Below are 86,095 nucleotides of genomic sequence, written 5' to 3' on the forward strand. Positions count from 1 at the left end.
TGGCGCCTTGTCCGGAGCGTCTTGTCGGGCGGGGCAGGGCGCCAACAAATCACGTTTTAGCCCCGGCCGACCCCCCACCCCGTCCCCGCCCCCGGCCTGGCGCGCCTCCGGTCCTCACGGGGCGGGCGCATCCGCGAAGCGGTTCGGGTGGAAGGGGGTGGGGTTCAGTGGGGGGGTGGAGGCGGTGAGGGTGGCTGCGATCAGGAGGCCGGTGGCGGGGGCCAGGCCGATGCCGGCGCCCTCGTGGCCGCAGGCGTGGAGCAGGCCCGGTACCCGGGGGTCGGGGCCGATCGCCGGGAGGTGGTCGGGGAGGTAGGGGCGGAAGCCGTGGTAGGTGCGCAGGACGCGGACTCCGGCCAGGACCGGGAAGAGGGCCGCCGCCTGGGCGGCCAGGCGGCGCAGCGCCTCGGTGGACAGGCCCCGGTCGAAGCCGACGCGTTCGCGGGTCGCGCCGATCAGGACGGGGCCGGCGGGGGTGCCCTCCACCACGGCGGAGGACTGGAGGGCGGCGGAGCCGCTGGCGACGTCGGCGATGTAGTCGGCGGCGTAGACCTTGTGCCGGACCAGGCTGGGAAGGGGTTCGGTGACGAGCACGAAGCCGCGGCGGGGCAGGACGGGCAGGGTGGTTCCGGCGAGGGCGGCGATCTGCCCGGCCCAGGTGCCCGCCGCGTTGACGACCGCCGGGGCGTGCAGGGTGCGCCGGGGGGTGCGGACGCCGCGGACCGTGCCGTCGGTGAGGAGGATCTCGGTGACCTCTTCGCCGAGGTGCAGCGCGGCTCCCGACGCGGCGAGGAGGCGGGCCGCCGCCTGGGCGGGCTGGACCTGGGCGTCCTGCGGGTAGTGGAAGCCGCCCGCGAGGCCCGGGGCCAGGTGGGGTTCCAGTTCGCGCAGGGCGTCCGGCCCGATCTCGGTGGAGAGGACCCCGCTGGCGCGCTGCCCGTCGGCGAAGACGCGTAGGGCCTTCAGGGTGCTCTCGTCGGGGGCGACGACCAGGCCGCCCTTGGCCTCGTACTCCGCCTCCGGCGGGAGGACGGCGGCGAGTTCGCGCCACAGGCCGGTGGACAGGAGCGCGAGGTCGAGTTCGGGGCCGGCCTCCTTGTCGGAGACGAGCAGGTTGCCCTCACCGGCGCCGGTCGTGCCTCCCGCGACGGGGCCGCGGTCGACGACCGCCACGGAGAGTCCGGAGCGTGCCGCGTAGTAGGCGCACGCGGCTCCGACGACACCGGCGCCGATGATGACGACGTCCGGCGAGGAGTGGGTCTGGGACACGGCAGTAATATGTCACATTCTTTTGAGGGTGCCTAGGTACCCCGCCGGCCCCTACGGAGAGGGGCCGGCCGGGTGTGGGTCAGCCGCGGAGCGGGCCCTCGCAGCTGAAGGAGGAGGTTCCCGCCGTCTTGTTGGTCCAGATCTCCACCGGGCCGAAGGAGCAGTTCATGTCGGCCAGGTTGTTGGAGGCCGCGCCGGCCCGGTCGAGGATGAAGTAGTCCACCGTCTCGGACATGTCCTTGAAGTTCTGGTCGTCGCTCCGCCAGTTCTTCAGGTTCGCGGAGATCCGGCCCGTACAGGTGAAGCGGCGCTTGCCGGGGTCGCCGTTCTCCACGCAGTCCGGCGTGTTGTACGTGGCCGTCGCGAAGGCCGACTTCACCGAGGCGAGCGCGGAGTCGCGCAGCTGGTCGTTCGGCGTGAAGGTGGTGTTCGGCACGAACAGCTGGTCGACCTTGGCGATCTGGGCGTCCAGGAAGCGGTTGTAGTCGCGCTGGAGGTAGGTGTCCGCGCCCGTGCGGTGGCGCCAGGCGTCGTACGCCGCGACGTCGTCGTTGCGCAGGTGGGTGTACATCTCGCGCAGGAGCGTGGGCTTCTCGGTCCACAGGAACTCGAAGAACGTGCCGGCGTAGCTGTAGAAGCGGAAGCCGTCGCCGTCGTAGGTGGCGTTCAGCAGCTGCTCGACGGTCATGCGCGGACCGCCGTTCGCGGTGTCGGCCATGACGGACTTGACGAGGGACTTGCGGACGGCGATGCCGTTGTCGCGGGTGGCGCCGTCGAAGAACTCGGCGGTGCCCTCGTCCATGGCGGTGGTGCGGTCGCTCTCGTACCAGGGGCCCTGGCCGAAGAAGCCGGGGACGGCGTAGCGGCCGTTGAGGTAGTGCGTGTACTCGTGGCGGAAGAGCTCTTCCAGGGTGAGGGAGGAGTCCTGCGGGACGCGGCGCTGGTAGGTGTAGAAGGTGGCGCCGTTCTCGATGTAGATGCCGCCGTTGTTGGTGTCGTATCCGGTCAGGATCGGGTGGTAGTTCTCGTAGTCGGCGCGGGAGCCGTAGAGCACGATGTTCAGCGTCGAGTTGGGGTCGCCGGCCAGCGGCTGGTCGGTGCCGAGCACGCGGTGGTACTGGGCCTTGACCTGCTTGCTGGCGTAGTAGAGCTGGTCGACGGTGGCCCGGTCGAGGCCGGTGCGGACCTTGATGGCGCCGTTGTCGTAGGTGTAGGTGTACGGGAAGATCTGCTTCTCGATGTCCTCCTTGCACACCCCGTACGGCTTGCAGGCGTCGTAGTAGTTGAGCCAGGAGACGAGCTTGGCCCACTGCTCGCTGCCGTTGCCGAAGTCCCTCCTGACCTGTTCCAGCATCCCGCCGAGGTCGGCGACTATCTGGTCCCGCAGGCCCGCGATCTCGCCGAAGCGGGCGTACTCGCTGAGCGCGTCGCGCGCCACCCAGGCGTTCGCGGTGCCCTTGAGGTGGGTGTGGGTCGCGAAGGCCTTGAACGCGGCGCGGTACGAGGGGTCGGCCGCGGCCGCGGCGTGGAAGGCGGCGTCCTGGTTGCCCGGGTAGACGCCGAGGTAGTTGACGGAGAGCGCGGCCAGCGCGGCGCCCGCCCAGGCGGCGTCGTGGTGGGTGGCCGGGTGGGCCGGGTCCATGGTTGCCAGGACCTTCTTGATGAGGCCGAGCTGGTGGTGGCGCAGGCCGGGCGCGCTGGCCGCGTAGAGGGCCTCGCGCAGGGTGTTGGCGTTGGTCTTCGTGACGTCGAAGCTGCGGGCGGCGGCGCCGAAGTCGGCGATGGCCTGCCGCATGGCGTTGACCGTCGGGGCGTCGGTGACGTCGATCTCGGTGCGCGAGTAGTCGTGGTAGGCCACGGCGTGCAGGTAGGTGAACATCTCCTCCAGGTGGGAGGAGTTGCGGCCGTCGTGGGCGGCGGACAGGGCCGAGATCCGGCGGGAGACCGCCTGGACGTGGGCGTCGGACATGACGGGCGCCAGGCGGGCGTCCCAGGTCCAGATGAGGCCCCGCAGACAGCCGTCGGCGAGGACGGCCTGGTCGCCGAGGAAGTCGGCGAACTGCTCCGGGGTGAGGTTCGTGATCCCGTCAAGGGTGCAGGGGACGCCCGCGGCCACGCTCCGCGCCGTGGGCGCGGCCTGGGCGGAGGCCGCCGCGCGGCTCTTCTCCGAGCGCTCGGCGGACGCGGCCGAGACCGGCGGGGACGCGGCCGGGACGGCGCCGGGCACCTTCCCGCCGGCCTCGGTCTTGCCGCCCGGGGCGAGGGCGGGTGCCGGTACGGGCGCCTGGGCGTCGGCGAGGCGCTCGACCTCGTCGAAGGGGTTCGGCGTGGCGGCCTCGGCCCCCGGGCCGAAGGCGCCGGGCGCGGAGGCGCCGCTCGCGGCGGCGGGGGTGCCCCGCTCGGACGCCTGGGTCACGGCCTGGCCGGCGGTGGCCAGGAGGGTGACCGCCACGGCGGCGGAGAGGAGGGACGTACGCACAGCTCTGTGCTGGGACACCGGTGACTCCTGGTTGGGAGGGAGGTGGGGGAAGTGGTGCGTGAACTGCCCTGCGTCACGCGGCGTTTGACGGGGATTAACGTGCCGCGGTGTGAGCTGTAACATAGTAATGTGAAATTGCACTGACAAGACCTGTGCGCCCACCAGTTCAGTACTTCTTGAGGGAGCCTCCGTGACCGACCACCCCTCCCGCCTGAACATCGGCAGCCACGACCTGCCGGTATCAGCCGAGTTGTCCCGCTTCATGGCGGCGGACTGGGCCGCCTCGCCGCTGTCCGCCGCGGCGCGCGTCCCCGCCCACGCCGTGACCCCCGCGCGCCGGGCCCGCCTCTCGGCGCTCTTCCCGGGCGAGCGGCTCGTCGTACCGGCGGGCGAGCTGAAGGTCCGCTCCAACGACTGCGACCACCGGTTCCGGCCGCACAGCGCGTACGCCTGGCTGACGGGCCTGACCGGCGAGGACCAGGTGGGCCACGTCCTGGTGCTGGAGCCCTCCGGGCCGAGCGGCCACGAGGCCGTCCTGTACCTGCGGCCGCGCTCGCCCCGGACCGGCGGCAACGAGGAGTTCTACCGAGACCGCCGCTACGGGGAGTTCTGGGTGGGCCGGCGCCCCGACCTCGCGGAGGCGGAACGGCTGACCGGCATCCGCTGCGCGCACCTGGACGCCCTCGGCACCCCGCCGGCCCGCGACGCCTCCACCGACCGGGAGCTGGCCACCGCCCTGTCGGAGCTGCGCCTGGTCAAGGACGCCTGGGAGGTCGGCCAGCTCCAGCTGGCGGTCGACCACACCACCGCCGGGTTCGAGGACGTCGTACGGGCCCTGCCGCGGGCGCTGGCCCATCCGCGCGGGGAGCGCTGGATCGAGGGGGTCTTCGGCCTGCGCGCCCGGGCGGAGGGCAACGGCACCGGCTACGACACGATCGCGGCCTCGGGCGCCCACGCCTGCGTACTGCACTGGATCCGCAACGACGGCCGGCTCGACGGCGGCGACCTGCTGCTGCTGGACGCGGGCGTGGAGACCGACACCCTCTACACCGCCGACATCACCCGCACCCTCCCGCTGTCGGGCCGCTTCTCCCCCGTACAGCGGCAGGTGTACGAACTGGTACTGGCCGCCCAGGACGCCGGCATGGCGGCGCTGCGCCCGGGCGCGAGCTTCCGCGACTTCCACCGCGCGGGGATGCGCGTCATCGCGGAGGGGCTCGCCGAGTGGGGGGTCCTGAAGGACGCGGAGGGCGATCTGCACCGGCGGTACACCCTGTGCAGCAGCGGACACATGCTGGGACTGGACGTCCACGACTGCGCGCAGGCGCGGGCCGACACGTACCTGGACGGCGTCCTGGAGGAGGGTCAGGTCCTCACCGTGGAACCGGGCCTCTACCTCCAGCCCGACGACGAGACCCTCCCGGCGGAGCTGCGCGGCATCGGCGTGCGCATCGAGGACGACCTGGTCGTCACCGCCGACGGCGCCCGCCTGATGTCCGGAGCCCTGCCGCGCACGGTGGCGGGCATCGAGGAGTGGATGGGCCACCTCCTGGAGGGCTAGTGCCGTGACCGGGACAAGTGCCGTGACAGGGACCAGTGCCGTGGCCTGGACTAGGCAGTGCCGTCCCGGCCCGCGTCCCGGTCGCCCAGGCGCGCCACCAGTTCCTCGACGAAGACGTCGAGATGGGGCGGCCGGGGGCCGGGGCGGGTGGCGCAGTACCAGGTGCGGGTGAGGGGCCGGGCGCCGATGCGGACCAGGGCCAGGCCGTGCGAGGCGACGTACGGGGCGGCGACCCAGTTCGGCAGGACCGTGACGCCCTGGCCGCCCGCCACCATCTCGACGACCAGGTCGGTCACGACCGGCATGGTCGTGATCCGGCCCGGCCGGGCCCCCTCCGGGAGGGGCAGGTGCAGCGACGGGATGCGCTGCTGGTCGTAGAAGTCGTAGAGGACCAGGTCCACCCCGTCGAAGTCACGGGCGGTCAGGTGGGCGCGGGAGGCCCACGGATGGCCGGCGGGGACCACCGCCGTCATCTCGTCCTCGAAGAGGCGGACCAGCTCCACCTTGTCCGCCTGCGCGTCGATCTTGGTGACCAGCGCGACGTCGACCTGGTCGGCGAGCAGTGCCGGGACCGGGGCGTCGTCGGGGACGGTCTCGATGCGGACCTCGATGCCGGGCGCGCGCTCGCGGAAGGCGCGCAGGACGGGCGGGAGCCAGGGAAAGGTGGTGCTGCACTGGGCGGTGAAGCGCACCCGCCGGTCGCGTCCGTCGCGGAGCTCCCGCAGGTCGCGGGAGGCTGACTCCAGTTCGCCGAGGACGTGGTGGGCGGCGGCCAGCAGCCGGCGGCCCGCCGCGTTGGGCACCAGGCGGCGGCCCTCGCGGTCGAAGACGCGCATGCCGAGGCGGGACTCCAGCCGGGTGAGCCGCTGGCTGAGGGCGGGCTGGCTGACGTAGAGCCGTTCGGCGGCCGCGGTCAGGGAGCCGGCCTCTGCCGTGGCGTGCAGGAGCTCCAGGTCACGCAGGTCCACATCCATAACCGTGGATTATCACATGCTCCGATTTCCGTCGTGGTGTGATGGGCTGACGGCTCGTAGGTTCGTGGGGTCCCCCGTTGATCCGGCCCGGAAGGCACCCCCCACCATGACCGACACCAGCACCGCCCGCGTCCCCGTCACCACCGCCCTGGTCACCGGCGCCTCCAGCGGGATCGGGCTCGACATCGCCCGCGCCTTCCTGGCCGACGGCGCCGCCGTGGTCCTCGGCGGCCGTGACGCCGGCCGGCTGGAGCGGGTCGCCGCCGGCCTCGGGCACCCCGAGCGCACCGCCTGGGTCGCGGGCGACATCGCGGACCCGCGGACCGGAGAGGCGCTCGTGGCCACCGCCCTGGAGCGGTTCGGCCGGATCGACGTCCTGGTCAACAACGCGGGCACCTTCGCCTCCAAGCCGTTCACCGAGGTGACCGAGGAGGAGCTCGACGGCTTCCTCACCGGCAACCTGAAGGGCACCTACCTCACCACGCAGGCCGTGGTGCGGGCCCTGCGCGCGCAGGGCGAGGGCGGCAGCATCGTCAACATCGGCACCGTGCTGGTCGACCACGGCCTGGCCGGCTTCCCGGCCTCCGCGCCGGTGGTCAGCAAGGCCGGGGTGCACGCGCTGACGACGAGCCTGGCCGCGGAGCTCGCCGCGGACGGCATCCGGGTCAACCTCGTGTCGCCCGGCATCATCCGCACGCCCCTGCACGGAGGTTCCGAGGTGGACGCCTTCGGCGGCCTCGCCCTGCTGAACCGCGTGGGCGAGGTCTCCGAGATCTCCGAGGCCGTGCTCTACCTCGCGGGGGCGGCGTTCGTCACCGGACACGCCCTGCGCGTGGACGGGGGCCACGTCACGGGCCGCCCCTGAGCCCCGCCCCGCGCGGAGGGCGCCGCCTACGACAGGACCGCGATGCCGTCCAGTTCGACCAGGGCCTCGGCGTCCCACAGCCGGACGATTCCGACCACGGCCATCGCCGGGTAGTCACGGCCGGCCAACCGCCGCCACACCCGCCCGAGTTCGCCGGCGTGTTCGCGGTACGCCGCCACGTCCGCCGCGTACACCGTGACGCGGGCGAGGTCCGCCGGGGTGCCGCCCGCCGCCGCGAGGGCGGCCAGGAGGTTGGTCAGGGCCTGCTCGAACTGCTCGGGCAGGGTCTCGCCCACCACCTTCCCGGCGGCGTCCAGCGCGGTCTGCCCCGCCAGGAACACGAGGCGGCCCCCGGTGGCGACGACGGCGTGCGAGAAGCCGGCCGCCGGGGACAGCCGCTCCGGGTTGACGCGTTCCAGGCTCATCGGGCCGCCACCTCCCGGTACAGCTCCTTCGCGATGATCGTGCGCTGCACCTCGCTGGCGCCCTCGTAGATCCTGGGGGCCCGCACTTCCCGGTAGAGGTGCTCCAGCAGATGGCCGCGGCGCAGGGCGGCCGCTCCGTGCAGCTGGACGGCGTGGTCGACGACGTACTGGGCCGTCTCGGTGGCGAGGAGCTTGGCCATCGCCGCCCGGCGGGGGACGTCGGGAGCGCCGCGGTCGTGGGCCCCGGCGGCCGCGTAGACCAGCAGCCGGGCCGCTTCGGTGCGGGTGGCCATCTCGGCGACCCGGTGCGCGACGGCCTGGAGGTCGGCCAGGACCCCGCCGAAGGCGGTCCGGCCCGCCGTGTGCGCGAGGGTGGCGTCCAGGGCGGCGCGGGCCATGCCGACGGCGAACGCGCCGACGCTCGGCCGGAACAGGTTCAGCGTCCGCATGGCGACGCGGAAGCCCTGCCCGGGCTCGCCGAGGACGTCCTCCGGGCCGACGGGCACCCCGTCGAAGGCGAGGGAGCCGATCGGGTGCGGCGACAGCATGTCCAGGGCCTCGCCGCTGAGGCCCCCGCGGTCCGCGGGGACCAGGAAGGCGGTGATGCCCTTGGCGCCGGGCGCCTCACCCGTCCGGGCGAACACGGTGTAGAAGTCCGCCTCGGGGGCGTTGGAGATCCAGCACTTGGCTCCGGTCAGCCGCCAGCCCGGCCCGTCCGGCTCGGCGGCCAGGGCCAGGGCCGCCGCGTCCGAGCCGGCGCCCGGCTCGCTCAGCGCGAAGGCCGCCACGGTCCGCCCCGCCCGTACGCCGGGCAGCCAGCGTTCCCGCTGCGCCGCGCTGCCCGCACCGAGCACGGGGTGCGCGCCGAGGCCCTGGAGGGCCAGGGCGGTCTCCGCCTCGGTGCATCCGTAGGCCAGGGACTCCCGGAGCAGGCACAGCTCCAGCGCGCCGGAGGTGAACACCCGCTCCAGCAGGCCCAGTTCCCCGAGTTCCGCGAGCAGCGGGCGGTTCACGCGGCCCGGTTCGCCCTTCTCGGCGAGCGGCCTCAGCCGTTCCCGCGCCAGGGTGCGCAGCCGGCCGCACCATTCCTCTTCTTCCGCCCCGAGCGCGAATCCGGTCATCCGAATGCCCCAGTTCTATCGCGTCCTGTTGACTGCCGTCACCATCACGATACGCTCGTGTCGCGACCGCACGGCCGGCTCCACCTCAATCCGGACGTTGCAAGGGGGCGAACCCGCCTTGGAGCTCATGCCTTCCGCCCACGCCGACACCTTTGCCCGGGACCATCTCCCGCCCGCCCACGCCTGGCCGAACCTGCTGTTCGAACTCCCCGAACTGGCCTATCCGGACCGGCTGAACTGCGGAGCCGAGCTGCTCGACGCCACCATCGGCCGGTTCGGGCCGGACCGGCCGGCGTTCCGCAGCGGCTCGGGCGAGGTGTGGTCGTACGGGGAACTGCGCGAGCGCGTGGACCGCCTGGCCCACGTCCTCACCGTGGATCTCGGCGTGGTGCCCGGCAACCGGGTCCTGCTGCGCGGGCCCACCGGCCCCTGGCTTGCCGCCTGCTGGCTGGCGGTCATGAAGGCGGGCGCGGTGGCCGTCACCGTACTGGCCCAGCAGCGGGCCCAGGAGCTGGCCACGGTGTGCGCGATGGCCCGGGTGCGGCACGCCCTGTGCCACGTGAGCGCCCTCGACGACCTGGCGAAGGCCGAGGTGCCCGGGCTGCGGATCACCGCGTACGGCGGGGAGGCACCGGACGACCTGCTGCGGCTGGCGCGGGCGCACTCCGCTCCCTACGAGGCCGTCGGGACCTCCGCCGACGACGTGGCGCTGATCGCCTTCACCTCCGGGACCACCGGCCGCCCCAAGGGCTGCATGCACTTCCACCGGGACCTGCTCGCCGTCGCCGACACCTTCTCCGCCGGCGTGCTGCGCCCCCGTCCCGACGACGTGTTCGCGGGCAGTCCCCCGCTCGGGTTCACCTTCGGCCTCGGCGGGCTGGTGGTGTTCCCGCTGCGGGCCGGCGCCTGCGCGCTGCTGCTGGAACAGGCCGCGCCCCGGGCGCTGCTGCCCGCGCTCGCCGAGCACCGGGTGACGGTGCTGTTCACCGCCCCCACCGCCTACCGGTCGATGCTGGACACGCTCGGCCCGTACGACACGGGCGCCTACGACCTGTCCGCGCTGCGCCGCTGCGTCTCGGCGGGCGAGAACCTGCCCGAGGCGACCTGGCGGGCCTGGTACGAGCGCACCGGCCTGCGGATCATCAACGGGATCGGGGCCACCGAGCTGCTGCACATCTTCATCTCGGCGGCTGACGAGGACATCCGCCCCGGCACGACCGGCCGGGTGGTGCCGGGCTGGCAGGCCCGGGTGGTGGACCCGTCGGGGCGGCCGGTGGCGGACAACGAGCCGGGGCTGCTGGCGGTGCGGGGGCCGGTGGGCTGCCGCTACCTGGCCGACCCGCGGCAGGGCGAGTACGTGCGGGACGGCTGGAACCTGACCGGCGACACCTACGTCCGCGATCCGGAGGGCTACTTCCGCTACGTCGCCCGCGCCGACGACATGATCATCTCCGCCGGGTACAACATCGCGGGCCCGGAGGTCGAGGAGGCCCTGCTGCGCCATCCGGACGTGGTGGAGGCGGCGGTCGTCGGCCGGCCCGACGAGCGGCGCGGGCAGGTCGTGGTGGCGTACACCGTCCTGCGGGAGGGGGTGGTGCTGACCGAGGACGACCTGCGGACCTTCATGCGCGGCGAGCTGGCCCCGCACAAGTGCCCGCGCTCGTTCGTGTTCCTCCCGGCGCTGCCGCGCACCGCGACCGGCAAACTCCAACGGTTCCGGCTGCGCGATCTAGAGTGAACCCGTGGCCGAGCAGCACACTCCGCGATCCCTGATCGTCACGTTCTACGGCGCCTACGGGCGGTCCTTCGAGGGCCCCGTACCGGTGTCCGCCCTGGTCCGCCTGCTGGGCGCGGCCGGGGTGGACGCGCCGTCCGTCCGCTCCTCGGTGTCGCGCCTCAAGCGGCGCGGCTTCCTGGAGCCGGCGCGGGCGGCGGACGGCTCGGCCGGGTACGCCCTCTCCGAGGAGGCCCGGCTGCTGCTGGCGGACGGGGACCGGCGGATCTACGGCGAACCCCCGGTCTCGGGGGAATGGCTGGTCGCGGTGTTCTCCGTACCGGAGCAGGAGCGGCACAAGCGGCACCTGCTGCGCTCCCGGCTGGCCCGCCTCGGCTTCGGGGCCGTCGCCCCCGGCGTCTGGATCGCCCCGGCGCACCTGGCCGGGGAGACCGGCCACACCCTGGAGCGGCTGCACCTGACGGCGTACGTGGAGCTGTTCCGCGGCGCCCACCTCGGCTTCGCCCCGACCGCCGAGGCCGTGGCCCGCTGGTGGGACCTGGCAGCGCTGGCCAAGCAGCACGAGGAGTTCCTCGACCTGCACGAACCGGCCCTGCGCTCCCTCCAGAGCGGCCCGGAGCCCACCCCGGAAGCGGCCTACCGGACCTACCTGCCGGCCCTGGACACCTGGCGCCGCCTGCCGTACGCCGACCCGGGGCTGCCCCGCGACCTGCTGCCCGCCGACTGGCCGGGCGACCGCGCGGCCGCGGTCTTCGCCGAACTCCACGCCCGGCTCCGCGACACGGGCGCCCTCTTCGTGCGGGAGTAGCCCCCGCCCCCGGCGGGCGCGGCCTGGCGGAAACTCCGGTGCGCGGCGCGTCCGGGGCACGCCACGATGGGCCATGACATGGACCTTCAGCACTGATCTGGCGGCCTACCTGGCCGCCGCGCGCCCGGCCGTGGCCGCGCAGCCCGTCGTCAACACCCTCCTGCTGACCGTCGCCGACGCCCTGGAACGGCGCGGCCCGCACGCCCACGGTCCCGGGGAGCCCGTCTTCGGCTGGTGGACGGGGGCGGACGGGGCCGTCGCCGGGGCGGTGCTGCGCACGCCGCCGTTCCCGCTGGTCCTCGGCGCTCTGCCCGGGGAGGCCGTGCGGGCCCTGGGCGGCGCGCTGGCCGCCGAGCCGCTCCTCGCCGGGGTCGACGCCTTCAACGTGCGGGCCCGGGACGTGCCCGTGCTGGCCCCGGCCTGGGGGGCGCCGTCCCGGGTCGCGGAGCAGAGCCGGCTGTACCGGCTCGCCGCGCCGACGGCCCCCGACCCGTTCCCGCGGGGGCGGGCCCGGCCCGCGGCCGAGGGGGACCTGCCGCTGCTGCGGGAGTGGAACGAGGCGTTCGCCCGGGAGACCGGCCAGCCGGGCGCCGCCTCCGAGGCGGCCCTGCGCGACCGGATCTCCTACGGGGGGATCCTGCTCTGGGAGGACGGGGGCACCCCGGTGTCGACGGCCGGCTTCTCCCGCCCGATCGGCTCCGTCTCCCGCGTGTACCCGGTGTACACGCCGCCCGGCGCCCGGGGCCGCGGCTACGCCGCCGGGGTGACGCACGCGGTGGGCGCGGCGGCGTACGCGGCCGGGGCCGCGGAGGTGCTGCTGTTCACCGACCTGGACAACCCCACCAGCAACGGCGTCTACCGGCGCATCGGCTACGTCCCGGTCGAGGACCGCGTCCAGCTGGTCCGCGCCTGAGCGCGGCCGGCGCCGGGCGCGGTCAGCCCCGGCCCGTCGGGGGTTTGCGGCTGCCGGCCCGGTACGGGTCGGGCCAGGGGGCGGCCGGGCCGGCGTAGTCCTGGTCGGCGGCCGCGTGCAGGGTCCAGTTCGGGTCGTAGAGGTGCGGGCGGCCCACGGCGCACAGGTCGGCGCGGCCGGCCAGGAGCAGGGAGTTGACGTCGTCCCAGGAGGAGATGGCGCCGACCGCGATGACCGGGACGCCGAGGGCGTTGCGGATCCGGTCGGCGTGGGGGGTCTGGTAGGAGCGCCCGTACTCGGGCTTCTCGTCGGCCACCACCTGGCCCGTCGAGACGTCGACGGCGTCGGCTCCGTGCGCGGCGAAGGCGGCGGCGATCCCCTCGGCCTCCTCGGGCGTGGTGCCGCCGGGGGCCCAGTCGGTCGCCGAGAGGCGGACCGTCATCGGGCGGTCCTCGGGCCAGACCTCGCGGACCGCGTCGAAGACCTCCAGCGGGAACCGCAGCCGCTTCTCCGGGGAGCCCCCGTAGGCGTCGTCGCGGTGGTTGGTGAGCGGGGACAGGAAGCCGGACAGCAGGTAGCCGTGCGCGCAGTGCAGTTCCAGCAGGTCGAAGCCGCAGTCGGCGGCGCGTACGGCGGCGGCCGCGAACTCGGAGCGGATCGCCGTGAGGTCGTCGCGCGTCAGGGCGCGCGGGACGGCGGAGACGCCCGGCCGGTAGGGCAGCGCGGAGGCCGCGACGAGCGGCCAGTTGCCCTGCGGGAGCGGTTCGTCCATGCCCTCCCACATGACGCGCGTCGAGCCCTTGCGGCCGGAGTGGCCGAGCTGCACGCCGAGGGCCGCGCCGGGGGCGGAGGTGTGGACGAAGTCCACGATCCGTTTCCAGGCGGTGGCCTGTTCGGCCGTCCACAGGCCCGCGCAGGCGGGGGTGATGCGGCCTTCGGCGCTGACGCAGACCATCTCGGTCATGACGAGTCCGGCGCCGCCGAGGGCCCGCGCGCCCAGGTGCACCAGGTGGAAGTCCCCCGGCACCCCGTCCCGCGCGGAGTACATGTCCATGGGCGAGACGACGACCCGGTTGCGCAGGGTCAGCCCGCGCAGGGTGAACGGGGTGAACATCGGCGGTGTTCCCGCGCCCCCGGGGGTCTGCGGGTCCGGCTGCGGGCAGCCGAAGTCCCGTTCCACGGCGCGGGTGAAGCGGGGGTCGCGCAGCCGGAGGTTGTCGTGGGTGACGCGGCGGCTGCGGGTGAGGAGGTTGAAGGCGAACTGCCGGGCGGGCTGGGCGACGTAGCCCTCGATGTCCTCGAACCAGCGCATGCTGGCGGCGGCCGCCCGCTGGGTGCTGGCCACGGCGGGGCGGCGGGCCTCCTCGTAGGCCGCGAGGGCCTGCGGGACGGCGGGCTCCGCCGCCAGTGCCTCGGCGAGCGCGAGGGCGTCCTCGACGGCGAGTTTGGTGCCGGAGCCGATGGAGAAGTGGGCGGTGTGCGCGGCGTCTCCGACGAGGGCGACGTTGCCGTGCGACCAGCTGCCGCAGACGACGGTGGGGAATCGGGTCCACGCCGAGCGGTTGCCGCGCAGGGGCCGTCCCCGCAGGGCCTCGCCGAAGGTCTTGGCGCAGCGGGCGGCGGACTCCTCCTCGTCGCAGAGGTCGAACCCGGCGGCCCGCCACACCTCCTCGCGCATCTCGACGATCACGGTGGAGGCGCCGGACCGGATCCGCGGCCCTGCGGGCCCCGGTGCGCGGTGGTCGTCGGGCGTCGGGCGGGAGTACGGGTAGGCGTGCAGCTGCATCACGCCGTGCTCGGTCTCCGCGATCTCGAAGCGGAAGGCGTCGAAGGCGAAGTCGGCGGCGAGCCAGATGTAGCGGCAGCGTCCTTCCGTCACGGTCGGCCGGAAGTGCGCGGCGCCGCTGGTGCGGGTGGCGCTGTGCACCCCGTCGGCGGCGACCACCAGGTCGTGGGTCGCGGCGAGGGCCCAGGCGTCGGGGGCGCCGGTACGGAAGCGGAGCCGCACTCCGAGTCCGGCGCAGCGCTCGTGGAGGATCTCCAGCAGCCGGCGTCGGCCCAGCGCCGCGAAACCGTGGCCGCCGGAGGTGAGGAGCCGGCCGCGGTGCACGACGTCCACGTCGTCCCAGCGGACGAACTCGGCGCCGAGGGCGGCGTGGACGACGGTGTCAGCCCGTTCGATGCCGCCCAGGGTCTCGTCGGAGAGGACGACGCCGAAGCCGAAGGTGTCGTCGGGGGCCCGGCGTTCCCACACCTCGACGCGGTGGCCCTGCCGGGCGAGCAGTGCGGCCGTGTACAGGCCGCCCGGTCCCCCGCCGAGGACGGCCACCCGCAGGGCGCTCGCTGCCATGTGGCTACCTGCCCTTCCACTCCGGCGGGCGCTTCCCGGTGAAGGCCGCGTGGAACTCCGCGTAGTCCTGGCCGTGCATCAGGAGGGCCTGGGTGTTGGCGTCCAGCTCCACCGACGCGGCCAGCGGCATGTCGAGTTCCGCGGTCAGCAGGGCCTTGGTCTGGGCGTGGGCGAGGGCGGGTCCGGCGGCGAGCCGGGCGGCCAGTTCGGCGGCCCGGGCGTCGGCCTTGCCCTCGTCGACGAGTTCGCTGAGGAGCCCGATGCGTTCGGCCTCGGGGGCGCGTACGGGCTCTCCGAGCATCAGGAGCCGGGTGGCGTGGCCGAGGCCGACGACCCGGGGCAGCAGGTAGGCGGCGCCCATGTCGCCGCCGGAGAGTCCGACCCGGGTGAACAGGAACGCGAAGCGGGCGGTGGGGTCGGCGATCCGGAAGTCGGCGGCGAGGGCGAGGACGGCTCCGGCTCCGGCGGCCACCCCGTGCACGGCGGCGATCACCGGGAAGGGGCATTCGCGGACGGCCCGCACGACCTGGCCGGTCATCCGGTTGAAGTCGAGGAGTTCGGCGGTGTCCATGGCGAGGGTGGCGCCGATGATCTCGTCCACGTCTCCGCCGGAGCAGAAGCCGCGTCCCTCTCCGGCCAGGACGAGGGCGCGCACGGAGCGTTCGCGGGACAGTTCGGCGAGCAGATCGCGCAGGTCGGCGTAGGCGCCGAAGGTGAGCGCGTTCAGCTTCTCGGGGCGGTCGAGGGTGACGGTGGCCACGCCGTCCTGCCGGGTCACCCGCAGGTGGCGCCACCGTTCGGTCGCTGGTGTGGAACCGGTGAAGGGGCTCACGGAACCGACGGTATCACCGAGTCGTGACCATCGTCACAGAAACGCGACAGATGGATCGCGGGCATACGGGTGCCGGAGGTCCCGGCCCGTGGTGACGGTGGTCCCTTGCCGTTCGGCCGGGGTGCCCTACGGGTCCGCGGCGGGGGTTCGTATGGTTGAAAGCGGGAGTTCCCCGTTCCGCCACCGGCGGGATCTCCCGCCGCACACCGGGACGACCCCCTGCCCGCCGGGACGGCCCCCGCCCGCACACCCGCCCAGCCGTACGCCCACGGAACGGAGGAACCCCCGTGCCCGATCCCTCCGCCTGGCGGATCGCCCTCCCGCACACGGCCGCCGCCGTGCCCCTCGCCCGGGCCCTGGTGCGGACCGCGCTCACGGAGGCCCGGCCGGCCGCCGACAGCGACACCGCGGAACTGCTGACGGCCGAGCTGGTGGCCAACGCCGTGGAGCACACCGCCGAGGGCGCGGGGATCGAGCTCGTCGTGGAGCTGCTGCCGACCGGCTGTCAGGTCGAGGTCCATGACGGGGACCCGGACCCGCCGGGCGATCTGACGGCCCGCCCGGACGACACGCACCCCGACCCCTGGCAGGAACACGGCCGCGGCCTGCTGCTGATCCGGACGCTGAGCTCCTCCTGCGGCCACCGGCTCACCGAACGCGGCAAGGCCGTGTGGTTCACCCTCGCGGCGCGCGCCGCGGCCGGCGCGGAGGTCCGCATCCCGCACCCCCGCGCATGACTATGCGACCGACCGCGCGACCGGCTTCGCCAGCGTGGCCACCAGGACGGCCTTGATCGTGTGGAGCCGGTTCTCGGCCTGGTCGAAGACGACCGAGTGCGCGGACTCGAACACCTCGTCCGTGACCTCCAGCGAGTCGAGGCCGTACCGCTCGAACACCTCCCGCGCCACCTCCGTACCGAGGTCGTGGTAGGCGGGCAGGCAGTGCAGGAACTTCACGTCCGGGTTGCCCGTCGCGCGCAGCACGTCCATGGTGACGGCGTACGGGGCCAGCGCCTCGATCCGCTCCGCCCAGACCTCCTTGGGCTCGCCCATCGAGACCCAGACGTCCGTGGCCACGAAGTCGGCCTGGGCCACGCCCTCGGCGACGTCCTCGGTGAGGGTGATCCGGGCCCCGCAGGCGGCGGCCAGCTCGCGGGCCCGCGCGACGACGGCCTCGGCCGGCCAGTAGGCCTTCGGCGCGACGATCCGTACGTCCATGCCCAGGAGCGCGCCGGTCACCAGGTAGGAGTTGCCCATGTTGAAGCGGGCGTCGCCGAGGTAGGCGAAGGCGGTCCGCTCCAGGGGCTTGGTGCCGTGCTCGGTCATGGTGAGCACGTCGGCGAGCATCTGGGTGGGGTGCCAGTCGTTCGTGAGGCCGTTGAAGACGGGCACGCCGGCGTGTGCGGCGAGCTCCTCGACGGCGTCCTGGCGGTCGCCCCGGTACTCGATCCCGTCGAACATCCGGCCGAGGACGCGCGCCGTGTCGCGGACGGACTCCTTGTGCCCCATCTGGGATCCGGACGGGTCCAGGTACACGGTGCGGGCGCCCTGGTCGGCGGCGGCCACCTCGAAGGCGCAGCGGGTGCGCGTGGAGGTCTTCTCGAAGATCAGCGCGATGTTCTTCCCCAGGAGGCGGCGCTCCTCGGCCCCGGCCCTCTTGGCGGCCTTGAGTCCGGCGGCCAGCTCGACCAGACCGCGGAACTCGGCGGCGGTGAAGTCGAGCTCCTTCAGGAAACTGCGGCCGAAGAGGTCGGTGGCCATGGGGGACTCTCCAGGGTGACGCTGACAGGGAATGCTGGAAGTCTATACGATCCTCTGTATTGATATACAGCCCCCTGCCGGACCTCAGACGGCGTCCCTTTCGACCGGGCAGCTCATGCACCGCGGCCCGCCCCGCCCGCGGCCCAGCTCGCTGCCGGGGATCTCGATCACCTCGATGCCCTCCCGGCGCAGGTGGGTGTTGGTGGTGACGTTCCGCTCGTACGCGACGACCACCCCCGGCTCCACGGCCAGCACGTTGCACCCGTCGTCCCACTGCTCGCGCTCCGCCGAGTGCACGTCCTGTGTGGCCGTGAGGACCCGGATCTTGCCGAGCCCGAGCGCGTCCGCGATCGCCTTGTGCATGTGCTCCGGCGCGTGGTCGCTCACCCGGAGCTCGCCGGCCCCCTCGCCCGGGCGGATGGTGTAGGAGCGGAGCATGCCGAGGCCCGCGTACTGGGTGAAGGTGTCCGCGTCGACCATCGTCATCACCGTGTCGAGGTGCATGAAGGCCCGCCGCTTGGGCATGTCGAGCGCGACGATGACCGTCGCCGAGCCGGCCGCGAACAGGCCCCGGGCGAGCATCTCCACCGCCTGCGGGGTGGTGCGCTCGCTCATCCCGATCAGCACGGCGCCGTTCCCGATGACGAGCACGTCCCCGCCCTCGATCGTCGAGGGGTAGTCGGACTGCCCCTGCGACCAGTAGTGGAAGGCGCCGGAGCCGGTGAACAGCGGGTGGTGCCTGTAGATCGCCTCGAAGTGCACGGTCTCGCGCTGCCGGGCCGGCCAGCGCATCGCGTTGATGGACACGCCGTCGTAGATCCAGGCGGAGGTGTCGCGGGTGAAGAGGTGGTTGGGCAGCGGCCCGAGGAGGAAGTCGTCGAGGTCCATCGCGTGGAAGCGCACCGAGACCGGTTCGGGATGCCGTTCCAGGAACTCCCGCTTGGTCATGCCGCCGACGAGCGCCTCGGCGAGGTCGGCCGAGGAGAGCCCGTCGAAGGCCGCTCTCAGGTGGCCGGTGGCGAGCGGCCCGTACTCCTTCTCGTCGAAGACCCGGTCCAGGACGAGCTTCCTGGCCTCGACGATGTCGAGGGACTCGCGGAGCAGGTCGCCGAACAGGTGGACGGCCACGCCCCGGTCGCGCAGGACGTCCGCGAACCCGTCGTGCTCCTGGCGGGCCCGACGCACCCACAGGACGTCGTCGAAGAGCAGCGCGTCCTTGTTGCTCGGTGTGAGCCGCTTCAGCTCCAGGTCGGGCCGGTGGAGGATGACGCGGCGGAGCCGCCCGGTCTCGGAGTCGACATGGAATCCCATGCCCTACACGTTCCCAGACCGGGCGGGTTTTCGAACGCGCCGGAGCGGGGCGGTCTCAGCTCAGGCCGAGGAGGGCCGCCGGGGCGCCGATCAGCTCCGGCGTGGTCAGCCCCAGCTTCGGCGTGGTCAGGTTCGGGATCCCGTAGTTGGCGCCGTCCGGCATCGTCAGCGGGGCGCCGACGATCGCACCGGGGCTCCGGGCCTGCAGGGTCGTCGCCGGGGATTCCAGGGAGCCCTCGCCGTCCGTCTCTGGAGTGCCCGCGAGGTTCGGCACCGGCGAGGCGATACGCGTGTCCCCGAGTTCGGTGGCGATGGGCACCACCGGGAGCAGTGGGGTCGGGAGCAGGTCCCCCGTGTGGTGACGGGGCGCCTCGGGGGCGCCGACGACCGGTACGGGGACCCCGGTGGCCACGTGCGGGACGGGCAGGCCCAGCGTGGTCTCCACGGCGTCCAGCGGGACGCCCACCGGAACCGACTGGGCGACGGCCGGGGAGGCCGCACCTGCCGCGGCCATACAGGTCATGAGCGCCGCAAGGCTTCCGCGCGCGGTCATCTTCATAAGTGACGTTCCGTCCTTCCAGGGTCGCGGACATTCCGCTGCCCTGGATGAACGATCCCGCCGGGGGTTTCCCGGGGCTTCACCCCGGAAGTTCCCCCATACGGCCTACTTGGAGGGCGTCGCGTGTACGGGGCCGGAGGCAGTGCCGCGCGGCCCGGTGTGCATCCCCACTCCGCTCGTCCCGGGCTCCTCCGTGCCGGGCAGCAGCCGCATCGCGCGGTCGTAGCCGCCGCCGGCGAGCGAACGGTAGGGGACGGGCCCGTCGGTGAACAGCCCGGCGAGCCGCTCCCCGTACGCCGCCTCGGCCTCCTCGAACCGGTCCGGCGACAGCTCGTCCGCGCTGTACACGGCGAACGGTTCGAGCGGCTCCATGCCGGTGAACCAGAACAGGCCGTGCTGCAACGGGTGGAGGACCTCCTCCAGCGGTCCGTGGATGCCGCGGTCGGAGAACGAGGACTCGCGGGCGCCGAGCGTCACCGACAGCAGGGCCCGCCGGCCGCCGAGCACGGCGCCCTCGCCATACGGCGTGGGGAGCTGCGGCCCGTAGCCGAACCCGCTGGTGAACACCCGGTCGATCCAGCCCTTCATGATCGCGGGAGTCGAGAACCACCACATCGGGAAGTGCAGGATCACCGCGTCCGACCAGCGCACCTTCTCCTGTTCGGCCGCGACGTCCGCCGACAGCCGGCCTTCCCGGGTGGCCTGCTTGGAGGCGGATGTCACGCGCAGCGGAGCGTCCGCCGGGTGGTCGGGGAAGTCGTCGGCGTCGACGGCAGCCTTCCACTTCATCGCGTACAGGTCGGACACCCGCACCTCGTGGCCCGCGGCGCGCAGCTCCTGCGCCGCGAAGGACGCCAACGCGTTGGTGAGCGAAAGGGGTTCGGGGTGGGCGGTGACGATGAGGATCTTCTTGGGCCGGGCAGGCATGGATTCGTTCATGGCTCAACGGTCTCCCGGGCGCGGCCCCGTAGCCAGAACCCCCCGCGACCGACGGACCGTCATTCCTGGTACTGGGAGGGCCAGGCATACTTGAGGACATGGGGGCTGTGGACCGGATGGAACGCGTGAACGGACCGGGCGGTACGGCCGGAGCCGTCATCGCCGCGGCGGCCGCGGCCGGGCCCGCGGCCGGGGCGGCCGACACCGGGCGGGCGCTCGGCGAGTTCCTGCGCGCCCGGCGGGCGCGCGTCGCCCCCGAGCACGTCGGCATCGACGGAGGAGCCCGCAGGCGGGTCCGCGGCCTGCGCCGCGAGGAGCTCGCCCAGCTCGCGGGGATCAGCGTCGACTACTACGTGCGCCTCGAACAGGGCCGGGCCACCCAGCCCTCCCCCGAGGTCCTCGACGCGCTCGCGCGGGCACTCCGCCTCGACCCGGCGGAGCGCGGCCACCTCGCCAACCTGACCTCGGTCCGGCGCGGCCCCGCCCCCACGGCACGGATCGGACCCTCGCTGCGGCGGCTCCTGTCCTCCCTCGACGACCTCCCGGTCTTCGCGAGCAACCACCGCACGGACGTGGTGGCCTGGAACCGGCTGGGCGCGGAGCTGATCGGCGGGGTGGACGACCCGGAGCGCCGGGACCGCAACAACGCCCGCTACCTCTTCCTCGACCCCGCCTCCCGGGAGGTCCACCCCGACTGGGAGGCGCGGGCGGCGGAGGCCGTGGGCCAGCTGCGGGTCGCCTCCGGGCGCTACCCCGAGGACACGGAACTGGCCGGGCTCATCGCCGGACTGTCCTTGCTCAGCCCCGACTTCCGGCGGCTGTGGGCCACCGGCGAGGTCACGATGTGCGCGGCCGGGCGCAAGCGGCTGCGGCATCCGGTCGCCGGCCTGCTCACCCTGGACTTCGAGACCCTGCACGTCCCGGCCGTACCGGGCGAGACGGGCCTGGTCGTCCACGTGTTCAGCGCCGAGGAGGGCACGCCCGAGGCCCTCGCCCTCGCCCGCCTCGCCGCGAGCGCCCCACCCCGCTGACGGCGGGGCCCGTCACGGCCGGGCGGGCCCCGGACCGTGTCCGGGCCCCGCCCGTGTGGCGGGGGTCCCGCCGGCCCTTCGGGCCCTGCGCCCCTTTCACCACGCGCCCTACAACCGGGGGTCGACCGGCTCCGACTCCAGGGCGAGGACGGCGAAGACCGCCTCGTGGACCCGCCACAGCGGCTCCCCGGCCGCCAGCCGGTCCAGTGCCTCCAGCCCCAGCGCGTACTCGCGCAGGGCGAGGGAGCGCTTGTGCCCGAGGAACCGGCCGCGCAGCCGCTCCAGGTGGTCGGGGCGCGTGTACTCCGGACCGTAGATGATCCGCAGGTACTCGCGGCCGCGGACCTTGACGCCGGGCTGGACCAGCCGGCCCTTGCCGTCGCGGGCGTAGGCCTGGAGCGGCTTGACGACCATGCCCTCACCGCCCGCCGCGGTCAGCTCCAGCCACCAGTCGGTGGCCGCCCGCACGGACGCCTCGTCCCCGGTGTCCACGAAGATCCGGCCGGTGCGGCGCAGCAGGCCGGTGCCGGCGTCCTCGTCCGCCAGGGCGAGCCGGTCCAGCCAGGCCAGCTGCTCGTCGTGCGGTACCGCCGCCAGGGAGCGCCCGGCCGCCGCGAGCAGCTGGAACGGCGCGAACCGTACGCCCTCCAGCCCGTCGGTGGTCCAGCAGTAGCGCCGGTACGCCTCGGTGAAGGCGGCCGCGTCGGCCGCCCTGTCCCGCTGGCGCTCCAGCAGCGGCCCCGTCTCGACGCCGCGGGCCGCGGCCGCCTCCAGTGCGGCCACCGCGTCCGGGAACACGGCGCGCGCCGCCGCGCCCACGGCGGCGTACTGGTTGCGCAGCAGGCCGGTGGACTTCAGCGACCAGGGCAGCAGCTCCCCGTCGAGCAGCAGCCAGTCCGTGCCGAGCTCCTCCCAGAGCCCGGCGGCGTCCACCGCCGCGCGCAGCCGGCCGAGGAACTCCTCGGTGACGGCGGGGTCCTGGAAGAAGGGCCGGCCGGTGCGGGTGTAGAGGGAGCCGGTGACCCCGCTCTCCACCCCGAACCGCTCGCGGGCCGCTCCGGCGTCCCGGCACAGCAGGACGGTGGCGCGCGAACCCATGTGCTTCTCCTCGCACACGACCCGCTCGACGCCGTCCGCGCGGTACTGGGTGAACGCCTCGGCCGGGTGCTCCAGGTGGCCCTCCTCCCGGGAGGTCGCGGTCGGCGCCATGGTCGGCGGCAGGTACGGCACCAGTCGCGGGTCCACGGCGAAACGGCTCATGACCTCCAGCGCGGCCGCCGCGTTCTCCTCGCGCACGCCGACGTTGCCCAGGTGCCGGGTCTCCACGATCCGCCGGCCGTGGACGTCGGCGAGGTCGAGCGGCCGGCCGTCGTGCCCGCCCGGCGCCTCCGCCACGAGCGGCTTGACCGGCTCGTACCAGACCTTCTCGGCCGGTACGTCGACCAGTTCGCGCTCCGGCCAGCGCAGCGCCGTCATCCGGCCTCCGAACACGGCTCCCGTGTCCAGGCAGATGGTGTTGTTGATCCAGGTGGTGTCCGGGACGGGGGTGTGGCCGTAGACCACGACGGCCTTGCCGCGGTAGTCCTCGGCCCACGGGTAGCGCACGGGCAGGCCGAACTCGTCGGTCTCGCCGGTGGTCTCGCCGTACAGCGCGTGCGAGCGGACCCGGCCGGAGGTGCGGCCGTGGTACTTCTCGGGCAGCCCGGCGTGACAGACCACCAGCCGGCCGCCGTCGAGGACGTAGTGGCTGACCAGCCCCTGGATGAACGCGCGCACCTCCTTGACGAACTCCTCGGGCTCGCGGCCGAGCTGCTCGACCGTCTCGGCGAGGCCGTGGGTGTGCTGGACCTTGGAGCCCTTCAGGTAACGGCCGAGCTTGTTCTCGTGGTTCCCCGGGACGCACAGGGCGTGGCCGGACTTGACCATGCCCATCACCCGGCGCAGGACGCCCGGGCTGTCCGGGCCCCGGTCGACGAGGTCGCCGACGAAGACGGCGGTGCGGCCCTCGGGGTGGACGCCCTCGCGGTAGCCGAGCTTGGCCAGCAGGGTCTCCAGCTCCGAGGAACAGCCATGGATGTCACCGATGATGTCGAAGGGGCCGGTGAGGTGGGTGAGGTCGTTGAAGCGCTTCTCCAGCACCACCTCGGCGGTCTCGGCCTCCTCCACGGAGCGCAGGACGTGCACCTTGCGGAAGCCCTCGCGCTCCAGGCCGCGCAGCGAGCGCCGCAGTTCGCTGCGGTGCCGCTGGATGACCCGGCGCGGCAGTCCGGCCCGGTCGGGGCGGGCGGCGTTGCGCTCGGCGCAGACCGCCTCGGGCATGTCGAGCACGATGGCGATGGGCAGTACGTCGTGCTCGCGGGCCAGGGCGATCAGCCCCCGGCGCGCCTCGGGCTGGACGCTGGTGGCGTCCACGACGGTGAGGCGCCCGGCGGCGAGGCGCTTGCCGGCGATGTGGTGCAGGACCTCGAAGGCGTCCTTGCTGGCGCTCTGGTCGTTCTCGTCGTCGGCGACGAGCCCCCGGCAGGTGTCGGAGGAGAGCACCTCGGTGGCCTTGAAGTGCTTGCGGGCGAAGGTGGACTTGCCCGATCCGGTGGCCCCGATCAGCACGACGAGGGACAGGTCGGTGACGGGAAGCACGCGCCGGGTGTCGCGCGGGGTCTCGGTGACGCTCATGCCGCCTCGCCCTCCTTCGGGGTCCGGGTGGTGCCGGTGGTCTCGGTGGTGCCGGTGGTCTCGGTGGTGCCGGTGCCGGTCGTGCGCGGGGGATCCTGCGCCCGCGCGGTGTCCTGCACCCTGGTGAAGACGGCCATCTGGGTCGGCGGTCCGACCTCGGGGTCGTCGTCCCCGACGGGCAGGTGGGCGACGCCGTACCCGTACCGCTCGGCGACCTGACCGGCCCAGGTCCGGAACTCCTCGCGGGTCCACTCGAAGCGGTGGTCGCGGTGGCGGACCCGCCCGGCGGGCAGCGACTCCCAGCGGACGTTGTACTCGACGTTCGGGGTGGTCACGAGGACCGTGCGGGGGCGGGCGGCGCCGAAGACGGCGTACTCCAGCGCGGGCAGCCTCGGCAGGTCGAGGTGTTCGATGACCTCGCTGAGCACGGCCGCGTCGTACCCGGCGAGCCGCTTGTCGGTGTAGGCGAGCGAACCCTGGAGCAGCCGGACGCGGGAACTCTGCCGCTCCCCCATCCGCTCCAGCCGCAGCCGCTTCGCGGCCGTGCCCAGCGCCCGCATCGACACGTCGACGCCGACGACCTCGGTGAACGAGGCGTCCTTCAGCAGCGCCTGGAGCAACTGCCCCTGGCCGCAGCCCAGGTCGAGGACCCGCGCCGCCCCGGCGTCGCGCAGCGCGGCCAGGATCGCGTCGCGCCGGCGCACCGCGAGCGGCACCGGGCGGTCCTCGGTGTCCCGGGACTCGTCGACGGCGTTGTCGAGCTCCTCCACCTCGCTGCCGTCGGCCTCGGCCAGGCGGGCCAGCTCCAGGCGCTCCAGGGCGTTCTGGGTGAGCCGCTTGTGGCGGGCCAGGTAGCGGGCGGTGATGAGCGCGTGCTCGGGGTGCCCCGCCAGCCAGCCGTCTCCGGCGCGCAGCAGCTTGTCGACCTCGTCGGGGGCGATCCAGTAGTGCTTGGCGTCGTCGAGCACCGGGAGCAGGACGTACAGCTGGCGCAGGGCGTCGTCGAGCTTCAGCTCGCCCTCCAGCACGAGCCGTACGTAGCGGCTGTCGCCCCATTCGGGGAACCGCTCGTCGAGCGCGACCGGCTCGGTCCGTACGGACTCCCAGCCGAGCGGGCCGAACAGCCGGTGCACCAGTTCCGCGCCGCCCCGGGCGGGCAGCGCCGGGATCTCGACGCGCAGCGGGAGCGGCCGGCCGGGCAGCTCGGGCCGGGCCGCGCACACGCCCTTGAGGGCGGTACGGAACACCGCGCTGAGCGCGACGGCGAGCAGCGAGGAGGCCGCGTACGGGCGGTCGTTGACGTACTGCGCGAGAGCGGCGTCGGGAGCTCCGCCGCGGCCCTTGCCCTGACCGCGCCGCACGAGGGCGACGGGGTCCACCTCCAGCAGCAGCGCGGCCGTGCACCGCTCGGTCGTGGCTTCGGGGTAGAACACGTGGGCCGTGCCGTGGGAGGTGGAGAACCGCTGCGCCTTCCCGGGGTGCTTGTGCAGCAGGAAGCCCAGGTCAGTGGCAGGTTTCCCGGTCGTGCCGGTCGCGCTGATCGTCAGGAACATGCGCTTCAGTATGTGGCGCGGCCCGCCCGGCGCACACTGCTTTTCGTACCGGCCGGGGGGCGGCCGCGGCCGGTCAGCGGGGCGGCCCGGCGCCCAGGGCGGACCGCAGTCCCGCGATGCGGTCCGGGCCGATCCGGCAGCAGCCGCCGATCAGCCGGGCGCCGGCGCGCTGCCAGGCTCCGGTGGGCCAGGGCGCTCCGGCGGGCGGGCTGCGCCAGGTCCGGTGGGCCGCGTCCCAGACGGAGCCGTCGTTCGGGTAGGCCAGCAGCGGCTTGTCCGTCACCGCGGCCGCCGCTTGGAGGGCGGGCAGCACGTCCGCCGGATCGCAGCAGTTGACGCCGACCGCGATCACCTCGGGGGCCTCGGCGGCGAGCGCGAAGGCTTCGGGGAGGGGCTGGCCGGCCCGGGTGCGGCCCGCCGCGACGGTGTAGCTCAGCCAGGCCCGCGCCCCGGTCCCGGCCAGGACGCGCAGCAGGGCCTCGGCCTCGTCGGTGTCCGGGACGGTCTCCAGGGCCAGCAGGTCCGGCGCCGAGGGGCCGGACTCCAGCAGGGTCTCGATCCGGGGGCGGTGGAAGGCGGCCAGTTCGCGCGGGGTGAGCCCGTACCGTCCCCGGTACTCGGAGCCGTCCGCCAGTACCGCCCCGTACGGGCCCACCGAGGCGGCCACCCAGACCTCGTGGTCCGCCGCCCGGGCCGCGGCACCGGCCAGGGCGAGGCCGCGGCGCAGCAGGCCCGCCGCGCGGGGGTGGCCGGGGCCGATCTGGTAGCTCGCGGTGATGAGCACCTCGGCGCCGGCCCGCGCGTACGCCGTGTGGGCGGCCTCCACCTGGTCCGGGCGCTCGGCGAGGACCCGGCCCGTCCAGAGGCCGCCGGACAGGTCGCAGCCCTGGTCGGCGAGCTGGTTGCTCAGCCCGCCGTCCAGGAGCACGGTCCGGCGGGCGAGGGCTTCGGCGAGCGGGCCGGTCGCGCGGGGCACGTGGTCCTCCGTCCGGCTCAGCCGAGCTGGGGCAGCACCTGGGCCGAGATCAGCTCCAGGTGGTCCAGGTCGTCGAGGTCGAGCAGCTGGAGGTAGGCGCGGGAGGAGCCGATGGCGGCGTAGGTGCCGAGCTTCTCGACGACCTCGGCCGGGGAGCCGGCCAGGCCGTTGGCCTTCAGCTCGTCCACCTCGCGGCCGATGGCGGCGGCCCGGCGGGCCACCTCGGCGTCGTCCTTGCCGACGCACACGACGAGGGCGTTGGAGTAGACGAGTTCGTCGGCCTTGCGGCCGGCCGCGGCGGCGGCCTCCCGGACCCGGGCGAACTGCCGGCGGCTGTCCTCGATCGAGGCGAAGGGCATGTTGAACTCGTCCGCGTAGCGGGCGGCGAGGCGCGGGGTGCGCTTCGCGCCGTGGCCGCCGACGAGGACGGGCACCTTGGCCTGCGCGGGCTTGGGCAGCGCGGGCGAGTTCTCCACCTGGTAGTACGTGCCCCGGTAGTCGAAGGCGGCGCCCGGCTCGGTGGCCCACAGGCCGGTGACGATGGCCAGCTGTTCCTCCAGCCGGGACATCCGCTCCGCCGGGAAGGGGATGCCGTACGCCTTGTGCTCCTCCTCGAACCAGCCGGCGCCCAGGCCCAGCTCGATCCGGCCGCCGGACATCTGGTCGACCTGCGCCACCTGGATCGCGAGGACGCCGGGCAGCCGGAAGGTGCCGGCCGTCATCAGCGTGCCGAGCCGGATCCGCTTGGTCTCGCGGGCCAGGCCCGCAAGGGTGATCCAGGCGTCGGTGGGGCCGGGCAGGCCGTCGGCGGAGCCCATCCGCAGGTAGTGGTCCGAACGGAAGAACGCGTCGAAGCCCAGGTCCTCGGTGGCCTTGGCGACGGTCAGGAGGGTCTCGTAGCTGGCGCCCTGCTGGGGTTCGGTGAAAATGCGAAGATCCATGCCCCCCATCCTGCCCGCCCACGACCCCTGCCGGGTGAATCTGCGTCAACCGGACGGGGCGCCCCCTGCCCCGCCAGTGACCAGCACGGATGGGGATCGTTGGCTCGGACGGAGCCGGACCGCCCGGCCCGCGCGCCGGCGGCTCGTCGTCCGGTGCGTCCACCGCCCCCTTCCCGCTGGGAAGGGCCAGGGCCGAGGAGGCCGCCATGTCCCACGAGGCCGTGCCGGAAACCCGCCGACAGACCGGACCGACCGGACAGGCAGCACACGACCACGCACGCCAGGACTCCGCGGTACCCGCCCAGGGCGGCGCGCCGAAGGGACTGCTCCAGCAGATGGAGGAGCTGATGGCGGCGCTGAACGCCGACCTGTCGCAGCTCGACGCCGACCTCCAGCACTCCGCGGACCGCACGGCCCCGGGCACCCCGGGCCACCACACGTACGAGGGCGAGCGGCACTGAGAGCCGGTCCTTCCGACCGTGCCGGGTCCCGTCGCGCGCGGCGGGACCCCACACGAACCCCAGCCCGCGCGAGACCCACGCCCATGCGAGGCCCACGCGCGCGCCAGACCCACGCCCGCCGTGCGGCTCGCCCCGCCGAGCCGGCCCCGGCGTTGGCACCCCGCCGTCAGCAACGCGCCGTCAGGCCACGCCCGAAGCGGATCCCCGTTCCCGGACGGTCATCCGGCGCAGGAGCGCCCGCACCCGGTCGCTCGACTCGTCGGCCGCGTCGATCGACTCTATGGACTGCCAGTACAGGCTCTCGTCGTCCGTCCCGCAGGCCACCCCGACGAGCGCTATGCCCACCTCGCCGAGCAGTGCCTGGAGTCCCAGGAGCGCCTGTCTCACATCCGCTACCCCGGTCAGCTGCGCCGCCCGCGGCGGCTGCTGCGGTGCGGTGCCCTCACCGCGCAGGGCGGCCCGGTCTATCACCCCGCAGCCTCTGCCTCCCGCTTCACCCAGGCCCCGTGCCTCCGCTCTCAGCTCCGGCGGCCCGGTGACCGCCAGCCAGCTCCCCATGCCCTGGGCGAGCGCCTGGGCCTGCCAGGCCTCGCCCACGATGTCCCACGCAGCCCCGCTCTGTGCCAGCGCGTGCCGGCCGGCCGCGATGAGCCGTACCGCATCCATATGCCGTCCCCCGTCCGCACGACATCCCGCCGTTCTTCACTACCCAGAGTGAAGGCAACGAGCCAGTAAAGCCAGGGGTATTCGGAAATCTGTGGACACAAAACGTGGTTGTGGACGACGCCATCACTCCGAAGAGTGACGATGAGTGGTCGGGGTTCCGGTCACCGGAAAGCGGACCTCGTTCCTCTCGATCTTCGCGGCGAGCGCATCCAGCACATCCACCCCCAGGACCTCACAGAATTGCAGGAGATACGCGAGCACGTCGGCCACTTCGTCGGCCACCTTGTGCGCGGTTTCCGGCTCTTCCATCACCACTTCCGACTGTTCCGGTGTCAGCCACTGGAAGATCTCGACCAGTTCGGACGCCTCCACGCTCAGGGCCACGGCCAGGTTCTTCGGCGTGTGGTAAGGACCCCAGCCCCGGGCGTCGGCGAACGCGGCCAGCCGCCGCTGGAGCCGGTACAGCCGCTCCTCCCGGCCGGCCTCCTGCCCGGTGTCCTGCCCGGCCTCCTGTCCGGTGTCCTGCCCGGGGTCCCGCCCGGCGCCCTGTGCGTCGTCCATGGGTGCGGCGTTGGTGGGTACGGCGTTCATGGGGACAGGTGTACCACCGAGACGCCCGGGAGCCCACGGGCGGTTCCCGCGGTGTCCTCGCCCACGGAGCCGACCAGCCGGATGTGGCCGCGCCCGCCGGACAGCAGGGCCAGCCGCAGCAGTTCGGCGCTCTGCCGCCGGTCGAGCCCGCGGTCGAGGCCGTCGGCGAGCACGGTCAGCGCCTGCCGGGCGGAGAGGAGTTCGGCGGCCGGATCCACGGCCAGCACCCCGGGGCCGGTGAGCAGGACCAGGGCCAGGGCGAGGAAGCGGAGTTCGCCCGCGCCGAGCCGGCCGAGTTCGGTGGCGGGCCGGCCGGGGCCGCGGTCCAGCAGGCCCGTGACGAGTCCCGCTCCCGCCCCGGCGAACACGCCGAAGGCCCCGTCGCCCCCGCCGGCGTCGTCGGCGCCGTCGCAGACCCGTACGTCGAGCGCGGCCACCGGGCCCGCGCACCCGGTCCGGGCCGCCCCGGCGAGCAGGGCGTGCCGGGTGCCGCACTCGTGGCGGGTCCGGCGCAGGACGTCGGCCAGGTTGGCGCAGTCGCGGCGGAGCCGTCCCTCGCCGGGGGTGACGGGTCCGCGCATCCGCTCGGGGCGGGGGTCGCAGGGGAACACCGAGCGCAGCGCGACCACCACCTGTTCGGCGGCGGCCAGGACGCGGCGCTGCCCGGCGGTGGACCCGGCCACGCGCAGGGGCAGCAGGGCGGTGCCGAGCCGGTCGTCGGGCAGCGGGGCGCGGGTCACGCCGACGGCCCCGCCGGTCAGCCAGCCGGCCTGGACGGAGCGCCGCCGGGGGTCGCGCAGGGCGGTGCTGAGGAGGATCTCGCCGTTCTGGGAGAGGCGTTCGCCGACCACGCGCAGCTCGGGCTCGGCCTGCACGGCGAGGTCGAGGCGGACGGGGCCGGCCGGGCCGTCGACGGTGCAGCCGATCCGGAATCCGCGCCGCCCGTCGGCGTCGGGGAGGGCCCGTTCGGGGACGCGGGCGGCGGGGTCGGGGAACACGTCGTCGAGGGGGCGTCCGCAGCCGAGTCCGGCCAGGGCCTCGTAGGCGGCCAGGGCCTGGGACTTGCCGCTGCCGCTCGGTCCGGCGAAGAGGGTGACGGGCCCGAGCGGGAAGACCGCGGCCCGGTGCGCCGCGAAGGCGGAGAGCCGTAACTCGGTGACGGTCGGGCGCAGGTGGGCCCGGGCCGCGGGCTCCGAGGCGGCCGGGCGTGCGGGGGCCGTGGGACCGCCGGCCGTCGCGGGCGCGGAGACGCGGGTCGCGGAGGAGCCGGCCGCGGGGATGCCGGTCGTGGGGATGGTGGGGGTGTCGGTCGCGGCGGCCGGGGGCCGTCGCGCGTCCAGGGTGACGTCCATGGCCGGACCGTACGGGCCGCCGGACCACCCGTGGACCCGGCGAACCGTTCCGCCGCCGCGACCTTCCTACGATCGGGGGACGGCCGCGGCCGCGATGCCCTCGACCTCGGTGCCGACCGGGGCCAGCAGGAAGACGTTCCGGTCGACCCGGTGCATTCCGCTGCCCAGCCCGAAGACCACACCGCTGCTGAAGTCGAGGATCCGCTTGGCCACTTCGCCGTCCGCGCCCGTGAGGTCCAGCAGGACGGGGATCTGGGCGATCAGGTACTCCGCCACCTCGCGGGCGTCGGCGAAGATCTGGACCCGGATCACCACGAAGCGCCGCTGTTCCGCCGCGACCGCCCCGGGAGCCTTCGGGATGGTGCGGTGGTCCACCCGGGAGGGCCATTCGTTGCGACTGCGCAGGGGTACCACCTGCGCGAGTCCCTCCCACTGTTCGTCCGTGACGTCGTACCTGCTCACCGGGCCGCCTCGGCCGTGCGCTTCATGTGCATCCGTCCATCCTCTCGCGTTTCACCCGTTCAGCCCAACACCGACACGAAGCACGTAGGGTCGCCGACATGACCAATGGCGACGAGGTCCGTACGGTACGCGACATCTCGGGCGCCGGCGCCGTGCGTCGGCCGGCTCCCCGCCCCGGCACCCGGGTCCCGCTCGCCCGGTCCCGGCAGCGGGCCGACGCGGTCCGCAACCGGGCCCAGATCCTGGCGGCCGCCGAGCAGTTGTTCACGGAACGCGAGCCCCGCTCCGTGACGATGGACCAGATCGCCAAGGCCGCCGGGGTGGGCCGGGCCACCCTCTACCGCCGCTTCCCGGATCCCGCGTCCGTCGCCGCCGCGCTCCTCGACGAGCACGAGCGGATCCTCCAGGGCCGTCTCGCCTACGGTCCGCCCCCGCTGGGGCCCGGGGCGCCTCCGGCGCAGCGGCTGACGGCCTTCTACACCGCCGCGGTCCAGCATCTGGAGCGACACCTTCCGCTGGCCCTGGGGACCCGGCCGGGGCCGGCCCGGTTCGCGGGGGCGACGTACGGGCAGTGGCGCGCCCACGTGCGGGGGCTGCTCGCGGCGGCGGGGGCGGCGGACCCCGATGCCAGCGTGGACGTGCTGCTGAGTCCGCTGGCTCCGGAGGTCTACCAGTTCCAGCGGCACACCCTCGGCTTCGCGCCCGAACGGATCGCCGAGGCACTCGGGCGGCTGGCATGCGGGGTACTCCCGGACAACCGAATAGGTTAGGTTAGGCATACCTAACTCGCTCCGAGAGGGAGAGATCCGCATGCGCCTGCCCGGTGCCTCCGACGCCAAGCCCGCCGCCCGGCCCACCGAAGCCGAGCGGGTCCGGTCCATCCTGGCCGCCGCCCACTCGATGACGGTGGTCGTCGACGGCGTGCGCAGCGAGGTGCGCCAGCTCGACGGCGGCGACGTCCTCGGCCGGCTCCACCTGCACCCGGCCGCGCCGGCCGCCGGCCACCCGGTCTCCCCCGAGGACGACGAACGCCCCGCGATCCGCCTGGAGTTCACCGACATCGCGCCCACCCCCGTCCGCGACCGGGTACGCGCCCGCGTCACCGTACTGGGACGCCTGCTCACCCCGTACGCGGGCGAGGAGTCCGCGAGCGGGGACAGCACCTGCGTGGAGTACGGACAGGCGGTCCTGGAGACCGCGGAGGGAACCTCGTACATCGGGCTGGAGGAGCTGGACGAGGCCTGGCCCGATCCGCTCGCCCCGTACGAGGCGGGCATGCTCACGCACCTCCTCGACGACCACCCCGAGCTCGTCACCCTGCTGCTGCGGCTCGTCCGGCCCCTGCCCTCGGGCGCCGTCGTGCGCGCCCTGCCGCTCGCCCTCGACCGGTACGGCATCACCCTGCGGCTGGAGGAGCGGCGCGGCCACCGCGACGTGCGGCTGCCCTTCCCCTCGCCGCTGGACGACGTGGAGCAGTCCGGCGCCCAGATCCAGGCCCTGCTCAGCGCCGCCCGGCGGCGCTCCCACCGCAACACCCTGCCCGCCTGAAGGGCGTTCGTCCGGCGGCGGGGACAAGGGGAAGCCCGGTCGGGCGCGGACCCGGAGGCGGAACGGGGTGCGGGCGGAGAAGCGGAATAGCCTCCGTGGCCCCCGGGTTGGGATGACCATGAAGGCAATCACTTACCACGCGTACGGAACTCCCACCCGGTTAGAACTGGTTGACGCCCCCGAACCCAAGGTCGGCCCCAGCGAGGTGCTCATCCGCGTCAAGGCCGCCGGCGTCAACCCCGTCGACTGGAAGCTCGCCGCGGGATTCCTCGGGCAGGTGCTCGAAGTCCGCCACCCCGTCATCCCCGGCTGGGACGTGGCCGGCGTCGTCGAGGCCGTCGGCCCCGACACCGACGACTACGCCGTCGGCGACGAGGTCTACGGCTACGTCCGCAAGGAATGGGTGCAGCTCGGCACCTACGCCGAGTACGTCGCCGCCCCCGTCCGCACCCTCGCCCGCAAGCCCCGCGAGCTGACCTTCGAACAGGCCGCGGGCCTCCCGCTCGCCGGGCTCACCTCCTACCAGGCCATCACCCGCGCGGGGGTCTCGGCCGGCCAGACCGTCGTCATCCACTCCGCCGCGGGCGGCACCGGATCGCTGGGCGTGCAGATCGCGGTCGCCCTCGGCGCCCGGGTCATCGGCACGGCGGGCGCCCACAACCACGACTACCTGCGCACCCTCGGCGCCGAACCGGTGCTGTACGGGGACGGGGTCGCCGACCGGATCCGCGCACTGGCCCCCGAGGGCGTCGACGCCGGGCTCGACTTCTACGGCGAGGGCGGCGTCGAACTGCTCCAGTCCGTGGTCCGCGAAGGCGCCCCGGTGATCTCCATCGCCGACAACGACGCCGGCTCCAAGGGCGCCAAGCACATCTGGGCGCGCGCCGACACGGCCGACCTCACCGCCCTCGCGGAACTCGCCGACTCGGGCCGGCTCACCGTGAACGTGGAACACGTCCTGCCGCTCGCGGAGGCCGCCGCGGCCTGGGAACTGAGCGCCAAGGGCCGTACCCGCGGCAAGATCGTCCTCACCGTCTGAGCCGCACCGCCCGAGCCGGGGCCCGCGGACGGTCCGCCGGAGGGCAGCACTCCGGCGGACCGCGCGCCCTGCCTCAGGAGGTGATCGGCCTCCCCGGGCCGCCCAGCGACGGCCCGACGGCCCGCAGCGAGCCGGGGGTGCGGCCGTGCCCCCAGCCGATCTCGCGGCGGTAGCTGCCGAGCAGTCCGCTGCGCGCCAGCGCCGGCTCGTCCCGTACGGCCGGGTCGTCGGGCAGCGGCCGGGTCAGCGGGGACACGAACAGGGCGTCGGCCGGGCAGTTGGCCTCGCACAGGAAGCAGGTCTGGCAGTCCTCGTGCCGGGCCAGGAACGGGATCCCGTCCGGGCCCCGCTCGAAGACGTCCGTGGGGCAGACCTCGACGCACTTGTCGCAGGCGATGCAGCGCTCGGCGGAGACCAGCTCGATCACACCGCCACCCCCGTCCCGTACGCGGCCGCCGGCCCGGCCCACACCCGGTCGAGCCCGCCGGAGAGGATCCGGTGGTGCTGGGCCGGGTCCTGCTCCGGGTGGTCGAGGCGGCGGGCCATGCCCCGGGACTCGGTGCGGGCCAGCGCGGAGGCGTACATCCACCGCGCGTGCGCCGTCATGGCCGCCGCCTGCCGGGCCTTGACCAGGTCGGCCCCCTCGCCGTGGAGGCGCGCGCGCAGCTGCGCCCAGCCGTCGTCCAGGGCCCGCAGCGCCCCGGCGAGACCCTCCCCGTGCCGGAGGTAGTTCTTGTCGTACGGGAGCACCTCCCGCTGTACGAGTTCCACGGCTTCGCGGTGGTCGAGGGGCGCGGCGGCGGACCCCGTCGGGCGGAGCCCCGCTCCCCCGGCCCCGCCGACCCGCCGGGCGGCGGCGCTGCCGGAGCCGAGGGTCCGCGCGTGCCGGGCGGCGCCCCGCCCGGCCCAGCTGCCGGAGGAGATCGCCCACGCGGCGTTGTGGCTGCCGCCCCCGGTGAAGCCCCCGCAGATCTCCTCGCGGGTGGCCGCGTCCCCGGCGGCGTACAGCCCGGGGACCCCGGTGGCGCAGTCGTCGCCGGTGATCCGGATGCCGCCGGTGCCGCGTACGGTGCCCTCGGCCAGCAGGGTCACGGCGAACCGGTCGGTGAAGGGGTCGATGCCGAGCCGGTCGAAGGTGAGGAAGAAGTTGGGCTGGGCCCGGCGCATCGCCGCCCTGGCGGCCTCGTCGGCGCGGTCGAGCCGGGCGAAAACCCGTGCTCCGGTGAGGAGTTCGCGGGCGATGACCGAGCGGCCGCCCTGGCTGGCGGCTCCCTCCAGGAGGTTGCCGTCCTCCCCGTAGAAGGTGGCGAAGGAGTAGAAGGCGGTCTTGGTGACGGAGGTGCCCTCGGGGGCGATGCCGTAGGCGTTGGAGAACTCCATGCCGGAGAGCTCCGCCCCGGCCTCGGCGGCGAAGAGCGCACCGTCGCCGGTGTTGGTGTTGGTGCCGAGCGCTCCGCTGAGGAAGGCGCAGCCGCCGGTCGCGAGGACCACGGCGCCGGCCCGGACCCGGTAGTGCTCGCGGGCCTGGCGGCGGTAGCCGGCGGCTCCGGCGACGGCTCCGGCGGAGTCGGTGAGCAGCTCGGTGACCGGACTGTGGTCGAGGATCCGGACCCCGGCGCGGCGGATCCGGATGCGCATCCGCCGCATGTACTCGGGGCCTTGGAGGCCGCCCCGCAGGGGCTGTCCGTCGGGGCCGGTGGGGAAGGGGTAGCGGCCCTCGGCGGCCAGTTCGTTCATCCGCGCGTAGGTCTCGTCGAGGACCCGGGCCATCCAGCGCCGGTCGGCGAGGTAGCCGCCGAGGCCCTCCCGGGAGGCCATGGCGGCCTCCCGGGCGGCGGGTTCGGGCGGGACGTACCAGACGCCGGTGCCGCCGGCGGCGGTGGCGCCGCTGGTTCCGCAGTAGCCCTTGTCGGCGAGGACGACGCGGGCTCCTTCCTCCGCGGCCTTCAGGGCGGCCCAGGTGGCGGCCGGTCCGCCGCCGACGACGAGGACGTCGGCCGGGACATCGTTCATGCCGTTCCCTTCGCGTAGCGGTTGGCGGGCCGGGGCAGGCCGTAGTTCTCGCGCAGGGTGGCGCCGGTGTACTCGGTGCGGAAGAGGCCGCGCCGCTGGAGGATCGGCACGACGTGGTCGACGAAGTCCGTGAGCCCGGTGGGCAGGACGGGCGCCATGATGTTGAAGCCGTCGGCGGCGCCCTGCGTGAACCACTCCTCCAGCTGGTCGGCGATCTGCTCGGGGGTGCCGGCGAACACGCGGTGGCCGCGGCCGGCGCCGAGGCGGGCGATCAGTTCGCGGAGGCTGAGGCCGTCGCGGCGGGCGAGTTCGGCGACGAGCGTGAAGCGGCTCTTGTTGCCGTTGATGTCGCGTTCCTCGGGCAGCTCGGGCAGCGGTCCGTCGAGATCGGCTCCGGTGAGGTCGACGCCGAGCATCCCGGAGAGCTGGGCGAGACCGTACTCGGGCACCTGGAGGTCGGTGAGCTGCTGCTCCAGTGCCTTCGCCTCGGCCTCGGTGGAGCCGATGACGGGGGCGATGCCGGGGAGCACGAGGAGGTCGCCCTCGGTGCGGCCGTAGCGGGCCAGGCGGGACTTGAGGTCCTTGTAGAAGGTCTGGCCGTCGGCGAGGGTCTGCTGGGCGGTGAAGACGGCTTCCGCGTACTGGGCGGCGAACTCCTTGCCGTCCTCGGAGGAACCGGCCTGGACGAGCAGGGGGTGGCCCTGGGGCGAGCGCGGCACGTTGAGGGGGCCGGCGACCTGGAAGTGCTGCCCGCGGTGGGCGGCGGGGTGGAGCCGGTCGGTGTCGGCGTAGACGCCGTGTTCCTTGTCGAGGACGATCGCGTCGTCCTCCCAGCTGTCCCAGAGCTTGGTGGCGACGTCGAGGAACTCGCGGGCCCGCTCGTAGCGCACGGCGTGTTCGAGGTGCTCGTCCCGGTTGAAGTTGCGGGCCTCGTCGACGGTGCCGGAGGTGACGATGTTCCAGCCGGCGCGGCCGTTGCTGATGTGGTCGAGGGAGGCGAACTTGCGGGCCGTGTGGAAGGGCTCGTTGAAGGTGGTGGAGACGGTCGCGATGAGGCCGATGTGCTCGGTGACGGCGGCGATCGCGGAGAGCAGCGTCAGCGGCTCGAAGCCGCCGAGGGCGTTGTAGCGGGCCTTGCCCCACAGGGCGAGGCCGTCGGCGAAGAAGATGGAGTCGAGGCGGCCGCGCTCGGCGGTGCGGGCCAGTTCCTGGAAGTAGCGCAGGTCGGTGACGCGCTCGGGGCTGCTGTCCGGGTGGCGCCAGGCGGCGTCGTGGTGGCCGGCGTTCATCAGGAAGGCGTTGAGGTGGAGCGTGCGGGGTGCGGACATGTCTGTTCCCTGTGTTCGGTGGTGGCGGGGGCCCGCGGGACCCGGTGGCGGAGCCGGGGCCAGGGCCGGGGCCGGACCCCGGGGTGCGGGGAGCCCGGCCCCGGGCCTGGGGTGCGGGGGTCAGGCCGGGACGCGCCAGGTGCTGAGGCGGCGTTCGATCGTGACCAGGACCTGGTTGAAGGCCACGCCGATGGCGGAGATGGTGACGATCCCCGCGTACATCTGCGGGATGGCGAAGTTGAACTGCGAGGCGTTGATCAGGTAGCCGAGGCCCGCCTTGGCGCCGATCATCTCGGCGGCCACGAGGACGAGGATGGACACGGCTCCGGCGAGGCGGATCCCGGTGAAGATGGCCGGCACGGACGACGGCAGGATCACCTTCTGGAACAGCCTCGGTGTGGACAGGTCCATCGAACGGGCCAGTCTGACCAGCGTGGGATCGGCGTTGCCGACGGCGCTGATGGTGTTCAGCAGGATCGGCCACACGCAGGCGTAGACGACGATGGACACCTTCGAGGTCTCGCCGATGCCGAGCAGCAGGACGAACACCGGCAGCAGGGCGAGCGCCGCCGTGTTGCGGAACAGCTCCAGCAGCGGGCCGAGGAACGCCGCGACGGGCCGGTACCAGCCGATCAGCAGCCCGAGCGGCACGGCCACGGCCACCGCGATGGCGAAGCCGCCGAAGGAGCGGGTGAGGCTGGCCCGTACGTGCTCGCCGAGCTGGCCGTCCCCGAGGAGCTCCCACCAGGCGACGGCGACCTCGCTGACCGGCGGCAGGAACGTCGCGTCGACCAGGCCGAGCCGGGGCGCGGTCTCCCACACCGCGACGAGGGCGAGGACCGCCGCCGACCGCAGCAGGGCGGCCCGCAGCCGGCGCAGGGCGGTCGCCGCCGCGGACGGTTTCCGGACGGCCCCGGTGTCCTTGCCCGCCGGACGGACCGGAGCCGCCGCGGGATGTCGCGGACGCGGGGGCGCGGGCGCCGTGGTCACGGCCCGGTCCGTCGCGGCCTGGGCAGCGGCGGGGGCGGGGGTTTCGGTTCCCGTGGTCATACCGTGGCCTCTTCCTTCTCCAATTGCTGGGCGCGGGCCACTTCGTCGTGGAGGAGGGTCCAGATCTCGTGGCGGTAGCGGGCGAACTCGGGGCTGGAGCGCAGGTCCTCTCCGGTGGCGCCGGTGGCGCGGTCGCCGAAGGAGACCGGCACGACCTCCTTGACCCGGCCGGGGCGGGAGGTGATGACGGCGACCTTCTGTCCGAGGTAGACCGCCTCCTCGATGCCGTGGGTGATGAAGACGACCGTCTTGCCGGTGCTCTGCCAGATGCGGCGCAGCTCGTCCTGGAGGGACTCGCGGGTCTGTGCGTCGAGTGCGGCGAAGGGCTCGTCCATCAGCAGGACGTCCGGGTCGTAGGCCAGCGAGCGGGCGATGGCGACGCGCTGGCGCATGCCGCCCGACAGTTCGTGCGGGTGCCGGTCCTCGAAGCCGGTGAGACCGACCAGGTCCAGGAACTCCCGCGCCCTGGCGGCCCGTTGGCGGCGCGGTACGCCGGTGGCCTCCAGGCCGAACTCGACGTTGCCGAGGGCGGTGCGCCACGGCAGCAGCGCGTACTGCTGGAAGACGATGCCCCGGTCCAGGCCGGGCCCGGTGACCGGCTTGCCGTCCAGCAGGATCCGTCCGGAGGTGGGCCGGGTGAGGCCGCCGAGGAGGTCCAGGAGGGTGGACTTGCCGCAGCCGCTGGGGCCCACGACGACCACGAACTCGCCGGCCTCGATCTCCAGGTCGATGCCGTCGAGGGCGGTGAACTCCTCCTTGCGCTTCTTGTCCTTCGTCGGGAAGGTCTTGGTGACCGACTCGAACACGATCTTCGCCATGGCCGTCAGCCCTTCCCGAAACCGTTGAACTCGTTGGTGTAGAGGTCGCCGGCCTTGAGCTGGCCCGCCTTGATCTCGCCGCGCTCGCCGAGCCAGTCCAGCCAGAGCTGGAACTCCTTGTCGGATATCCGGCCGCCCGTCTCGGCGACCCCGAAGGACCGCCAGTACTGGAGCGTCGCCGTGTCCTCGTTGCGGCCGCGCTTCTTGACGATCTCCGTCATCCGGGCGACGACCTCTTCGCGCGGGGTGGTGCGGGACCATTCGATGGCCTTGGCGACTCCGGTCGCGAAGGCCCGTACGGTGTCCGGGTTCTGCTTGATGAACCGCTCGGTCATCACGTAGGTGCCGGCGCTGAAGGGGCCGAGCAGTTCGACGTCGGTGAACAGCGGGCGGATGCCTCCGGTCGCCAGGGCCTTGTCGCGCAGGACGCCGGTGAGCACCCCGACCTCGATCTGCTTCTGCCGCAGGGACTGCTCGGTGTTGACGGGCGGCACGACCAGGGCCTCCACCTTGGCCGCGTCCGCCTTGGAGAGGCCGCCGCGGCTGAGGTAGATGTCGAGGAGGGCCTGGTAGTGGGCCCCCAGGGTGTTCATGCCGACCTTCTTCCCGATCAGGTCCCGGGCGGAGCGGATCGGGCTGTCCTCCAGGACGAAGTAGCCGCCGTAGGAGTACTGGTCGGAGCCGTAGGAGGAGACGACGGCCTTGATGGGGGCCTTGCCCGCGGCCAGTTTGATGACCGCCCCGTTGAAGGCGCTGCCGAAGTGGGTCTGGCCGGTGGCCGCGGACTGGATGTCCTGCGGGCCGCTGATGGTGTTGCCGACCCATTCGAGGCTGACGTCGCCCAGGTACCCGAGGTCCGCGGCGAGTTCGGGGAGGGTGACCGAGCCGACGGCTCCCTGGTACTTGAGGGTGGTGACCTGCTTGCCGGACCCGGACCCGCCGTTGGCGGTGGCCGTGCCGCAGCTCACCGCGGCCGCCGAGATGCCGAGCAGGGTGAGGAACTGGCGCCGGGAGGTGGTCGTCGAGGTGAAGGCTGCGGGCATGGCGGGTCCTTGTCGGTTCGTACGGGGTGCGGGGGTACGGGCTTACGGGGCGGCGGTGAGGGCGGCGGCGGGGGTCCGGACGGCGCGGAGGGCGTCGGCGAACTCGTCGACGGCCTGGAAGAGGTCGAGTTCCGCCTCGGGGAGCAGCCGGTCGGGGCCGTTGCCGCGCTCGACGGAGGAGTCGAGGACGAAGCGGCCCGCGGTGACGTGCCGGGCGCCGAGGGCGGCGAGGACCGGACGCAGGGCGTAGTCGATGGTCAGGACGTGGGCCAGGCTGCCGCCGGTGGCGAGCGGCAGGACGGTCTTGCCGGCCAGGCCGTCCTGCGGGAGCAGGTCGAGGAAGGCCTTGAGCAGGCCGGTGTACGAGGCCTTGTAGACCGGGGTGGCGATCACCAGGCCGTCGGCCTCGGCGACGGCTTCCAGGGCGCGGCGTATCTCCGGCTCGCCGCGGCGGGCGGAGAGGAGGTCGGCGGCGGGGAGGGTGCTCACGGCGAGGTGCGAGGTCTCGAACCCGGCGTGGGAGAGGCGGCGCAGGACGTGGTCGGCGACGACCGCGGTGCGGGACTGGGCGGAGGGACTGCCGGTGAGGGCGAGCAGCTTGGGCACGGAGGCTCCTTGGCGGCGGCGTTCGGGGTCTTCGGGTTCGGGGACGGTGCCCGGTGATCAGGCGGTGGCGGCCGTCGAGGCGCCGGAGGGGATGCCGAAGGCGGGGTCGGGGACGGTCTCCGGGCTGATCAGGCGGGAGGGGGCGCCGTCGGGGCCGACCGGGACGTCGCCGTCGACGGTGACGCGGCGCAGCGTGCGCTCGTGGTCGTCGGAGTCGTCGACGCCGTAGTGCTGGGTGGCGCGGTTGTCCCAGATGGCGACGTCCCCGTCCCGCCACTGCCAGCGGACGGTGTTCTCGGGGCTTTCGACGTGGGCCTGGAAGAGGTCCAGCAGGATGCGGGAGTCGCGGCCGGTGAGGCCCTGGATGCGCTGGACGAAGTTGCCGAGGAGCAGGGTGCGTTCGCCGGTCTCGGGGTGGACGCGGACCACGGGGTGCTCGGTGAGGAACTCGGTGGAGGTGAACACCTCGCGGTACTGGGCGAGGGCCTCGGGGAGCGCGTCCGGCCTGAGGGCGGCGTAGTCGTAGGCGTTGGAGTGGAGGGCGCGCAGGCCGTCCGCGAGGGCGCGCAGCGGCTCGGGGAGGTGGGAGTAGGCGGTGGCGGTGTTGGCCCAGAGGGTGTTGCCGCCGTACGGGGGGATGGTGACGGCGCGCAGGATGGAGAAGGCCGGGTAGGCGGGGACGAAGGTGACGTCGGTGTGCCACTGGTTGGCGCGGGCGCCGTGGTGGGAGTCGATGCCGAGGGCGTAGCGGCCGTCGGCGGAGGGGACGGTGGGGTGCGCGACGGGGGTGCCGAGGAGCTGGGCGAAGGCCTCGTGGCCGGCCTCGTCGAGGTGGTCCTGGCCGCGGAAGAAGACGACCTTGTGGGCGAGGAGCGCGGAGCGGATCTCGGCGACGGTCTCGGGGGCGAGGTCGCCGCCGAGCCGGACGCCGCCGATCTCGGCACCGATGCGGCCGCCGATCTTGGTGACGGTGGTACGGAGTGCGGTGGTCATGAGAACTCCCTGGTCAGAGCAGCGGAGAATTATTTCCGCAGCGGAAGAAATGGCGGTACGGGAACACAGCGCGCCGGGCGGCGGCGCACGCGGAGCAGGAGGACGACGGGGCGGGGCGGAGGCCGGCGGAGACGGGGTGCGGGGGCCCGGGCGGACTCCCGGCGGCACCGGCGGGGCGGACGGGCCCCTGCGCGGCGACGGAACCGGACGGCTCCCACGGGTAGCGCGGGGCGCCGGATCCCGCCCGGTCCGGATCACGGGGACCGGATCACGGGGACCGGATCACGCGGCGCCGGTCACGGGGACCGGACCACCACCCCGGACCGGATCCCGCCGGGACCGGTCGGGCCGACCCGGACGGTCGGCCCGGCAGGGCCTGGCGGTAGCGGACCGGCGGGCACCGGACCGGCCGGGCGGACCGTAGCGGCGTACCGGCGGGGGCTCGGGGCCTGCGCTCAGGCGCGGCGGCGGGCCGGACAGCGGCCCGGACACCCGTCCGGCGCGGTACAGGGGCCGGAGGTGCGGAGCCGCGGGGCGGGGCGTTCGTTCGCGGACATGTCCCGGAGCCTGTCAGCGCCCCCGCCCGGGGTCAACCCCCGCCCCCGGGCGCCGGATCCGGCCCGCGCCCCACCCTCACCACCCGCCCTGACCTGGCTTTTCCCGGACCCCGCGCAACCCTTGCGACACCCCGCGGCGGCCGAAAACGGTGGCCGGATTTCACGGTCCCGCAATGCGGCCGCCACGGACCGGCCGGTACCCGGTCCGGCATGATCGGGGATACGCACCGCTGCGCCCGAGGAGGCCCCGTGACAGACAGGACCGGCGACCGGCGCGGGGCCGCCAACGCCGCCACCGTGCTGCGGACCGTGCTGGAGCACGGGCCCGTGGCGCGCAGCGGGATCTCGGAACTGTGCGGGCTGAGCCCCGCCGCGGTGTCCCGGCAGACCACCGGGCTGCTGCGCGGCGGCCTGCTGCGCGAGCTCCCCGAACCCGCCGGGCCCACCGCCTCGGGCCGGCCGCGGATCCCGCTGGACCTGCACACCGGTGCCGTCGGCGGTCCGGTCGCGGCCGGCCTGCACATCGGGGTGCCCGCCTCCACGTTCAGCCTCGTCGACCTGCGCGGGGAGGTGCTCGCCCGGCGCGCCTTCCCCTACCCGGATCCCGCCGATCCCCGGCTGCCGGGCCGCATCGCGCGGGAACTCGCCGCGTTCCTGGAGCGGTTCGACACCGGCCGCCCCCTGCTCGGCGTAGGCGCCGCGCTCGGCGGCTGGGTCCGGCCCGACACCGGGACCGTCGTACGGCATCCGGCGCTCGGGTGGCGGCAGATGCCGCTGGCCGCGGACCTGTCCCGGGCGCTCGGCCTGCCGGTGCGGGTGGACAACCACGCCCGGGCCGTCGCGCGCGCCGAGATCCTCTACGGCCCCCCGGAAGCCCGCCGCAGCCTGGTCCACCTCTTCATCGGCAACGTGGTGGACGCCGCCTTCGGGATCGAGGGGACCGTCCACCAGGGCCCCGGGTCGGCCGCGGGCGACGTGGCCCACCTGCCGGTGCCCGAGTCCCGGGCGGCCTGCGCGTGCGGACGTACCGGCTGCCTCCAGGCGACCGCCTCCGACACCGCGCTCGGCGCCGAGGCCGTGCGGCGCGGGATCGTCCCCGATCCGTCCGTCCCGCTGCTCGTCGACGCCGCCGCCGCGGGCGATCCCCGCGCGGACCGGCTGCTGCGCGAGCGCGCCCGGGCCGTGGGGCGGGCGGCCGCACTGCTCCTCGACGTGTTCAACCCCGCGGTCATGGTGGTCACCGAACTGTCCAGCGTCCTGCACGAGGGGTACCTCGACGAGATCCGGGCGGCGGCGACCGGCCAGTCCCACGTGTGCGACGAGCCCGGACGGATCATCGCCCCGCGCGCCGGACCCGCCGTACTCCCCCAGGCCGCCGCGACCGTACTGCTGGGTCCGCTGTTCCAGGACCCGGGCCGCCACACCTGCGCCTGACGTCCCCTCGGCGAACGCCTCCCGGGCGTGGCCGGAACCCGCCGGTGCCCGGCCCGGGCCGCCCTCCGCGCCGCACCGACCCCGGTCTGACCTGGGAGTGCGAGATCACATCCGGCGGTTATGGTCTCGCATGAGCGGCCCCCCTAGCATTCGAGCCATGACGGTCCTGCCTGACGACGGGCTCTCCCTGGCCGCCGAGTTTCCTGACGCGACGCATGAGCAGTGGCAGCGCCTGGTGGAAGGCGTACTGCGAAAGTCGGGCAAGGAAGTCTCCGGCGAGGCAGCGGAAGCAGCGCTGTCCACGAAACTCGAGGACGGGCTCATCACCCGCCCGCTGTACACGGCACGCCCGGACGACGGGGACGGTGACGGCACCGGTTTCCCCGGTTTCGCGCCCTTCGTCCGCGGCGGCACCCCCGAGGGCACCACGGCCTCCGGCTGGGACGTGCGCCAGCGGATCGCGGGCGGCGACCCCGTACGGGTGAACGAGGCGGCCCTCGCGGACCTGGAGAACGGCACCACCTCCCTGTGGCTGACCGTCGGCCCGGGCGGCCTGCCCGCCGAGGAACTGGGCCGGGCCCTGGACGGGGTCTACCTCGACCTCGCCCCGGTCGCCCTGGACGCGGGAGCCGCGTACCCGGCCGCCGTCAGCGCGCTGCTCGCCCTGTTCGCGGAGCGCGGGGTGTCCCCGCAGGACGCCCGCGCCTCGCTCGGCATCGACCCGCTGGGCCACGAGGCCCGCACCGGCGAGCCCCTCGACCTGCCCGCGGCCGCCGCGCTGGCCCGGGACACGGCAGCCGCCTGGCCCGGGGTCCGCGCCCTGACCGTCGACGCCCTCCCCTTCCACGAGGCGGGGGGCAGCGCCGCCGAGGAACTCGGCCTGTCGCTGTCCACCGGGGTCGCCTACCTGCGGGCCCTGACCGGGGCCGGACTCGCCACCGACGCCGCGTTCGGACAGATCGAGTTCCGCTACGCCGCGACCGCCGACCAGTTCCTGACCATCGCCAAGCTGCGCGCCGCCCGCCGCCTGTGGGCCCGCGTCGCCGAAGCCTGCGGCAGCCCGCAGGCCGGAGCGCAGCGGCAGCACGCGGTCACCTCGCCGGTGATGATGACCCGCCGCGACCCGTGGGTGAACATGCTGCGCACCACCGTGGCCTGCATGGCGGCCGGCGTGGGCGGCGCGGACTCCGTCACCGTGCTCCCCTTCGACAGCGAGCTGGGCCTGCCGGACGCCTTCGCCCGGCGCATCGCCCGCAACACCTCCACCGTGCTGGTGGAGGAGTCCCACCTCGCCCGGGTCATCGACCCGGCCGGCGGTTCGTACTACGTCGAGCGGCTGACCGACGAACTCGCGCACGCCGCCTGGGAGTTCTTCCGGACCGTCGAGAAGGCGGGCGGCCAGGAGGCCGCGCTGCGCTCGGGGCTGGTGGCCGAGCGCCTCGCCGCCACCTGGGCGGCCCGTTCGAAGAAGCTCGCGACCCGCCGCGAACCGATCACCGGCGTCAGCGAGTTCCCGCTGCTGTCGGAGAAGCCCGTCGTACGCGAACCCCTGCCGCCGGCTGCGGCCGGCGGTCTGCCCCGGGTCCGGCGCGACGAGGCGTACGAGGCGCTGCGCGCCCGCAGCGACGCCCACCTGGCCGCGACCGGGTCCCGCCCGCGGATCTTCCTCGCCGCGCTCGGCCCCGCGGCCGCGCACACCGCGCGGGCCACCTTCGCCTCCAACCTGTTCCAGGCCGGCGGCATCGAACCCGTCCACGACCCGGTCTCCGTGGATCCGGATACGGCCGCCGCGGCCTATGCGGCGAGCGGCGCCGACGGCATGGCGGTGCTCTGCTCCAGCGACGCGCTGTACGAGGAGCAGGCGGACGCGGTCGCCGCGGCCCTGCGCTCGGCGGGCGCGACGACGGTGTTCCTCGCGGGCAGGCCCGGTACCGCCGAACAGGCCGTGGACGAGTACGTCTTCGCCGGCTGTGACGCGGTCGCCGTGCTGTCCTCCGTACTCGACCGGATGGGAGTCTCGTCTTGAGCATCCCCGATTTCTCCGAACTCGCGCTCGGCGGCGGGCCGTCCGCCCCGGTCACCGAGGACCAGTGGCGCGCCGCGGTGAAGGAGTCCACCGGGAACGCCACGGGCGACCTGCTGTGGGAGACGCCCGAGGGCATCGGCGTGAAGCCGCTGTACACCGGGCGGGACCTGGAGGGCCTGGACTTCCTGGCGACGTACCCGGGCGTGGCCCCGTACCTGCGCGGGCCCTATCCGACGATGTACGTCAACCAGCCCTGGACGATCCGTCAGTACGCCGGTTTCTCCACCGCCGAGGAGTCCAACGCCTTCTACCGGCGCAACCTGGCCTCGGGCCAGAAGGGCCTGTCGGTCGCGTTCGACCTGCCCACGCACCGCGGGTACGACAGCGACCACCCGCGCGTCACGGGCGACGTGGGCATGGCGGGCGTGGCGATCGACTCGATCTACGACATGCGGCAGCTGTTCGACGGGATCCCGCTGGACAAGATGTCGGTGTCGATGACGATGAACGGCGCGGTGCTGCCGGTCCTCGCCCTGTACATCGTGGCGGCGGAGGAGCAGGGCGTCTCCCCCGACAAACTCGCCGGGACCATCCAGAACGACATCCTCAAGGAGTTCATGGTCCGCAACACCTACATCTACCCGCCCAAGCCCTCGATGCGGATCATCTCGGACATCTTCGCGTTCACCTCGCAGAAGATGCCCCGCTACAACTCGATCTCCATCTCCGGCTACCACATCCAGGAAGCCGGCGCCACGGCCGACCTGGAACTCGCGTACACCCTCGCCGACGGCGTGGAGTACCTGCGGGCGGGTCAAGCCGTCGGGCTGGACGTGGACGCGTTCGCGCCGCGCCTGTCGTTCTTCTGGGCGATCGGCATGAACTTCTTCATGGAGGTCGCGAAGCTCCGCGCGGCCCGCCTGCTGTGGGCGCGCCTGGTCAAGCAGTTCGACCCGAAGAACGCCAAGTCCCTGTCACTGCGCACCCATTCGCAGACCTCGGGCTGGTCGCTGACCGCGCAGGACGTGTTCAACAACGTCACCCGCACCTGCATCGAGGCGATGGCGGCGACCCAGGGGCACACCCAGTCGCTGCACACCAACGCCCTCGACGAGGCCCTCGCGCTGCCCACCGACTTCTCCGCCCGCATCGCGCGCAACACCCAGCTGCTGCTCCAGCAGGAGTCGGGCACCTGCCGCTCCATCGACCCCTGGGGCGGCAGCGCCTACGTCGAGAAGCTGACCTACGACCTCGCGCGGCGGGCCTGGCAGCACATCGAGGAGGTCGAGGCCGCGGGCGGCATGGCGCAGGCCATCGACGCGGGCATCCCGAAGCTGCGGGTGGAGGAGGCCGCGGCCCGGACGCAGGCCCGCATCGACTCCGGCCGCCAGCCGGTGATCGGCGTGAACAAGTACCGGGTGGCCACCGACGAGGAGATCGACGTCCTCAAGGTCGACAACTCCTCGGTCCGCGCCCAGCAGATCGCCAAGCTGCGCCGGCTGCGCGAGGAGCGCGACGAGGCCGTCACGCAGGACACCCTGCGGGCCCTGACCCACGCGGCCGGCAGCGGCGAGGGCAACCTGCTGGCCCTGGCCGTGGACGCGGCGCGCGCGAAGGCCACGGTCGGTGAGATCTCCGACGCCCTGGAGAAGGTGTACGGGCGCCACGCGAGCCAGATCCGTACGATCTCGGGTGTGTACCGCATGGAAGCAGGCGAGTCCCCGTCCGTGGAGCGCACCCGCGCCCTCGTCGACCGGTTCGAGGAGGCGGAGGGGCGGCGTCCGCGCATCCTGGTCGCCAAGATGGGCCAGGACGGCCACGACCGCGGCCAGAAGGTCATCGCGACGGCCTTCGCCGACCTGGGCTTCGACGTGGACGTCGGCCCGCTGTTCCAGACCCCGGCGGAGGTGGCCCGCCAGGCCGTCGAGGCGGACGTCCACGTCGTGGGCGTCTCGTCGCTGGCGGCCGGCCACCTGACCCTCGTACCGGCGCTGCGCGAGCAGCTCGCCGAGGAGGGACGCGAGGACATCATGATCGTCGTCGGCGGGGTCATCCCGCCCGCGGACGTCCCGACCCTGCTGGAGATGGGCGCGACGGCGGTGTTCCCGCCGGGCACCGTGATCCCCGACGCGGCCCACGACCTGGTGACGCGGCTGGCCGCGGAACTGGGCCACGAGCTGTAGGCGGCCGCGCGGATGCCCCCGAAGATCGACATCGACGTGTACGTGAAGGGCGTGCTCGACGGGAAGCGCGCGCACATCGCGCGCGCCATCACCCTCGTCGAGTCCACCCGGGCGGACCACCGCGCCCTGGCCCAGAGCCTGTTGACCCGGCTGCTGCCGCACGCGGGGCACGCCCGGCGGATCGGCATCAGCGGGGTGCCGGGGGTGGGCAAGTCCACGTTCATCGACGCGTTCGGCACGATGCTCACCGGGCTGGGCCACCGCGTGGCCGTCCTCGCGGTGGACCCGTCCTCGACCCGGACGGGCGGCTCCATCCTCGGCGACAAGACCCGCATGGAGCGCCTCGCCGTCGACCCGGCCGCCTTCGTGCGGCCCTCCCCCTCGGCGGGCACGCTGGGCGGGGTCGCCAAGGCCACCCGCGAGTCGATGATCGTGATGGAGGCGGCCGGCTACGACGTGGTCCTGGTCGAGACGGTCGGTGTGGGCCAGTCCGAGACCACCGTCGCGGGGATGGTCGACTCCTTCCTCCTGCTGTCCCTGGCGCGCACCGGCGACCAGTTGCAGGGCATCAAGAAGGGCGTCCTGGAGCTGGCGGACGTCCTCGCCGTGAACAAGGCCGACGGCCCCCACGAACGGGACGCGAAGGCTGCCGCCCGCGAACTGGCGGGCGCGCTGCGCCTGATGCACCCCGCCGACTCCGCCTGGACCCCGCCCGTACTGACGTGCAGCGCGCGGGAGTCGGCCGGCCTGGACGAGGTGTGGAACCGCCTGGAACAGCACCGGACGCTACTGGAGGCGGGCGGCCGGCTGGCGGCCAAGCGGGCCGCGCAGCAGGTGGAGTGGACCTGGTCGATGGTCCGCGACGAACTGCTGGAGCGGCTCCGCGCGGACCCGGCCGTACGGGAACTGGCGCCGGGCCTCGAAGCCGAGGTCCGGGCGGGTACGGTGACGGCCACCTCGGCGGCGGACCGCATCCTCGGCGCCTTCGGCGGAGCCTGACCGGAGCCCCGGGGCCTGCGGGCCCCGGGCCTTCCCGGGCGGGTCAGGCCGAGGCCAGCGCCGGGTCCTCGGCGGCCAGGGTGCGGCGCAGGATCCGGGTCTGCTCGGCCTGGTCGGATCCGGCGAGCAGGGCGGAGAGCACGGCGATCCGGGCCTGTCCGGCCCGCAGCGTCCCGGTCGGGACGGCTCCGGCCGCGACGAGGTCGACGGCGCCGCCGTGCGTGTAGATCTCGGTGACGGGGCCGGCCGCGACGCGGGTGGTCAGCGCGACGAGCACGCCGCGGGCGACGGCCCCGGCCACCGCGTCCACGATCTCGGGGGTGGCGTTCCCGGCGCCGGTGCCCACCAGGACGATGCCCCGGGCGCCCGCCTCGACGGAGGTGTTCAGCAGCAGGGCGTCACCGTCGGCGTGGTGCATGACCATGTCCACGCGCGGCGGCAGCTCCGGCATCGCGGGCAGCGCGAGCGGGGCCGGACGCTGCGGGCTGCGGAGCATGGTGACCTTGCCGAAACCTATCTTCCCGAGGAGTTCCTTCGAGGGGTCGGCGAAGGCGTCCAGGTCGACGGCCTGCGTCTTGACGGTGCCGCGGGCCGCGTGCACCCGGCCCGCGAAGGAGATCAGGACACCGAGGCCGCGCGTGGTGGCCGCGGTGAGCAGGGCGTCGTAGAGGTTGCCGGGACCGTCACCGTCGGCGGAACCCATGGGCAGCTGCGAGCCGGTGAAGACGACGCTGCGGGCGTCGTGGTGGTGGAGGTCGACGAGGAACGCCGACTCCTCCAGGGTGTCGGTGCCGTGCGTGACGACGACGCCGTCCACGCCGGGGTCGGCGAGTACCTCGTGGACGGTGCGCAGCAGGGTGAGCTGATGGGCGGTGGTGAGCCGGGGGCTGTTCACGCGGAACAGGTCCACGACCTCGACCGTGATGCCCTCGGGCAGCGGCGCCGTGGCCATCACCTCGCGGCCGTCGGCCTCCGCGGCGAAACCGGAACCCATCCACCGGCTGGCGATCGTTCCGCCGGTGCTGATGACGACGATGCGTCCCATGGCCACCCTTCCCTCACGAGGTCTCGTACAGACATTCCATTCATGGCAATGATAGTGAGATCTACGCGCAATGAGATTGCCTCTTCACCCGCGCCCGCAACATTGGGTGGGTGATAATTGCGCCATGGACGCCATCGACCGAGAAATCTTGCGCGAGCTACAGAAGGACGGCCGGCTCAGCAACCAGGAACTCGCCCAGCGGGTGGGACTGACCCCCTCCCCCTGCATGCGCCGGGTCCGCCAGCTGGAGGAGGACGGGGTGATCCAGGGCTACCGGGCCGTGATCGACCCCGAGGCGGTGGGCCGCAGCTTCGAGGTCCTGGTGTCCGTCGAGGTCCGCCGCGACCGGGCGGCCGTCGAGGCCTTCGAGGCCGCGCTCCACGACATCCCGGACGTCATCGAGGCCTACCGCCTCTTCGGCAGCCCCGGCTGCCTCCTGCGCATCGCGGTCGCGGACCTGCGCGCGTACGAACGCCTGTGGATCGAACAGCTCACGGCCCTCTCGGGCGTGACGGAGGTCAACTCCCAGATCATCATGAAGCGCATCAAGGAACCCACGGGCCTCCCGGTAGACCACTGACCCCGGCCGGCGCCGCACGGCTCCGTGGCCATCCAGCCGCCAGCAACGAAAACGGGAGCCAACCGGGCGGCAGCCCGGCAACTCGCCGAGCTGCCGGACCTCCAGGGAGGCTTCCCAGGCCCAGGCCCAGGCTTCTGGGAACGCCCTCGGCATACGGCATCGCAAACTAGCCCCGCGCTTCACCTGTTGCGCTGGGGGAACAGCTCAAGCGAGTGAAGAAACCCCAGATCAGGCGTCCTTCGCCACCCGCTCCAGGATCGCCACGCACTCCACGTGGTGCGTCATCGGGAAGAGGTCGAAGACGCGGAGGGTGCGGACCTTGTAGCCGTGGTCCTTGAAGTAGCCGAGGTCGCGGGCCAGGGCGGCCGGGTCGCAGGCCACGTAGGCGATGCGGCGGGCGGAGAGGCCCGCGATGTGGCGGACGGTCTGCTTGCCGGCGCCGGCGCGCGGGGGGTCGAGGACGACCAGGTCGCACTCGGTGATGCCGGTCTTCGGGAGGATCTGCTCGACCTTGCCCTGTTCGATCCGGACCCGGGGGAAGTCCGCCAGGTTGTGCCGGGCGTCCTCGACGGCGCGCTTCGTCGACTCGATGCCGAGTACGGCGCCGGTCTCGCCGAGGCGCTCCGCGAGGGCGCCCGCGAAGATGCCGACGCCGCAGTAGAGGTCGAGGGCCATCTCGCCCTTGCGCGGCATCAGGCCCTGCATGACGGCCTTGATCAGGGTGTCGGCGGCCTGGGGGTGGACCTGCCAGAAGCCGCCCATGCCGACGCGGTAGGTACGGCCGTCCGCGCGCTCGCGCACGAAGGGGCGGCCGTGGACGCGGTGGACGCCGCCGTCCTTCTCCTCGACACGCAGGACCGAGACGGGCTGGTCCAGTTCGACGAGCGGGAGCCGGCCGCCCGGGCGCGGGGTGAGGACGACCTGGCGGTCGGAGGAGCCGGAGGCGGCGATGGCCTCCACCGACGCCATCTGGGGCCAGTCCTGCTTCTCGATGCCGAGTTCCGAGACGCCCGGCGCCGCGATCATGCAGTGGTCGATCAGCTCGATGTCGTGCGAGCGGTGCTTGCGCAGGCCGGCGTTGCCGTCCTCGTCGATGGCGAACTGCACCCGGGTGCGCCACTGCGGCACCTGTCCGGCGGGCAGCTTGTCGCCCTCGGCCGGCATGACGGTGCCGTCCCAGCCGGCTTCCTCCGGGGTGAGGCCGGCGAGCCGCAGCAGCTGCTCGGCGACGACCTCGCCCTTGAGCCGGCGCTGGGCGCCCGGCTTGGCGTGCTGCCAGTCGCAGCCGCCGCACTTGCCGGGGCCGGCGTACGGGCAGGGCGCCGGAACCCGGTCCTTGGAGGCGTCCAGGACGGTGACGGCGTCGGCGCGCAGGAAGCGGGAGTCCTCGTCGCCCTCCGTCACGCGCGCGACGACCTTCTCGCCGGGCAGGGTGTGACGGACGAACAGGACCCGGCCCCCTTCGGTACGGGCGATGCAGTGGCCTCCGTGCGCGACGGGACCGACCTCGACCTCGTACTCCTCCCCGACCAGTGACTGCTTCTCGTTCTGCTCGGTCATGGTGGGGAGGCTCCAGGAGATCAAAGGAAAACGGCCGGACGACCGACCCACCAGTTTACGTGGATCTCGTCCGGCCGTTCACCACCCGCGGCGGGCCCCGCCGCTACTTGCCCGCCGGGTCCTTCCGGGGCGGGCGCGGGGTGTCGACCGGTCCGCGGCGCACGGCGCCCGGGGCGTTCCAGTCCTGCCGCTTCTTGGCCCGCCGCTTCGCGAGCTCCGAGGACTCCAGCTGGTAGGGCACGGAGGTGACCATCACGCCGGGCGTGAAGAGCAGCCGGCCCTTGAGCCGCAGCGCGCTCTGGTTGTGGAGGAGGTGCTCGTACCAGCGGCCGACGACGTACTCGGGGATGTAGACGCTGACGGCGTCGCGCGGGTTCTCGCTGCGCAGGCCCTTCACGTACTCGACGACCGGCCGGGTGATCTCGCGGTAGGGCGAGTCGAGGATCTTGAGCGGGACGTTGATGCCGCGCCGCTCCCACTCGGCCTTCAGGGCCTTGGTCTCGGCCGGGTCGACGCTGATGCTGAGCGCTTCCAGGGTGTCCGAGCGGGTCAGCTTGGCGAAGGCGAGGGCGCGCAGCGTGGGCTTGTGGACCTTGGAGACCAGGACGATCGAGTGGACCCGCGAGGGGCGCACGCTGTCGTCGCTGGGGCCTTCGGCGGCGGCGATCTCCGCGGACACCCGGTCGTAGTGCTTGCGGATCGCGGTCATCGTTCCGTAGAAGATCACCATGCCCAGCAGGGCGACCCAGGCGCCGTGGGTGAACTTCGTGGCGAGGACGACGACCAGCACCATGCCGGTGAAGAAGGCACCGAAGGTGTTGATGGCCCGCGAGCGGTGCATCCGCCGGCGGGCGGCGGGGTCGCGCTCGGTGCGCAGGTGGCGGTTCCAGTGCCGGACCATGCCGATCTGGCTCAGCGTGAAGGAGACGAACACGCCGACGATGTAGAGCTGGATCAGCTTGGTGGAGTCGGCGTCGTAGAGCCACACCAGCAGCATGGCGGCGCCGGCGAGGAGCACGATGCCGTTGGAGAAGGCGAGCCGGTCGCCGCGGGTGTGGAGCTGGCGCGGCAGGTAGCGGTCCTGGGCGAGGATCGAGCCGAGCAGCGGGAAGCCGTTGTAGGCGGTGTTGGCGGCCAGGAAGAGGACGAGCGCGGTGGCCGCCGCGAGCACGATGAACAGGAAGCTGCCTTCGCCGAAGACCGCCTCTCCGACCTGGGAGATCACCGGGTGCTGGACGTACTCGGAGCCGACCGGGACGCCGTCCTGGAGGAGGTCGGCGGCCGGGTTCTCCGCCATCCGCACGTTGGTGGCCATGGCCAGGCCGATGATGCCGCAGAACATGGTGACGGCCAGCGCGCCCATGAGGGCGAGGGTGGTGGCCGCGTTCTTGCTCTTGGGCTTGCGGAAGGCGGGGACGCCGTTGCTGATGGCCTCGACGCCGGTGAGGGCGGCGCAGCCGGAGGAGAAGGCGCGCAGCAGCAGGAAGACGAGGGCGAATCCGGCCAGTCCCTGGTGCTCGGGTTTGATCTCCAGGTCGGCGGTGGGGGCCTTCATCGTGTCGTCGAGGACGATGCCCCGGAAGGCGCCGTAGGCGATCATGACGAAGACGGCGCCGACGAAGATGTAGGTGGGAATCGCGAAGAGGTTCCCGGATTCCTTCACTCCGCGCAGATTCATCAGCGTGAGCAGCAGAATCATGACCATCGCCGAGAGCACCTTGTGCTCGATGACGAAATCGACGGCCGAGCCGAGGTTCTCGACTCCGGAGGAGATCGACACGGCCACGGTGAGGACGTAGTCGACGAGCAGGGCGCTCGCCACCGTGAGGCCGGCCTTGGGGCCGAGGTTGGTGTTGGCAACCTCGTAGTCGCCGCCGCCGCTGGGATACGCGTGGACGTTCTGCCGGTAGGAGGCGACCACGGTGAACATCAGCACGACGACCGCGACCGCGATCCAGGGGCTGAAGTGGTACGCCGACACGCCCGCGATCGACAGGACCAGCAGCACCTCGCCCGGGGCATATGCCACGGAGGAGAGCGGGTCGGATGCGAACACGGGCAGGGCGATCCGCTTGGGGAGGAGCGTTTCCCCGAGGCGGTCGCTGCGCAGCGCCCGGCCGATCAGGATCCGTTTGGGCACGTCGGTCAGTTTGGACACGCAGAGGATCGTAAGCGTTCGAAATCGGGCTGACGAACCCCCCGCCCCTTCTCGGGGCAATGAAGTGCCGCCTGGACCCCAAATGGTCACACTGGTGACCGCCCGTGTGTAGCTTGGGCCATGGTCTGAGACCCTGTTTAGCCAGAGCATGCAATGAGGCTGGAAACCAGCGAGCCGCTGTCAGCCGGAAGGACGGCCGTGCACATCGTCATTATGGGCTGCGGAAGAGTGGGCTCTGCCCTCGCGCAGACCCTGGAACAGCAGGGGCATACGGTCGCCGTCGTCGACCAGGACCCCACCGCATTCCGCCGGCTCGGAGCATCGTTCGGCGGCCGCCGCGTCACCGGGGTGGGCTTCGACCAGGACACGCTGCGAGAGGCCGGGATCGAGGACGCGGGGGCCTTCGCGGCGGTCAGCAGCGGTGACAATTCCAACATCATCGCAGCGCGCGTGGCACGGGAGATGTTCGGCGTCGAGAACGTCGCCGCCCGCATCTACGACCCCAAGCGCGCCGAGGTGTACCAGCGGCTCGGCATCCCCACCGTGGCGACCGTACGGTGGACCGCCGACCAGATGCTCCGCCGGCTGCTGCCGTCGGGCGCCGAGCCCCTGTGGCGCGACCCGAGCGGCGGTGTGCAGCTCGCGGAGGTGCACGCCTCCGAGGCGTGGATCGGTCACAAGGTCAGCCGGCTCCAGGAGGAGACCGGGGTCCGTGTCGCGTTCCTCACCCGCCTGGGCGAGGCGATGCTGCCGACTTCGCAGACCGTCCTCCAGGAGGGCGACCTCGTCCACGTGATGATGCGCACGGACGAGATCGACAAGGTAGAGGCGGCCTTCGCCGAGGGGCCTGAGGAGGCACACGCATGAGGGTCGCGATCGCCGGAGCCGGCGCCGTGGGCCGCTCCATCGCGGGCGAGCTGCTGGAGAACGGCCACGAGGTCCTCCTCGTGGACAAGGCGCCGACCGCCATCTCGGTGGAGCGGGTGCCGCAGGCGGAGTGGCTGCTGGCCGACGCCTGCGAGATCACCTCGCTCGACGAGGCGGCCCTCCAGCGCTGCAACGTGGTCATCGCCGCCACCGGGGACGACAAGGTCAACCTGGTCGTCTCCCTGCTCGCCAAGACCGAGTACGGGGTCCCCCGGGTCGTGGCGCGCGTGAACAACCCGAAGAACGAGTGGCTCTTCAACGAGTCCTGGGGCGTCGACGTCGCCGTCTCCACGCCCCGCCTGATGTCCGCCCTGGTCGAGGAGGCCGTCAGCGTCGGCGACCTGGTGCGGCTGCTGCGCTTCAGCCACGGCGACGCCAACCTGGTCGAGCTGACCCTTCCGCCCGACTCCTCGGTCGCGGGCACCCAGATCAGCGAGATCGCCTGGCCCGAGGACACCTCGCTGGTCACGATCATCCGCGGCAACCGGGTGCTCACCCCGCACGGCGAGGAGACCCTGGAGCCCGGTGACGAGCTGCTGTTCGTGGCCGCCCAGGCCCGCGAGGAGCAGCTGGAGGACCTCCTCCAGGCCCGGAAGTAGGCCCGGAAGCAGGCCCGCGTGCGCTAGCGGTACGGGCCTGCCCGTACGCCGTCACGCACGCCGAAGGGGCGGAGCGGCTTCGCAGCTGCTCCGCCCCTTCGGCGTGCGTGACGGTCGGGCGCGGGTCAGACCCCGCGCTCCCGGGCGGCGGCGGCCTTGGCGGCCTTCTCCGCGGCCTCTTCGGCCTCGTACTCGGCGATCACGTCGATCGGCGGCGGCGCCTTCGCGAGGAAGAGCCAGGTGAAGTACACGGCCAGCACCATCGGCGGGAGCTTCAGGGCGATCAGCACCCAGCCGAGCTGGGTGGCGTCGCCCCACCAGTACAGCGGGAAGAGGATCGCGTACTTGGCGAGGAAGATCAGGCCCCAGGCGAGGCTGGCCTTCGTGTACGCCTTCTTCCGTCCGGGATTGCGGGTGCGCCAGGACAGGTTCTCCTTGAACACCGGCCCCAGGACCACGCCGAGCAGCGGGAAGCCGACCAGCGCGGAGACCGTGAAGGCCACGCCCAGGCCGGCGCCGTAGATCATGCCGGGCAGGTAGAAGCCCTTGGCGCTGCCGGTGAAGAGCGCGAAGGCCACGCCGACGCCGACGCCGAAGACGCCGCTGAAGGCGTGCTTGACGGTGTCCTTGCGCAGCAGCCGCACGACCACCAGGAGGACGGCCACCGCGCCCGCCGCGATGGCGGACAGCTTCACGTCCTTGTTGATCGTGTAGATCATCACGAAGAGCAGGCCGGGGAGCATCGTCTCCACGGTGCCCCGGATGCCGCCGAAGGCGTCGAAGAGCGCCGCCTGGGTCACGGCGCTCTGGTCGGCCGCCGACGGGCCTTCCGGCGCGGCCGGCGGGGTGGGTTTGTCGAGTGACGTCACCGTCAGTGCTCCTGTCCGAGCGGTCGGAGTTCGTACTTCGGGTTGAAGAGCACCCGGCGCCCATGACTCATCGAGATCCGCCCGGAGGCGATCATGCGCCGCCCGGGCTCGATTCCCACGATCGAGCGACGCCCGAGCCACACCACGTCGAGTGCCGCCGAGCCGTCGAACAGTTCCGCCTCCAGGGCCGGTACGCCCGCTCGCGGCCGCAGGGTGACGGTACGCAGGGTTCCCGTCACCTTGACTATCTGGCGGTCGTGGCAGTCGCAGATCCGCAGGCACCCCGCGGCTTCTGCGTCCTCCTGCAGTTCCGCCGAATGCAGCTCCTCCTGGGAGGTGGAAAGCCGCTCTATCATCCGGCGGAACCGGCCCGCCGGCCTGGCCGGTTTCGCGGGCTTCTCGGGACGCGGTTCAGCACTCATACAGGAAGCGTACCGGCGCCCCCGCTACCTCTCGAAGCGGTATCCCATGCCCGGTTCGGTGATGAAGTGCCGCGGGTGCGAGGGGTCCGCCTCCAGCTTGCGGCGCAGCTGGGCCATGTAGACGCGCAGGTAGTTGGTCTCCGTGCCGTAGGAGGGCCCCCACACCTCCTGGAGGAGCTGCTTCTGGCTGACGAGCTTGCCGCCGTTGCGCACCAGCACCTCCAGCAGGTGCCACTCGGTGGGGGTGAGGCGTACGTCGCGCCCCGCGCGCACCGCCTTCTTCGCGGCCAGGTCCACGGTGAACCCCTCCGTCTCCACGACGACCTCGCCCTCCCCGGCGCCGGGGGTGGGCTCGGCCCGGCGGACGGCGGCGCGCAGCCGGGCGAGCAGTTCGTCCATGCCGAAGGGTTTGGTGACGTAGTCGTCGGCGCCCGCGTCCAGGGCCTCGACCTTCTCGTCGGAGGTGTGGCGGGCGGAGAGGACGAGGATCGGGACGCGGGTCCAGCCGCGCAGCCCCTTGATCACCTCGATGCCGTCCATGTCGGGCAGGCCCAGGTCGAGGACGACCACGTCGGGGTGGCGGGCGGCCGCGAGTTCCAGGGCGCCCGCTCCGTCGGCGGCCGCGTCGACCTCGTACTTGCGCGCCTTGAGGTTGATCACGAGGGCCCGGACGATCTGCGGTTCGTCGTCCACCACGAGCACCCGGGTCATCGGGGTCCTGCTTTCTGTCGTTCGGGGTGTGCTGCCGTGTCCACGCGGAGGGGTCCGGCTCCGGTTCCGGTCTCCGCCTGCGGAGTGTCCGGCGGCGGGCGGTCCCGGCCGGCGGCGCGGAGGGTGAGCACCATGGTCAGTCCGCCCCCGGGGGTGTCCTCGGCGGCGAGGCTGCCGTCCATGGCCTCGGCGAAGCCGCGGGCCACCGCGAGCCCGAGGCCCACTCCGGCGCCGCGGGGGGCGTCGCCGTAGCGCTGGAAGGGGGCGAAGATGCGGTCCTTGGCCTCGTCCGGGACCCCGGGGCCGCGGTCCACGACCCGCACCTCGACGCGGTCGCCGAGGAAGCTGGCCGCGACCAGCACGGCCTGCCCGGGCGGGCTGTACTTGACGGCGTTCTCGACCACGTTGGCCACGGCGCGCTCCAGCAGCCCCGGGTCCACGGCCACCATGGGCAGGGTTTCGGGCACGTCGAGCAGCACGCTGTCCTCCGGTACGCCGCCCAGCGCCATCGGGACCACCTCGTCGAGGTCGATCTCCCGGATCAGCGGGGTCACGGTCCCGGTCTGGAGCCGGGACATGTCGAGCAGGTTCCCCACCAGGTGGTCGAGCCGGTCGGCGCCGTCCTCGATCCCCTCCAGCAGTTCGGCGCGGTCCTCCTCGGACCAGTCCACGTCATCGGAGCGCAGCGAGCTGACGGACGCCTTGATGGAGGCGAGCGGCGTACGCAGGTCATGGCTGACGGCGGCCAGCAGGGCGGTCCGGATCCGGTTGCCCTCGGCCAGTCGGCGGGCCTCCTCGGCCTCCCCGACCAGCCGCTGGCGGTCCAGTACGACGGCGGCCTGGGCGGCGAAGGCGCCGAGGACCCGGCGGTCCTCCGCGGGCAGTACCCGCCCGGACAGGGCCAGCGCCATGTGGTCGCCGATCGGCATGTCCACGTCGGCGTCCTCGGGGCGGGCCGCCGGGCTGGGGCCGACGCTCCCGGCCCGGGTCCAGGGCTCGACGTCGCCCTGCCGCTCCAGCAGGGCCACGGACTCCATCGCGAAGGTCTCCCGTACGCGCTCCAGCAGCGCGTCCAGGGCGGTCTCCCCCCGCAGCACGCTCCCGGCCAGGAAGGAGAGGATCTCGGACTCGGCGCGCAGCCGCGCGGCCTGGTGGGTGCGCCGGGCGGCGAGGTCGACCACGGAGGCGACCGACACGGCGACCCCGAAGAAGACCGCGATGGCCATGATGTTCCGGGGGTCGGAGACGGTGAGCCGGTGCAGCGGGGGAGCGAAGAACCAGTTCAGCAGCAGGGACCCGATGGCGGCGGAGGCGAGGGCGGGCCAGAGTCCGCCGAGCAGCGCGGCCGTCACCGTCAGCGCCAGGAAGAGCAGCATGTCGTTGGCGAGGCCGGGATCGGCGTCGATGTGGGTCAGCAGGAGGCACAGCAGGACCGGGAACAGCGCTCCGACCAGCCAGCCCGCCACGATGCGCGGCCTGCCGAGGCGGGCGGCCGAGCGGGTCACGGGCAGTCCGCGCCCCTTGGCGACCTCCTCGTGGGTGACGATGTGGACGTCGAGGTCGGGTCCCGAGTCGCGGGCCACGGTCGCGCCGACGCCGGGGCCGAGGACGTACTGCCAGGCCTTGCGGCGGCTGGAGCCGAGGACGACCTGGGTGGCGTTGACGCCGCGGGCGAAGGCGAGGAGCGCCTCCGGGATGTTGTCCCCGATGACGTGGTGAAACGTTCCGCCGAGGTCCTCGACCAGGGTCCGCTGGACCGCGAGCTCCTTCGGGGAGGCCGAGGTCAGGCCGTCGCTGCGGGCGATGTAGACCGCCAGGATCTCGCTGCCGGAGCCCTTCGCGGCCATCCGGGAGGCCCGCCGGATCAGGGTGCGCCCCTCCGGCCCGCCGGTGAGTCCGACGACGATCCGCTCGCGCGCCTGCCAGGTGGAGCGGATGTCGTGCTCGCCCCGGTACTGCTGGAGGTACTCGTCGGCCCGGTCGGCCACCCACAGCAGCGCGAGTTCGCGCAGCGCGGTGAGGTTGCCCGGCCGGAAGTAGTTGGACAGGGCCGCGTCGACCTTGTCCGGCTTGTATATGTTGCCGTGCGCCATCCGGCGGCGCAGGGCCTGCGGGGACATGTCGACCAGCTCGACCTGGTCGGCCCGCCGCACCACCTCGTCCGGCACGGTCTCCCGCTGCCGCACGCCCGTGATCGACTCGACCACGTCCCCGAGGGACTCCAGGTGCTGGATGTTCACGGTGGACACGACGTCGATGCCGGCCCGCAGGAGCTCCTCCACGTCCTGCCAGCGCTTGGCGTTGCGCGAGCCGGGCACGTTGGTGTGCGCGAGCTCGTCCACCAGCGCGACGGCGGGACGGCGGGCGAGCAGCGCGTCCACGTCCATCTCCGTGAAGGCGGCGCCGCGGTGGACCAGTTCCCTGCGCGGCACCTGTTCGAGTCCGTGCAGCATCACCTCGGTGCGCGGCCGCCCGTGGTGTTCGACGAAGCCCACGACGCAGTCGCCGCCCCGCTCCACCCGGCGGTGGCCTTCCGAGAGCATCGCGTACGTCTTGCCCACACCGGGTGCCGCGCCGAGATAGATCCTTAGCCTGCCGCGTCCCATGGGCTCATTCTCGGGGACGTTCCCGCCGTTCACGCACTGACGGCCCGCCGTACGCCCATCCCTGACGCAACCCTGACGCGGACGCGACCGGCCGCACGGGCCCGCCCCGCCCGGTACGCGGACGGGCGGGCCCCGCCCCCGCAGGGAGCCGGACCCGCCCGTCGTCTGCCGCTCGCGGGGTCAGCGGACCTCGGTGATCTCCGGGCCGCGCTCCAGCTGGCCCATGCCGCCGGAGAAGCGGGAGCTCTCCTGGTCCTCGGCCGTCTGCACGCCGTCCGGCACCATCTGGGCGTCGTTCGGCAGCTTCAGGACGATCGGGTCACGCGGGGCCATGGGGCCGTCGCCGCGCAGGACGACGGTGTCCCGGAAGATCTGCTCCAGCACGCCGGCCGACTCGGGGCGCACCGCGCCCTGGCCGGAAATGACGCCGCGCAGGAACCAGCGGGGGCCGTCGACGCCGACGAAGCGCACCAGCTGGGCGCCGGTCTGGCCGTCCGGCAGGGGTACGGGCACCTGGGCCCGCAGTTCCCAGCCCAGGGGGCCCTCGACCTCGTCGATGATGCCGCCCTGCTGGGTGATGCCCGAGGCGATCTCGTCGCGGACCTCGCCCCAGATGCCCTCCTTCTTGGGGGCGGCGAAGGCCTGCAGCTGCACGGCGCTGTCGCCGAGGACCACGGTCGCGGCCACGATCGCGTCACCGGCGACCTCGACGCGCAGTTCCATGCCCTCGACACCGGGCACGAGGATGCCGCCCAGGTCGACCCGGCCGTCGGCCGGGTTTCCGAGCACCTCGGAGACGTCCCACGGGCCGTCGGGCCGCGGGGCCGGGGGCAGGTTCATCCTGCGCGGCTTCGCGGAGTCGGGCTCGCCGGCGTCGTCCGGCTCATCGGCGCGCACGCCGTCGACCTGCTCGGCCGCGCCGCCGTCCTTGACGGAGTCGTTCTTCTTGCGACGTCCGAACACGTCACTGTCCTTCCCGGTCGGTTACGACCGAAGCGTAGCCATTCCCACCCTGCTGACCAGCGCCGGATCCGGCCACGGCCGCATGACCGCCGGTGGAGCCGAACCCCCCGTCGGCCCGGGCCGAGCCGGGAAGCTCCTCCACCTCGTGGAAGCGCACCTTCTCGACCCGCTGGACAACCAGCTGGGCAATGCGGTCGAAACGCTCGAACCTGACGCTCTCGCGCGGGTCGAGATTGACCACGATCACCTTGATTTCCCCACGGTACCCGGCATCCACCGTCCCCGGGGCATTCACGAGCGCGAGCCCGCAGCGTGCGGCCAGGCCGGAGCGGGGGTGCACGAAGGCGGCGTACCCGTCGGGCAGGGCGATGGAGACGCCGGTGGGCAGGACGGCCCGCTCCCCGGGCTCCAGTTCCGCGGCCGCGGTGGTCACCAGGTCGCAGCCGGCGTCGCCGGGGTGACCGTAGGCGGGCAGGGGCACCTCGGGGTCGACGCGGCGGATCAGCACGTCGACGGGCGCATGGGTGTTCTGGGACATCAGGGGTTCACCTCGAAGGCGCGTGCGCGCCTGACCTGGTCCGGGTCGGCCATCGCCGCCCGGATCTCCTCGGGCCGACCGTTGTCGATGAAGTGGTCGACCTTCACTTCGATGAACAGGGCGTCGGCGCGCACCGCGACCGGGCCCTGCGGGCCGCCTGTGCGGCCGACGGCGCTGGAGTAGATCTTCCGCCCGGCCACGGCGGTGACCTCCGCCTCCAGGTACAGCACGGTGTCCACGGGCACGGGGCGGACGAAGTCGGTCTCCAGGCGGCCGGTCACGGCTATGACGCGCAGCAGCCAGTTCAGGGAGCCCAGCGTCTCGTCGAGCGCGGTGGCCAGGACGCCGCCGTGGGCGAGGCCGGGTGCACCCTGATGAGCGGGCTTCACGGTGAACTCCGCGGTGACGCGGACGCCCTCGCCGGCGCGGGCCTCCAGGTGGAGGCCGTGCGGCTGTCCCCCGCCGCAGCCGAAACAGTGCTCGTAGTGCGCGCCGAGGAGCTCGCCGGGGGCCGGTGCGTCGGGGTGCCGGACCGGTGCGGCGGCGTCGGCCGGGGGCGTCAACGCTGTGTTTCGTCCACTCACAGCCGCTGACCTTACCCGCGCGGCTACCCGCCGGTCGCCTCGTGGCAGGCTTGCCCGTATGCAGCTCTCCCCCGCGCACCACGACGAACGCCTGTCCGCCCCCCGCTCCTGGTGGGGCATCGCCGTGCTGGCCGGCATCGCGTGCGCGCTGATGCTGTTCCCGCTCGGGACGACGCCGCTGCTCGCGGGGCTGGTGGGCGGCACGGCGCTGACGGGGCTGCTGGTCAGTTCGTACGGTTCCGCGCGCGTGCGCGTGGTGAACGGCTCCCTCGCGGCGGGCACCGCCCGGATCCCGGTGACGGCCCTGGGCGAGCCCGAGGTGCTGGAGGCGGAGGAGGCCCGCGCCTGGCGCACGTACAAGGCCGACACCCGCGCCTTCATGCTGATGCGCAGCTACGTCCCGACGGCGGTCCGCGTCGAGGTGACGGACCCGGCGGACCCGACCCCGTACGTGTACCTGTCCACCCGCGAGCCGCAGGCCCTGTCGGCGGCGATCCGCGCGGCGAAGAGCGGCCCCGCCGGGGCTTGAACGGCACGGGCCGGCCCGCCTCGGGGACCGGCTCAGTCGCGGGGGTGCATCGGGCGGCCTTCCAGTGCGGCCCTGGCGGCCTCGGGAAGGGGCCCAGGGGGCCGCTCCAGGGGCGGGAGGGCCGGGAGGGCATCCCACGGCACGGCCCGGGCGCGCAGGTCCCCACGCACCTTCTCGGCGACTTTCCTGGTGTCCCGGCGGTTCATGACGGCGCCTACGGCGGCGCCCACCATGAACGGCATCAGGTTCGGCAGGCTGCGGAACATCCGCTTCATGATCTGTTGGCGCAGTTCGCGCTTCATCTGACCACCCAGCGCCGCGTTGAGCGTCGTCGGCTTGGTCAGGTCGACCCCGCGCTCCTCCGTCCACGACGTGAGGTAGGCGAGGCTGCGGTCCTTCAGGTTCCCGCCGGGGCGGAGTCCGTAGACCTCGTGGAGTTCGGCGATGAGCTTCAGCTCGATCACGGCCACGCCGGTGATCTCGGCGGCCAGCTCCGCCGGCATGGCGGGCGGAACCGGCAGCATCGCCGCGGCGCCGATGCCCGCGCCCACGGTCGAGGTGCCGTTGGCGGCCCCGGTGATCAGCTTGTCGGCAAGCTGATCGGGACCCAGGTCCGGGAACTGCCTGCGCAGGGTCGCGAGGTCCCGGACCGGAACGCGCGGTGCGTTCTCGATGATCCAGTCGGTGATGTACAGGGCGGCGGCCTTCGCGCTCTCGCCGCCCTTGCGCACACCGTTCCTGACGGCTTGCACCGGACGTGCCCCGGACCGGTGCCGGGGCTGTTCGTCAGCGTCCGTGACCGACGGCACCGCCGCGGCGGTATCGCTGGGCACGGCAGTCTTCTCGAGGGCCGAGCCGCCGGAGGCCCCAGGACCCGTTTCCGGGTCCGTGGCTGCCGCCTGCGTCTCCGCCTGACCGCCGGATTTACGGAAGCGTCGCTTCCGAAATGGCGTCGAGCCCGTCACGGCCGAGGCCTCAGTCGCAGTCGCGGCAGATCGGCTGGCCGTTCTTCTCGCGTGCCAGCTGGCTGCGGTGGTGCACCAGGAAGCAGCTCATGCAGGTGAACTCATCGGCCTGCTTGGGAAGGACCCGGACGGCCAGTTCCTCGTTGGAAAGGTCCGCGCCGGGCAGTTCGAGGCTCTCGGCGCCGTCGAAGTCGTCGACGTCGACGCTCGACGACGTCTTCTCGCTGCGCCGGGCCTTCAGCTCCTCAATGCTGTCGTTGTCGACGTCGTCGTCGGTCTTGCGTGGGGTGTCGTAGTCCGTTGCCATTTTTTCGCTCTCCCCCTCTGGGATTTAGCGGTGTCTCAGCGCACGTAACGCGCGAGAGGCCGGACTTGTGCCCGACCTGAGGCGGAGATTTTGCCTCACATCAAGGTCTGTTACTCAATCGACACCCAGCCGCACGCCCGAAGGAGCTTGTGGCTGGGATGACGACCGGGACCGTACACGGTCCGGGGGCCGTCTTGCACAAACGCCACCCCGTGTATTTCCCGCCATCAGGGGGGCCGGAAACCCGGACTTCCCGGGCTTTCCGGCCGCCCAGGGGTCACTGAACGCACATGACCCGACACTCGACAATGTGATCGATCACACAACTACCATCCATCATCCCTCCAGACCGTTCCGCCGACAGCGAACAGGTCCCCGAGTGGATCAAAGGGGCAACGTGACACGCATCACCAGGCCACCGCCTTCGCGGGGCGTCGCCTGGATGCGGCCGCCGTGAGCGCGCGCCACGGAGCGCGCGATCGACAGACCGAGGCCCACACCCTTGTCGCTGCCCGTTCGTTCCGTACGCAGCCGTCTGAAGGGCTCGAAGAGGTTGTCCACCTCGTACGCGGGAACAACGGGACCCGTGTTCGATACCAGGAGCACCGCCTGGCCGTGCTGGGCCTCGGTCGTGACCTCCACCCAGCCGCCCTCCGGGACGTTGTACCGGACGGCGTTCTGGACCAGGTTGAGCGCGATCCGCTCCAGCAGGACGCCGTTGCCCTGGACCACGGCCAGCGCCCGCTCGCCGCGGATCTCCACGCCCTTCGCGTGGGCCTCCCCGCGCGCCTGGTCGATGGCGCGCGAGGCGACCTCCGCCAGGTCCACGGGCTTGCGCTCCACGATCTGGTTCTCGCTGCGGGCCAGCAGCAGCAGGCCCTCGACCAGCTGCTCGCTGCGCTCGTTGGTGGCCAGCAGCGTCTTGCCCAGCTGCTGGAGTTCCACCGGCGCCCCTGGATCGGAGAGGTGCACCTCCAGCAGCGTCCGGTTGATGGCCAGCGGGGTCCGCAGCTCGTGCGAGGCGTTGGCCACGAAGCGCTGCTGCGCCGTGAAGGCCCGCTCCAGGCGGTCGAGCATCTCGTCGAAGGTGTCTGCGAGCTCCTTCAGCTCGTCGTCCGGACCGTCCAGCTCGATCCGCCGGGTCAGGTCGGAGCCGACCACCCGGCGGGCGGTCCGGGTGATCTTGCCCAGCGGCGAGAGCACCCGGCCGGCCATCGCGTAGCCGAAGGCGAAGGCGATGATGCTCAGCCCCAGGAGGGCCATCAGCGACCGGCTCAGCAGGTCGTCCAGCGCGTGCCGGCGCTGTTCGAGGATGCACTTGCCGATCGCGGCGTTGAACTGGTCGAAGGACTGGTCGATGCCCACCACGCCGGGACAGGTGCTGCTGGAGACCTCGACCTTCTGCCCGCCGACGATCTTGAACGGGAGCGCGTTGCCCTCGCGCAGGGCCTGCGCGGCCAGCAGGTAGATGATCGACAGCAGCAGGATGCCCGCGATGAGGAACATCCCGCCGTACAGCAGGGTGAGCCGTATCCGGATGGTCGGGCGCAGCCAAGGGAAGGGACCCTCGGGCTGGCCGGGGTCCCACGTGGGTTTCGGTGGCGCCGCCGGCGGCGCCGGAGTCGCTGCCATCCTCGTCAGATCCGGTATCCGGAACCGGGGACGGTCACGATGACCGGCGGCTCGCCGAGCTTGCGGCGCAGGGTCATGACGGTCACCCGGACCACGTTGGTGAAGGGATCGGTGTTCTCGTCCCAGGCCTTCTCCAGCAGCTGCTCGGCGGAGACCACGGTCCCCTCGCTGCGCATGAGGACCTCCAGCACCGCGAACTCCTTGGGTGCCAGCTGCACCTCCTTGCCCTCACGGAACACCTCGCGCCGGTTCGGGTCGAGCTTGATCCCGGCCCGCTCCAGGACGGGCGGCAGCGCGACCGTCGTACGCCGCCCGAGGGCGCGCACGCGGGCGGTCAGCTCGGTGAAGGCGAACGGCTTGGGCAGGTAGTCGTCGGCGCCGAGTTCCAGTCCCTCGACGCGGTCGCTGACGTCGCCGGAGGCGGTCAGCATGAGCACCCGGGTGGGCATGCCGAGCTCCACGATCTTCCGGCAGACGTCGTCGCCGTGCACCAGCGGAAGGTCCCGGTCGAGCACGACAACGTCGTAGTCGTTCACCCCGACGCGCTCCAGGGCGGCGGCGCCGTCGTACACGACGTCCACGGCCATGGCCTCCCGGCGCAGGCCGGTGGCCACCGCATCGGCGAGCAGCTGCTCGTCCTCGACGACGAGTACGCGCACGTCGTTTCCTTCCTTCGAGCCCAGAAGGGCACACGTGTATTGCCCGCCCATCCTGCCGGTTTCGGCCGTAAACCGGCTGTAAGGCACCGCTCGGCCCCCCTCCGGGGACAGGTGTGCGGGGTGGACGTGAGGATTCCCTCGCCTCACGAGGTTTCTGCGCCCAGGGTGCCGGGGAGGACCTCACCACACCCCAACCATTCCTTGACGGCGGATTGACACGCGCTCTTCCGCCGCCGGCCCACGAAGAGGGGGCGAACCCACCATGGACGCATTCACCGCGGGTCTCCTGCAGCGCATCAGGAGCACCCAGTCGGACCTCAGCAAGGCCCGGGAGACGGGCGACGACTACCTCGCGGACGTGGAACAGGCCGAACTGGAGGACCTCCAGCGGCTCGCGGCGGAGCACGGCGTGCCCGTCACCGCGGCCTGACCCCGCACCACCCCGACCCCCGGGGCGTTCGCCCCACGGACCACGGAGCCCGTACCACCGCGTCACCGCAGCACCGCGTAACCCCGTAGCTTCCGGCCCCGGCCGCCTCGTTCGGCGACCGGGGCCCGCTCGTGTGCTCGCCCGGCGGCGCGGTCAGTCGTGCCAGGCGCCGGTCTCCTCCAGCAGCGGCTGGAGCGAGGCGAAGACCGCCGGCGAGGCCGCCAGGACCAGTTCCCCGGAGGCCGGTTCGCCCGGCCGGCCGCCGGTCAGCGCGCCCGCCTCGCGGGCGATCAGGTCCCCCGCCGCCAGGTCCCAGGGGTTCAGCCCGCGCTCGTAGTACCCGTCCAGCCGCCCGGCGGCCACGTCGCACAGGTCCAGGGCCGCCGAGCCGCCCCGGCGGACGTCGCGCACCCGCGGGATGATCCGCGCCGCGACCTCGGCCTGGTGGGCGCGCCGCGTCTGGACGTAGCCGAACCCGGTCCCGATCAGCGCCTGGTCCAGCGGCGCGCCCGCCCGGCAGGCGAGGCGGGCGGTGCCCATCCAGGCCCCGCCGCCGAGGACGGCGTGGTACGTCTCCCCCCGCATCGGAGCCGCCACGACGCCCGCGACGGTCACGCCCCGGTACTCGGCGGCGATGGACACGCCCCAGCTGGGCAGCCCGTAGAGGTAGTTCACGGTGCCGTCGAGCGGGTCGACGATCCACCGTACCCCGCTGCTGCCCGGGCTGTCCGCGCCCTCCTCGCCCAGCAGCCCGTCGGCGGGCCTGCGCTCGGCGAGGACGCCGGTGATCAGCTTCTCGGCCGCGATGTCCATCTCGGTCACCACGTCGATCGGGCTGCTCTTGGTGGCGGCCACCGACAGGTCCGCCGGCCGGCCGTCCCGCAGCAGTTCCCCGGCCCGCCGGGCGGCCTCCAGGCCCACGTCGAGCAGTTCGGCCTTCAGCTCTTCGGAAAGCTCCGGCCCGTCGAAGATCTCGGACATCAACGCTCCTCCCCTACGCGTAAGGACTGTCGGCGCCCGCGGCCGCCGGCCGGGGTGCCCGCGCCGGGCAGCAGCCCACGGCGCACAGGTCGTGGCTCGCTCCGAGCAGGCCGAGCGCGCACCGCTCGACGTCCTCGCCGCGCTCGCCGGCGGCCCGCTCCAGCAAGAGGTCGCGCACCGCCGCGGCGAACCGCGGGTCGGCGCCGACGGTGGCCGAGCGGGCGACGGGCAGGCCCAGTTCGGCCGCCTTGGCGGTGGCCTCGGTGTCGAGGTCGTAGAGGACCTCCATGTGGTCGGAGACGAAGCCGATGGGCACCATCACCGCCGCCGGGGCGCCCGCGCCGTGCAGGACCTCCAGGTGGTCGCAGATGTCCGGCTCCAGCCAGGGCACGTGCGGGGCTCCGCTGCGGGACTGGTAGACCAGCTCCCAGGGCCGTTCGGTGCCCGTCCGCGCGCGGACGGCGTCGGCGATCACCTTCGCGACGTCCAGGTGCTGCCTGACGTAGGCCCCGCCCCCGCCGTGCTCCCCGGCCGGTCCCGAGGCGTCGGCGGCCGCGGTGGGGATGGAGTGCGTGGTGAAGACCAGGTGGGCCCCGTCGCGCACCTTCGCCGGCAGCCCGGCCAGCGAGGCGAGCACCCCGTCGATCATGGGCTGCACGAAGCCGGGGTGGTTGAAGTAGTGCCGCAGCTTGTCCACCCGGGGCAGCGGCGCCACGCCCTCCGCGGCCAGGGCGGCCAGGGAGTCGGCGAGGTTCTCCCGGTACTGCCGGCAGCCCGAGTACGAGGCGTACGCGCTGGTCGCCAGGACCGCGATGCGGCGGCGGCCGTCGGCGGCCATCTCCCGCAGCACGTCGGTCAGGTACGGCGCCCAGTTCCGGTTGCCCCAGTACACCGGCAGGTCCAGCCCGTGCTCGGCGAAGTCCTTGCGCAGCGCGTCCAGCAGCTCGCGGTTCTGCCCGTTGATGGGGCTGACCCCGCCGAAGCCGAAGTAGTGCTGCCCGACCTCCTTCAGCCGCTCGCGCGGGATGCCGCGCCCGCGCGTGACGTTCTCCAGGAACGGCACGACGTCGTCGGGTCCCTCGGGGCCGCCGAAGGACAGCAGCAGGAGGGCGTCGTAGGGGGCGGCGAGGCCTTCGGCCACGGGCGCCTCGGGGGCACGGAGCTGGTCTGACATGCCTCGAATCCTGCCACCACGCCTTCGCCGACGAGAAGCGGCCGCGTCCGCATCCCGGACGCGCCGCAGGTAAGGTGACCCTAAGTCAACCCGTCCGGTCAGCTGTTCCGCGCACGGTCCCGTGCGGTGCCGCGTCGGCGCCCGTAACCTGTACGGGCCAATGACGTCCCTTACGGAGATCCCTTGCCCAGTCCCTACCGCGCGATCTTCGCGGCCCCCGGCACCAAGGGGTTCAGCGCCGCGGGCCTCATAGGCCGCCTGCCCCTCTCCATGGTGGGCGTCGGCATCCTCACCATGATCTCCGAGATCACCGGCCGCTACGCGATGGCGAGCGCCCTCACCGGCACCCTCGCCCTGTCCGCCGCCGTCGTCGGCCCCCAGGTCTCCCGCCTGGTGGACCAGTACGGGCAGCGCCGGGTGCTGCGTCCCGCGACGCTGATCTCCGTGCTGGCGGTGGCCGGGATGCTGCTGGCGGCCGCCAACGGGCTGCCGGACTGGACCCTGTTCGTGTGCGCCGCCGTCGCCGGCTGCGTCCCCAGCGTCGGCTCGATGGTCCGCGCCCGGTGGACCACGATCTACCACGACTCCCCGCGCGAGCTGCACACCGCGTACTCCTTCGAGTCCGTGATCGACGAGGTCTGCTTCATCTTCGGTCCGATCCTCGCCATCGGGCTGTCGACCACCTGGTTCCCCGAGGCCGGTCCCCTGATCGCCGCCGTCAGCCTGCTCGTCGGCGTCTGGCTGCTCACCGCGCAGCGCGCCACCGAGCCCGAGCCGCACCCGCGCACCGGGCACACCGACCGCGCCTCGGCGCTGCGCTCCCCCGGCCTCCAGGTGCTGACGGCCACGTTCGTGGCCACCGGAGCGATCTTCGGCTCCATCGACGTCTCCACCCTGGCCTTTGCCGAGGAGCAGGGCAGCAAGTCCTCGGCGAGCTTCGTCCTGGCCATCTGGGCCCTCGGGTCCTGCCTGGCCGGCATCGTCTTCGGCCTGCTCCATCTCAAGGGGCGGACCGAACTCCGGTGGGTACTGGGCGTATGTGCGATGGCCGTGAGTATGATCCCCCTCCTACTGGCCGGGAACCTGCCGATCCTGGCCGTGGCGCTCTTCGTCTCGGGCCTCGCCATCGCTCCCACGATGATCACCACGATGGCCCTGATCGAGGCGCACGTCCCCCGCGCCAAACTCACCGAGGGCATGACCTGGATCAGCACCGGGCTCGCGGTCGGCGTCGCGGCCGGGTCCTCGGTGACCGGTCTGGTCATCGACGCGGCCGGCGCGCAGCGGGGGTACGTCGTCTCCATCTCGGCGGGAGCGGCCGCGGCGGCGGTGGCGTTCGCGGGATACCGCCGGCTGACGAGGCCGGCGCAAGGGGAGGAGCCCTCTAGCGATGGCGCAGACACCGACAGTGCGGACGGCGGGGAAGAGCGGGCCGGCCGAGTGGCGTAACTGGGCGGGCAACGTCCGGGCCAGGCCCGCCCGCGTGGTCACCCCGGCCTCGGTCGGGGAGCTTCAGGAGGCGGTCCGCCGGGCCGCCGAGGAGGGGCTGCGGGTGAAGGCGGTCGGCACCGGCCACTCCTTCACCGCGGCCGCCGCGACCGACGGGCTGCTCGTACGCCCGCAGGCGCTGGCCGGGATCACGGAGGTCGACCGGGCGGCCGGCACCGTCACGGTGGCCGCCGGCACGGTCCTGAAGGACCTCAACCGGGCCTTGGCGGCCCAGGGCCTGTCGCTCACGAACATGGGCGACATCATGGAGCAGACGGTCTCCGGCGCCACCAGTACCGGCACCCACGGCACCGGCCGCGACTCCGCCTCCATCGCCGCGCAGATCCGCGCCCTGGACCTGGTCACGGCGGACGGACGGCTCCTGCACTGCTCAGACAAGGAGCACCCGGAGGTCTTCGCGGCCGCCCGGCTCGGCATCGGCGCCCTCGGCATCGTCACCTCGCTGACCCTCGCCGTGGAGCCGCTGTTCTTCCTGACCGCCCGTGAGGAGCCCATGGGCTTCGACCGGGTGACCGCCGAGTTCGACGAGCACGTCGCGGAGAACGAGCACTTCGAGTTCTACTGGTTCCCGCACACCGGCAACTGCAACACGAAGCGGAACAACCGCAGTCAGGGCCCCGCGGCCCCGCCCGGCCCGGTCAGCGCCTGGATCGAGGACGAGCTGCTGTCCAACGGCGTCTTCCAGGCCGTCAACTCCCTCGGCCGCGCCGTCCCGGCGGCCATACCCGGCATCGCCAAGGTGGCCAGCCGCGCCCTGTCGGCCCGCACGTACACGGACATCCCGTACAAGGTGTTCACCAGCCCGCGCCGGGTCCGGTTCGTGGAGATGGAGTACGCGCTGCCCCGCGAGCGGGCCGTCGAGGCGCTGCGCGAGCTCAAGGCCGTGGTGGACTCCTCCGGCCTGCGGATCAGCTTCCCGGTGGAGGTCAGGACGGCTCCGGCGGACGACATCACCCTCTCGACGGCCTCGGGGCGCGAGACCGCCTACATCGCGGTGCACATGTACCGGGGCACCCCCTACCAGGCCTACTTCACGGCGGCCGAGCGGATCTTCACCGAGTACGGCGGGCGGCCGCACTGGGGCAAGGTGCACACCCGCGACGCGGAGTACCTCGCCTCCGTCTACCCGCGCTTCGGCGAGTTCACCGCGCTGCGGGACCGGCTCGACCCGGACCGGCTGTTCGGCAACGACTACCTGCGGCGCGTGCTGGGGGCCTGATCCGGACCGGGGGCCGGTCAGGAACCGCCGCCCCGCTCCTGGCCGCCCGTCCCCTGACCGGTGCCGGTGCCGCCCGTGCCGGTTCCCGTTCCCGTCCCGGCGTCACCGCCCTGGCCGGCGCCGGGCGTCGGAGCGGACGGGGTGGCCGGCGGCGACGGCTTGCCGCTCGGCGTGACCGGCGGGCTCGGCGTCGCCGGCGGGGAGGGGTTCGCGGAAGGGGACGTGCCGGGGTCCGGAGTTCGGCTCCCCTCGCCGTGCGGGCGGGAGGGGCTCGGGGAGCTCCCGGATCCGGGGGTCCGCCCGCCCTTGCCGCCCCCGCCGTCCTCCTCCCCCCGGCCCGGCGCGTTCCCGGGCGGGGCAGGGCGGTGGTCGGCGGCCTTGCGGGTACCGGCGGACCAGAGCGTGTCGCCGCCCTTGCTCACGGAGGTTCCGGCCACGGCCTCGTAGGTTCCGAGGCCGCCGATGGCGATGACGAAGGCGGCCGCCGAGGCCGCCGCCGTGCGCTTCCAGCCCCGGACGCGGGTGCCGTGCACGGTGGCCTCGCCGAACTCCCCGGACGGCGCCACGGCACCGGACGCCGTGGTCTGCGCCTCCCGCCCGCCGGGCAGCGGGACCTGACGGGCCTTCGGGCGGGCGGTCTCGCGCAGCTGGTCGCCGGTGCGCCGGAAGACGTGCTGGATGACGGGCCCGCCGGCGGTGGCGACCACGCTGACCACACCGGCGCCGACGATGGTCCCGTACACGCCCAGCTGCGAGGCCAGCAGCGCCGCCCCGACGGTGGCGAGGGAGGTGCCCGCGATCTGGGCCACGCTCAGATCGAGCTTCTTCACCCCGTCCGGCTCCTCCGCCCCGGCTTCGTGTACCGCCTTCTGACCCATCGCCATCCCCTGCGTGTCACGCCTCTCGCCCTTCTCCTCTGTCAGCAGTTACTGACACCCGGGCGAAAGGGATAGTTCCGTTTCTGGGGATTGTGTGAAGCAAGACACCCGAAATCGGACGCGCACGCAGGTCGGCCCGGCTTCCGACCCGATTTCGGGCAGCCCAACTCCCGCCGCCCGGGACAAGTTCGGCGGCGCGGCGGTCCACCCAGGTGGCCCGAATGGAGTACTGTGGCGAGCCCTGGGGCCGTCCTTCCTTACGGATGTCCGGGCTCGGGAGAGGGGGCCGACTGATGGAGAAACGGCACTCAAGACCGGTGATGCCGCGGTATCGCACGGGCTCCTGCTGCGCACAGTAACCAAGCGGTCACTGTGCGTGCCCAACAGGTAACCGTGCCATAACGTCGATCAAGGGCGCATGCCCGACACGCCGGTTTAACTCGGCAAGGTTGTGGCAGGCTGCACCCGGGCAGGCCACACTCGACTAGCGGAAGCAGCGACGCACGTGACGTCGGCAGGCACCACCCGGGAGGTCCCCATGCCCGAACTGCGTGTCGTGGCCGTCTCCAATGACGGCACACGACTGGTGCTCAAGGCTGCGGACAGCACGGAGTACACGCTTCCGATCGACGAGCGGCTGCGGGCTGCCGTGCGCAATGACCGCGCGCGCCTGAACCAGATCGAGATCGAGGTGGAGAGCCACCTCCGCCCCCGTGACATCCAGGCCCGCATACGAGCCGGTGCCTCCGCGGAGGAGGTCGCCCAGCTCGCCGGCATCCCCGTCGACCGGGTCCGCCGCTTCGAGGGTCCCGTCCTGGCCGAGCGCGCCTTCATGGCGGAGCGCGCCCGCAAGACGCCCGTCCGCCGGCCCGGCGAGAACACCGGACCCCAGCTCGGCGAGGCCGTGCAGGAGCGGCTCACGCTGCGCGGGGCCGACAAGGACTCCGTCCAGTGGGACTCCTGGCGCCGCGACGACGGCACGTGGGAGGTCCTGCTGGTCTACCGGGTGGCGGCCGAACCCCACTCGGCGAGCTGGACGTACGATCCGCCGCGCCGGCTGGTCGTGGCCGTGGACGACGAGGCCCGGTCCCTGATCGGCGAGTCGGACGACCTGCCCTCGACACCCGAGCCGAGCTTCCCGTTCGTGCCGAGGATCGCCCGGCTGCCGCGCGACCGGCCGCTGGACCGCGCCCTGGACCGCCAGCTGGAACGGCCCGACAGCCGGACCCCGCCGCCGCCGGAGCCCGAGGAGGAACGGGACACGCTGACCAGCCTGCTGGAAGCGGTTCCGAGTTTCCGCGGCGACCTGGTCGTCCCGGACCGCACCGAGGCCCCGGCCGAGGAGCCCGAGGTCGAGGAGCCCCCGGCTCCGGCCGCGTCGGCGGGCGCCGGTTCGGCGTACGCGGACGTCCTGATGCCGCGCACGGTGGCGGGCCACCGCGACCGGCTCACCGGTACGACGGACCGCCAGGCCGAGGCCGACGGCGTCCGCCCGGGCCGCCGCGCGGCGGTCCCCAGCTGGGACGAGATCGTCTTCGGCACCCGCCGCAAGAAGCAGGAGTAGCCGCCGACCGTGTGCGTGCCGCCGCCCGGCCGGGCGGCGGCACGCACACGGCGCGCTCCCCTACTGCGGCTCCGGGCCCGTCGCCACGGGGCGCTCCGGGTCCGAGGACCAGTGCGACCAGCTGCCCGCGTACAGGGCCGCCGGGATCCCCGCCACCTCCAGGGCCAGCACCTCGTGGGCTCCGGAGACGCCCGATCCGCAGTACACGCCCACCGGGGTGTCCCCGGTGGCGCCCAGCGCCGTGAACCGTGCGCGCAGTTCCCCGGCCGGCAGGAACCGGCCTTCCCCCGTCACGTTCTCCGTGGTCGGGGCCGACACCGCGCCCGGAATGTGGCCGCCGACCCGGTCGATCGGCTCGACCTCGCCGCGGTAGCGCTCCCCCGCCCGGGCGTCCAGCAGGAGCCCGGAACGCGCCAGCGCGGCCGCCCCGTCCGCGTCCAGCAGGCCCAGAGCCCCCGGGTTTGGCTTGAAATCGCCCTCGGTCGGCTGCGGCGCGTCGGCGGTCACCGTTCCGCCCGCGGCCGTCCAGGACGCCAGGCCCCCGTCCAGTACGCGTACGGCCGGGTGACCCGTCCAGCGCAACAGCCACCAGGCGCGTGCGGCGGCCCAGCCCTGACCGCCGTCGTACACGACCACCGGGGTGTCCGAGCCCACTCCGGCCCGCCGCATGACCGCCGCGAAGGCCTCCGGGTCCGGCAGCGGGTGGCGTCCGCTGGACCCGGGCGGACCTGCCAGTTCGCGGTCGAGGTCGACGTACACGGCGCCGGGCAGGTGGCCCGCCTCGTAGGCGGGGCGCTGGTCGGGGCCGCCCAGTTGCCAGCGGACGTCCAGGAGCACCGGCGGGTGCGCGCCGGCCAGCTCGTCCATCAGTTCGGCGGGCGAGAGAATCGCAGTCATGGGCCCATCTTCCTCCCCGCCCCACGGCCCGCGTAACAAGCCGGACATCGGCGGGCCGCAGGGATTCGGTCATCTCTCTTCCCGCCCGCGACAACCCGGCCCGGTCGGGGCGCGCCGCGCGCCCCGGAGTGCAAGCATCGGGCGGGTACGGGGACGAGACGGAGGAGACTGCTGACATGACCGAGGCAGTGCGGGCTTCGCGGCGCCCGCCCGGCACACCCTGTTGGGTGAGCCTCATGGCACACGGGCTCGGGAGCACCGAGGCCTTCTACGCCGACCTCTTCGGCTGGGAGTACGAGCCGGGGCCGCAGCACCTCGGCCCGTACGTCCGGGCGTTCCTCGACGGCGAGGAGGTGGCGGGCATCGGCCAGCTGCCGCCCGACCGGGACCTCCCGGTCGCCTGGACCACGTACTTCGCCACCGACGACGCCGACGCGAGCGCCGAGGCGATCCGGTCCTGCGGCGGCACGGTCGCGGTGGGGCCGCTCGACGCGGGGCCGGAGGGCCGGATGGCGATCTGCTCCGACCCGCTGGGCGCGATCTTCGGGATCTGGCAGGCCGGGGACCATCCGGGGACGCGGACGTTCGGGGTGCCCGGCACGCCCGTCTGGAACGAGCTGCTCACCCAGGACAGCTCGGCGGTCGGCAAGTTCTACGCGTACGTCTTCGGCCACGAGGCCGAGCAGTACAAGGAACCCGACGCCGAGCGGTATTCCGACGGCCCCGGAGGCCTGGACTACCTGACGCTGAGCCTGGCCGGGCGGCCGGTCGCCGCCGTGCACGGGGTCGGGCGGGCGCTTCCGCACGACCGGGGGCCGCACTGGATGACGTACTTCGAGGCGGCCGATCCCGACGCGGCCGCCGACCGGGTGGTGGAGCTCGGCGGACGGATCGTCAGCCCGGCCCGGGACCGCATCCGGGGGCGCCTGGCCACGGTGGCCGACCCGGAGGGGGCGGTCTTCTCCCTGATCCGGTCCTACGGCGACGGCGGCCCGGCCTGAACCGGGGCCCGTCGGCCGGGTCACGTGACGAGCCGGGTCACGTGACGAGGAGGACGCTGCCGAGGGCGTAGGGGACGGTACGGCCCAGGCCCGGGATCCGGCTGCGGGCGCGCTCGTTGAGGGCGCCGATCGCGGCGGTGGCGGTCTGGGCCCCGGACCGCGCGCGGGGGCCGTTCCGCCTATCGGCCGAGCGCGGCCCGCACGGTGATCCCGTACTGCACGCGCAGGCGGCGCAGTTCCCACACCGACAGCGCGGTGACGGACAGCGGGGGCCCGGCGACGAAGAGCAGCCTGACGCCCAGGGGCGCGTTGACGGGCGGGGCGTCGAAGAGCTGGAACAGGGCCATGGCCCACACCAGGACCGGCGATATCAGCGGCGGGAGCACCTCGTGCACGTCGGCGGTGCGGAAGCAGTGGTGGACGCAGAACGCCGCGGCGGCCAGGCCGAAGGGCACCGCGAACAGGAAGGCGAAGGAGAGCGCCAGGTACAGCAGGTATCCGGCGATGCCCAGCGAGAACAACCGGCTCATCGCGTCGGTCAGCGGCCCGACCAGGACGAGGAGCAGGGCGGTGCCGAACACCGTGCCCAGTGCGGTGAGCGGGCCGCGCAGCCGGGCCCGGTAGAAGGCGGGGCCGGGCCGGCGGGCGCTGAAGACGAAGGCGGCCAGCGCGACGGGTCCGACGACCAGCAGCAGGCCCGCGCTGAGGAAGAGCTCGACGAGCTTGTCCTCGACGATGGAGCCCGCCGACTCGCGCAGCGGGTAGGCGTAGATCAGCCACGCGGTGGCGGCGAAACCGATGACGGTACGGGCGACCTTCGCGCTCTCGATCGGCGCGTCGATCAGCCGGTCCGGCCGCGTGGGCCGGCAGACCCGGGCCGCGAGCACGAACGGCAGCAGCAGGAATCCGACGCACCCCGAACGGCGGTCGCCCTGCGGTCTCCTGGTGGTCCTTCGCGCGTACGTGCGCATGGCATCGCCCCCCTGACGATCATGAACACCGCATCATAAGGGCGGCCCGGAACGGTGCCGTGCGGCCGGGAGGCTGAAATCGATCACCCATTAGCCGGGAACGATCAACAGGCCGGCGCCCTCCCCTGCCCATAGGCCGGCAGAGCCCCGCTCTGTCGGCCTACGGCAGGCCCCGCGCGCCGCGGCGAAGGGGAGGGCCGTCAGGCCGGGCGAGGCGAGCGGTGAAGACCGTCTCCCAGGTGCCGCCGACGGCCATCGGCTGCTCCGTGAGGTCACGGCGCTTGAGCAGGCCTCACCCGTGTTCCCCATGGTCGGACATACGCGGGTCCACGGAAGCCGCCGGCACCCGGCCCGTCACGGGCAAAGGCAGAAGCCCCAGGTCACGGAGAGTGAGTCCTGGGGCTTCCACAGAGCGGCGTTCGGGCATCGCACCCGTGACCTGCGTGTGACGAGATCACCAGTGCCGGTGACGCGTGGTCCCGCCCGTGCCGTCGATACGGCTCGCTACGACAGCTCGACCTGGACCGTCAGCTCGGTGGCATCCTCGTCGGCCCGGAGCTCAAGCTCGGACACGTTGCCGGCCGCCTTGATGTCCGAGCTGAGCAGCGCGATGCTCTCCAGCACCTCGGCGGGCGCCTGTACCACGACCCGGGCGACTTCCGCCCGCATCGACAGCTTCGCGGTGGACTTGGCCTTGCGGACGACGGCGATAGCCGAAGCGGCTACGTCCGCCAGCTCCGGCCGCCCGTCGGCGGCACCCGCCGCAAACTCCTCGAGTGACGGCCATGCGGCCAGGTGCACCGTGGAGTCATGAGTCCACGACCAGGTTTCCTCCGTGGTGTAGGGCAGAACGGGGGCGAACATCCGGGTCACGACGTCGAGCGCGGTGCGCAGCGTGGCCCGGGCCGACTCCGCGCCCTCCTCGCTGCTCTTGCCGTAGGCGCGCTCCTTGACCAGCTCGACGTAGTTGTCGCAGAAGTACCAGAAGAAACGCTCGATGCCGTCCAGCGCCGACGTGTAGTCGAAGCCCTCGAGCGCGGCCGTCGCCTCGCTCACGGTCGTAGCCAGCTTCGCCAGCAAGGCCTTGTCCAGCGGATCAGTGGTCTCCGCACCGGCGGCCGGGGCAGGCAGCGAGAGCACGAACTTGCTCGCATTGAGCAGTTTCACCGCGAGCCGCCGGCCGATCTTCATCTGCTGCGGGTCGAAGGCGGTGTCAGTCCCCGGACGCCCGCTCGCCGCCCAGTAGCGGACCGCGTCCGCACCGTACTCATCCAGCAGATGACCGGGGGTGACCACGTTCCCCTGGGACTTGGACATCTTCTTGCGGTCCGGGTCGAGGATCCAGCCGGAGAGCGCGGCGTGCTTCCACGGGGTGGTGCCGGCCTCCGAGTGGGACCGGACCACGGTCGTGAACAGCCACGTACGGATGATGTCGTGCGCCTGCGGGCGCAGGTCCATCGGGAAGACCTGGGCGAACAGCTCCGGGTCGGAGAGCCAGCCGCAAGCCAGCTGCGGGCTCAGCGAGGAGGTCGCCCAGGTGTCCATGACATCCGGTTCGCCCATGAAGCCGTTGGGCTTGCCCCGCTGGTCTTCCGTGAAGCCGGGAGGACAGTCGCTGGACGGGTCGACCGGAAGCATCGATCCGTCGGGGACGATGGGCTCGCGGTAGTCCGGCTGGCCCTCCTCGTCCAGTGCGTACCAGAGGGGGAATGGCACGCCGAAGAAGCGCTGACGGCTGATCAGCCAGTCGATGTTGAGACCCTGGACCCAGTCGTTGTAGCGGGACTGCATGTGCGGCGGGTGCCACTGGATCTCATTGCCACGAGCGAGGAGTTCGTCGCGGTGCTCAACGGTCCTGATGAACCACTGCCGGCTGCTGACGATCTCCAGGGGCTTGTCGCCCTTCTCGAAGAACTTGACCGCACGCGTCGTCGGACGCGGGTCGTCGATCAGACTGCCATCGGCCCGCAGCGCCTCGACGAGGAGCTCGCGGGCGCTGTGCACCGTCTTGCCCACGATCGTGTCGTAGATCGCCTGCGCCCGCTCGGCGTCCTCGGTCGGCAGGGTCTCGAAGTCAAGCGCGAGCAGCCTGCCGTTACGGCCGATGACCGTACGGGTCGGAAGCTGGAACTCGCGCCACCACATCACGTCGGTCATGTCACCGAAGGTGCAGATCATCGCGATGCCGCTGCCCTTCTCGGGGTCGGCGGCACGGTGGGCGACCACCGGGACCCGGACACCGAACAGCGGCGAGACGACTTCACTGCCGAAGAGCGGCTGGTACCGCTCGTCGTCGGGATGCGCGACCAGCGCCACGCAAGCCGGAAGCAGCTCGGGCCGGGTCGTCTCGATGAAGATGTCCTCGGACCCGTGCTTGAACGCCACCCGGTGGTACGCACCCGAGGCGTCCTTCTCGATCACTTCGGCGTTGGCGACCGCCGTCTGGAACGACACGTCCCACATCGTGGGCGCCTCAGACTGGTAGGCGTCACCGCGCTCGAGCAGGTTCAGGAACGCCTGCTGAGAGACCCGCTGAGCTTCCTTGCCGATGGTCGTGTATGTCATCGACCAGTCGACCGAGAGCCCCAGCTTGCGCCAGAGCTCCTCGAAGACGAGCTCGTCCTCGGTGGTCAGCTTTTCGCACAGCTCGACGAAGTTCTGCCGCGAGATGCTGATCGCGGGTGCCTTCTTGTCCTTGCCCGTCCGCTCTGCGACGGGGGTCGGCGCTGTGAAATCCGGGTCGTACGGCAGCGACGGTTCGCAGCGCACCCCGTAGTAGTTCTGCACCCGGCGCTCGGTCGGCAGACCGTTGTCGTCCCAACCCATGGGGTAGAAGACGTGCTTGCCACTCATCCGCTGGAAACGGGCGACAATGTCGGTGTGCGTGTAGCTGAAAACGTGCCCCACGTGCAGGGAGCCGCTGACCGTGGGCGGCGGAGTGTCGATCGAGAATACGGCGTCACGACTGCCCGGCCGTCCGAAGCGGTATACGTCGGCCTCACTCCAGAACTGCGACCACTTCGATTCCAGCTCGTCGAGCGAGGGCTTCTCCGGAAGCGGAGACCCGTAGCGCGTCACGCCGACACACCCTTCCCAGTTATTCCTGCACCTTGAGACCGGCCGAATGGCGAAGCCCGCCGATAGCGGCGACCTCGGCGCGGATCCTCAGCGATACCGATGAGTCGCGACTCGACCCCAGGGTTAGTGTAGGCGCCCCAAGCTCAAGCCCCTACCCGCGCCTTTCCCGACGATCACTGGCGCAGCGGCGCCCGGACAGTCCCGTCACCGCCTCCCACTAGTGCTGACCATCCCCAGGTGGACAGGACTGAGCCGGCCCGTCGGCACGGGACCACCGCAGGTCGTTCGCCTCGCGCGCAAGGCCCGGCCGCAGCGAGGCCCCGGCCGGGCCGGGGAGAGGTGGTCAGGATGCCGCCGCCTCGGTGGCGTCAGACCGTGGTGCTGGCGCCGTCCGGCATACTGCGGGCCATGCTCCAGTAACCGAGGGTCCTTACCATTCCCATGGCACGGTTCAGGCTCATGATGGGCTCGTTGGCTTCGTCGTTGAGTGCTGTGACGACCTGAACACCGGCTCTCCGTGCCTCGGCCAGCTGGGCGGCCTTCACCGCTTTTCCGACCCCGCGCTTGCGGTGGTCGGGGTCCACACCCGTGAAGATCGTGTGCCAGACCGACCCGCCGGCCTCCGGGGCCAGCACCGACAGTCCGCAGGGGATCGCCTCCCCGCCACCGGACGGCTCCAGCTCGGCCAGGAGGAAAATCGCGCCGCGCGGAATGGCCTGCAGGACGGAGCCCAGGTCGACGCTCGCCCCGGTGCCGAACGGTACGGGGAAACCGATGAGGCAGCGGCTCGCGACTGCGGTCAGCAGCTCCGTGTCCGTCTCGATGTCGAGCCGGCGCATGCGCACCACGCGCCCGTCGGCCACCTTAGCGAGCCAGCTCTGGAGATCCTCCTCCCGCTGGGGAACGTCGATCTTCCAGCCGACGCTGTGGTTCGTCACCATGAGGCCGTACCGCTCAGCAAAGTGCCGTCCGCGCGGGAGATCATCGCGTAGTGCGCAGGTGAGCGTGGTGAAGTCGGATCGGCCACCGAGCGCCGAGGCCACCTCGCCGGCCAGCAGGGTACCGATGCCCCGACCGCGCTCGGCCTCCGCGACCACCACCCGGACCGCTGCGGTGCCGGGGAGGCTGGGTACCGCGGTGAGCGCTGCCGCACCGACGACGGCGCCGCCCCGGTCCGCCACCAGCGCGTGGCTGACGTGATCGGGACCGTCGGCGGTCAGTAGCTTGCGCAGCTGGAAGCGATTGTCGTAGGCGCTGGAGGTCGCGAGCAGCTCCACGGCGTCATCGACGTCCGCGGATCCGAGTGCTCGTACCACTACGCCCGGGATCGAACGGTGCTCGGTCAACGGGGTACTCCTGATTGCGTAAGGGTGGGCAGGCCGAAGGCCTGCCCTGTGAGGGTGGCCGGGGGTTCTTGGCAGGAATCCACCATCGGGGCGGGGGGCCGGTTCATGACCAGGGGCGCGGACCGATGACCGCGCCGCGCTCGCGGACGGTGATCGCCATCGCCGGGCAGGTGTCCGCAGCGTCGAGCAGGGTCTCGTCCGGCTCCACACTGCTGGTCACGGGCCGGGCGTGCACTCCGACCAGAGTGAAGCGGTCCGAGGCCAGGGCCGCGCACACACCCGAACCGATACAGACGTCCCGGTCCACGTCGAGGTTCCACGTCACGGGTCACCAGCCAACGGGCATGATCCGGGGCGCACGGACGATCGTCGGGGTCTTCCAGACGACCTCGCCCGCCATCGTCAGGCCGGGCAGCTTGGAGAGGAGTGCGCGCAGCGCCTCCTGCAGTTCGAGTCGGCTGAGCCCCGCGCCTGGGCAGTGGTGTACACCGTGGCCGAAGGCGACGTGCTGCCGGTTCTCCCGACCGAACACCAGCGACTCCGGAGTATCGAACTGGAGCACGTCCCGGTTGGCGGCGCTGACCGAGACGAGTACGGGCTCACCGGCACGCACCAGCACTCCGCCGACCTCGACGTCCTCCTTGGCGTAACGGGGAAAACTACCCCCCGCGGCGAGGAGTGGAACGAACCGGTTCAGCTCCTCCACGGCCTCGGGTATCAGCTCGGGGTCCTTCCGCAGCTGTTCCCAGTTCTCCGGGCGCTCCAGAAGCACATGGACGAAATTGGAGATCTGACTCGCGGCGTTCTCGTGGCCGGACGTGAGGACCCCGGTGGCCACCTCGGCCAGTTCGAGGTCCGACAGCCGCGCGGTCGCGTCGCTGACCTCGATCAGACGGGTCGCCATGTTGTCGGTGGGTGTCTTGCGCTCACCTTCGATGAGGCCGCGCATGTACTGCCGCATCTGTGTGCGGACGCCGTCGAACTCCTCTGCGGTGAGCGGGCTCGTCGAAAGCCATGCATCGCTCCAGGACCGGACGGTGGGACGGTCGGCTTCGGGCACACCGAGGAGCTCGCACATCACGGTGAAGGGCAACGGCATGGAGAAGCCTTCGACCAGATCGGCCGGCTGCCCGTCGGCGACCATGTCGTCGATCAGACGCTCCGCGATCTCCTGCACCTGCGGCCGCAGCTCCTGGACCGTGCGTGGGGTGAGCGCCTTGGCGACCAGGGCACGCAGATAGGTGTGTTCCGGCGGATCCATGCTCAGGATGCCGGCGACTTTGTTGTCCGGCGTCAGCCGTGGCGCGTCCTTCACCGCGGCCATCGCCCGGCTGAAGCGCGCGTCTCCCATCACGAAGCGGGCGTCGGCGTAGCGGGTCACCAGCCAGGTCGGCTCGCCATAGGGCAGCTGGACGCGAATCAGGCCATCCGCCTCTCGTGCGGCCGCATACGCCTCGCTCAGGGCCAAACCACCGTCTCCTTCAAACGGGTAAGCGGCGAGGTTGTCGTGGACGGGATGAGTCATGGGACAGGCTCCTCGGTTCGGTTGATCAAACAGCTGGATCGAGCTGACGCCTTCGGCGCCCTGCTCATGCGCGCGTGGCGTTCGGGCGGGGGATGAACTCACCCGGCGACGCCCTTGTACATCTCTTCCAGCGGCTGGTGACCGTCCCAGTCCGGATTGAATACCTCCTTGAACCTCTCCTCGCTCCAGGACCCGCCTGAGAGCTCGATGAGCCGTTGCACGAGAGCGCGGCAGAAGATCTCGTAGCTCCGCTCGTCCGCGGGGCCTTCCAGCGTCCAGTCCCTCGGCTCGTACACCTTCGGCATCAAGGTCTCGTCCTGGTCGAACGCCGCCGAGTCGAGGAACACGCCCTCGTTGTGGGTGTAGTACTGCTCATCACGTTCGATCAGCTCGACGAACTCCTCGGTGAGGCGGTCCGCCGAACTCAGCAGCCGGGCGAGCTTTCCACCCATCACCGTTTCGTCACAGGGACAGTCGGTGCCGTGGGTCCGGGAGAACTTGAGCAGGATCCGGTGGTCTTCGAGCGCGTCCGGGACGATGCGGTTGTAGTAGACGCGCGTGCGAAGGGCCAGCCAAGCCGCCCATGCGTCGAACGAGCCGCGCGAAACGTAGTGGCCGAGCGTGTTGAGGAGCTTCTCGTAGCGGCTGCGGACCCGGATGTCGAAGTGGTGGACGAACGCCGGCAGCTCGGCCGTCCTTCCCTCCCTGTCCGACTTGATGAACTCACCGATGAGCTTGTTGTTCTCGGTGAAGAGCCATGAGGAGGTGGCGAACATCGGATCAAGCACCGTCGCGGCATTGCCCGTCAGGAACCATCGGTCCTCCGAGAACTGCTGCTTGGCAAGGCGCGCCAGCCTCTTGCGTGTGCCGAAGCTGCGAAGCGTCGAGTCCGGCCCGAGGATGTCACGCAGGGCACGGTGCTCTCGAAGGAACGCCAGCAGTTCCTCGCCCGATCCGACGGCGGGCTCCGTGTGACGCCTGTCGAAGACGACACCGATGCTGTACTGCGAATCGGAGAGCGGCAGCAGCCAGATCCAGTAGCCGCGGTACATGAAGTAAGTCATCGACGACGCGCGGCCCCAGTGCGGAACGCGATGGCGCCAGGCGCTGTCACCCAGTGCGTCGAGGGACAGGCATCCGTCGAAGCGGGCCCATGAAGCCGCGATCGGGTTGCGATCCTCCTCAGGGACCAAATCGAGCATACGGGCGAGGGGGGAGGCCTCTCCCGCCGCGTCCACGAGCCACTTGCAGCGGATGACGCCCGCAGTGGTACGGACCAGGTGACCGTTCTCGCGGTCGAGCGTGATCGCCTCGGCGGGCGACTCGTCTGGACCACAGTTCAGGACGGAGGTCCCGAGCAAGACCCGGACACCGCTGTTGCGGTTCAGCTCGCAGAGGTCGCGCTCCATCGCGGGCCGGTCGATCAGATAGGTAGGAATGGGATGGGGCCGCTTGCCGCCGATTTCTGACATTCGCTCGATCGGCAAGTCCTTCTCGGGTGAATCGAAGAAGAAGCGCATACCCGAACTGACATAGTGGTTTTTGCGCAGGTAGGGACCTATCTGAAGAATCCGGTTGGCGTAGTTGGTGAACTCCTCACCAGAGGATTCATCCAGCCCCGGCGGGAACTCCACCTCCTTCTCGAGCACCACGATGTCCAAATCGGGCTGCTCCAGACGCAGCTGCCGGGCCAGAGTGCCCCCGGCCAGCCCGGCGCCGATGATCAGAACGTCACACGACAGGTCTGAATCGTTTTTCATCTCTTACTCTCCGTCCGTCAAGCGCGGCCTGTCGATCGGCTTACGCGCGCTGAAAAGTGCCACTGATCCGACGAGCTGAACTCTCACTTCGTCGAATCGCTCCCGCAGGGCGCTCTCCAGGCCGTGCGCCGTGTCCAGGGAATTGTGGAAGTGGCCGCGTTCGTTGTAGGCCTTAAGCAGGTACCTGGCGATCGCGTTGTGCCGGCCATCGCGCACGACCGTCGAGCCGAACACCACACCGTCCCGACTCAGGAGCGGCACGAGGTGATCGAACACGACGCTTTTCTCTGCGATTGATCCAGGGAGGCAGTGGAGCAGGTAATTCAAGCCAATGGAATCGAACTTCGCCAAATCGTCCGATATCGGCTCCAGCACGTTATAGTGATGGATTTCCGGCGAGTATTTGCCCGCAGCCCCGGCCGCGTACTGCAGGCTGTTCTCGTTGATGTCCATGAGACCGAGCCGGGGGCTTGCGACTGGGTATCGGCAATGGGCGACATAATACCCGGTACCAACTCCAACATCGAGATGGTTTCCGGAGACATGCTCGTCATACATCCGGAGCAGGCGGGGAGTTGAGCATCGCCAGCCAAGCCGGTTACTGAAACCCAAGACAAAGAATCGGTAATAGTTGAGCCCCCAGCGCGTATACGCTTGCTGCCCCTCTTGCACTTCTTTGGTCAATTCCATGGAAATCCTTTTCATTCAAACGAGGGAAGGTGAGTTGACAGAATTCGGGAAATCGCCTCCACGTTCTCCGGTGACAGCATCGTCACGTGGTTGCCGGGCACGCGGTGCGTGGCGAGACCATCTAGGGCGATGGGCTCCCAGGCCGTGTCCGGGTGCAGGGGATCGATGCCCGGACGGCGCTCTTCGGCGAGGAAGTACAGAATCTTGCCTTCGTAAGGGCGGGGTCGATAGGTGCGGAGAGCCTCCATGTTGGCCCGGTAGACGTCGACGACTCGCTGGGCAAAGGAGGCACCCGGCTCTCCGGGGCCGAACGCGACCGTGTCCATTTCCTCGCGGTCCGGTGGCATCTGGCCGGGTGCGGGGGAGTCGAATACGGCCAGCAGGTGCACGGTTTCACCAGCGGCTCGCAGTAGTTGCGCCATTTCCAGGGCCACGAGGCCTCCGAATGACGCGCCGCCCAACGCGTAGGGACCGGTGGGCCGCTGTGCCCGAAGCTGCGCGAGATAGCGCGAGGCCATCTCCTCGATGCTCCGCAGCGGTGCGGCCGCACCGTCGAGACCTCGCGCCTGGAAGCCGTAGACCGCCTGCTCGGGAGGGAGCAGGCGCGCAAGCTCCCGGTAGAAGAAGACGCTTCCACCGACGGGGTGCACGAGGAACAGGGGTACGCCGGCTCCGTCCCCCTGCTTGAGCGGCACGAGCTCGCTCTCCCCGGCATCGGCGGACGGCGTCAACGCTGCGTCCACCAAGTGTGCGAGCTGCGCCGCCGTCGGAGAGTCGAGCACGACATGGCTGGACAGCCGGGCCCCCAAGCGCGCCTCGGACCGCGCCACGATCCGCATCGCGAGCAGTGAATTCCCTCCGATTTCGAAGAAATTGTCGTGGACACCGATCGGGTGGACGCCCAGGGTCTCCTCGAGCTCTGCCACGACGCGCTCCTCGGTCATCGACCGCGGTGCGACGTACGTGCTGCTCAGGACCGGGCGTGCGTAGCCCTTCGAGGCGGGGGCCGGGGCAGCCACGGTCTCGACCCGCGTCAGTGACGGATCAACGGCGGGACGTCCAGGCGCCTCTATCCAGTAGCGCTTGGTGTCGAATGCGTAGGTGGGCAGGGGCACGCGTCGCGGTGAGCGGTTCGTGTGCAGGGTGGACCAGTCGATCGGGACACCGTTCACCC

General features: G+C 72.6%; 77 protein-coding genes. 24 read left to right on the forward strand and 53 right to left on the reverse strand.

Annotation, left to right across the window (positions count from 1 at the left end; all coding sequences use genetic code 11):
• Positions 1 to 114: 114 nt before the first annotated feature.
• Together AC07B0_RS28005 and AC07B0_RS28010 are read right to left on the reverse strand one after the other, a co-directional pair.
• Positions 115 to 1,269: an NAD(P)/FAD-dependent oxidoreductase gene (locus AC07B0_RS28005; protein WP_469379347.1), complete on the reverse strand. Its 1,155-nt coding sequence runs from the start codon at positions 1,267 to 1,269 to the stop codon at positions 115 to 117.
• Positions 1,270 to 1,348: 79 nt separating this feature from the next.
• Entirely contained in the window at positions 1,349 to 3,766 is a 2,418-nt protein-coding gene (locus AC07B0_RS28010; RefSeq protein ID WP_478899149.1) for a collagenase, read from the reverse strand.
• 172 nt (positions 3,767 to 3,938) lie between these two features.
• On the opposite strand from AC07B0_RS28010, the gene AC07B0_RS28015 reads away from it, so the two are divergent.
• Complete coding sequence (locus AC07B0_RS28015) at positions 3,939 to 5,309, forward strand: aminopeptidase P family protein (RefSeq protein WP_478899150.1); 1,371 nt, start codon at positions 3,939 to 3,941, stop codon at positions 5,307 to 5,309.
• 50 nt (positions 5,310 to 5,359) lie between these two features.
• Here the strand turns inward: AC07B0_RS28015 and AC07B0_RS28020 are convergent, their stop codons facing one another.
• The gene (locus AC07B0_RS28020; protein ID WP_478899151.1) at positions 5,360 to 6,283 is read right to left on the reverse strand and encodes a LysR family transcriptional regulator; all 924 of its coding nucleotides are present in this window, start codon (positions 6,281 to 6,283) and stop codon (positions 5,360 to 5,362) included.
• Positions 6,284 to 6,389: 106 nt separating this feature from the next.
• On the opposite strand from AC07B0_RS28020, the gene AC07B0_RS28025 reads away from it, so the two are divergent.
• Positions 6,390 to 7,148, forward strand: a complete 759-nt coding sequence (locus AC07B0_RS28025) for an SDR family NAD(P)-dependent oxidoreductase (protein ID WP_478899152.1) — start codon at positions 6,390 to 6,392, stop codon at positions 7,146 to 7,148.
• Between the two features lie 26 nt (positions 7,149 to 7,174).
• Here AC07B0_RS28025 and AC07B0_RS28030 read toward each other — a convergent pair whose 3' ends face one another.
• Both AC07B0_RS28030 and AC07B0_RS28035 read right to left on the reverse strand, forming a co-directional pair.
• Positions 7,175 to 7,573, reverse strand: coding sequence for a RidA family protein (locus AC07B0_RS28030; protein ID WP_356880994.1), 399 nt, complete (start codon positions 7,571 to 7,573; stop codon positions 7,175 to 7,177).
• Positions 7,570 to 8,694, reverse strand: coding sequence for an acyl-CoA dehydrogenase family protein (locus tag AC07B0_RS28035; protein WP_356880992.1), 1,125 nt, complete (start codon positions 8,692 to 8,694; stop codon positions 7,570 to 7,572). The genes AC07B0_RS28030 and AC07B0_RS28035 overlap by 4 nt, the downstream gene beginning before the upstream one ends.
• A gap of 127 nt (positions 8,695 to 8,821) precedes the next feature.
• Here AC07B0_RS28035 and AC07B0_RS28040 point away from each other — a divergent pair, with 127 nt between their 5' ends.
• The 3 genes from AC07B0_RS28040 (at position 8,822) to AC07B0_RS28050 (ending at position 12,150) form a co-directional block, all read left to right on the forward strand.
• Positions 8,822 to 10,432 carry an AMP-binding protein gene (locus AC07B0_RS28040; RefSeq protein ID WP_478899177.1) on the forward strand — a complete coding sequence of 537 codons (1,611 nt, stop codon included), beginning with the start codon at positions 8,822 to 8,824 and terminating at the stop codon, positions 10,430 to 10,432.
• Positions 10,433 to 10,436: 4 nt separating this feature from the next.
• Complete coding sequence (locus tag AC07B0_RS28045) at positions 10,437 to 11,237, forward strand: PaaX family transcriptional regulator (protein WP_356880990.1); 801 nt, start codon at positions 10,437 to 10,439, stop codon at positions 11,235 to 11,237.
• Positions 11,238 to 11,310: 73 nt separating this feature from the next.
• On the forward strand, positions 11,311 to 12,150 hold the full coding sequence (locus AC07B0_RS28050; RefSeq protein WP_469379356.1) for a GNAT family N-acetyltransferase: 840 nt from the start codon (positions 11,311 to 11,313) through the stop codon (positions 12,148 to 12,150).
• Positions 12,151 to 12,172: 22 nt separating this feature from the next.
• Here the strand turns inward: AC07B0_RS28050 and AC07B0_RS28055 are convergent, their stop codons facing one another.
• Together AC07B0_RS28055 and AC07B0_RS28060 are read right to left on the reverse strand one after the other, a co-directional pair.
• The gene (locus AC07B0_RS28055) at positions 12,173 to 14,500 is read right to left on the reverse strand and encodes a bifunctional salicylyl-CoA 5-hydroxylase/oxidoreductase (protein WP_478899153.1); all 2,328 of its coding nucleotides are present in this window, start codon (positions 14,498 to 14,500) and stop codon (positions 12,173 to 12,175) included.
• Positions 14,501 to 14,504: 4 nt separating this feature from the next.
• Positions 14,505 to 15,332 carry an enoyl-CoA hydratase family protein gene (locus AC07B0_RS28060; protein WP_281209128.1) on the reverse strand — a complete coding sequence of 276 codons (828 nt, stop codon included), beginning with the start codon at positions 15,330 to 15,332 and terminating at the stop codon, positions 14,505 to 14,507.
• A gap of 287 nt (positions 15,333 to 15,619) precedes the next feature.
• On the opposite strand from AC07B0_RS28060, the gene AC07B0_RS28065 reads away from it, so the two are divergent.
• Positions 15,620 to 16,069, forward strand: a complete 450-nt coding sequence (locus AC07B0_RS28065; RefSeq protein WP_356880984.1) for an ATP-binding protein — start codon at positions 15,620 to 15,622, stop codon at positions 16,067 to 16,069.
• Here the strand turns inward: AC07B0_RS28065 and argF are convergent, their stop codons facing one another.
• The 4 genes from argF to AC07B0_RS28085 form a co-directional block, all read right to left on the reverse strand.
• Entirely contained in the window at positions 16,070 to 17,092 is a 1,023-nt protein-coding gene (gene argF, locus AC07B0_RS28070; protein ID WP_469379361.1) for an ornithine carbamoyltransferase, read from the reverse strand.
• An 84-nt stretch (positions 17,093 to 17,176) separates the two neighbouring features.
• Entirely contained in the window at positions 17,177 to 18,403 is a 1,227-nt protein-coding gene (locus tag AC07B0_RS28075; protein ID WP_356880980.1) for an arginine deiminase, read from the reverse strand.
• Between the two features lie 55 nt (positions 18,404 to 18,458).
• Positions 18,459 to 18,956 (reverse strand): hypothetical protein, encoded by a 498-nt coding sequence (locus AC07B0_RS28080; RefSeq protein WP_469379366.1) that lies wholly within the window; start codon positions 18,954 to 18,956, stop codon positions 18,459 to 18,461.
• Positions 18,957 to 19,067: 111 nt separating this feature from the next.
• A complete protein-coding gene (locus AC07B0_RS28085) occupies positions 19,068 to 19,901 on the reverse strand; it encodes an NAD(P)H-dependent oxidoreductase (protein WP_356880976.1) in 834 nt (277 codons plus the stop codon).
• 98 nt (positions 19,902 to 19,999) lie between these two features.
• Here AC07B0_RS28085 and AC07B0_RS28090 point away from each other — a divergent pair, with 98 nt between their 5' ends.
• Positions 20,000 to 20,932: a helix-turn-helix transcriptional regulator gene (locus AC07B0_RS28090; RefSeq protein ID WP_478899154.1), complete on the forward strand. Its 933-nt coding sequence runs from the start codon at positions 20,000 to 20,002 to the stop codon at positions 20,930 to 20,932.
• A 108-nt stretch (positions 20,933 to 21,040) separates the two neighbouring features.
• On the opposite strand, the gene AC07B0_RS28095 is transcribed toward AC07B0_RS28090, so the two are convergent.
• The 4 genes from AC07B0_RS28095 to AC07B0_RS28110 all read right to left on the reverse strand — a co-directional run bounded on the left by AC07B0_RS28095 (position 21,041) and on the right by AC07B0_RS28110 (position 27,075).
• Positions 21,041 to 23,605 (reverse strand): polynucleotide kinase-phosphatase, encoded by a 2,565-nt coding sequence (locus AC07B0_RS28095; protein ID WP_478899155.1) that lies wholly within the window; start codon positions 23,603 to 23,605, stop codon positions 21,041 to 21,043.
• Positions 23,602 to 25,158: a 3' terminal RNA ribose 2'-O-methyltransferase Hen1 gene (locus tag AC07B0_RS28100; RefSeq protein ID WP_478899156.1), complete on the reverse strand. Its 1,557-nt coding sequence runs from the start codon at positions 25,156 to 25,158 to the stop codon at positions 23,602 to 23,604. The genes AC07B0_RS28095 and AC07B0_RS28100 overlap by 4 nt, the downstream gene beginning before the upstream one ends.
• A 73-nt stretch (positions 25,159 to 25,231) precedes the next feature.
• Complete coding sequence (gene mmuM, locus AC07B0_RS28105; RefSeq protein ID WP_478899157.1) at positions 25,232 to 26,134, reverse strand: homocysteine S-methyltransferase; 903 nt, start codon at positions 26,132 to 26,134, stop codon at positions 25,232 to 25,234.
• Between the two features lie 17 nt (positions 26,135 to 26,151).
• Complete coding sequence (locus AC07B0_RS28110) at positions 26,152 to 27,075, reverse strand: LLM class F420-dependent oxidoreductase (protein ID WP_356880966.1); 924 nt, start codon at positions 27,073 to 27,075, stop codon at positions 26,152 to 26,154.
• A 206-nt stretch (positions 27,076 to 27,281) separates the two neighbouring features.
• Here AC07B0_RS28110 and AC07B0_RS28115 point away from each other — a divergent pair, with 206 nt between their 5' ends.
• Positions 27,282 to 27,536: a hypothetical protein gene (locus tag AC07B0_RS28115; protein ID WP_478899158.1), complete on the forward strand. Its 255-nt coding sequence runs from the start codon at positions 27,282 to 27,284 to the stop codon at positions 27,534 to 27,536.
• 180 nt (positions 27,537 to 27,716) lie between these two features.
• Here AC07B0_RS28115 and AC07B0_RS28120 read toward each other — a convergent pair whose 3' ends face one another.
• The 4 genes from AC07B0_RS28120 to AC07B0_RS28135 all read right to left on the reverse strand — a co-directional run bounded on the left by AC07B0_RS28120 (position 27,717) and on the right by AC07B0_RS28135 (position 30,607).
• Positions 27,717 to 28,202: a DUF6099 family protein gene (locus AC07B0_RS28120; protein ID WP_356880964.1), complete on the reverse strand. Its 486-nt coding sequence runs from the start codon at positions 28,200 to 28,202 to the stop codon at positions 27,717 to 27,719.
• 123 nt (positions 28,203 to 28,325) lie between these two features.
• The gene (locus tag AC07B0_RS28125; RefSeq protein ID WP_478899178.1) at positions 28,326 to 28,667 is read right to left on the reverse strand and encodes a nucleotide pyrophosphohydrolase; all 342 of its coding nucleotides are present in this window, start codon (positions 28,665 to 28,667) and stop codon (positions 28,326 to 28,328) included.
• A 122-nt stretch (positions 28,668 to 28,789) separates the two neighbouring features.
• Positions 28,790 to 30,145 (reverse strand): AAA family ATPase, encoded by a 1,356-nt coding sequence (locus tag AC07B0_RS28130; RefSeq protein WP_478899159.1) that lies wholly within the window; start codon positions 30,143 to 30,145, stop codon positions 28,790 to 28,792.
• A 66-nt stretch (positions 30,146 to 30,211) separates the two neighbouring features.
• Positions 30,212 to 30,607 carry a cell division protein SepF gene (locus tag AC07B0_RS28135; protein ID WP_356880960.1) on the reverse strand — a complete coding sequence of 132 codons (396 nt, stop codon included), beginning with the start codon at positions 30,605 to 30,607 and terminating at the stop codon, positions 30,212 to 30,214.
• Positions 30,608 to 30,705: 98 nt separating this feature from the next.
• Here AC07B0_RS28135 and AC07B0_RS28140 point away from each other — a divergent pair, with 98 nt between their 5' ends.
• The 3 genes from AC07B0_RS28140 to AC07B0_RS28150 all read left to right on the forward strand — a co-directional run bounded on the left by AC07B0_RS28140 (position 30,706) and on the right by AC07B0_RS28150 (position 33,194).
• A complete protein-coding gene (locus tag AC07B0_RS28140) occupies positions 30,706 to 31,377 on the forward strand; it encodes a TetR/AcrR family transcriptional regulator (RefSeq protein ID WP_478899160.1) in 672 nt (223 codons plus the stop codon).
• A gap of 40 nt (positions 31,378 to 31,417) precedes the next feature.
• Positions 31,418 to 32,155 carry a DUF2470 domain-containing protein gene (locus AC07B0_RS28145; RefSeq protein WP_356880956.1) on the forward strand — a complete coding sequence of 246 codons (738 nt, stop codon included), beginning with the start codon at positions 31,418 to 31,420 and terminating at the stop codon, positions 32,153 to 32,155.
• A 118-nt stretch (positions 32,156 to 32,273) separates the two neighbouring features.
• Positions 32,274 to 33,194, forward strand: a complete 921-nt coding sequence (locus tag AC07B0_RS28150; protein ID WP_356880954.1) for an NADP-dependent oxidoreductase — start codon at positions 32,274 to 32,276, stop codon at positions 33,192 to 33,194.
• A gap of 73 nt (positions 33,195 to 33,267) precedes the next feature.
• Here AC07B0_RS28150 and AC07B0_RS28155 read toward each other — a convergent pair whose 3' ends face one another.
• The 8 genes from AC07B0_RS28155 to AC07B0_RS28190 form a co-directional block, all read right to left on the reverse strand.
• A complete protein-coding gene (locus AC07B0_RS28155; RefSeq protein ID WP_356880952.1) occupies positions 33,268 to 33,621 on the reverse strand; it encodes a ferredoxin family protein in 354 nt (117 codons plus the stop codon).
• A complete protein-coding gene (locus AC07B0_RS28160; RefSeq protein WP_478899161.1) occupies positions 33,618 to 35,207 on the reverse strand; it encodes an FAD-dependent oxidoreductase in 1,590 nt (529 codons plus the stop codon). The genes AC07B0_RS28155 and AC07B0_RS28160 overlap by 4 nt, the downstream gene beginning before the upstream one ends.
• Positions 35,204 to 36,535, reverse strand: coding sequence for an LLM class flavin-dependent oxidoreductase (locus AC07B0_RS28165; protein WP_356880948.1), 1,332 nt, complete (start codon positions 36,533 to 36,535; stop codon positions 35,204 to 35,206). Before AC07B0_RS28165 ends, AC07B0_RS28160 begins: the two co-directional genes overlap by 4 nt.
• 120 nt (positions 36,536 to 36,655) lie before the next feature.
• Positions 36,656 to 37,585 carry an ABC transporter permease gene (locus tag AC07B0_RS28170; RefSeq protein ID WP_478899162.1) on the reverse strand — a complete coding sequence of 310 codons (930 nt, stop codon included), beginning with the start codon at positions 37,583 to 37,585 and terminating at the stop codon, positions 36,656 to 36,658.
• Positions 37,582 to 38,403, reverse strand: a complete 822-nt coding sequence (locus tag AC07B0_RS28175; protein WP_356880944.1) for an ABC transporter ATP-binding protein — start codon at positions 38,401 to 38,403, stop codon at positions 37,582 to 37,584. The genes AC07B0_RS28170 and AC07B0_RS28175 overlap by 4 nt, the downstream gene beginning before the upstream one ends.
• Before the next feature lie 5 nt (positions 38,404 to 38,408).
• A complete protein-coding gene (locus AC07B0_RS28180) occupies positions 38,409 to 39,446 on the reverse strand; it encodes an ABC transporter substrate-binding protein (RefSeq protein ID WP_478899163.1) in 1,038 nt (345 codons plus the stop codon).
• A 42-nt stretch (positions 39,447 to 39,488) separates the two neighbouring features.
• Positions 39,489 to 40,052 carry an NADPH-dependent FMN reductase gene (gene ssuE, locus AC07B0_RS28185; protein WP_356880940.1) on the reverse strand — a complete coding sequence of 188 codons (564 nt, stop codon included), beginning with the start codon at positions 40,050 to 40,052 and terminating at the stop codon, positions 39,489 to 39,491.
• Positions 40,053 to 40,109: 57 nt separating this feature from the next.
• Entirely contained in the window at positions 40,110 to 41,045 is a 936-nt protein-coding gene (locus AC07B0_RS28190) for a TauD/TfdA dioxygenase family protein (protein ID WP_478899164.1), read from the reverse strand.
• Positions 41,046 to 41,812: 767 nt separating this feature from the next.
• On the opposite strand from AC07B0_RS28190, the gene AC07B0_RS28195 reads away from it, so the two are divergent.
• From AC07B0_RS28195 to meaB, 4 genes are all read left to right on the forward strand, one after another.
• Positions 41,813 to 43,036, forward strand: coding sequence for an ROK family protein (locus AC07B0_RS28195; RefSeq protein ID WP_469379396.1), 1,224 nt, complete (start codon positions 41,813 to 41,815; stop codon positions 43,034 to 43,036).
• Between the two features lie 157 nt (positions 43,037 to 43,193).
• Entirely contained in the window at positions 43,194 to 45,062 is a 1,869-nt protein-coding gene (locus AC07B0_RS28200) for a methylmalonyl-CoA mutase family protein (RefSeq protein WP_478899165.1), read from the forward strand.
• Positions 45,059 to 47,245, forward strand: a complete 2,187-nt coding sequence (gene scpA, locus AC07B0_RS28205) for a methylmalonyl-CoA mutase (protein WP_356880932.1) — start codon at positions 45,059 to 45,061, stop codon at positions 47,243 to 47,245. Before AC07B0_RS28200 ends, scpA begins: the two co-directional genes overlap by 4 nt.
• 12 nt (positions 47,246 to 47,257) lie before the next feature.
• On the forward strand, positions 47,258 to 48,244 hold the full coding sequence (gene meaB / locus AC07B0_RS28210; RefSeq protein WP_469379402.1) for a methylmalonyl Co-A mutase-associated GTPase MeaB: 987 nt from the start codon (positions 47,258 to 47,260) through the stop codon (positions 48,242 to 48,244).
• Between the two features lie 43 nt (positions 48,245 to 48,287).
• Here meaB and AC07B0_RS28215 read toward each other — a convergent pair whose 3' ends face one another.
• Positions 48,288 to 49,289, reverse strand: a complete 1,002-nt coding sequence (locus AC07B0_RS28215) for an asparaginase (protein ID WP_356880928.1) — start codon at positions 49,287 to 49,289, stop codon at positions 48,288 to 48,290.
• A 124-nt stretch (positions 49,290 to 49,413) separates the two neighbouring features.
• Between AC07B0_RS28215 and AC07B0_RS28220 the strand changes: the two genes are divergently transcribed.
• On the forward strand, positions 49,414 to 49,869 hold the full coding sequence (locus tag AC07B0_RS28220) for an Lrp/AsnC family transcriptional regulator (RefSeq protein WP_356880926.1): 456 nt from the start codon (positions 49,414 to 49,416) through the stop codon (positions 49,867 to 49,869).
• A 228-nt stretch (positions 49,870 to 50,097) separates the two neighbouring features.
• Here the strand turns inward: AC07B0_RS28220 and AC07B0_RS28225 are convergent, their stop codons facing one another.
• Together AC07B0_RS28225 and AC07B0_RS28230 are read right to left on the reverse strand one after the other, a co-directional pair.
• On the reverse strand, positions 50,098 to 51,429 hold the full coding sequence (locus tag AC07B0_RS28225; protein WP_356880924.1) for a class I SAM-dependent RNA methyltransferase: 1,332 nt from the start codon (positions 51,427 to 51,429) through the stop codon (positions 50,098 to 50,100).
• A 103-nt stretch (positions 51,430 to 51,532) separates the two neighbouring features.
• Entirely contained in the window at positions 51,533 to 53,587 is a 2,055-nt protein-coding gene (locus tag AC07B0_RS28230) for an APC family permease (RefSeq protein ID WP_356880922.1), read from the reverse strand.
• Between the two features lie 198 nt (positions 53,588 to 53,785).
• On the opposite strand from AC07B0_RS28230, the gene AC07B0_RS28235 reads away from it, so the two are divergent.
• A complete protein-coding gene (locus AC07B0_RS28235) occupies positions 53,786 to 54,454 on the forward strand; it encodes a potassium channel family protein (RefSeq protein WP_356880920.1) in 669 nt (222 codons plus the stop codon).
• Entirely contained in the window at positions 54,451 to 55,113 is a 663-nt protein-coding gene (locus AC07B0_RS28240; protein ID WP_356880918.1) for a potassium channel family protein, read from the forward strand. The genes AC07B0_RS28235 and AC07B0_RS28240 overlap by 4 nt, the downstream gene beginning before the upstream one ends.
• A gap of 125 nt (positions 55,114 to 55,238) precedes the next feature.
• On the opposite strand, the gene AC07B0_RS28245 is transcribed toward AC07B0_RS28240, so the two are convergent.
• The 7 genes from AC07B0_RS28245 to AC07B0_RS28275 form a co-directional block, all read right to left on the reverse strand.
• The gene (locus tag AC07B0_RS28245; RefSeq protein ID WP_356874382.1) at positions 55,239 to 55,982 is read right to left on the reverse strand and encodes a DUF3159 domain-containing protein; all 744 of its coding nucleotides are present in this window, start codon (positions 55,980 to 55,982) and stop codon (positions 55,239 to 55,241) included.
• Between the two features lie 2 nt (positions 55,983 to 55,984).
• Positions 55,985 to 56,404 carry an OB-fold nucleic acid binding domain-containing protein gene (locus AC07B0_RS28250; RefSeq protein ID WP_356874380.1) on the reverse strand — a complete coding sequence of 140 codons (420 nt, stop codon included), beginning with the start codon at positions 56,402 to 56,404 and terminating at the stop codon, positions 55,985 to 55,987.
• 24 nt (positions 56,405 to 56,428) lie between these two features.
• Positions 56,429 to 57,115, reverse strand: a complete 687-nt coding sequence (locus AC07B0_RS28255) for a response regulator (RefSeq protein ID WP_356874378.1) — start codon at positions 57,113 to 57,115, stop codon at positions 56,429 to 56,431.
• Positions 57,112 to 59,721: a DUF4118 domain-containing protein gene (locus AC07B0_RS28260; RefSeq protein ID WP_478899166.1), complete on the reverse strand. Its 2,610-nt coding sequence runs from the start codon at positions 59,719 to 59,721 to the stop codon at positions 57,112 to 57,114. The genes AC07B0_RS28255 and AC07B0_RS28260 overlap by 4 nt, the downstream gene beginning before the upstream one ends.
• 180 nt (positions 59,722 to 59,901) lie before the next feature.
• The gene (locus AC07B0_RS28265; RefSeq protein ID WP_356874374.1) at positions 59,902 to 60,684 is read right to left on the reverse strand and encodes a DUF3710 domain-containing protein; all 783 of its coding nucleotides are present in this window, start codon (positions 60,682 to 60,684) and stop codon (positions 59,902 to 59,904) included.
• Between the two features lies 1 nt (position 60,685).
• Positions 60,686 to 61,222: a dUTP diphosphatase gene (gene dut, locus AC07B0_RS28270; RefSeq protein ID WP_356874372.1), complete on the reverse strand. Its 537-nt coding sequence runs from the start codon at positions 61,220 to 61,222 to the stop codon at positions 60,686 to 60,688.
• A complete protein-coding gene (locus AC07B0_RS28275; protein WP_356874370.1) occupies positions 61,222 to 61,806 on the reverse strand; it encodes a PaaI family thioesterase in 585 nt (194 codons plus the stop codon). The genes dut and AC07B0_RS28275 overlap by 1 nt, the downstream gene beginning before the upstream one ends.
• A gap of 58 nt (positions 61,807 to 61,864) precedes the next feature.
• Between AC07B0_RS28275 and AC07B0_RS28280 the strand changes: the two genes are divergently transcribed.
• Entirely contained in the window at positions 61,865 to 62,335 is a 471-nt protein-coding gene (locus tag AC07B0_RS28280) for a DUF3093 domain-containing protein (protein WP_356874368.1), read from the forward strand.
• 32 nt (positions 62,336 to 62,367) lie between these two features.
• Here the strand turns inward: AC07B0_RS28280 and AC07B0_RS28285 are convergent, their stop codons facing one another.
• The 4 genes from AC07B0_RS28285 to AC07B0_RS28300 all read right to left on the reverse strand — a co-directional run bounded on the left by AC07B0_RS28285 (position 62,368) and on the right by AC07B0_RS28300 (position 65,898).
• Positions 62,368 to 63,300: a hypothetical protein gene (locus AC07B0_RS28285; RefSeq protein ID WP_356874366.1), complete on the reverse strand. Its 933-nt coding sequence runs from the start codon at positions 63,298 to 63,300 to the stop codon at positions 62,368 to 62,370.
• 10 nt (positions 63,301 to 63,310) lie between these two features.
• Entirely contained in the window at positions 63,311 to 63,607 is a 297-nt protein-coding gene (locus AC07B0_RS28290; RefSeq protein ID WP_356874364.1) for a DUF4193 domain-containing protein, read from the reverse strand.
• 384 nt (positions 63,608 to 63,991) lie between these two features.
• Positions 63,992 to 65,239 (reverse strand): sensor histidine kinase, encoded by a 1,248-nt coding sequence (locus AC07B0_RS28295; RefSeq protein WP_356874362.1) that lies wholly within the window; start codon positions 65,237 to 65,239, stop codon positions 63,992 to 63,994.
• Between the two features lie 5 nt (positions 65,240 to 65,244).
• Positions 65,245 to 65,898 carry a response regulator transcription factor gene (locus tag AC07B0_RS28300; RefSeq protein WP_030008767.1) on the reverse strand — a complete coding sequence of 218 codons (654 nt, stop codon included), beginning with the start codon at positions 65,896 to 65,898 and terminating at the stop codon, positions 65,245 to 65,247.
• Positions 65,899 to 66,160: 262 nt separating this feature from the next.
• Here AC07B0_RS28300 and AC07B0_RS28305 point away from each other — a divergent pair, with 262 nt between their 5' ends.
• Positions 66,161 to 66,328: a hypothetical protein gene (locus tag AC07B0_RS28305; RefSeq protein ID WP_356874360.1), complete on the forward strand. Its 168-nt coding sequence runs from the start codon at positions 66,161 to 66,163 to the stop codon at positions 66,326 to 66,328.
• 153 nt (positions 66,329 to 66,481) lie between these two features.
• Here the strand turns inward: AC07B0_RS28305 and AC07B0_RS28310 are convergent, their stop codons facing one another.
• Both AC07B0_RS28310 and AC07B0_RS28315 read right to left on the reverse strand, forming a co-directional pair.
• Positions 66,482 to 67,309, reverse strand: coding sequence for an inositol monophosphatase family protein (locus AC07B0_RS28310; protein ID WP_469379409.1), 828 nt, complete (start codon positions 67,307 to 67,309; stop codon positions 66,482 to 66,484).
• 13 nt (positions 67,310 to 67,322) lie between these two features.
• The gene (locus AC07B0_RS28315) at positions 67,323 to 68,483 is read right to left on the reverse strand and encodes a ferrochelatase (protein ID WP_469379411.1); all 1,161 of its coding nucleotides are present in this window, start codon (positions 68,481 to 68,483) and stop codon (positions 67,323 to 67,325) included.
• Positions 68,484 to 68,666: 183 nt separating this feature from the next.
• Here AC07B0_RS28315 and AC07B0_RS28320 point away from each other — a divergent pair, with 183 nt between their 5' ends.
• On the forward strand, positions 68,667 to 69,932 hold the full coding sequence (locus AC07B0_RS28320) for an MFS transporter (RefSeq protein ID WP_469379413.1): 1,266 nt from the start codon (positions 68,667 to 68,669) through the stop codon (positions 69,930 to 69,932).
• Positions 69,874 to 71,211 (forward strand): D-arabinono-1,4-lactone oxidase, encoded by a 1,338-nt coding sequence (locus AC07B0_RS28325; RefSeq protein ID WP_356874352.1) that lies wholly within the window; start codon positions 69,874 to 69,876, stop codon positions 71,209 to 71,211. The genes AC07B0_RS28320 and AC07B0_RS28325 overlap by 59 nt, the downstream gene beginning before the upstream one ends.
• Positions 71,212 to 71,228: 17 nt before the next feature.
• On the opposite strand, the gene AC07B0_RS28330 is transcribed toward AC07B0_RS28325, so the two are convergent.
• On the reverse strand, positions 71,229 to 72,089 hold the full coding sequence (locus tag AC07B0_RS28330; RefSeq protein ID WP_478899167.1) for a hypothetical protein: 861 nt from the start codon (positions 72,087 to 72,089) through the stop codon (positions 71,229 to 71,231).
• Between the two features lie 505 nt (positions 72,090 to 72,594).
• Between AC07B0_RS28330 and sepH the strand changes: the two genes are divergently transcribed.
• On the forward strand, positions 72,595 to 73,653 hold the full coding sequence (gene sepH / locus AC07B0_RS28335; protein ID WP_356874348.1) for a septation protein SepH: 1,059 nt from the start codon (positions 72,595 to 72,597) through the stop codon (positions 73,651 to 73,653).
• 60 nt (positions 73,654 to 73,713) lie between these two features.
• Here sepH and AC07B0_RS28340 read toward each other — a convergent pair whose 3' ends face one another.
• Positions 73,714 to 74,550, reverse strand: a complete 837-nt coding sequence (locus tag AC07B0_RS28340) for a sulfurtransferase (protein WP_478899168.1) — start codon at positions 74,548 to 74,550, stop codon at positions 73,714 to 73,716.
• Between the two features lie 176 nt (positions 74,551 to 74,726).
• Between AC07B0_RS28340 and AC07B0_RS28345 the strand changes: the two genes are divergently transcribed.
• A complete protein-coding gene (locus AC07B0_RS28345) occupies positions 74,727 to 75,551 on the forward strand; it encodes a VOC family protein (protein ID WP_356874344.1) in 825 nt (274 codons plus the stop codon).
• 179 nt (positions 75,552 to 75,730) lie between these two features.
• Here AC07B0_RS28345 and AC07B0_RS28350 read toward each other — a convergent pair whose 3' ends face one another.
• The 8 genes from AC07B0_RS28350 to AC07B0_RS28385 form a co-directional block, all read right to left on the reverse strand.
• Positions 75,731 to 76,522 carry a hypothetical protein gene (locus tag AC07B0_RS28350; RefSeq protein ID WP_356874342.1) on the reverse strand — a complete coding sequence of 264 codons (792 nt, stop codon included), beginning with the start codon at positions 76,520 to 76,522 and terminating at the stop codon, positions 75,731 to 75,733.
• A 504-nt stretch (positions 76,523 to 77,026) separates the two neighbouring features.
• A complete protein-coding gene (gene valS, locus AC07B0_RS28355) occupies positions 77,027 to 79,600 on the reverse strand; it encodes a valine--tRNA ligase (protein WP_469379419.1) in 2,574 nt (857 codons plus the stop codon).
• Between the two features lie 368 nt (positions 79,601 to 79,968).
• Complete coding sequence (locus tag AC07B0_RS28360; protein ID WP_478899169.1) at positions 79,969 to 80,946, reverse strand: GNAT family N-acetyltransferase; 978 nt, start codon at positions 80,944 to 80,946, stop codon at positions 79,969 to 79,971.
• Positions 80,947 to 81,049: 103 nt separating this feature from the next.
• A complete protein-coding gene (locus tag AC07B0_RS28365) occupies positions 81,050 to 81,271 on the reverse strand; it encodes a ferredoxin (RefSeq protein WP_478899170.1) in 222 nt (73 codons plus the stop codon).
• Positions 81,272 to 81,274: 3 nt separating this feature from the next.
• Positions 81,275 to 82,471, reverse strand: a complete 1,197-nt coding sequence (locus AC07B0_RS28370; RefSeq protein ID WP_469379425.1) for a cytochrome P450 — start codon at positions 82,469 to 82,471, stop codon at positions 81,275 to 81,277.
• A gap of 98 nt (positions 82,472 to 82,569) precedes the next feature.
• Complete coding sequence (locus AC07B0_RS28375; protein WP_478899171.1) at positions 82,570 to 84,231, reverse strand: NAD(P)/FAD-dependent oxidoreductase; 1,662 nt, start codon at positions 84,229 to 84,231, stop codon at positions 82,570 to 82,572.
• 3 nt (positions 84,232 to 84,234) lie between these two features.
• Positions 84,235 to 84,921: a class I SAM-dependent methyltransferase gene (locus tag AC07B0_RS28380; protein WP_478899172.1), complete on the reverse strand. Its 687-nt coding sequence runs from the start codon at positions 84,919 to 84,921 to the stop codon at positions 84,235 to 84,237.
• 11 nt (positions 84,922 to 84,932) lie between these two features.
• Positions 84,933 to 86,095 (reverse strand): alpha/beta fold hydrolase (locus tag AC07B0_RS28385; protein ID WP_478899173.1); only part of this gene is annotated, 1,163 nt, incomplete at its 5' end.

Source organism: Streptomyces sp. NPDC044704 (assembly GCF_056433525.1).

Bases quoted from the DNA above. Each gene is read 5' to 3' on its own strand.
- AC07B0_RS28020 (WP_478899151.1), bottom strand. From the start codon at position 6,283: ATGGATGTGGACCTGCGTGACCTGGAGCTCCTGCACGCCACGGCAGAG.
- AC07B0_RS28025 (WP_478899152.1), top strand. From the start codon at position 6,390: ATGACCGACACCAGCACCGCCCGCGTCCCCGTCACCACCGCCCTGGTC.
- AC07B0_RS28030 (WP_356880994.1), bottom strand. From the start codon at position 7,573: ATGAGCCTGGAACGCGTCAACCCGGAGCGGCTGTCCCCGGCGGCCGGC.
- AC07B0_RS28035 (WP_356880992.1), bottom strand. From the start codon at position 8,694: ATGACCGGATTCGCGCTCGGGGCGGAAGAAGAGGAATGGTGCGGCCGG.
- AC07B0_RS28040 (WP_478899177.1), top strand. From the start codon at position 8,822: ATGCCTTCCGCCCACGCCGACACCTTTGCCCGGGACCATCTCCCGCCC.
- AC07B0_RS28050 (WP_469379356.1), top strand. From the start codon at position 11,311: ATGACATGGACCTTCAGCACTGATCTGGCGGCCTACCTGGCCGCCGCG.
- AC07B0_RS28055 (WP_478899153.1), bottom strand. From the start codon at position 14,500: ATGGCAGCGAGCGCCCTGCGGGTGGCCGTCCTCGGCGGGGGACCGGGC.
- argF (WP_469379361.1), bottom strand. From the start codon at position 17,092: ATGGCCACCGACCTCTTCGGCCGCAGTTTCCTGAAGGAGCTCGACTTC.
- AC07B0_RS28075 (WP_356880980.1), bottom strand. From the start codon at position 18,403: ATGGGATTCCATGTCGACTCCGAGACCGGGCGGCTCCGCCGCGTCATC.
- AC07B0_RS28080 (WP_469379366.1), bottom strand. From the start codon at position 18,956: ATGACCGCGCGCGGAAGCCTTGCGGCGCTCATGACCTGTATGGCCGCG.
- AC07B0_RS28085 (WP_356880976.1), bottom strand. From the start codon at position 19,901: ATGAACGAATCCATGCCTGCCCGGCCCAAGAAGATCCTCATCGTCACC.
- AC07B0_RS28090 (WP_478899154.1), top strand. From the start codon at position 20,000: ATGGGGGCTGTGGACCGGATGGAACGCGTGAACGGACCGGGCGGTACG.
- AC07B0_RS28095 (WP_478899155.1), bottom strand. From the start codon at position 23,605: ATGAGCGTCACCGAGACCCCGCGCGACACCCGGCGCGTGCTTCCCGTC.
- AC07B0_RS28100 (WP_478899156.1), bottom strand. From the start codon at position 25,158: ATGTTCCTGACGATCAGCGCGACCGGCACGACCGGGAAACCTGCCACT.
- AC07B0_RS28110 (WP_356880966.1), bottom strand. From the start codon at position 27,075: ATGGATCTTCGCATTTTCACCGAACCCCAGCAGGGCGCCAGCTACGAG.
- AC07B0_RS28115 (WP_478899158.1), top strand. From the start codon at position 27,282: ATGTCCCACGAGGCCGTGCCGGAAACCCGCCGACAGACCGGACCGACC.
- AC07B0_RS28120 (WP_356880964.1), bottom strand. From the start codon at position 28,202: ATGGATGCGGTACGGCTCATCGCGGCCGGCCGGCACGCGCTGGCACAG.
- AC07B0_RS28130 (WP_478899159.1), bottom strand. From the start codon at position 30,145: ATGGACGTCACCCTGGACGCGCGACGGCCCCCGGCCGCCGCGACCGAC.
- AC07B0_RS28140 (WP_478899160.1), top strand. From the start codon at position 30,706: ATGACCAATGGCGACGAGGTCCGTACGGTACGCGACATCTCGGGCGCC.
- AC07B0_RS28145 (WP_356880956.1), top strand. From the start codon at position 31,418: ATGCGCCTGCCCGGTGCCTCCGACGCCAAGCCCGCCGCCCGGCCCACC.
- AC07B0_RS28150 (WP_356880954.1), top strand. From the start codon at position 32,274: ATGAAGGCAATCACTTACCACGCGTACGGAACTCCCACCCGGTTAGAA.
- AC07B0_RS28160 (WP_478899161.1), bottom strand. From the start codon at position 35,207: ATGAACGATGTCCCGGCCGACGTCCTCGTCGTCGGCGGCGGACCGGCC.
- AC07B0_RS28165 (WP_356880948.1), bottom strand. From the start codon at position 36,535: ATGTCCGCACCCCGCACGCTCCACCTCAACGCCTTCCTGATGAACGCC.
- AC07B0_RS28170 (WP_478899162.1), bottom strand. From the start codon at position 37,585: ATGACCACGGGAACCGAAACCCCCGCCCCCGCCGCTGCCCAGGCCGCG.
- AC07B0_RS28175 (WP_356880944.1), bottom strand. From the start codon at position 38,403: ATGGCGAAGATCGTGTTCGAGTCGGTCACCAAGACCTTCCCGACGAAG.
- AC07B0_RS28180 (WP_478899163.1), bottom strand. From the start codon at position 39,446: ATGCCCGCAGCCTTCACCTCGACGACCACCTCCCGGCGCCAGTTCCTC.
- AC07B0_RS28190 (WP_478899164.1), bottom strand. From the start codon at position 41,045: ATGACCACCGCACTCCGTACCACCGTCACCAAGATCGGCGGCCGCATC.
- AC07B0_RS28195 (WP_469379396.1), top strand. From the start codon at position 41,813: ATGATCGGGGATACGCACCGCTGCGCCCGAGGAGGCCCCGTGACAGAC.
- AC07B0_RS28200 (WP_478899165.1), top strand. From the start codon at position 43,194: ATGACGGTCCTGCCTGACGACGGGCTCTCCCTGGCCGCCGAGTTTCCT.
- meaB (WP_469379402.1), top strand. From the start codon at position 47,258: ATGCCCCCGAAGATCGACATCGACGTGTACGTGAAGGGCGTGCTCGAC.
- AC07B0_RS28215 (WP_356880928.1), bottom strand. From the start codon at position 49,289: ATGGGACGCATCGTCGTCATCAGCACCGGCGGAACGATCGCCAGCCGG.
- AC07B0_RS28220 (WP_356880926.1), top strand. From the start codon at position 49,414: ATGGACGCCATCGACCGAGAAATCTTGCGCGAGCTACAGAAGGACGGC.
- AC07B0_RS28225 (WP_356880924.1), bottom strand. From the start codon at position 51,429: ATGACCGAGCAGAACGAGAAGCAGTCACTGGTCGGGGAGGAGTACGAG.
- AC07B0_RS28240 (WP_356880918.1), top strand. From the start codon at position 54,451: ATGAGGGTCGCGATCGCCGGAGCCGGCGCCGTGGGCCGCTCCATCGCG.
- AC07B0_RS28250 (WP_356874380.1), bottom strand. From the start codon at position 56,404: ATGAGTGCTGAACCGCGTCCCGAGAAGCCCGCGAAACCGGCCAGGCCG.
- AC07B0_RS28255 (WP_356874378.1), bottom strand. From the start codon at position 57,115: ATGACCCGGGTGCTCGTGGTGGACGACGAACCGCAGATCGTCCGGGCC.
- AC07B0_RS28260 (WP_478899166.1), bottom strand. From the start codon at position 59,721: ATGGGACGCGGCAGGCTAAGGATCTATCTCGGCGCGGCACCCGGTGTG.
- dut (WP_356874372.1), bottom strand. From the start codon at position 61,222: ATGTCCCAGAACACCCATGCGCCCGTCGACGTGCTGATCCGCCGCGTC.
- AC07B0_RS28280 (WP_356874368.1), top strand. From the start codon at position 61,865: ATGCAGCTCTCCCCCGCGCACCACGACGAACGCCTGTCCGCCCCCCGC.
- AC07B0_RS28290 (WP_356874364.1), bottom strand. From the start codon at position 63,607: ATGGCAACGGACTACGACACCCCACGCAAGACCGACGACGACGTCGAC.
- AC07B0_RS28295 (WP_356874362.1), bottom strand. From the start codon at position 65,239: ATGGCAGCGACTCCGGCGCCGCCGGCGGCGCCACCGAAACCCACGTGG.
- AC07B0_RS28305 (WP_356874360.1), top strand. From the start codon at position 66,161: ATGGACGCATTCACCGCGGGTCTCCTGCAGCGCATCAGGAGCACCCAG.
- AC07B0_RS28310 (WP_469379409.1), bottom strand. From the start codon at position 67,309: ATGTCCGAGATCTTCGACGGGCCGGAGCTTTCCGAAGAGCTGAAGGCC.
- AC07B0_RS28315 (WP_469379411.1), bottom strand. From the start codon at position 68,483: ATGTCAGACCAGCTCCGTGCCCCCGAGGCGCCCGTGGCCGAAGGCCTC.
- AC07B0_RS28325 (WP_356874352.1), top strand. From the start codon at position 69,874: ATGGCGCAGACACCGACAGTGCGGACGGCGGGGAAGAGCGGGCCGGCC.
- AC07B0_RS28330 (WP_478899167.1), bottom strand. From the start codon at position 72,089: ATGGGTCAGAAGGCGGTACACGAAGCCGGGGCGGAGGAGCCGGACGGG.
- AC07B0_RS28340 (WP_478899168.1), bottom strand. From the start codon at position 74,550: ATGACTGCGATTCTCTCGCCCGCCGAACTGATGGACGAGCTGGCCGGC.
- AC07B0_RS28345 (WP_356874344.1), top strand. From the start codon at position 74,727: ATGACCGAGGCAGTGCGGGCTTCGCGGCGCCCGCCCGGCACACCCTGT.
- AC07B0_RS28350 (WP_356874342.1), bottom strand. From the start codon at position 76,522: ATGCGCACGTACGCGCGAAGGACCACCAGGAGACCGCAGGGCGACCGC.
- AC07B0_RS28370 (WP_469379425.1), bottom strand. From the start codon at position 82,471: ATGACTCATCCCGTCCACGACAACCTCGCCGCTTACCCGTTTGAAGGA.
- AC07B0_RS28375 (WP_478899171.1), bottom strand. From the start codon at position 84,231: ATGAAAAACGATTCAGACCTGTCGTGTGACGTTCTGATCATCGGCGCC.
- AC07B0_RS28380 (WP_478899172.1), bottom strand. From the start codon at position 84,921: ATGGAATTGACCAAAGAAGTGCAAGAGGGGCAGCAAGCGTATACGCGC.